Origin of the sequence: Marinococcus luteus (assembly GCF_034497705.1) — a bacterium.
Taxonomy (GTDB): Bacteria; Bacillota; Bacilli; order Bacillales; family Marinococcaceae; genus Marinococcus; species Marinococcus luteus_A.
This window is the reverse complement of sequence record NZ_JAXRUV010000007.1, coordinates 56,475-170,778: the sequence shown is the minus strand read 5'-3', so window position 1 is coordinate 170,778 and position 114,304 is coordinate 56,475. Positions and strand designations below refer to the sequence as shown.

Annotated in this window: 122 protein-coding genes and 1 pseudogene (2 of these 123 only partly in view); 36 read left to right on the top strand and 87 right to left on the bottom strand. The window is 46.2% G+C overall.

Annotated elements, in window-relative coordinates; translation table 11 throughout:
- The 4 genes from Q9M42_RS12210 to Q9M42_RS12195 form a co-directional block, all read right to left on the bottom strand.
- On the bottom strand, positions 1-549 hold the beginning of the coding sequence (locus Q9M42_RS12210; RefSeq protein WP_322526742.1) for a YfhO family protein. 2,043 nt of this gene lie to the left of the window's left edge; 549 of the gene's 2,592 nt are visible here — the first part of the coding sequence; its start codon is at positions 547-549; its stop codon lies beyond the left edge, outside the window.
- A 12-nt stretch (positions 550-561) separates the two neighbouring features.
- Positions 562-936, bottom strand: coding sequence for a GtrA family protein (locus Q9M42_RS12205; RefSeq protein WP_322526741.1), 375 nt, complete (start codon positions 934-936; stop codon positions 562-564).
- Positions 933-1,868 (bottom strand): glycosyltransferase family 2 protein, encoded by a 936-nt coding sequence (locus Q9M42_RS12200; protein ID WP_322526740.1) that lies wholly within the window; start codon positions 1,866-1,868, stop codon positions 933-935. The genes Q9M42_RS12205 and Q9M42_RS12200 overlap by 4 nt, the downstream gene beginning before the upstream one ends.
- A gap of 103 nt (positions 1,869-1,971) precedes the next feature.
- Positions 1,972-2,655 (bottom strand): spermidine synthase, encoded by a 684-nt coding sequence (locus tag Q9M42_RS12195; protein ID WP_322526739.1) that lies wholly within the window; start codon positions 2,653-2,655, stop codon positions 1,972-1,974.
- A gap of 163 nt (positions 2,656-2,818) precedes the next feature.
- On the opposite strand from Q9M42_RS12195, the gene Q9M42_RS12190 reads away from it, so the two are divergent.
- From Q9M42_RS12190 to Q9M42_RS15580, 3 genes and pseudogenes are all read left to right on the top strand, one after another.
- A complete protein-coding gene (locus tag Q9M42_RS12190; RefSeq protein WP_322526738.1) occupies positions 2,819-3,700 on the top strand; it encodes an ROK family protein in 882 nt (293 codons plus the stop codon).
- A gap of 100 nt (positions 3,701-3,800) precedes the next feature.
- Positions 3,801-4,319, top strand: a complete 519-nt coding sequence (locus Q9M42_RS12185) for a M15 family metallopeptidase (RefSeq protein WP_322526737.1) — start codon at positions 3,801-3,803, stop codon at positions 4,317-4,319.
- Between the two features lie 113 nt (positions 4,320-4,432).
- Positions 4,433-5,500, top strand: a pseudogene (locus tag Q9M42_RS15580) (SDR family oxidoreductase).
- Positions 5,501-5,550: 50 nt separating this feature from the next.
- On the opposite strand, the gene Q9M42_RS12170 reads toward Q9M42_RS15580, so the two are convergent.
- Positions 5,551-6,489 carry an alpha/beta hydrolase gene (locus Q9M42_RS12170; protein WP_322526734.1) on the bottom strand — a complete coding sequence of 313 codons (939 nt, stop codon included), beginning with the start codon at positions 6,487-6,489 and terminating at the stop codon, positions 5,551-5,553.
- A 155-nt stretch (positions 6,490-6,644) separates the two neighbouring features.
- On the opposite strand from Q9M42_RS12170, the gene Q9M42_RS12165 reads away from it, so the two are divergent.
- Together Q9M42_RS12165 and Q9M42_RS12160 are read left to right on the top strand one after the other, a co-directional pair.
- Positions 6,645-7,577 carry an ATP-binding cassette domain-containing protein gene (locus tag Q9M42_RS12165; RefSeq protein WP_322526733.1) on the top strand — a complete coding sequence of 311 codons (933 nt, stop codon included), beginning with the start codon at positions 6,645-6,647 and terminating at the stop codon, positions 7,575-7,577.
- A 17-nt stretch (positions 7,578-7,594) separates the two neighbouring features.
- Positions 7,595-8,419 carry an ABC transporter permease gene (locus tag Q9M42_RS12160; RefSeq protein WP_322526732.1) on the top strand — a complete coding sequence of 275 codons (825 nt, stop codon included), beginning with the start codon at positions 7,595-7,597 and terminating at the stop codon, positions 8,417-8,419.
- 9 nt (positions 8,420-8,428) lie between these two features.
- On the opposite strand, the gene Q9M42_RS12155 is transcribed toward Q9M42_RS12160, so the two are convergent.
- The 11 genes from Q9M42_RS12155 to Q9M42_RS12105 all read right to left on the bottom strand — a co-directional run bounded on the left by Q9M42_RS12155 (position 8,429) and on the right by Q9M42_RS12105 (position 18,606).
- Positions 8,429-9,292: an alpha/beta fold hydrolase gene (locus Q9M42_RS12155; protein WP_322526731.1), complete on the bottom strand. Its 864-nt coding sequence runs from the start codon at positions 9,290-9,292 to the stop codon at positions 8,429-8,431.
- Positions 9,273-10,172, bottom strand: a complete 900-nt coding sequence (locus Q9M42_RS12150) for an alpha/beta fold hydrolase (RefSeq protein WP_322526730.1) — start codon at positions 10,170-10,172, stop codon at positions 9,273-9,275. The genes Q9M42_RS12155 and Q9M42_RS12150 overlap by 20 nt, the downstream gene beginning before the upstream one ends.
- A 120-nt stretch (positions 10,173-10,292) precedes the next feature.
- Complete coding sequence (locus Q9M42_RS12145; RefSeq protein WP_322526729.1) at positions 10,293-11,033, bottom strand: SDR family oxidoreductase; 741 nt, start codon at positions 11,031-11,033, stop codon at positions 10,293-10,295.
- 127 nt (positions 11,034-11,160) lie between these two features.
- Complete coding sequence (locus Q9M42_RS12140) at positions 11,161-12,147, bottom strand: ketoacyl-ACP synthase III (RefSeq protein WP_322526727.1); 987 nt, start codon at positions 12,145-12,147, stop codon at positions 11,161-11,163.
- A 172-nt stretch (positions 12,148-12,319) separates the two neighbouring features.
- Positions 12,320-13,822, bottom strand: a complete 1,503-nt coding sequence (locus Q9M42_RS12135; protein WP_322526726.1) for a phytoene desaturase family protein — start codon at positions 13,820-13,822, stop codon at positions 12,320-12,322.
- Between the two features lie 18 nt (positions 13,823-13,840).
- The gene (locus Q9M42_RS12130; protein WP_322526725.1) at positions 13,841-14,401 is read right to left on the bottom strand and encodes a methyltransferase family protein; all 561 of its coding nucleotides are present in this window, start codon (positions 14,399-14,401) and stop codon (positions 13,841-13,843) included.
- Between the two features lie 107 nt (positions 14,402-14,508).
- Positions 14,509-15,816: a (Fe-S)-binding protein gene (locus Q9M42_RS12125; protein ID WP_322526724.1), complete on the bottom strand. Its 1,308-nt coding sequence runs from the start codon at positions 15,814-15,816 to the stop codon at positions 14,509-14,511.
- On the bottom strand, positions 15,809-17,212 hold the full coding sequence (locus tag Q9M42_RS12120) for an FAD-binding oxidoreductase (RefSeq protein WP_322526723.1): 1,404 nt from the start codon (positions 17,210-17,212) through the stop codon (positions 15,809-15,811). The genes Q9M42_RS12125 and Q9M42_RS12120 overlap by 8 nt, the downstream gene beginning before the upstream one ends.
- A gap of 120 nt (positions 17,213-17,332) precedes the next feature.
- Positions 17,333-17,722 (bottom strand): tautomerase family protein, encoded by a 390-nt coding sequence (locus tag Q9M42_RS12115; RefSeq protein ID WP_322526722.1) that lies wholly within the window; start codon positions 17,720-17,722, stop codon positions 17,333-17,335.
- Entirely contained in the window at positions 17,713-17,901 is a 189-nt protein-coding gene (locus Q9M42_RS12110; RefSeq protein WP_322526721.1) for a hypothetical protein, read from the bottom strand. Before Q9M42_RS12110 ends, Q9M42_RS12115 begins: the two co-directional genes overlap by 10 nt.
- Positions 17,902-18,027: 126 nt before the next feature.
- On the bottom strand, positions 18,028-18,606 hold the full coding sequence (locus Q9M42_RS12105; protein WP_322526720.1) for a hypothetical protein: 579 nt from the start codon (positions 18,604-18,606) through the stop codon (positions 18,028-18,030).
- Positions 18,607-18,803: 197 nt separating this feature from the next.
- Between Q9M42_RS12105 and Q9M42_RS12100 the strand changes: the two genes are divergently transcribed.
- Positions 18,804-19,739, top strand: coding sequence for an aldo/keto reductase (locus Q9M42_RS12100; RefSeq protein WP_322526747.1), 936 nt, complete (start codon positions 18,804-18,806; stop codon positions 19,737-19,739).
- Between the two features lie 47 nt (positions 19,740-19,786).
- On the opposite strand, the gene Q9M42_RS12095 is transcribed toward Q9M42_RS12100, so the two are convergent.
- The 4 genes from Q9M42_RS12095 to Q9M42_RS12080 form a co-directional block, all read right to left on the bottom strand.
- A complete protein-coding gene (locus Q9M42_RS12095) occupies positions 19,787-20,065 on the bottom strand; it encodes a peptidoglycan-binding domain-containing protein (RefSeq protein WP_322526719.1) in 279 nt (92 codons plus the stop codon).
- Positions 20,066-20,253: 188 nt separating this feature from the next.
- Complete coding sequence (locus tag Q9M42_RS12090) at positions 20,254-21,489, bottom strand: C40 family peptidase (protein WP_322526718.1); 1,236 nt, start codon at positions 21,487-21,489, stop codon at positions 20,254-20,256.
- A gap of 317 nt (positions 21,490-21,806) precedes the next feature.
- Complete coding sequence (locus Q9M42_RS12085) at positions 21,807-22,874, bottom strand: tartrate dehydrogenase (protein ID WP_322526717.1); 1,068 nt, start codon at positions 22,872-22,874, stop codon at positions 21,807-21,809.
- Between the two features lie 222 nt (positions 22,875-23,096).
- Positions 23,097-24,116: a hypothetical protein gene (locus Q9M42_RS12080; RefSeq protein WP_322526716.1), complete on the bottom strand. Its 1,020-nt coding sequence runs from the start codon at positions 24,114-24,116 to the stop codon at positions 23,097-23,099.
- A 160-nt stretch (positions 24,117-24,276) separates the two neighbouring features.
- Here Q9M42_RS12080 and Q9M42_RS12075 point away from each other — a divergent pair, with 160 nt between their 5' ends.
- Positions 24,277-25,308 carry an LLM class flavin-dependent oxidoreductase gene (locus Q9M42_RS12075; RefSeq protein ID WP_322526715.1) on the top strand — a complete coding sequence of 344 codons (1,032 nt, stop codon included), beginning with the start codon at positions 24,277-24,279 and terminating at the stop codon, positions 25,306-25,308.
- Positions 25,309-25,355: 47 nt separating this feature from the next.
- Here the strand turns inward: Q9M42_RS12075 and Q9M42_RS12070 are convergent, their stop codons facing one another.
- The gene (locus tag Q9M42_RS12070; RefSeq protein ID WP_322526714.1) at positions 25,356-25,973 is read right to left on the bottom strand and encodes a flavin reductase family protein; all 618 of its coding nucleotides are present in this window, start codon (positions 25,971-25,973) and stop codon (positions 25,356-25,358) included.
- 142 nt (positions 25,974-26,115) lie between these two features.
- Between Q9M42_RS12070 and Q9M42_RS12065 the strand changes: the two genes are divergently transcribed.
- Positions 26,116-26,478, top strand: a complete 363-nt coding sequence (locus Q9M42_RS12065; RefSeq protein WP_322526713.1) for a VOC family protein — start codon at positions 26,116-26,118, stop codon at positions 26,476-26,478.
- 29 nt (positions 26,479-26,507) lie between these two features.
- Here Q9M42_RS12065 and Q9M42_RS12060 read toward each other — a convergent pair whose 3' ends face one another.
- Positions 26,508-27,044, bottom strand: coding sequence for a GNAT family N-acetyltransferase (locus Q9M42_RS12060; RefSeq protein WP_322526712.1), 537 nt, complete (start codon positions 27,042-27,044; stop codon positions 26,508-26,510).
- 14 nt (positions 27,045-27,058) lie between these two features.
- Positions 27,059-28,069, bottom strand: coding sequence for a S66 family peptidase (locus Q9M42_RS12055; protein ID WP_322526711.1), 1,011 nt, complete (start codon positions 28,067-28,069; stop codon positions 27,059-27,061).
- A 132-nt stretch (positions 28,070-28,201) separates the two neighbouring features.
- On the opposite strand from Q9M42_RS12055, the gene Q9M42_RS12050 reads away from it, so the two are divergent.
- The 3 genes from Q9M42_RS12050 to Q9M42_RS15555 are packed head-to-tail and all read left to right on the top strand — an operon-like array spanning position 28,202 to position 29,919.
- Positions 28,202-29,146, top strand: a complete 945-nt coding sequence (locus Q9M42_RS12050) for a DMT family transporter (RefSeq protein WP_322526710.1) — start codon at positions 28,202-28,204, stop codon at positions 29,144-29,146.
- Between the two features lie 27 nt (positions 29,147-29,173).
- Positions 29,174-29,464, top strand: coding sequence for a hypothetical protein (locus Q9M42_RS12045; RefSeq protein WP_322526709.1), 291 nt, complete (start codon positions 29,174-29,176; stop codon positions 29,462-29,464).
- Positions 29,443-29,919, top strand: coding sequence for a CRISPR-associated protein Cas4 (locus Q9M42_RS15555; protein ID WP_369698796.1), 477 nt, complete (start codon positions 29,443-29,445; stop codon positions 29,917-29,919). The genes Q9M42_RS12045 and Q9M42_RS15555 overlap by 22 nt, the downstream gene beginning before the upstream one ends.
- 88 nt (positions 29,920-30,007) lie before the next feature.
- On the opposite strand, the gene Q9M42_RS12040 is transcribed toward Q9M42_RS15555, so the two are convergent.
- From Q9M42_RS12040 to Q9M42_RS12020, 5 genes are all read right to left on the bottom strand, one after another.
- Positions 30,008-30,841: a 1,4-dihydroxy-6-naphthoate synthase gene (locus Q9M42_RS12040; protein WP_322526708.1), complete on the bottom strand. Its 834-nt coding sequence runs from the start codon at positions 30,839-30,841 to the stop codon at positions 30,008-30,010.
- Positions 30,838-31,494, bottom strand: a complete 657-nt coding sequence (locus tag Q9M42_RS12035; protein WP_322526707.1) for a futalosine hydrolase — start codon at positions 31,492-31,494, stop codon at positions 30,838-30,840. The genes Q9M42_RS12040 and Q9M42_RS12035 overlap by 4 nt, the downstream gene beginning before the upstream one ends.
- Positions 31,495-31,630: 136 nt before the next feature.
- The gene (locus Q9M42_RS12030) at positions 31,631-32,179 is read right to left on the bottom strand and encodes a GNAT family N-acetyltransferase (protein ID WP_322526706.1); all 549 of its coding nucleotides are present in this window, start codon (positions 32,177-32,179) and stop codon (positions 31,631-31,633) included.
- Positions 32,180-32,287: 108 nt separating this feature from the next.
- Positions 32,288-33,130 (bottom strand): arylamine N-acetyltransferase, encoded by an 843-nt coding sequence (locus tag Q9M42_RS12025; RefSeq protein WP_322526705.1) that lies wholly within the window; start codon positions 33,128-33,130, stop codon positions 32,288-32,290.
- Positions 33,131-33,386: 256 nt separating this feature from the next.
- The gene (locus Q9M42_RS12020) at positions 33,387-34,565 is read right to left on the bottom strand and encodes an MFS transporter (RefSeq protein WP_322526704.1); all 1,179 of its coding nucleotides are present in this window, start codon (positions 34,563-34,565) and stop codon (positions 33,387-33,389) included.
- 102 nt (positions 34,566-34,667) lie between these two features.
- Between Q9M42_RS12020 and Q9M42_RS12015 the strand changes: the two genes are divergently transcribed.
- The gene (locus Q9M42_RS12015; RefSeq protein ID WP_322526703.1) at positions 34,668-35,996 is read left to right on the top strand and encodes a dihydrolipoyl dehydrogenase family protein; all 1,329 of its coding nucleotides are present in this window, start codon (positions 34,668-34,670) and stop codon (positions 35,994-35,996) included.
- Here Q9M42_RS12015 and Q9M42_RS12010 read toward each other — a convergent pair.
- From Q9M42_RS12010 to Q9M42_RS11985, 6 genes are all read right to left on the bottom strand, one after another.
- The gene (locus tag Q9M42_RS12010; protein ID WP_322526702.1) at positions 35,993-36,493 is read right to left on the bottom strand and encodes a metallophosphoesterase family protein; all 501 of its coding nucleotides are present in this window, start codon (positions 36,491-36,493) and stop codon (positions 35,993-35,995) included. The two genes, Q9M42_RS12015 and Q9M42_RS12010, sit on opposite strands and share 4 nt — an antisense overlap.
- A gap of 52 nt (positions 36,494-36,545) precedes the next feature.
- Complete coding sequence (locus Q9M42_RS12005; protein ID WP_322526701.1) at positions 36,546-36,989, bottom strand: DUF4064 domain-containing protein; 444 nt, start codon at positions 36,987-36,989, stop codon at positions 36,546-36,548.
- A 72-nt stretch (positions 36,990-37,061) separates the two neighbouring features.
- Positions 37,062-38,021, bottom strand: a complete 960-nt coding sequence (locus Q9M42_RS12000) for an ABC transporter permease (protein WP_322526700.1) — start codon at positions 38,019-38,021, stop codon at positions 37,062-37,064.
- The gene (locus tag Q9M42_RS11995; RefSeq protein ID WP_322526699.1) at positions 38,018-38,944 is read right to left on the bottom strand and encodes an ABC transporter ATP-binding protein; all 927 of its coding nucleotides are present in this window, start codon (positions 38,942-38,944) and stop codon (positions 38,018-38,020) included. The genes Q9M42_RS12000 and Q9M42_RS11995 overlap by 4 nt, the downstream gene beginning before the upstream one ends.
- 157 nt (positions 38,945-39,101) lie before the next feature.
- The gene (locus Q9M42_RS11990; protein WP_322526698.1) at positions 39,102-40,811 is read right to left on the bottom strand and encodes an FAD-dependent oxidoreductase; all 1,710 of its coding nucleotides are present in this window, start codon (positions 40,809-40,811) and stop codon (positions 39,102-39,104) included.
- A gap of 19 nt (positions 40,812-40,830) precedes the next feature.
- Positions 40,831-41,292, bottom strand: coding sequence for a GNAT family N-acetyltransferase (locus Q9M42_RS11985; RefSeq protein ID WP_322526697.1), 462 nt, complete (start codon positions 41,290-41,292; stop codon positions 40,831-40,833).
- Between the two features lie 274 nt (positions 41,293-41,566).
- Here Q9M42_RS11985 and Q9M42_RS11980 point away from each other — a divergent pair, with 274 nt between their 5' ends.
- Entirely contained in the window at positions 41,567-42,418 is an 852-nt protein-coding gene (locus Q9M42_RS11980) for a Cof-type HAD-IIB family hydrolase (protein ID WP_322526746.1), read from the top strand.
- Between the two features lie 236 nt (positions 42,419-42,654).
- Here Q9M42_RS11980 and Q9M42_RS11975 read toward each other — a convergent pair whose 3' ends face one another.
- From Q9M42_RS11975 to Q9M42_RS11965, 3 genes are all read right to left on the bottom strand, one after another.
- Positions 42,655-44,118 (bottom strand): catalase, encoded by a 1,464-nt coding sequence (locus tag Q9M42_RS11975; RefSeq protein WP_322526696.1) that lies wholly within the window; start codon positions 44,116-44,118, stop codon positions 42,655-42,657.
- A gap of 271 nt (positions 44,119-44,389) precedes the next feature.
- Positions 44,390-45,166, bottom strand: a complete 777-nt coding sequence (locus Q9M42_RS11970; RefSeq protein ID WP_322526695.1) for an alpha/beta fold hydrolase — start codon at positions 45,164-45,166, stop codon at positions 44,390-44,392.
- Between the two features lie 82 nt (positions 45,167-45,248).
- A complete protein-coding gene (locus tag Q9M42_RS11965; RefSeq protein ID WP_322526694.1) occupies positions 45,249-45,839 on the bottom strand; it encodes an HD domain-containing protein in 591 nt (196 codons plus the stop codon).
- A 91-nt stretch (positions 45,840-45,930) separates the two neighbouring features.
- On the opposite strand from Q9M42_RS11965, the gene Q9M42_RS11960 reads away from it, so the two are divergent.
- Positions 45,931-46,566 (top strand): YIP1 family protein, encoded by a 636-nt coding sequence (locus Q9M42_RS11960; protein ID WP_322526693.1) that lies wholly within the window; start codon positions 45,931-45,933, stop codon positions 46,564-46,566.
- Between the two features lie 20 nt (positions 46,567-46,586).
- On the opposite strand, the gene dinB is transcribed toward Q9M42_RS11960, so the two are convergent.
- The gene (gene dinB, locus Q9M42_RS11955) at positions 46,587-47,705 is read right to left on the bottom strand and encodes a DNA polymerase IV (protein ID WP_322526692.1); all 1,119 of its coding nucleotides are present in this window, start codon (positions 47,703-47,705) and stop codon (positions 46,587-46,589) included.
- A gap of 219 nt (positions 47,706-47,924) precedes the next feature.
- Between dinB and Q9M42_RS11950 the strand changes: the two genes are divergently transcribed.
- Positions 47,925-48,194, top strand: a complete 270-nt coding sequence (locus Q9M42_RS11950; protein ID WP_091613972.1) for a glutaredoxin family protein — start codon at positions 47,925-47,927, stop codon at positions 48,192-48,194.
- 285 nt (positions 48,195-48,479) lie between these two features.
- Here Q9M42_RS11950 and Q9M42_RS11945 read toward each other — a convergent pair whose 3' ends face one another.
- The 12 genes from Q9M42_RS11945 to Q9M42_RS11890 form a co-directional block, all read right to left on the bottom strand.
- Complete coding sequence (locus tag Q9M42_RS11945; RefSeq protein ID WP_322526691.1) at positions 48,480-48,902, bottom strand: PH domain-containing protein; 423 nt, start codon at positions 48,900-48,902, stop codon at positions 48,480-48,482.
- 13 nt (positions 48,903-48,915) lie between these two features.
- Complete coding sequence (locus Q9M42_RS11940; protein ID WP_322526690.1) at positions 48,916-49,278, bottom strand: hypothetical protein; 363 nt, start codon at positions 49,276-49,278, stop codon at positions 48,916-48,918.
- A gap of 111 nt (positions 49,279-49,389) precedes the next feature.
- Positions 49,390-50,004, bottom strand: a complete 615-nt coding sequence (locus tag Q9M42_RS11935; protein ID WP_322526689.1) for a hypothetical protein — start codon at positions 50,002-50,004, stop codon at positions 49,390-49,392.
- Between the two features lie 61 nt (positions 50,005-50,065).
- Positions 50,066-50,410: a nuclear transport factor 2 family protein gene (locus tag Q9M42_RS11930; RefSeq protein WP_322526688.1), complete on the bottom strand. Its 345-nt coding sequence runs from the start codon at positions 50,408-50,410 to the stop codon at positions 50,066-50,068.
- Between the two features lie 109 nt (positions 50,411-50,519).
- Positions 50,520-51,467, bottom strand: a complete 948-nt coding sequence (locus Q9M42_RS11925) for a hydroxymethylglutaryl-CoA lyase (RefSeq protein ID WP_322526687.1) — start codon at positions 51,465-51,467, stop codon at positions 50,520-50,522.
- Complete coding sequence (locus tag Q9M42_RS11920; RefSeq protein WP_322526686.1) at positions 51,468-52,667, bottom strand: CaiB/BaiF CoA transferase family protein; 1,200 nt, start codon at positions 52,665-52,667, stop codon at positions 51,468-51,470.
- 48 nt (positions 52,668-52,715) lie between these two features.
- Entirely contained in the window at positions 52,716-53,342 is a 627-nt protein-coding gene (locus tag Q9M42_RS11915; protein ID WP_322526685.1) for a FadR/GntR family transcriptional regulator, read from the bottom strand.
- Positions 53,343-53,480: 138 nt separating this feature from the next.
- Complete coding sequence (aroD, locus tag Q9M42_RS11910) at positions 53,481-54,242, bottom strand: type I 3-dehydroquinate dehydratase (RefSeq protein WP_322526684.1); 762 nt, start codon at positions 54,240-54,242, stop codon at positions 53,481-53,483.
- A gap of 152 nt (positions 54,243-54,394) precedes the next feature.
- Positions 54,395-55,222, bottom strand: coding sequence for a sugar phosphate isomerase/epimerase family protein (locus Q9M42_RS11905; RefSeq protein ID WP_322526683.1), 828 nt, complete (start codon positions 55,220-55,222; stop codon positions 54,395-54,397).
- 42 nt (positions 55,223-55,264) lie between these two features.
- Positions 55,265-57,022, bottom strand: a complete 1,758-nt coding sequence (locus Q9M42_RS11900; RefSeq protein WP_322526682.1) for a thiamine pyrophosphate-binding protein — start codon at positions 57,020-57,022, stop codon at positions 55,265-55,267.
- A gap of 1 nt (position 57,023) precedes the next feature.
- Positions 57,024-58,016, bottom strand: a complete 993-nt coding sequence (locus tag Q9M42_RS11895) for a zinc-dependent alcohol dehydrogenase (RefSeq protein WP_322526681.1) — start codon at positions 58,014-58,016, stop codon at positions 57,024-57,026.
- Positions 58,017-58,042: 26 nt separating this feature from the next.
- A complete protein-coding gene (locus Q9M42_RS11890; protein WP_322526680.1) occupies positions 58,043-59,482 on the bottom strand; it encodes an aldehyde dehydrogenase family protein in 1,440 nt (479 codons plus the stop codon).
- Positions 59,483-59,649: 167 nt separating this feature from the next.
- Here Q9M42_RS11890 and Q9M42_RS11885 point away from each other — a divergent pair, with 167 nt between their 5' ends.
- A complete protein-coding gene (locus Q9M42_RS11885) occupies positions 59,650-60,999 on the top strand; it encodes a hypothetical protein (protein ID WP_322526679.1) in 1,350 nt (449 codons plus the stop codon).
- A gap of 81 nt (positions 61,000-61,080) precedes the next feature.
- Positions 61,081-61,623, top strand: a complete 543-nt coding sequence (locus Q9M42_RS11880; protein ID WP_322526678.1) for a shikimate kinase — start codon at positions 61,081-61,083, stop codon at positions 61,621-61,623.
- A gap of 25 nt (positions 61,624-61,648) precedes the next feature.
- Here Q9M42_RS11880 and Q9M42_RS11875 read toward each other — a convergent pair whose 3' ends face one another.
- The 20 genes from Q9M42_RS11875 to Q9M42_RS11780 form a co-directional block, all read right to left on the bottom strand.
- Positions 61,649-62,680, bottom strand: a complete 1,032-nt coding sequence (locus Q9M42_RS11875; RefSeq protein ID WP_322526677.1) for a LacI family DNA-binding transcriptional regulator — start codon at positions 62,678-62,680, stop codon at positions 61,649-61,651.
- Positions 62,681-62,792: 112 nt separating this feature from the next.
- Entirely contained in the window at positions 62,793-63,038 is a 246-nt protein-coding gene (locus Q9M42_RS11870; RefSeq protein ID WP_322526676.1) for an HPr family phosphocarrier protein, read from the bottom strand.
- A gap of 12 nt (positions 63,039-63,050) precedes the next feature.
- The gene (locus Q9M42_RS11865; RefSeq protein ID WP_322526675.1) at positions 63,051-64,325 is read right to left on the bottom strand and encodes a TRAP transporter large permease; all 1,275 of its coding nucleotides are present in this window, start codon (positions 64,323-64,325) and stop codon (positions 63,051-63,053) included.
- Complete coding sequence (locus Q9M42_RS11860) at positions 64,322-64,924, bottom strand: TRAP transporter small permease (protein WP_322526674.1); 603 nt, start codon at positions 64,922-64,924, stop codon at positions 64,322-64,324. The genes Q9M42_RS11865 and Q9M42_RS11860 overlap by 4 nt, the downstream gene beginning before the upstream one ends.
- A 21-nt stretch (positions 64,925-64,945) precedes the next feature.
- Positions 64,946-65,965 carry a DctP family TRAP transporter solute-binding subunit gene (locus Q9M42_RS11855; RefSeq protein WP_322526673.1) on the bottom strand — a complete coding sequence of 340 codons (1,020 nt, stop codon included), beginning with the start codon at positions 65,963-65,965 and terminating at the stop codon, positions 64,946-64,948.
- A gap of 198 nt (positions 65,966-66,163) precedes the next feature.
- Positions 66,164-67,597 carry an IS1182 family transposase gene (locus Q9M42_RS11850; RefSeq protein ID WP_322526672.1) on the bottom strand — a complete coding sequence of 478 codons (1,434 nt, stop codon included), beginning with the start codon at positions 67,595-67,597 and terminating at the stop codon, positions 66,164-66,166.
- Between the two features lie 125 nt (positions 67,598-67,722).
- Entirely contained in the window at positions 67,723-68,178 is a 456-nt protein-coding gene (locus Q9M42_RS11845) for a YkvA family protein (protein WP_322526671.1), read from the bottom strand.
- Positions 68,179-68,273: 95 nt separating this feature from the next.
- Positions 68,274-68,501 carry a hypothetical protein gene (locus Q9M42_RS11840; protein ID WP_091613997.1) on the bottom strand — a complete coding sequence of 76 codons (228 nt, stop codon included), beginning with the start codon at positions 68,499-68,501 and terminating at the stop codon, positions 68,274-68,276.
- Positions 68,502-68,512: 11 nt separating this feature from the next.
- On the bottom strand, positions 68,513-68,839 hold the full coding sequence (locus Q9M42_RS11835) for a gas vesicle protein (RefSeq protein WP_322526745.1): 327 nt from the start codon (positions 68,837-68,839) through the stop codon (positions 68,513-68,515).
- Positions 68,840-68,917: 78 nt separating this feature from the next.
- On the bottom strand, positions 68,918-69,223 hold the full coding sequence (locus Q9M42_RS11830) for a gas vesicle protein K (RefSeq protein ID WP_091613999.1): 306 nt from the start codon (positions 69,221-69,223) through the stop codon (positions 68,918-68,920).
- A 16-nt stretch (positions 69,224-69,239) separates the two neighbouring features.
- On the bottom strand, positions 69,240-69,473 hold the full coding sequence (locus tag Q9M42_RS11825) for a gas vesicle protein (RefSeq protein ID WP_322526670.1): 234 nt from the start codon (positions 69,471-69,473) through the stop codon (positions 69,240-69,242).
- Positions 69,454-70,314 carry a GvpL/GvpF family gas vesicle protein gene (locus Q9M42_RS11820; protein ID WP_322526668.1) on the bottom strand — a complete coding sequence of 287 codons (861 nt, stop codon included), beginning with the start codon at positions 70,312-70,314 and terminating at the stop codon, positions 69,454-69,456. Before Q9M42_RS11820 ends, Q9M42_RS11825 begins: the two co-directional genes overlap by 20 nt.
- A gap of 15 nt (positions 70,315-70,329) precedes the next feature.
- Positions 70,330-70,587: a gas vesicle protein GvpG gene (locus tag Q9M42_RS11815; RefSeq protein WP_022794401.1), complete on the bottom strand. Its 258-nt coding sequence runs from the start codon at positions 70,585-70,587 to the stop codon at positions 70,330-70,332.
- Positions 70,584-71,333, bottom strand: a complete 750-nt coding sequence (locus Q9M42_RS11810; protein WP_322526667.1) for a GvpL/GvpF family gas vesicle protein — start codon at positions 71,331-71,333, stop codon at positions 70,584-70,586. The genes Q9M42_RS11815 and Q9M42_RS11810 overlap by 4 nt, the downstream gene beginning before the upstream one ends.
- 13 nt (positions 71,334-71,346) lie before the next feature.
- Positions 71,347-72,423, bottom strand: coding sequence for a gas vesicle protein GvpN (gvpN, locus tag Q9M42_RS11805; protein ID WP_322526666.1), 1,077 nt, complete (start codon positions 72,421-72,423; stop codon positions 71,347-71,349).
- Positions 72,424-72,428: 5 nt separating this feature from the next.
- Entirely contained in the window at positions 72,429-73,040 is a 612-nt protein-coding gene (locus Q9M42_RS11800) for a gas vesicle protein GvpO (RefSeq protein ID WP_322526665.1), read from the bottom strand.
- Positions 73,041-73,046: 6 nt separating this feature from the next.
- Positions 73,047-73,349 (bottom strand): gas vesicle protein GvpO, encoded by a 303-nt coding sequence (gvpO, locus tag Q9M42_RS11795; protein WP_322526744.1) that lies wholly within the window; start codon positions 73,347-73,349, stop codon positions 73,047-73,049.
- A gap of 39 nt (positions 73,350-73,388) precedes the next feature.
- Positions 73,389-73,658 carry a gas vesicle structural protein GvpA gene (gene gvpA / locus Q9M42_RS11790; protein ID WP_022794406.1) on the bottom strand — a complete coding sequence of 90 codons (270 nt, stop codon included), beginning with the start codon at positions 73,656-73,658 and terminating at the stop codon, positions 73,389-73,391.
- A gap of 13 nt (positions 73,659-73,671) precedes the next feature.
- Positions 73,672-74,646, bottom strand: a complete 975-nt coding sequence (locus tag Q9M42_RS11785; RefSeq protein WP_322526664.1) for a hypothetical protein — start codon at positions 74,644-74,646, stop codon at positions 73,672-73,674.
- Positions 74,647-74,671: 25 nt separating this feature from the next.
- A complete protein-coding gene (locus tag Q9M42_RS11780) occupies positions 74,672-75,670 on the bottom strand; it encodes a hypothetical protein (RefSeq protein WP_322526663.1) in 999 nt (332 codons plus the stop codon).
- A 713-nt stretch (positions 75,671-76,383) separates the two neighbouring features.
- Between Q9M42_RS11780 and Q9M42_RS11775 the strand changes: the two genes are divergently transcribed.
- From Q9M42_RS11775 to Q9M42_RS11740, 8 genes are all read left to right on the top strand, one after another.
- On the top strand, positions 76,384-77,259 hold the full coding sequence (locus Q9M42_RS11775) for a Cof-type HAD-IIB family hydrolase (RefSeq protein WP_322526662.1): 876 nt from the start codon (positions 76,384-76,386) through the stop codon (positions 77,257-77,259).
- A 300-nt stretch (positions 77,260-77,559) separates the two neighbouring features.
- Complete coding sequence (gene cyoE, locus Q9M42_RS11770; RefSeq protein WP_322526661.1) at positions 77,560-78,498, top strand: heme o synthase; 939 nt, start codon at positions 77,560-77,562, stop codon at positions 78,496-78,498.
- A gap of 159 nt (positions 78,499-78,657) precedes the next feature.
- Positions 78,658-79,506, top strand: coding sequence for a DegV family protein (locus Q9M42_RS11765; protein ID WP_322526660.1), 849 nt, complete (start codon positions 78,658-78,660; stop codon positions 79,504-79,506).
- Positions 79,507-79,583: 77 nt separating this feature from the next.
- Entirely contained in the window at positions 79,584-80,420 is an 837-nt protein-coding gene (locus Q9M42_RS11760) for an STAS domain-containing protein (protein ID WP_322526659.1), read from the top strand.
- Between the two features lie 237 nt (positions 80,421-80,657).
- Positions 80,658-81,707, top strand: coding sequence for a fatty acid desaturase (locus tag Q9M42_RS11755; RefSeq protein WP_322526658.1), 1,050 nt, complete (start codon positions 80,658-80,660; stop codon positions 81,705-81,707).
- 84 nt (positions 81,708-81,791) lie between these two features.
- Positions 81,792-82,913, top strand: coding sequence for a sensor histidine kinase (locus tag Q9M42_RS11750; RefSeq protein ID WP_322526657.1), 1,122 nt, complete (start codon positions 81,792-81,794; stop codon positions 82,911-82,913).
- A 14-nt stretch (positions 82,914-82,927) separates the two neighbouring features.
- Positions 82,928-83,521 (top strand): response regulator transcription factor, encoded by a 594-nt coding sequence (locus Q9M42_RS11745; RefSeq protein WP_322526656.1) that lies wholly within the window; start codon positions 82,928-82,930, stop codon positions 83,519-83,521.
- A gap of 98 nt (positions 83,522-83,619) precedes the next feature.
- Positions 83,620-83,832, top strand: coding sequence for a DUF896 domain-containing protein (locus Q9M42_RS11740; protein WP_322526655.1), 213 nt, complete (start codon positions 83,620-83,622; stop codon positions 83,830-83,832).
- A 56-nt stretch (positions 83,833-83,888) separates the two neighbouring features.
- On the opposite strand, the gene Q9M42_RS11735 is transcribed toward Q9M42_RS11740, so the two are convergent.
- Both Q9M42_RS11735 and Q9M42_RS15550 read right to left on the bottom strand, forming a co-directional pair.
- Positions 83,889-85,091, bottom strand: a complete 1,203-nt coding sequence (locus tag Q9M42_RS11735; protein ID WP_322526654.1) for a Bcr/CflA family efflux MFS transporter — start codon at positions 85,089-85,091, stop codon at positions 83,889-83,891.
- 158 nt (positions 85,092-85,249) lie between these two features.
- Positions 85,250-85,630 (bottom strand): DUF1516 family protein, encoded by a 381-nt coding sequence (locus Q9M42_RS15550; protein ID WP_369698795.1) that lies wholly within the window; start codon positions 85,628-85,630, stop codon positions 85,250-85,252.
- A 177-nt stretch (positions 85,631-85,807) separates the two neighbouring features.
- Between Q9M42_RS15550 and Q9M42_RS11730 the strand changes: the two genes are divergently transcribed.
- Positions 85,808-87,988, top strand: a complete 2,181-nt coding sequence (locus tag Q9M42_RS11730) for a malate synthase G (RefSeq protein ID WP_322526653.1) — start codon at positions 85,808-85,810, stop codon at positions 87,986-87,988.
- 147 nt (positions 87,989-88,135) lie between these two features.
- Here the strand turns inward: Q9M42_RS11730 and Q9M42_RS11725 are convergent, their stop codons facing one another.
- Positions 88,136-88,270 carry a YhfH family protein gene (locus tag Q9M42_RS11725; RefSeq protein WP_143030971.1) on the bottom strand — a complete coding sequence of 45 codons (135 nt, stop codon included), beginning with the start codon at positions 88,268-88,270 and terminating at the stop codon, positions 88,136-88,138.
- Between the two features lie 30 nt (positions 88,271-88,300).
- Complete coding sequence (gene aceA / locus Q9M42_RS11720) at positions 88,301-89,584, bottom strand: isocitrate lyase (protein WP_322526652.1); 1,284 nt, start codon at positions 89,582-89,584, stop codon at positions 88,301-88,303.
- Positions 89,585-90,027: 443 nt separating this feature from the next.
- Here aceA and Q9M42_RS11715 point away from each other — a divergent pair, with 443 nt between their 5' ends.
- Both Q9M42_RS11715 and Q9M42_RS11710 read left to right on the top strand, forming a co-directional pair.
- Positions 90,028-91,602: a BCCT family transporter gene (locus Q9M42_RS11715; RefSeq protein WP_322526651.1), complete on the top strand. Its 1,575-nt coding sequence runs from the start codon at positions 90,028-90,030 to the stop codon at positions 91,600-91,602.
- A 134-nt stretch (positions 91,603-91,736) separates the two neighbouring features.
- Complete coding sequence (locus tag Q9M42_RS11710) at positions 91,737-92,786, top strand: EAL domain-containing protein (protein ID WP_322526650.1); 1,050 nt, start codon at positions 91,737-91,739, stop codon at positions 92,784-92,786.
- 94 nt (positions 92,787-92,880) lie between these two features.
- Here the strand turns inward: Q9M42_RS11710 and Q9M42_RS11705 are convergent, their stop codons facing one another.
- The gene (locus Q9M42_RS11705; RefSeq protein WP_322526649.1) at positions 92,881-94,488 is read right to left on the bottom strand and encodes an L-lactate permease; all 1,608 of its coding nucleotides are present in this window, start codon (positions 94,486-94,488) and stop codon (positions 92,881-92,883) included.
- A 330-nt stretch (positions 94,489-94,818) separates the two neighbouring features.
- On the opposite strand from Q9M42_RS11705, the gene Q9M42_RS11700 reads away from it, so the two are divergent.
- The 3 genes from Q9M42_RS11700 to Q9M42_RS11690 all read left to right on the top strand — a co-directional run bounded on the left by Q9M42_RS11700 (position 94,819) and on the right by Q9M42_RS11690 (position 98,995).
- On the top strand, positions 94,819-96,024 hold the full coding sequence (locus Q9M42_RS11700; RefSeq protein WP_322526648.1) for an ornithine--oxo-acid transaminase: 1,206 nt from the start codon (positions 94,819-94,821) through the stop codon (positions 96,022-96,024).
- A 17-nt stretch (positions 96,025-96,041) separates the two neighbouring features.
- Complete coding sequence (gene pruA / locus Q9M42_RS11695; RefSeq protein WP_322526647.1) at positions 96,042-97,589, top strand: L-glutamate gamma-semialdehyde dehydrogenase; 1,548 nt, start codon at positions 96,042-96,044, stop codon at positions 97,587-97,589.
- A gap of 176 nt (positions 97,590-97,765) precedes the next feature.
- A complete protein-coding gene (locus Q9M42_RS11690) occupies positions 97,766-98,995 on the top strand; it encodes a dicarboxylate/amino acid:cation symporter (protein WP_322526646.1) in 1,230 nt (409 codons plus the stop codon).
- A 38-nt stretch (positions 98,996-99,033) separates the two neighbouring features.
- Here the strand turns inward: Q9M42_RS11690 and Q9M42_RS11685 are convergent, their stop codons facing one another.
- Together Q9M42_RS11685 and Q9M42_RS11680 are read right to left on the bottom strand one after the other, a co-directional pair.
- The gene (locus tag Q9M42_RS11685) at positions 99,034-99,357 is read right to left on the bottom strand and encodes a 2Fe-2S iron-sulfur cluster-binding protein (protein ID WP_322526645.1); all 324 of its coding nucleotides are present in this window, start codon (positions 99,355-99,357) and stop codon (positions 99,034-99,036) included.
- Positions 99,358-99,463: 106 nt separating this feature from the next.
- The gene (locus Q9M42_RS11680; RefSeq protein ID WP_322526644.1) at positions 99,464-100,054 is read right to left on the bottom strand and encodes a protein-L-isoaspartate(D-aspartate) O-methyltransferase; all 591 of its coding nucleotides are present in this window, start codon (positions 100,052-100,054) and stop codon (positions 99,464-99,466) included.
- A 202-nt stretch (positions 100,055-100,256) separates the two neighbouring features.
- On the opposite strand from Q9M42_RS11680, the gene trxA reads away from it, so the two are divergent.
- Complete coding sequence (trxA, locus tag Q9M42_RS11675; protein ID WP_322526643.1) at positions 100,257-100,571, top strand: thioredoxin; 315 nt, start codon at positions 100,257-100,259, stop codon at positions 100,569-100,571.
- A gap of 51 nt (positions 100,572-100,622) precedes the next feature.
- On the opposite strand, the gene Q9M42_RS11670 is transcribed toward trxA, so the two are convergent.
- Positions 100,623-101,585, bottom strand: a complete 963-nt coding sequence (locus tag Q9M42_RS11670) for a bile acid:sodium symporter family protein (protein WP_322526642.1) — start codon at positions 101,583-101,585, stop codon at positions 100,623-100,625.
- Between the two features lie 233 nt (positions 101,586-101,818).
- Between Q9M42_RS11670 and Q9M42_RS11665 the strand changes: the two genes are divergently transcribed.
- Positions 101,819-102,547, top strand: coding sequence for a YwaF family protein (locus Q9M42_RS11665; RefSeq protein WP_322526641.1), 729 nt, complete (start codon positions 101,819-101,821; stop codon positions 102,545-102,547).
- Positions 102,548-102,558: 11 nt separating this feature from the next.
- Here Q9M42_RS11665 and Q9M42_RS11660 read toward each other — a convergent pair whose 3' ends face one another.
- Positions 102,559-104,031 (bottom strand): phospholipase D family protein, encoded by a 1,473-nt coding sequence (locus Q9M42_RS11660; protein ID WP_322526640.1) that lies wholly within the window; start codon positions 104,029-104,031, stop codon positions 102,559-102,561.
- Between the two features lie 716 nt (positions 104,032-104,747).
- On the opposite strand from Q9M42_RS11660, the gene Q9M42_RS11655 reads away from it, so the two are divergent.
- On the top strand, positions 104,748-105,749 hold the full coding sequence (locus tag Q9M42_RS11655) for a C40 family peptidase (RefSeq protein ID WP_322526639.1): 1,002 nt from the start codon (positions 104,748-104,750) through the stop codon (positions 105,747-105,749).
- A gap of 72 nt (positions 105,750-105,821) precedes the next feature.
- On the opposite strand, the gene Q9M42_RS11650 is transcribed toward Q9M42_RS11655, so the two are convergent.
- Positions 105,822-106,670, bottom strand: coding sequence for a Cof-type HAD-IIB family hydrolase (locus tag Q9M42_RS11650; protein WP_322526638.1), 849 nt, complete (start codon positions 106,668-106,670; stop codon positions 105,822-105,824).
- Positions 106,671-106,851: 181 nt separating this feature from the next.
- Here Q9M42_RS11650 and Q9M42_RS11645 point away from each other — a divergent pair, with 181 nt between their 5' ends.
- Entirely contained in the window at positions 106,852-107,295 is a 444-nt protein-coding gene (locus tag Q9M42_RS11645) for an ASCH domain-containing protein (RefSeq protein ID WP_322526637.1), read from the top strand.
- A 49-nt stretch (positions 107,296-107,344) separates the two neighbouring features.
- On the opposite strand, the gene Q9M42_RS11640 is transcribed toward Q9M42_RS11645, so the two are convergent.
- Positions 107,345-107,632, bottom strand: a complete 288-nt coding sequence (locus tag Q9M42_RS11640) for a putative quinol monooxygenase (protein ID WP_322526636.1) — start codon at positions 107,630-107,632, stop codon at positions 107,345-107,347.
- A gap of 173 nt (positions 107,633-107,805) precedes the next feature.
- On the opposite strand from Q9M42_RS11640, the gene Q9M42_RS11635 reads away from it, so the two are divergent.
- Complete coding sequence (locus Q9M42_RS11635) at positions 107,806-109,479, top strand: M20/M25/M40 family metallo-hydrolase (protein ID WP_322526635.1); 1,674 nt, start codon at positions 107,806-107,808, stop codon at positions 109,477-109,479.
- 43 nt (positions 109,480-109,522) lie between these two features.
- On the opposite strand, the gene Q9M42_RS11630 is transcribed toward Q9M42_RS11635, so the two are convergent.
- The 6 genes from Q9M42_RS11630 to Q9M42_RS11605 form a co-directional block, all read right to left on the bottom strand.
- Entirely contained in the window at positions 109,523-109,993 is a 471-nt protein-coding gene (locus Q9M42_RS11630; RefSeq protein ID WP_322526634.1) for a GNAT family N-acetyltransferase, read from the bottom strand.
- An 85-nt stretch (positions 109,994-110,078) separates the two neighbouring features.
- On the bottom strand, positions 110,079-110,168 hold the full coding sequence (locus Q9M42_RS15575; protein WP_440972325.1) for a hypothetical protein: 90 nt from the start codon (positions 110,166-110,168) through the stop codon (positions 110,079-110,081).
- 161 nt (positions 110,169-110,329) lie between these two features.
- Positions 110,330-112,030 (bottom strand): methyl-accepting chemotaxis protein, encoded by a 1,701-nt coding sequence (locus Q9M42_RS11620; protein ID WP_322526633.1) that lies wholly within the window; start codon positions 112,028-112,030, stop codon positions 110,330-110,332.
- Between the two features lie 135 nt (positions 112,031-112,165).
- Positions 112,166-112,693 carry a D-lyxose/D-mannose family sugar isomerase gene (locus Q9M42_RS11615; protein ID WP_322526632.1) on the bottom strand — a complete coding sequence of 176 codons (528 nt, stop codon included), beginning with the start codon at positions 112,691-112,693 and terminating at the stop codon, positions 112,166-112,168.
- A gap of 19 nt (positions 112,694-112,712) precedes the next feature.
- Positions 112,713-113,582 (bottom strand): SDR family oxidoreductase, encoded by an 870-nt coding sequence (locus Q9M42_RS11610; RefSeq protein ID WP_322526631.1) that lies wholly within the window; start codon positions 113,580-113,582, stop codon positions 112,713-112,715.
- Positions 113,583-113,726: 144 nt separating this feature from the next.
- Positions 113,727-114,304, bottom strand: the 3' portion of a protein-coding gene (locus tag Q9M42_RS11605) for a calcium/sodium antiporter (protein ID WP_322526630.1). Its footprint extends 376 nt past the window's final position; the window shows 578 of its 954 coding nt (coding positions 377-954); its start codon lies beyond the right edge, outside the window; the stop codon is at positions 113,727-113,729.

The following is a 114,304-nucleotide window of genomic DNA, read 5'->3' as shown; positions in this document are numbered from 1 at the left end:
TTTTTCCACGCCAAATACGAGTAGCGGGAGCCAAATGAAAGCATCCGCAAAAAATTCCCAAAATGCCGCGTGACGGAAATACATTACACACGTGGCATACAACAGGGCTCCTGTCAGGGCAGGTACACGGTCGAGCTTCATATAACGGAAGCAGGCGTATGCTAAAAAGGAAACGAGTGTCATACGGGCCATGCTGATAAAAATGACGGCCTCCGTCCAAAAAGCGGCGTCCGGCTCACGAATCAACCCGACCAGCTCCAGCATATACACCACGGCCATCTGGAAATAAAAGAACAGGTTCGTCGAGTAATAGTATCCGAGCTGAGTGAACATACTGCCGCCAAGTCCAAGCTGAAAGGAATAAAAAAATTCTCCGCTCGTGTAATGATCATACAGCAGCTGCTTAAACGGTCCCATCTGGTTCAAACCGTCATTCGGCCCGGCCATATACGTATTATTGGTCCATTGGTATAAGAAAAATGCGTGCGCTGCAATGACTGCCAGAATGACTGCTGCCGCAACCCCCCATATATGCTTATGTTTCAACATTCTCTCCCCACGCTATCTTTTTAGTATTTTCCCTGTGACAATGAACGTGACCGGTATAGTAAAAATCACCGCTCCCAGCGGGGCGATAGTACTGTTAATACTCAGCCATTCCACGAATATATAAGCAAAAACGGATGAAACCCCTACATTCACCACCTGGGTCAGCGGAAATTGGAAAAACTTCTTCCATGTCGGCCGGACCTTGTAAGTAAAGTATGTATTTAAAAAGAAAGAAATGACAAAGCTGATAAAAAACCCGGTAATATGGGCGATCATATATGGTACCGAAAGCACCACGTGAAGCAGTAAGTAGGCGGCGTAGTAGTTTAACGTATTCACACCGCCCACTAAAACAAATCTGGTAAACTCATTATCCAACTGTTTCATGCATCTCGCCTTTTCGTATTAGATTCCTGCACCAAATAATGCGGGCGTCTTTTTGTTTCATAGTAAATGCGTCCGATATACTCCCCGAGCACACCGAGACTTACCAGCTGCACGCCACCTAAAAACAGTATAGCCGAAATTGTTGTAAAATAACCCGGCACTTCTATTCCCATCCGAAGGATTTGCACAAACGTGATACCGATATAAACAAGTGCAAGCAGCATCACGATTAGGCCGGTATACAAACAGACACGAAGCGGACGGTTATTAAAGGAAATCATGCCGTCAACGCCGTAATTTAAAAGGCTCGAAAACGACCATTTGGTTTCACCCTCCTGGCGCTGGACATTTTCGTAGTAAACTGTTTTGGACGGAAAGCCGATCCATGAAAAAAGCCCCTTCGAAAAACGATTGGCTTCACTCAGGGACAGCAGGGCGTCCAATGCCCGGCGGCTTAACAGACGGAAGTCACCGACGCCGTCTTCAAGCTTCACATCCACCATTCTATTAATAAATTTATAATACATCGAGGCCATGCCGGAACGGAATTTTGAATCTCCTTCCCGGTTCCGTTTTGCGATCACCTGATCATAGCCTTCTTCGTAGCCTTCAATCAATTCCAGAATTACCTCGGACGGATGCTGCAGGTCAGCGTCAATGATTACTACGGCATCGCCGTCCGCGTGATGCAGTCCTGCAATCAGTGCCGCTTCTTTTCCAAAATTACGGGTAAAAGAAACGTAGCTTACATTTTCATACGTCCCCGCAAGCTCTCTCATTTTCGTCAGCGTGCGGTCCGAGCTTCCATCATCTATATAAAGTGCCTCTATTTCATAGGGCAGATGCCCTAAATGGTTCTGCAGTGATTCATATACAGATATAATATTGTCTTCTTCATTATACGAAGGAATTACAATTGATATCTTTTTCATTCCCTTTCCTCCCTGACCCCTTCATCTCCCACTGTTTACACAGTACTTTCATATCGTACCCTTCTCTGTATCTTTTGTATCACTGTAGAGGGCTAAAAAAATCTCAAAAATTGTGTGATGAATGCATATGTTCTGCTTTCCTGGCGTAAAAAATAACATCCGGTCCGCCGCGCCCGGCACCCACCTCCTCTATCCATACAGTATCAAAAACCGCCTTCAGAATGTTTTCAAAGGCTCTGGAATAAGAAGCACTCCAAAAAGCAGCTACTCCTCCGCACCGGAGCGCGGCGTAAATCGTTTGAAGCCCTCCCGCCTCGTACATGTGCTGGTTGTCTTCCCGGACAAGCCAGTCAGGGCCGTTATCTGTATCCATGCACACAACGCCCCAACGGTTGTTTGTTCCTTTTTCCAGAAATACCTGGAGGTCTTCCTCTACGATTTGTGCTTTACTGTTTTCAAGAGCCCTTCCGTTCCAATCCTGAAAATACAGGCGGTTCCACTCAATAATGTGTTTCTCCAGTTCCACAACGGTTACATGAACCGTTTCTGTATGCTGCACCGCTTCGTGGAGTGAAAAACCGACGCCAAGACCTCCAATCAGCACCGACTCTGCTGAATAAGCATGATTCATCGCTTCCTGCACCATTCGCCGCTCCGACTCTCCGTTGTGCGTCGCCATCAAAAATGTGCCGTTACTGATGACTTCATAATGCCCACCGCGGCGCTGCAGCTGCAGCTCTCCACTTTGCCCCTGAACATTTGCTAATATTTCTCTGTCACTGTTCATTCAAGCTTACTCCTTTCCCGCCCGGCAAGTATATTTCATATTTGCAAAACCCGAAAAAAAAGGTACGATTAAAAAGTGTGCAGAATTTTATCGCTTATGAAATTTTCATTTATTTTTGAATGATCTGTTTACTATTTCAGACGAAGACCAGGAGGTTGTTTATATGCTCGGCGCCATCGAAGCAGGAGGAACAAAATTTGTCTGTGCGGTCAGTGAAAACGGCCGTGACATAAAAGATCGCATTTCCATTCCGACTACTACGCCTGATGAAACTATGAAGCAGGTATACGATTTTTTCCGTGCTTTTTCTATCGAAGCTATTGGCATTGGTTCTTTTGGTCCGATTGATATTAATACAAAAAATGATACATACGGCTATATCACCACAACGCCAAAAACAGCATGGCAAAACTTTAACATTCTCGGAGACGTACAAAAACACCTCGCTGTGCCGGCAGGCTTCACCACCGATGTTAATGCGGCGGCTCTCGGGGAATGGAAGCACGGTGCCGGTGCCGGAAAGACGAGCTGCCTGTATATGACAGTCGGCACCGGCATCGGTGTTGGTGCTGTTATTAACAACAATATTCTTGAAGGTCTGAACCATCCGGAAGCCGGACATATTATTGTCCGCCGCCATCCTGAGGACCATTTCAATGGAACGTGTCCTTACCACAGCGACTGCCTTGAGGGGCTTGCTTCAGGTCCCGCCGTGGAACAGCGTTGGGGAGAAAAGGGCAGCGAATTGACCTCCCGCCCGGAGGTATGGGACCTTGAAGCTTATTATCTCGCTCAGGCAATGATGAATTACATTCTGATTCTTACCCCCGAGCGGATTATTATTGGCGGCGGCGTGAGCAAACAGCCTTCCCTGCTAGCAAAAGTACAGGAACAGGCGCAGCAGCTTCTGCAGGGATACGTTCAGGATCCAATGATTACTCACAATATCGATCAATATATTGTTACTCCGGGGCTCCAGGATGAGGCGGGCATCACCGGCGGATTTGTACTTGCTGCCCACGCCCTTGAAGACGCCCCCAGCTAAAGGCAGCCAGTTCCAGCAAACAAATACTTGTTTATACTTCCTGTACGCAGGTTGAAAAAGAAAGGAAATCAGCTGAGTGAAAAGACATGTCTTGCTACTGATGACGGGGTTACTTCTCCTTCTGGTTGTACTCGGATGGAACAGCAGGCAGAACCCTCTTCCCGAGGTGGAAGCAAGCGAAGTCGTCGAACAGAACAGCCTTCACCCTGTCGTGGAGGAGCGAAAAAATGAATGGATCCAGCGTGCAGAACAGCAAGGGATCGAGGTTGTCGTAACGGATGAATACCGTTCGGTGGAAGAGCAGGAGGCTTTATATGCCCAGGGCCGGACTACGCAGGGAGAAATTGTCACGCAGGCTCGGGGCGGTGAATCATATCATAATTACGGCCTCGCCGTTGATTTTGCTTTACGTTCCCCGGATGGAGAGCTGGTCTGGGATATGGAACGCGATGACAATGGTAACGGAGAAGCAGACTGGACGGAAGCTGTGGAGATCGCTAAGGAGCTCGGCTTCAGCTGGGGCGGGGACTGGCCTGGTTTTAAAGACTACCCTCACCTTGAAATGACCTTCGGCCTGAGCCTGGAGGAACTCCGTGCCGCTGAACAGCAGAATACGTAATTAACATCGTCCGGCTGGTTGTCCGGGCGCTTTTTCTAATTGGAAGGGTTAAGCCTCTGCCAATTTGTGGTATACATCTGTATCACTTTATATTCCGAAAGGAGCCCTCTGCAATGACTAAAACCGCCTTGATCGTAGGAGCTACCGGCATCATAGGCAGCAGTATTTTAAAACATATTTCATCGCTCGCAGACTGGACCGCTGTAGGTATTTCCCGGCACCAGCCTGAAGACACCCACGGGGCCGATTATTACGTGGAGGCCGATCTCTTAGAGGAAGAAGAAATGATACAGGCGCTTCAAGAAGTGCCTGCCGTCACTCATATTTTTTATGCGGCCTACCAGGATTATGATCCACTCTCCAAAGAACAGATCACAGTTAATACCAATATGCTCAAAAGCGCTGTCCAGGCCGTGGAAGCGACTTCCGACCAGCTCCAGCGTGTCGTATTAATGCAGGGAGCCAAAGTATACGGGGCACACATCAGCGCTTTTAAAACCCCGGCACGAGAAAGCGACCCGCGTCATATGCCGCCGAACTTTTATTACAATCAGGAGGATTACCTGCGAAACCACCAGAAAGGAAAAAGCTAGTCGTGGACGATTTTGCGTCCCGACGTCGTATGTGGCTATTCGGTAGGCACTCCCATGAATTTAAGCATGGTTATTGCAGTTTATGCCTCTATTTCTAAAGAACTCGGCCTTCCCCTTCGTTTTCCGGGAAAGGATGTTACCTACCGATCACTCGCCCAGGTGACCGACGCCGGCCTGCTCGCCCGCTGTTCCGTATGGGCTGCGCTGCATGAACCGTGTGCATTTGAGATATTCAATATTACCAACGGAGACTTCTTTCGGTGGGAGCACATGTGGCCGGTCATCGCCGAGGAGTTCCAAATGAACACCGGACCGGTGCAAACAATTACACTTTCTGATTTTATGCCGCTGCAGCAAGATCTATGGGAGGAGATGCAGGAAAAATACAGTCTACAGAATATTCCATTTAATAAACTGGCCGCCTGGCCGTTCGGTGATTTCATTTTCAATGTAGAATATGATGTGATGTCTGATACCAATAAGGTAAAACAGTTTGATTTTACTGAAGTCGTGAACAGTGATGACATGTTCCGGCAGCTGCTTCGTGAATTTCAGGAGCAGCGGCTGATCCCGGACTTCTCAGACTAAACTGCTGCTTGCCTGAAACCCCCATCCAGCTTCTGCCGGATGGGGGTTCATTATTTTCCGATTTGCTTGTGTACGAACGCCCTCATGTAATGCATCGCCTCCTGCCCGTCTTCCTCAAGCGGAAACTGGCTGATAAAACCGTGGATCGTACCGTCCACCCGGTGATGATGTACTTCTGCATTTGCCTCTTTCAGCTGACGCGCCAGTTCTTCCCCTTCATCCCGAAGCACATCATACTCTGCCGTTATGACGAGAGTAGGAGGGTTTTCTCGTTTTGCTTCATCCCGCATCGGTACAGCCAGCGGATCCCTGCGTTCATCCCAGGCCGATAAGTAATGAGCCCAAAAGTCTTCCATATTTTTGGCCGTCAGGCCATACCCTTCACTAAAACGGTGATACGATACGTACGCAGTGTCTTCCTCCCGGTTGTAAAAATCAGCGACTGGATACAGAAGCATCTGTCCTTCAAGGTAGGTCTGCTCATTTCGGAGCAGCGTAGATGCTGCATACACAATATTGGCCCCGGCGCTATCACCGCACAGGTAAAACCGGTCCTCCGTATTTGGCCAGTCCCGGTACTCGGAAAGCACCCAGCGAACAGCGTCCAGGCAATCGTATACCCCTGACGGAAACGGGTGCTTCGGCGCGAGCCGGTAGTCCACCGCTACAACATATGCCTTTAGTTCATTGGCCAGCACCCGGCAGAAGGCATCATGAGTTTCAAGGCTCCCTACAGCAAAACCACCGCCGTGGAAAAAAATTACTACCGGAAGCGGCTCTTCAGATGCTGGTTTATATCTGCGCACGGTCAAGGTCCGTCCTTCTAAATCAATATCTTTATCCAAGACTTCAGCTACAGCAGGCCGTTCCGATGGAGCTAGTGTCATTTCGTTTCTTCGTCTGCGTTCATCGACTACTTCCTCAACCGTTTCCACCTCGAAGGAACTGTTTTGCTCCAGGTATTTCTTTACATGGTCTCGAAGTTCCATGATTTCTGCCCCCTTCTTTCTATATAAACAATACCCTGAATTTTGATTACCTACCCCTCGCCCCCAGTCTTCGTTTTCGTATTCATTGACGATCACAGCCTGAAGTTATATAGTTACGCTAACATAATGACTATGGCTAAAGTAGGGGTAAATGTATGGAACCTATCATTCAAGTGCATGAACTGCGAAAATCATTTAAAGATATGGAAGCAGTCAAAGGCATTCATTTTGACGTCGCACAGGGGGAGATATTTGGCTTTCTCGGCCCAAATGGGGCCGGAAAAAGCACGACTATCAACATGATATGCACGATGCTCGCTCCCACCTCCGGAAGCGTTACCATTAACGGATATGACGCTTTTAAACAGAAAGCAAAAGTCCGTGAAAGCATTGGCATCATTTTTCAGGAAAATACACTCGACGAAAAATTAAGCGCTCTTGAAAACTTAAAGCTTCACTGCCGGTTTTATCGTGTACCTAAAAACAAACGGGCAGAACGTATTCAGGAAGTGCTTGAAATTGTAGACCTGGTCGACAATCAAAAGAAAAAAGTAGAAGAATTCTCCGGCGGAATGAAACGAAGGCTTGAAATTGCCCGCGGCCTGCTGCACTACCCGAAGGTTCTTTTTTTGGACGAACCCACTGTCGGTCTTGACCCCCAGACACGAGCCCATATTTGGGAATATATTCTCCGCCTGAAGGAAAAGGAAAATATTACGATATTTCTTACCACCCATTACCTCGATGAGGCAGAAATCAGCCACCGTATCGCTATTATGGATAAAGGGACTATCATCGCTCTCGATACGCCGGAGCGCTTAAAGAAGCAGGTTGGCGGAGACGTCATTGAACTCGGCACCGAGGATAATGACACTGTCGCCACGCAGCTGCAGTCAGCTATGCCGGAAGCCGAAATAAAACAGGAAGCAGGCATTCTGCGTATCCGGGTGCCAAGCAGCGATCAGTTTATTTCTACTTTTCTGCAGCAGATCCCCGTTCCTATTACGAGCCTGAACATACGTCGGCCCACGCTTAACGACGTATTTTTGTCTTATACAGGACGAGATATTAAAGCCGGCCCCGCCTAAGAAAGGAGCTCACACATATGGAAGGTATTTTTGCCATCTGGCAGCGGGATTTAATGAAATTCGTCCGGGACCGTCCCCGTCTGCTCGGCTCTTTTGCGATGCCTATTTTATTTTTAATTATTTTTGGCGGCGGCTTCAGCGGAACGATGGAAAATTTAGTAATGAACCAAACCTCTGAAATCGAAGATTTTAATTATCTTACGTTCATTTTTCCGGGCATTGTCGCTATGACCCTTTTAATGACCTCGATTTTCTCTTCTTTATCAGTTATCCAGGATAAAGAATTCGGCTATATGAAAGAAATTCTCGTGTCCCCGGTCTCCCGGGTGAACATTGCCATCGGTAAAATGCTCGGGGCCTCTACAGTTGCGTTTATGCAGGGGGTGCTGATGTTTATTTTAATTCCTGTTTTAGGCGTAACCTACGAATGGAGCAACGTACTGGCTGTGCTGCCAATTATGTTTCTGCTTTCCTGCACGCTCGCTTCCCTTGGCCTGCTGATAGCAAGCCTACTTCGCTCAACGCAGGGGTTCCAGTTGATTGTGCAGGTACTCGTGTTTCCAATGGTGTTTCTTTCCGGAGCGTTATTTCCGGTAACGAATATGCCAGCCTGGATGGATATTCTTGTTAAAGTTAACCCTGTCACCTACGGCGTAGACGCTATGAAAAAAGTGATGACCGGCGCCGGGGATCTCCCAGTCGCCGCCCAGGATGCCCTCGGATTAAACCTGCAGCTGTTCGGGCGTACAGTAACAGTTGCAGAGGAACTGCTCTTTTTAATTATTTTCACCTCTATTCTGATCGCTTTTGCCACCATCAGCTTCCGCAGAGCCAATGCCTGAGCGGCGGCTTCACGTCTGTTCTATAAATTCCGTCACCAGCCGCTCTATAATATCCGGCTGCTCATGAACTACCCAGTGCGTCGCATCGGATACGAAAATCAGCTCTCCGGCGCGGCAGTATTCAAGGCTTGTCCGGGCCGAGGCCTTAGATAAAAAGGCGTCTCCCACGCCCCAGATAATTCGTACTGGCGGAGTTACATGACTTGATTCCACAATATCCCTTGACCCTTTTCTCATCCCTCTGTACCAGTTGATCATGGTCGTGACAGCATTCGGCTGCGACCATGCTTCTTTGTATTTTTCCAGATCCTCCCTGGTAAAAGCTCCGGGTCTGCTCGTTTTTACGAGTCCATTGGCAAACTCCTCAAAGTCATTATAGGCAAGCACCTTTTCCGGCAGCTTCGGAAGCTGGAAAAACAGCATATACGAGCTTCTCAGAAGCTGCGTTGGATCTTTTTTCATGCTCGCCGGCATAGCAGGCAGGTGCGGAATATTGATAGCAATAAATTTTTCCACGTATTCCGGCCTTGAGGCTGCCGTATACCATCCTACCGCTCCGCCCCAGTCATGGCCGACGATTACTGCTTTTTCCCGTCCCAGTGCTTTGATTAACTCTGTCACGTCGTCACGCAGTTCGTCCAGGGCATAAGCTTCAATCTCAAGCGGCTTGCTGCTTTGATTGTAGCCGCGCTGATCCGGCGCCGCCACCCGGTACCCACGCGCTGCAAGTGGCCCGATTAAATGTCTCCACTCATACCAAAACTCCGGAAAGCCATGCAGAAGTACAACAAGCGGGCCCTCCTCCGGACCAGCCAATGCCGTGTGTAAAGAAACCCCGTTTACTGTTATTGTTTCAAAGCTGATATCCTGCATACGTACTGCCCCCTAGTTGTTTTTCTTGAATAAAGTTTTTGATGAACTGCGTAACGAGCTCCGGCTGTTCATGATGTACCCAATGCGTCGCTTCTTCAATAAAAATCCCGTCTCCATCGCTGCAGTATTTCAGACTTTCTTTAGCAGCAGCGGTGCCCAAAAACCAATCGTGCATGCCCCAGATCATACGCACGGGCACATTAATAGTTTCTGTGCTCATCGCTTCTGCCGGACCATATGGGATCGCCCGAAACCAATTGAACATTGCCGTTACGCTCCCGGGCTGCGACCAGGCAAACTGGTATCCGTCCAGACCCGGCTCTGAAAACGCTCCGGGACAGCTCGTCACAGTCAGGTGAGCCTTCAATGCAGCGTATTGGAACATGGCAGCTGCTTTGTCAGGCAGAGCGGGAATCTGGAAGGCTGCCATGTAATACCCTTTGAGCAAGTCCATTGGGTGCGTGAGCATCGTCTTTGGCATCGCTGTTAAATGCGGCATATTAACAGGGATAAACAGCGAAATATATTCCGGACGGGTAAGCGCCATATACCAGCCTGCTGCCCCTCCCCAGTCATGACCGACTATTACAGCTTTTTCTCTTTTGAAGTGAAAAATGAGCCCGATGATATCGTCCCGGAGAGCGTCCATCGTGTAGGATGCTGTTCCGGAGGGTTTGGAGCTCAGATGATAGCCCCGCTGATCAGGAGCCACGACAAAATAGCCCTCCTCCGCCAGTGCGTGCATCTGCTTTTCCCACGCCCTCCAAAATTCCGGGAAGCCGTGCAGGAGGATGATCATTTCCCCGTCCTTTGGACCCGCAGCAGCGACATGAAGACGGATGCCGTTCACATGTACATATTTAAATGATAGTTCTGCCATCAAAAACCTCCTTCACTCTATGAGTTTCTTTACCCGGAAACGCTTTGATTCAATGGTGAAATTCTATATGCTGCTATAAATAACAAAAGCACCTGCCCATGTGGACAGATGCCGTTGTTTTTACATTTGCGCGGTTGGACGTACGACAATTTCATTAACCGACACTTCCACCGGTTCTTCAATCGCGTAACGAATGGTGCGGGCGATGCTTTCTGAAGAGATCGCGTTTTTATAAAGCTCATCGACGCGTTCTTTCACCTGGTTGTCCGATATCGTTTCGGTAAGCTCCGATTCCACAGCTCCTGGTGAAATAATGGTCGAACGGATGTTATTTTCCGGCGATTCCTCTTTGCGAAGCCCCTCTGAAATAGCACGCACAGCGTATTTCGTGCCGCTGTAGACAGCACCACCCGGAGAAACCTGATGGCCAGCTACTGAAGAAACATTAATAATGTGCCCTTCTTTTCTTTCCCTCATGTAGGGAAGCACAGCGCCAATACCGTAAAGCACGCCTTTAATGTTCACATCGATCATCTGATTCCAGTCTTCAAACTGCCGGTTCCGGAGCATCGAAAGCGGCATCAGTCCAGCATTATTTACTATAACATCAATTTGGCCGTACGTTTCATTGGCAAACCGGGCAAGTTCGTCCATTTGCTCCTGAGAGGTAACGTCTACTACTTTATAGGTGGCAGTGCCGCCGTCCTGTTCAATGTCTTTCTGAAGCTGCTGCAGACGTTCCTCGCGACGGGCGGCCAGCACTACTTTAGCTCCCTTGTCGGCTAATTCTTTAGCCGTTGCTTCACCTATACCGCTTGAAGCACCGGTCAGTATAACTACTTTTCCTTCAACTTCTGCCATGTTATTTCCTCCAATGCTGTTCTGAATTAATCACGTACTCTCTATACCCGCCGCACTATATTCGTAACCTTTGCTGCTCGCCGATCATCAAAAAAGCCCCCGGAGTCGGGAGCTTTTTTCAGTTCAATTATTCTGCATGCCACCGGACTAATAAAGCTGATTGCGCCAGACCGCCGCCAAATCCGTAGATAAGCACGAGATCGCCGTTTTTCAGCCGGCCGTCCTTCTGCGCTTCCCGGAGGGACAAGGGAATCGTAGCGGACGAGGTATTGCCATAATACTCCAGGCTCGTCAGCGTCTTTTCCACCGGAATACCGGTACGCTCGCAAATGGACTCGATCATTCTCATGTTCGCGCTGTGCGGGGCAAACCAGTCGATATCTTCAATCGCCACTCCCGCATCATTCAAAAGCTTATCGATACCCTGGGGCACGGTTTTAACTGCCCACTTGTACACTTCCCGGCCGTTCTGGACGACATAGCCATCCGGGTCCACTTCCTGCCCGCCAATTTGGTTGGACAAATCGGTGCAGTACAAATACTCTCCTTTTTTTCCATCTGAATCCGTGAGGGCGGAAAGAAAGGACGGGTTGCTTTCGTCCGCTTCCACAAGAGCTGCCCCGGCACCGTCCCCGAACAAAATACATGTGGCCCGGTCCGTGTAGTCTGTAATTTTGGAGAGTGTTTCAGCACCGATCACCAGCACTTTACGGTGAAGACCGGAGCTGATCATGCCGTCTGCCATGTGCAGCCCGTAGGAAAAGCCGGCACAGGCAGCGTTTAAATCAAAGGCGCCTGCTCCGGAGATACCAAGACTGGCCTGTACCAGAGAAGCGACACTCGGCGTTTTGTGGTCCGGAGTCAGCGTACACACAATAATCAAATCCACATCGTCAAGCGTCTTTCCGCTTACCTCCTGCAGCTCTTCCGCTGCTTTCACGCAGATCGTGCTGGTGAATTCATCCTCTTCCGTGATGCGGCGTTCTTTGATGCCGGTGCGGGACGTAATCCACTCGTCGTTGGTTTCCACCATTTTTTCCAGATCGTCATTCGTCAGTCGTTTTTCCGGAACAAAGGACCCTATTGCTGTAATTGAAGCTTTCGATTGTACCATCGGTATGTAACCCCCGTTTTATGTATAATTATCGCCTATACGCTTTAATTTTCGTTGAAACTCATCCTTATTCATATTATCACAAAACAAAGGCTTATGCCTCCTTTGCTTTATTCGCTCTGCAAGTCCTGAATACGACAAAACCCTCCCTGGATTAGGAAGGGTTTTCAGCTTATTTTTTCACTTCTTCCTGCTCGTGTTTTTGAATAAGATCTGCTGTCAGCTGGCCGGACAATGTCACCATTGGTACACCGCCGCCGGGATGCGTGGAGCCTCCGGCAAAATACAAATTGTCATATATTCTGCTTTTCGCCGGTACTTTGAAACCGCCGTTCACTTTTTGATCAGAGGCTACGCCGTAAATCGAGCCTCCGTTAGCGCCGTAGAGTTCTTCAAGGCCTTTCGGAGTGAAGCGGTATTCAAACTCGATCGACTCCCGCAGGCCGTCCAGTCCGTTTCGTTCTAATTTATTCAAAATTGTCTCCCGGTACTTGTCCCAGTCAAAGGATTTTTTCTGCTTGGCATCCATCGGAGGTACATGCGTCAGGACGAACAGATTGTCTTTTCCTTCCGGCGCCTGGGTCTCATCCGACCGGGCGGAGATACCAATATACACTGTCGGGTCATCGGCCGGAACCTTTTCTTCGAATACCTGCTTAAATTCAAGCTCAGGATCCTCTGAGAAAAAGAAATTGTGGTGGTGCAGACCGTCGAATTTTTTATTTACCCCGAGTAGCAGCACGACGCCGGAAACAGTAGGAATAAACGTTTTACTTAGCTTTTTGGATTCTTTTTTTGCCTTCGTTTCCGGAGGAGCAATCGTATTGTAGGCTGGAATTGCTTCAAGGTTCGAAACGACAACATCCGCCGTATACGTTTCTCCATCCTCTGTTTCCACACCAGTCACCCGGTCGTTTTCCACCAGCAGCTGGCTGACCGGGCTGTTCAGATGAATATCAACCCGGAGCTCCTGCATCAGGCGTTCCATACCTTCGGCAATTTTGTACATGCCGCCCTTCACATAATGGATGCCGAGCCCAAGCTGAACATAGACGAGCTGGTTTAAAATAGCTGGCGCTGCGTACGGATTGGATCCGACATACATAATGAAAAAGTTGAACATCTGCTCAAGGTATTTGTTGTCAAACTGTTTATGCGTCGCTTTTGCCACCGTATTCAACGGATCCATCTTCATTAAGTCGCCCAGCGTGTGGTGACTTTTCAAATCCTTCAAATCTTCGATGCTGTATTTATAAAAGCTTTTCATGCACAATTCATACATTTCTTCTGTATAGGATAAAAATTCTGTAATTTTACGGCTTGGCTGTTCCGTTACTTTCGCTGCCTCTTCAATCATGCCTGGCAGATCGCTCGTAACATCCAGTGATGTTCCGTCCTCGAAAAATGTTTTCCACTGCGGTTCCACCCGTTCTACCTGTATGTAGTCATCAAGGTAGCGGTTTGCGCTGTGGAACAGCTGTTCAAGCACCCATGGCATTGTCAGGATGGACGGACCGGTGTCAAAAGTGAACCCTTTGCCGCTGCGGCGGTTTAATTTACCGCCAAGATTTTCGTTTTTCTCCAGTAACGTTACCTCATATCCATCCGTCTGCAGCCGGATAGCTGCGGACATGCCTCCAAGGCCTCCGCCAATGACAATTGCTTTTTTCTTCAAATAGCACACCTCCGTGAATTAGTACAAAAATGGAATTAGCCGGTTTCTCTGTCGGCACCATAAACGATACGTATCGCCGTGCGTTTGGCGCAGCATTTCTTCTTCAATACGGATACGGTAAAGAAGTGCCGGCACCATGACTCCTGTACTTATGACTGCTGCTCCGGGGCTATTCATGAATAAGCAAAAGCCAAGTACAATGAAAAATAAAGCAGTATAAAGCGGATGGCACAAACGACGGTACGGACCGCTGCTTACCAGGCGGTCCCCGTTTCTGACAGAAACGTCTCTGCTGAACTGGTCCCGCAAATGAAGAATCCCCCAATACCGAAGGCCAATACCGGCTCCGTACAGACAAAGCCCGGCAGCCTGCAGCCAAATTGATGAGAGGCTGAGAAAACCAGTCTCGCCAAATACCACTGCGGTCCCCATCGACAGAATGACAGCCGCAAGTATCCAGCGGAACGAGCGTCGTTCAGTAAGCTCCGGCTCTTTCGAGGGATCCTTCTGCCTGAATAAAAAAAATTCGGCGATCCAGAAGAAGGTGGCAACCATAAATATCGTATCAATCAGCACCATGGTTTTACCTTCTCCCTTCACGCCTCAGCTTCTTTTTACACTCGTTACCTTTTCCCCCTTCTATACTGCTGCTAAACCAAAAGGCCCTTCCAGTTGTTCATTTACTTTTACGCCTGCACCGCCTTTTTAGTTACCGGCTTAGCTTTCATCAGCAGATCGACAATATGCACCGTATCAATTTCTTCTTCGAGACCTTCACGCTGTACACCCAATTTCATCTGGAGCATACAGCCCGGGTTGGTCGTAACAATTCCCTCCGGGCACTGCCGCTTAACGTCTTCCATTTTCACATCCAGAATATCCATCGCATCATCGTGCTGCGTAATATTATAGATGCCTGCCGAACCACAACAGAAGTCAGGCCGGTCGAGTTCTTTAAGCGTTACCCCCGGCACTGAGCGGATTAGCTGCAGCGGTGGTTCTTTTACCTTCTGCACGTTCGTCATATGACAGGAAGGCTGGTACGTATAAGTTTGCTCAACCCTTCCGGTAAACTCCAGGCCGTCAAGCTCCACCAGTACTTCCGTAATATCTCTAACCTTATCGGAGAACGCTTTCGCCCGCTGCTCCCATTCAGGATCTCCGGCAAACATCTCCCCGTATTTGTGCAGCTGGGCCCCACACCCTCCGGCATTATTTACGATATAATCAGCTGGCTTCTCCTCAAACGCCTGTATATTTTCCTTGGCAAGCGTCACGGCCTCAGGTTCTTTGCCTGCATGGGCATGCAGCGCCCCGCAGCAGGTCTGCGCGTCTGGAAGCTGCACTTCCGCTCCGGAAAGCTGGAGCAGCTCCATCGTTTTTTCATTTTGCTTAAAAAATACGCTGTCCATTACACACCCGGTGAAAAAGGCGACCACTGCCTTCGCCGGACCCTCCGGGTGCAGGCGTTTTTTCCTTGCATGCCTCTCTCTAGGTGAGGGGGCCGGTGGCAGCACCTGCTCAAATTTACCGAGATGAAGCGGTGCCGCAGACATTACATTCAGCCCCCGGGCCACTTTTTGCAGACCACTCACCTGGTACAGCCATGTTGCATTTCCAAGCTGGTCCATCCATGCAGCAGAAGGAAAAAATGAATGAAATAAAAAATGCTCGGTTTTCTGCTGTACGAACGTTTTTTCTTCATACTCATCAATCACATGCTTCGCACTTTCAAACAGCTGGCCGTACTGCACATCAGTCGGGCATACAGTTGTACACGCCATGCATCCCAGGCATTTGTCGATCGGCTGTTTCAAATCCTCCACTGACGCTTTTCCTTCTGCAACCATTTTGATTAAATTAATACGCCCGCGCGGGGAATGCGTCTCCCTCTCCATCGTTTCATATGTCGGGCAGACAGGAAGACAGTAGCCGCACTGCACACAGTCAAAGGTCAAATCGTAGCGCAGCATTTCTTTTAGTGTATCAGCCATCACGCAGCACCAGCTTCTGCCCTTTTTCGGCGAATATTTTCCCCGGGTTCATGATGTTGTTTGGATCCCAGGCTTCTTTGATCCGTTTAAGCATTGATACTCCCACCTCTCCCATTTCCTGTTCCATAAAGGGGGCCTTCATCGTGCCAATACCGTGTTCTCCGGAAAGCGTGCCTCCAAGCTCTAGAGCTGCCCGGAAGATTTCCGCCACCGCTTTTTCAGCGCGTACCATTTCTTCTTCATCACGCTGGTCGCACATAATATCCGGATGCAGGTTGCCGTCCCCGATATGTCCAAACACGACGAGCTCCACCTGATAATCCTCTTTGATTTGCTTCAGCCGTTCCATCATTTCCGGGATCCGGCTTCTTGGCACCGTAGCATCTTCAGAAATTTTTGTCGGTTTGATCGTCGCAATTGCCGGTGACACAAGCTTTCTTGCACTCCACAGCTTCTGCGCTTCTTCGTCGCTTTCGGCTGTAATAATTGGATCTGCTTTTAACTCTTCGAGAATGTGCTTCACCTGTTTGGCTTCTAATTTAATTGTCTCGGGATGGCCGTCGAGCTCGATCAAAAGCAGTGCTTCCGAGGCAGTGGGCAGGCCTGACGGGCGGTACCGTTCCACGGCTTCAATACAGGCCCGGTCCATAAATTCCATTTTTGCCGGGAGCACTCCTGAGGTGAGCGTTTTGGAGATAGCCTTCCCGGCTGTTGCCATATCTGTAAAGGCGGCCATCATCGTTTGTACGGCCGGAGGCTTTGGCACCAGCTTTAGCGTTGCTTTTGTAATTACTCCAAGCGTCCCTTCGGAGCCGACAAGCAGCTTGGTTAAATCGTAACCGGTTACATTTTTAATAGTACGGCCGCCTGTATGCATCACCTCGCCCTCCGGGGTAACAATTTCAAGACCAATCACAAAATCCTTGGTTACTCCATACTTGAGCCCTCTCGGCCCCCCGGAATTTTCAGCCAGATTTCCACCAATTGTTGATACGTGGGCACTGCTTGGATCAGGCGGGTACATTAAACCATAATTTTCGGCGGCCGCATGAATGTCAGCTGTCAGCACACTCGGGGTGACGACCGCAATCAAGTCATCGGCGAAAACGTTAATTTCCCGGGGCCATTGCGCCATATCCAGCAGTATTCCCCCCTTAACCGGCAGCGGCCCTCCGCTCAGACAGGTGCCCTGCCCTCTGGGTGTTACGGCCAGGCCGAACCGGTTGGCAATTTTCATGATCGTCTGTACTTCTTCGGTGGTTTTAGGCTGTACAACCACTTCCGGCAGATGCTCGCCAAAAGAGGCATCAAAGCTGTAGCTGTAACGGTCGGCAAGCTCTGTAAATACCCGTTTATCACTTAAAAGAGCACGCAGCTGTTCTTCCCATTCATGCAATAAAAGCAGCCCCTTTCTCCCTTTTCTTTAACAACTTATCATTATCGTACTCCCCTGCCTGGGTGAATGCAATATTCTGACAAAAGAAGACCGGAACTACCCCCAAACACTCTCCAGCCTTCACAGTTTTCCATTCAAGAACTGGGCTTCTCCCAGTCCAAAGCTCCAATCCGCTTCTGTGTTATCGGTGATTGACACCATCACGTCTTCCGGACCTATAGAACAGCGGTCCTGCAGGTTATTGGCAATTTTTTTATACAGCATTTTTTTCTGCTCTGCTGTACGTGTTTTACTGATCACTTGAATAACTACAATATTATTTGTTCGTTCAAAGCCAAGCCCGGTATCTTCGATATACATTTCATACGGCTTATGCTGATTTATTATCTGATAGCGGTCTCGTTCCGGAACTTCAAAGCTTTCTACGACTGCATCATGTATGGCGTCTGCGACCAATTTTAATTCCTCTTCCGTGCGCCCCTCGATAACATCCATTCGAATTAACGGCATCGTAACCCTCCTTCAGGGAATTTTATTTTGACTTCAGAAGCTTTGCCTGCGCTGCCAAAAATATTCATATGCCTTAAAACATTCGCATTGGTCTCCTTCACCTCGCCCTGATGCAGGTCAAAATAGTTTTGATAATCTTCCTTCGAGGTTAGCCCCTCCTTTACCTGCTCCCTTACCATATTAAGTGTCGACTTTACTGCACTACTTTTCTGTTCATATATTTGATAACGCTTTCATAAATATTACAAAAATATAACTCCTCTGTATATAAAAAGACTCCGAAGAAAATCTTCGGAGTCCAGGCATTATTCTCTTGCCGATTTGTTAATGTCTTCATCCATGTTTCCGGTAGATCCGATCGTTGGAAGATCGCTGTCGCTGTACTTGGAAGCATCGGTAGCACTCTGATACTCTTTTGTTTTAGTATCATCATTATCGTCAGAACCTGCAACCTCGTCTTTAGCTTCTTTTACCTGGCTGCCGGCTTCTTTTAATTCTTCCCCGGCATCCTTGGCCGTGTCGCCTACGCCTTTCAACTCTTCACCAGCTTCTTTCGCTGTCGATACCACTTCTTCTGAGTCATCCTTCACTTTTTGCACCTGAGCGATCAGATCTTTGCCGTAATTATTATACACTTCCTGAAGCTGGGTGCCGATTGTTTTTGCCAGCTCTGTAGCATTCTGGATACGTTCCATGAAGTCATCCTTATTCAATGCATCACTGCTTTTGGCATTTTCCTTGTATTGACTGGCGGTTTCTTTTGCTTCTGAAGACTTTTCCTTCACCGTGTCACGGGCTGAACGATTTAGAAATACTGCCCCGATCCCTGCAATGATCACAGAAGCTATAATAATTGGTAATTTGCTGTTTTGCTGCTCTGGCATATGTTTCTCCCCTTTATTCTCAGTATCCTTCGTTATTCGAACCTATCTATTCCTTACCTTTATCTTTTCTTTAGTAAACGTGAATTTCCGCGGAAATGTACACTTATTCATACGCCCTGAGAAATGTTTAGCTTTTGGTTACAGGTGAAATATGAATGAGTGTGCTGAAATTAAAAAGGAGTGACGTTTAAATGTCAATGAATCGTGTAACACTTGGAAAATCTGAAGTCACTGTAAACCCTCTTGGCCTCGGAACCAACGCAGTAGGTGGACATAATATTTATCCCGACATGCTCGATGAGGAGCAGGGAAAAGCGTTAACCGCTACTGCCATCGATAACGGCGTGGATCTCCTGGATACAGCTTTTATTTACGGACCGCGTCGTTCAGAAGAACTCGTCGGTGAAGTAGTAAAAGAAAAAAATGCCCGTGAAAAGGTTGTTATCGCTACGAAAGCAGCCCATAAATTTCTCGATAATGGGGACACGGTGATGGACAATTCTCCGGAATTTTTAAAGCAATCCGTAGATGAAGCACTCCGCCGCCTTCAAACGGATTATATTGATTTATTTTATATTCATTTTCCGGATGAAGACACACCGAAAGATGAAGCAGTCGGCGCTCTTCAGGAAATGAAGGAAGCCGGAAAAATCCGTTCCATCGGCGTATCAAATTTCACTCTGGACCAGCTGAAAGAAGCAAATAAGAACGGGTATGTGGACGTGGTTCAGTCCGAATATAATCTGTTGAACCGTGAAGTGGAAAAAGACATTCTTCCATATACTGCAGAAAACAACATCACCTTCGTTCCTTATTTTCCACTTGAATCCGGACTGTTAGCCGGAAAATATGATGAAAATACGACGTTTAACGATATCCGTGCCCAAAAGCCTAATTTCCAGGGAGAAACATTCAAAGAAAATCTCCGTAAAGTCAATGAAATGAAAAAAATTGCTGATCAAAAAGGCGAGGAAACAGCCCATGTCGTTCTCGCCTGGTATCTGCATCAGCCTTCGGTTGATGTTTTGATTCCGGGAGCCAAAAGCTCCGATCAAGTAGTCAATAACCTGAAAACCTCCGAGGTAAAGCTGACAAAAGAAGAAGTAGACCACATCAGCAGCATTTTTTCCTAATAACAGAAAAGAAGCTGGAGCCAACTTGGCTTCAGCTTCTTTTTTCATTAGGAAAGCTTTTCGAGAGTCGCCTCTCCAGCTACCCCGTCTGCAGTTAATTTTTCATACTTCTGGAAAGCTTTCACCGACGAAGTGGTGACTGAACCGTAAACCCCGTCTGTTTTCCCGCTATGAAACCCTTCCTGCTGGAGAGCTTCCTGAAGCTCCTCCACCTCTTCTCCCCGGTCCCCTGGATGCAGCGTTTCGCTACCCAGAGCGGCATCGGCCTGTGCAGGTACAAATAATAATAAAGCAGCGAGCATGAACGCTGATATTCCTCTTTTCATTACAATCCCACGCTTTCTATCGTCTGACCCCGTTTTATTGTAAGCACGGGATGCGGACAGAACAATGGCTATTACAGAGTTGTAAACAATACGTAACCCTCTGTTCATACGTGTAATTTTATAAACTTTTTTTGACGAATTGAATAAGAGCACACCGTTTCTGCTGAACGGTGTGCTCTAAGTATAATTTAGAAGCTCCCGGCTCCGATGTAGCGCGGAGCCCAGTATGGATTACTCATGCTGCTGATAGTGACGCCCGTCGAGGATCCTGCGTGAATGAATTGATTATTTCCGATATATATCCCATTGTGCGAGGCTCCCGCCCTGTAGGTGGTGAAAAACACCATATCCCCCACCTGTGGGCTTGATACCTTTTTACTTACAGCGTACTGCTGGGCCACCGTGCGCGGAAGGCTCGTTCCATTTTGCTTGTATACATACTGGGTGAATCCGCTGCAATCGAAGCCTCTTGTCGTCGTACCTCCCCATACATACGGTACGCCTATAAACTTTTTCGCTGTACTTATTAGTCCCGATACACTGCCTGAAGAGCCTGAACTTACTTTTTCCGGGGAGGAGCCCGTGCCGCTTTTCACCGAAGAATCGCTTAATGCTTTCCATGTATTAGAACCAACGATGCCATCAGCGCTCAAACCAGCTTCCCGCTGCAGAGCCTTCACTGCTCCTGCTGTCTGCGGACCAAACTGGCCGTCCGCTACGCCCGAAAGAAATCCTTTGCTTTTAAGCGTCTGCTGCATACTTTTTACATTACTGCCCGTATCTCCCTGCCGCAGCGTTTTGGATGAGGTGCCGGAAGAAGATGTATCCGGTTTGGCAGTATTTGAATTATTAGTCTTATCCGATGCTTTAAAGCTGCTTAACGCTTTGAACGTATTCGGGCCGGCTACACCGTCAACGCCAATCCCGGCTGCCTTTTGAAACGCAATGACTGAAGACTTCGTGACCGGGCCGAACTCTCCGTCGAGCGATCCGGTATGAAAGCCTTTACTTTTCAGTTTTGCCTGGAGGTCCCGGACATCGCTTCCTGAAGCACCTGCCTTTAATACACTTGAAGATGAACTGGAGGAACTGCCAGTATCTTTCGAGCTTTTTTCGGGCGAAGCCTGTTTTTTGTTTAAGCTCATTTTGGAAAACGTATTCGCTCCGGCTATACCATCAGAGGTGATACCCGCTGAACGCTGAAAGGCCTGCACGGACCCTGCGGTCGCCGGTCCGTATATCCCATCCACTGAGCCGTTATGATAGCCATTTCCCTTTAACCAGTCCTGCAGTTCTTTAACTTCCGAACCCTTCGAGCCCTGACGTAGTGTTTGATCACCTAACGCAGCATCTGCTGCAGTTGGAGCTGCAAAAACTACTGTTGCCGCAGCAACAATCGCTGCTGGATATGCATATTTTTTCATACATTTTCGCTAAAAACTTTTGTACCACTGCTCTGAATAAGCGCAATGCGAAAAGCTCGAGCGATTCCACCCCCTATTTGATCATGTGCTGCGATGCCTGACTCTACTGTTGTGTATAAAGTAGTATATAAGTGCCAGGGGGTATAGACAATATACTCAATACATTTGTATTAAAACTGTAACATTGAGGAAAATAATCATAATATGGAAAATAAAAGTGTCTTTAGTATTAAAATTCTTTAACTATCAAGGAATTTCACGATTAATATGCTACGGATGCACATTTAAATCATTATTAAGTGCCTATTAGTTAATTCCTATTTTTCTTTTTCTGATGTTAAATATTCTTCCACTGCTTTTACTACCTCTTCCGTAGAAGCATCACCACCAAGATCTTTCGTAACCGTTCCCTGTTTGATGACATATTCCATAGCGTTCATTAATGTTTGCGCTGCCTTATTTTCACCTAGGTGCTCAAGCATCATTTGAGCTGTCCACAACTGGCCGATCGGATTTGCCAGCCCCCGGCCTTCAATATCCGGTGCGGACCCGTGCACTGGCTCAAACATAGATGGATATTTGCCATTTATATTAATATTGGCAGCCGGCGCAATACCAATGCTCCCCATCAAAGCGGCGCCAATGTCTGTCAAAATATCTCCGAATAAGTTGCTTCCGACAACAACATCCATCGTCTCCGGCTTGGTAACAAAAGCTGCTGCCAGAGCATCGATGTGCTCTGCCTTAGTCTCTATATCAGGATAGTTTTCCTTCACTTCGTTAAACACTTCATCCCAAAATGGCATCGAAAACACAATTCCATTGGATTTCGTTGCTGAAGTCACATGCCCGCTGCGGTCTTTTGCCAGCTGAAAGGCATACTCCATGGCTGCTTTTACTGCCTTTTTGGAAAATACGTTATTTTGAATCGCAATTTCGTCTTCCCCACTGTACATTCGTCCCCCGACTTCACTGTACTCACCCTCGCTGTTCTCTCTGACAACCATTAGATTAAACTGGTTCGGATTCGCAAGCGGGGAAGCAAGCCCTTCAAACTGGCGGGACGGCCTTACATTGATCTGCTGCTCGAAGCCGCGGCGAATATTAATTAAAAGCCCCCATAGAGAAATATGGTCCGGGACAAGGTCCGGATGACCGACCGCTCCTAAAAACACGGCGTCAAAAACTTCAAGCTGCTCCAGACCATCCTCCGGCATCATTCTTCCATGCTCAATATAGTAATCGCAGCTCCAGGGAAATTCTGTGACACGAAGCTCAAAGTCTCCCTGCACTCTTTCAAGCGTTTTCAACACTCTCCATGCAGCCGGTACAACTTCTTTGCCTATTCCATCTCCTGCAATTGATGCAATCGTATATGTATTCATTTCTTCATCTCCTTTTTAGTGTATGCACTTTCATTTTTCCATTTCTTAATACGTTTGTCATCTTTTCTTTCCTCATTTCTCCTTACGCTTTTAGTCGCTACTGCCTTTTTTGAATAAAAATAAACTTCTAATTTAGAAATTATTTCTCAATTCAGGAACGATATTTCTCTTATTGCTTAAACAAGACTTTTCAGCCATTTGAACGTAAAAAAGAGCCTTTGCTCAGGCTCTTTCACGTGCAAGCTGAAGGACATCTTTCCATGCTGCAGCGGCTGCTCCTGTTGGGGAGGATTCGCCCCCGGAAACGAGCACCCTCCCCATCGTATCTGTGGAAAAAAGCACTGCTTTCTCGGCACCGTCAACGTGGAAGAAAGGATGCTCTGCCGTGAGCAGCCTGGGTGCGACGGAAACCGAAGCTCCCTCCGCCGTCTTGTGCGCTTTCCCAACTAGCTTCCACTTTGTTTTCCCTTCCTCCGCCTGCTTCCATTCAGCCTCGGAAAGCCGGTCCAGACCGCGCACCGCAATACTTTTCCAGGTTACTTCCTTCGCAAGGCAGGCTTTAGTCAGAAAATACATTTTCAGCGCCGTATCTTTCCCCCCGATGTCCTCAGAAGGGTCTGCCTCGGCTTTACCTTCCTTTTTTGCTGTTTCCCACGCCTCCTGCAGCGTAATATTTTCAGCCGCGACCCTTGTCGCAATCATGTTGCTGGTTCCGTTCAGCAGTCCTTCGATTGTATGTATTTCTGCCCCGGCTAAGCTGTACAGAGCTGTGTCCACAGTCGGGAGAGCAGCGGCTGCCGCTCCGCTGTATTTTATTGATCTTCCGGACGCTTCAGCAAGCTCGTGCAGATCTTCCCAGGCATAGGCAAGTGCTCCTTTACTGACGCAGACCACATCCACCCCATGCTTTAACGATGACTGTATGAGCGGCAGTCCCGATCCCCCGGTTAATATATCTGTTTCTGCTGCGTCAATGAATATATCAGCCTGGCTGTCCGCCCACAGCTGGTCTACATTCCTCGGCGGCAGCGAGCCATCATCCACACGGCCGGTTCCCCCTTTTACTTCCAGCAGCTGTTTTAGATCCAGCCCGCCGCTATGCACCACAGCCCCGCTTCGGTCGAGCACAGCAGTAATTTTTATATGTACCCCGTACGTGCGCTCCCACTCTTTTTCTTTATTCATCAATACACGGACCGCTGCCTGTCCAACAGCCCCAAACCCGGATAAAACAATATTCATGCATGTTCGCCCTCCCCCTGGCTTTAAAGCCCAGATGACTTTATTATACTAGAGAATTTTTCAGTATTGAGCACCTTTTTTGAATAACAGTATGCAGCAGGCGTATAATTTTTTATGACTCAATTACAAGCAGGACGTGTCATATAAAGGAGAGATTTTCATGCCAGCATTTAAAGATATGCCGCTTTCAGTATTAAATTTATCCCCGGTAAACGAAGGGGAAACAGCGGGAGATTCATTTGCAAAAAGCCTCGAGCTGACTCAGCATGCCGAAAAACTCGGCTACAACCGCTTATGGGTCGCTGAGCATCATAACATGGAAGGGATCGCAAGCTCGGCTACTTCTGTATTACTCAGCTACCTGGCCGGAGGAACGTCAAGCATCCGTCTTGGCTCAGGCGGTATTATGCTTCCGAACCACGCCCCGCTCGCGATTGCTGAACAGTTCGGCACACTCGAAAGCCTGTACCCGGGACGCATTGATTTAGGGCTCGGACGGGCACCGGGGACAGATCAAACGACAGCTGCAGCTCTACGCCGTCATGTAAACAGCGGAGAAGACTTTCCAGCCCGTCTTGAAGAGCTGCAGAGATATTTCCAGGATCCAGCCAATATGGCCATCCCTCCGCAGGTAAAAGCCGTCCCCGGCGCAGGCCTGGATATTCCAATCTGGCTTTTGGGATCCAGCGGCTTCAGTGCCCAGCTTGCCGGACAGCTTGGACTTCCATATGCCTTCGCCGGCCACTTTGCGGCGGAAAATATGAAAGCAGCCCTGCAGCTGTATTTGGATTCGTTCCAGCCGTCTGAGGTGCTGGATGAACCTTACGCCATGACCGGTATCAATGTGATCGCCGGTGAAACAGATGAGGAAGCCGACTACCTTGGCACTACAATGAAACAGCAGTTTCTCAGCTTAATCCGCAATCGTCCGGGAAAAATACAGCCACCGGTAGAAGATATGGACGCACTCTGGACGTCCCAGGAAAAAGCGATGATGGCACGCTGGGACGCCGGGACGATCCAGGGCGGACCGGAAGCCGTACGCCAGCAGCTTGAAGATTTTTCTTCAAGCGTCCCGGTTCATGAAATTATGATCAGCGGCAGTGTATACGACCAGTCCAAACGCCTTCGTTCCTATGAGCTCATCAAAGAAGTACAAAAACAATCAACCGCCACTACAGCTTCGATCTAATAAAAAGTCCGCGTCTGTTCGCTTTACGGCAACAGGCGCGGACTTTTTTATTTCGGGCGTTCAAGCGTAAATAATTCTCCAAGCTTGGAATAATCATTTCCTGCCAGACGTGCGACCGGCTTCAGCTTATCGGGAAGAATATAATTGTGTTCACTGTCATATACGCCCTCGGAAACATGGATACATATAATTTCTGCAAATATGACGTCCTGAGTAATTTTCCCTTCAGCATTTTGAAGCGGTACGTGCTTATGCAGCCGGCATTCAAAGCGGATATTTGCTTCTTCGATGCCAGGCACTTCCACCATTTTGCTCGGCACCGTATGTAGAACAGTGTGCTCGAGTTCATTCTCCTCCGGCGGGAGCGTAGCTGCTGTAATGTTTAAATCCTCTACAATACCTTCATCGCTTATGTGTACCACCAATTCCCCGCGATCTAAAATATTTTTTGCACTGTCCTTTGGTTTCCCTTCTTTTCTCGTAATAGATATCATTAATACTGGCGGGTCCGGACTTACCGCATTAAAAAAGCTGAACGGTGCTGCGTTTAATGTTTCGTCTTCTGCCATCGTGGTGACGAAGGCTATCGGGCGGGGGATGACCGAGCCTGTCAATAGCTTATACACTTCTTTTACCGGCAGATCATCTGGATGCAGTTCATGCATAGTATACAGTCTCCTTTTTTCGAATATTTTATACGTATTCCCCTCCGGAGTCTAATTCAAAAGAACTGCCGGAAATAATTTTTCTTGGAATTTTGCATGCAGTTGATATAATAAAACAGTGCATCTAAAGGAGAGTATAAACATGATAGAAAAAATTGCCTCTACGGCTGTATATGTAGAAGATCAGCAGCGGGCAAAAGAATTCTGGACAGAAAAAATAGGATTTGAGGTCCGGCGCGAAGACCCGCTTGGGCCAAACGCCTACCGGCTCGAGGTAGCAGCCCCAGGAGCGGAAACAGCACTCGCTATCTATCCTAAATCCTACGTTATGAACTGGCAGGAGCTGAAGCCATCGATTGTTTTTGAATGCGACAATGTGCACGCCTCCTACCAGTGGATGAAAGCTCAGAATATTGTTTTTGACGAAGAACCAACAGAGATGAATGGAATTACTTATGCAAGCTTTCGCGATGAAGACGATAATGTGTTTCTGTTAAAAAGCTGACAAGCGCTGCCGATACGGCAGCGCTTATTTTATGCATCCTTCCAGTCATCAGCAGTCATGCCGTACATATCTACATCCTCGTAGCGGCTCCATTTCCAGACGCCCTGGCGCAGAGTGCCTTCATAACGCATGCCGATTCGCTTTAACACTCCGGCCGAAGCCTGATTTTTACTCATAACAGGAGCCGTCAGCCGGTTCGCCTTCAATGTGTGGAAGCTGAAGTCCCGTATCAGCGCTGCTGCTTCACTCATATAACCGTTCCCCCAGTAATCTGTCCCGAGCCAGTACCCAAGCTCGCCGCGCCGGTGTTCAGGCTGCATACGCACCGTGATGTTTCCCATTAATTCGTCTTCATCCTTTTTAGTAACAGCCAATGGGAAACGAGAGCCTTCCTCCATCCAGCCTGGATGGTGCCCGATCCACCACCTTGCATCTTCTTCTGTATAAGGGTAGGGGAGCTCCAGGGTTGTTTTCGCAATACGGTAGTTATTTGCAAGCTCTGCTAACACATCTATATCATTTTCCGAAAAAGGCCTTAAAAGCAGCCGGCTGCTTTCTAGCTGCATAATGACTCCTCCTTCTAGGATTTTCTCATGGTCATCTCGGCCTGGCCCCGATCAAAACGAAGATTGGCAAATGCTCCGTTAATAAACGTCCATTGTGGAGGCATGTGCCCAATATCAGCATCATACCAGACAGGAAGGCGGCCGCCGAACAGCTCCTTCAGACTGTCCTCCAAGGTAAAACCTTCTGTATTATTGTATCCTTCGGGCCGGCCTATAAGTAAGCCGGAAGCGTTATCCAGCCAGCCCGCCTGCTGCAGCTGCCACAGGGAGCGGTGAATTTCTGCTGCATCCATGCCTGTGGACTCCAGGTACCAAATAACTTTTTCTGAACGCCACTCCTGTACCCGGTCCAGAGGGGTACCGACAAGACGAGGCAGTGTGTTCAGGCACCCGCCAAGAAGACGACCGCTCAATTCATCCGTATTTGCCCCTTCAAGATGCTTCCACGATGTCCGCTTATCCAGCACAAATCCTGAGCCCGGCTGCTCAAACGCTTTCTCCCAGGACGATTGATAATACGAGCTCGAGTGCTGGTAAATGGCTTCGCCAAGCGGAGCTTTTAAAGCCCGCTCCCATTTTTTTGTCACGTCATCCCAGATAGGCGCAGCCAGATCAAATAGATTCGTGCCATGGGCCGAAGCCGTTCCGGTCATCATCGTGTAAGCAAAGGCAAGGGTACTCGTATCAGAATAGCCGAGAATCCAGGTGGGTGGCAGGTCACGCAGCCATTCCCATTCCAGCAGAGGCAGAATATCTACGATTCTTTCCCCTCCCCACGGAGGCATCACTACTTGCACCTCCGGGTCTGCCAGTGCCATCATCAGCTCCTCGGCTCTTTGAAAACGATCGGCACTCGCCGCCTTTTGCTGTCTCCAGGCCGTTTCTCCCACCCGGACGTGAAACCCTCTTGTCTGGACTTTTTCGACTGCCTGCTGAAGCACCCCGTGTAAAGACGCAGGTACTCCGCTCGACGGCGCTGTTACATAAATTGTATCTCCCTTTTTTAGAGCTTCAGGGTACTTCATACTCCACCTGCTTTCTTTACCTGATTTTTTGCATAAGCGCAATGTTCCGCCCTTTTTATTCAACAGAATATTGGGAAAAATTTTTAGCTGTGATACAATAACCAAATATTGTATCGAAGGTGGTCCCCATAAATGAAAGCTATTTTGCTGGGCCTTACAGCAGCCCTCTTTTTTTCTGTCACGTTTGTTTTGAACCGTTCGATGGAGCTTTCCGGCGGCCATTGGGCCTGGAGTGCGTCGCTTCGTTATTTTTTTATGCTTCCTATGCTTATCGCAATTGTCGGAGCACAGAAACGGCTTCGCCCCGTCTTCCAGCATCTCCGAGACCGTCCTTCAGAGTGGATTCTTTGGAGTACAGTAGGGTTTGGACTCTTTTACGCGCCCATCGCTTTTTCCACCGTATATGGCCCCGGCTGGCTTGTCGCCGCCACTTTTCAAATTACTATCATTGCCGGGTCGCTGCTTGTCCCTTTTTTACATAAAACATCCGGATCCAGGCAGCCTATCCCTTTCCAGAGCGTACTAATCTCTTTAGTGATTCTTGCGGGAGTGTTTATTATGCAGGCTGAGCATGCTTCAGCGGTTCCGCTACTGAATGTCTGGCTCTGTGTTTTTCCCCTGCTGCTGGCTGCCTTTGCCTATCCGCTTGGCAACCGGAAAATGATGCACGTGGCCGGAAACGGGCTCACTACTTTCCAGCGGGTGCTTGGCATGACTATTGCTAGCATGCCCTTTTGGATTATTTTAGCATTGTATGGAGCTTCCGTACACGGACTTCCCGGCAGGTCTCAGATTTCCCAGTCCTTCATCGTTGCTGTTTCCTCCGGAATCATTGCTACTGTCCTGTTTTTTTATGCTACGGAGCTGGTGAAAAACGATACTGCCAAATTAGCCGGAGTCGAAGCGACTCAGTCCGGAGAAGTTCTGTTTGCCCTTATCGGCGAAATGCTTCTGCTTCATACGGCAGCACCTTCGGCCTTGACCTTTTCCGGCATTGCGCTCGTGCTCGCAGGCATGATTCTTCACAGCCTCCGCGCCGCTTTGGCAGCGAGGAAAATGAAAACTATACAAACTTAATCTTATTTTTGTAGAAAGGAGCTTTCAATGAAAAAAGAAAAATATTTTACCCCTACAGAAATCAACGCCTTTACCAGGTGCTCTGAGCAATGGCGTTTGGATAAAGCTCTTAAGCAGAATAAAATTTTTTTAGACGAGGAACAAACACAAATACGGGAGCAGCGATTCAGCCGTGGAAACAAGGCACACGAAAAATTTAATCAAACCCATCGGCCCGGTATTGGTTTTTTCCGTCTGTTAGCCGCTTTAGGAGCAGCATTACTCGCCGGAGGAGGTATATTTTGGGTGCTTTCCATATGGTCCTCTATGTTTTTCTGACGATCTTTGCATGTTTTTTCATTTATAGAATATTCAGAGGAGCAAATAAGGTCGTTTACAGGGACAAAAAAGGAACTTATGCTCCAATTCTTGAAAACCATCAATGGAAAATCCGGGGCAAACCGGATCTCATTTTGAAAAATAATTGGTATGTGACTGTTGGAGAAAAGAAATCCGGCATATCAGCTAAAAACAGCCCGCGCTTTCATGACCAGATGCAATTGACAGCTGGTTTTATCCTGGCTGAACAGTACGGCACCGTACGCGGGGGTTATTTATATTATCGTAACAAGAGCTTTTACATAAAAAACACGAAACGGCAGCGGCAAAAATTAGCAGACATTCTCGAATACATGAAAACGTCGGAAAAAGGCGAACCAGTTCCTGTGAACCCCTCCAAAGTAAAATGCCGATCCTGTATTTACCGGAAGAAGCAATGTACTTTTTCTAAATAAAAGTTCCTGGTGCCTGAACTTAATTACCATGGTGGCATAAATATCACCTCAATAATTACCGTTCAAAAGACTCCAGGAACTTTTCTGTTTAGTACAGCCTGATTTTTTTCAGATCAAAGGAAGGGATTAATTCTTCTTGCATCGCCCGTCCGAGCAGGGTTTCCACAGCGGCGTACCCGTCTTCACCAAGCTTGCGGGTGAATTCGTTAACATACAGTTCAATGTGGGACTGAGCCACCTCCGGTGACATCTCCTGAGCATTTTCCATAACAAAATCACTTGATGCCTCCGGATGCTCCCAGGCGTATTCCACAGAGCGCCGGGCATTATCTGCGAGCGTCTGCGTATCTAAATGGCGGCGGGCAATGATCGCTCCAAGCGGAATTGGAAAGCCCGTGTCCCTTTCCCACCAGCTGCCCATATCCTCTACAAGCGAAAGGCCATAATTATGGTATGTGAATCTGGCTTCATGAATGACAAGGCCAGCATCTATTTCGCCGTCCCGGACTGCCGGCATAATATCATCGAAGGGCATCACTTTAATTTCTCCAACACCTTCAGGGATTACTTTGGATGCCCATAAACGGAACAGTAGATAAGCCGTGGATCGTTCACTCGGCACCGCTACCGTTTTTCCGATCAAATGCCCTGGCGTTTTTTCGCCTTTTGTTAATACTAAGGGACCGCAGCCGTAACCAAGGGCACCACCGCTCGGAAGAAGAGCATAATCTTCAAGCACCCATGGAAGAGCCGCGTAGGAAATTTTCATCACTTCCGGTCCTTCTTTGTTTGCGGCCCAGTGGTTGGTAATATCAATATCTGCAAATGTGACTTCCGGAGCTTCTGTATCTTTTAACAGCCCATGCGTCCAGGCATGGAATACGAACGTGTCGTTGGGACACGGGGAAAAAGCTATTTTCATGATGACGTAACCTCCTGCAATATAAGTACAGCCGACCGCAGAGAATTCAGTGCTCCCGGTATGTTCCAGGCGTCCCTGTCTCTTGGCCCGACTTCATTTGATATGGCGCGTATTTCCATTACCGGAATGCCGAAATAGCTGGCGGCCGCTGCCACGCCGTAGCCTTCCATTGCTTCTGCCGCAGCATCTTCATATAAAAACGCCCGCTGGTTCACCATTGCCTGTGTACCGGTTACGGTCGACACAGAAAGCACCGGGGCTTCAACAGCTGAAATCCCCTGTTCCGCAAGACGCCGGATTAACTCAGGCGTATATTTTTTTTCTGTCGGAAAACGCGTCGGTCCCAGCCCAAGCTTTTCGAGCGGAGCGAATCCTTCCTCTGTTTCTGCACCCATATCCGCGGCGACAATTTCGCTGGCTGCCACAATATCACCCAGCCAGGCTTTATCCGGAAATGCGCCCGCAATACCCGCGTTTATAACTAAATCATAGTCGTGTTCAGCAAGCAGCAGCGATGTCCGGACACTCATCTGTGCCGCTCCGACACCGCCTACCTGCACCTCCCAGGCATCTTCTGCCTCCACTGCTGCCTGCAGGGCTTCTTTTTCTGCCTCTACAGATACCATTACCAGTACAGATGGTTTTTTATCCATGCGCTTCCCTCCAAGCCATAATCAAGCTTCTGCTGCCCGCCTATAAAAAAGACACGAGCGCAGATGGCTCCTGTCATTTTATTATGAACCTTTTACAGTGAAATTTCCAGAAATGCGGTAACCGCTAGCAGGGGAATTAACGCAGCTTCTCCCACTCCTCTTCGAGCATGCTCATCTCCACAAGAGACCAATAGGTGTTTCCTACAAGACGAAGATCCCGTTTTACCCCCTCGCGCTGAAAGCCGGCACGCTCATAGCAGCGCAAAGCGGAAGTGTTAAAATCAAAAACTCCGAGCGCCACCCGGTGCAGCTGCAATTCGTCAAAGGCGATCCGGCATACCTCCCGAACCATCCACTGTCCGAGACCCATCCCGCGCATCGTTTCATCTCCCACAAGCACCTTGCCTATCCGCCCGGAACGATCGTGGTAATTAATGGCCCCAAGCGATATGTGACCGACGGGCACGCCGCTTGTTTGATGCAGGGCAGTATAGACAAGCCGTTTAGGGTTGTCTCCCTCCTGCTGTCTGCGGTAATCATCGAGCTGTTCTGCATTCAGCGGGTATGTAAAAGCTTCTCCGCTCCACTGCTTTAAAAAATCGGCCGACGGCACCCACTCAATTAACCTGTCATAATGCTCTCGCTTAAAGGGTACCAGCTTTACCTCGGCAATCGCGTTATTCAATCCAGACACCTGCCCTGTGTTAATGTTATCTGTCCATCATATGCGATACAGATAACCAGCCGCAACCGTCTTCAAACAAAAAACCGGCGCAGACAGCGCCGGTTACACTTAAGATGCTTCTTCTTTATTTAAGGAGGCGAATACGTCTATTCCTTTAGCTTCGAGATATTCGATCGCTTTTCGCACAGGCAGTTTTCCGAGTCCGAACTCACGCTGAACCACTTCTTCGATCTCTTCAATCGACTGCAGATCTCTTTTTTCCGTAGTCCCATCTGGATGATAGATGCGCATCCGGTTATTTTTCAGCGTAATGTTTCGCGTTGGCTGCCACATCTGCAGCCTCAGCAGCGACATAAACATAGCTCCTTCCCGGTGGGAATGGCCTACCATATCATTAAGATATTTCTGACTTCTCGGCTGGTCAGCGTTAAATACCCACTGATCTTTTGTCAGCGTCCCTTTTATATATCGTTTGAATTCATACAGGTGATTTTCTTTATCCACCGGACTGATGACAATTTTTTCATCGTGATACATATAAATGTTCCGGTCGGACCTCTCCAGGCGCACCGGTGAAAAAATCGGCGCCGAAACGGCACAGTCCACGAGAATATGCTCGCCCTGCAGCCGGACAACAGTCGCAATGTGTTCCGGCCCCATGTTGATGTTGTAAGCATCAAAGCCTAAATCCTGAAGTATAGCCGCCACCTTCTGATTAACGGTAAAACATGTTCCGCCAAACTTGTATTTTTCGAAGTTATCGACGAAGTTCTTTGTGTCCGGCGTATAATTTTCCCACGTATTTTCCCGGTGGTATATTAGTTTGCTGGCATTTTCAAATGGAAATGTAAACAAGTGAGCGTTCATAATTTTGGCTAGATAAGAAAAAGAAGGTTCCTCCACCGTCAAACTTAGGGCTTCCAAATAGCGCTTCGTACTGCCTTTAACCATGTTCACCACTCCTATTTATCTGGATTATCTAAATATACTCTTTATTGTTTTTCTGATTGGATTTTTATCATATCATTATTTTCTGAAAATTTCGAGTAATTAGGCAGTAATATAGAAATTACTTTGTGATATTTTCTATCATCATTCTTTCTTATTTATGTCATCCCGACGTATTTTTCCGTTAAAACCTATTCAGAAGAAAAAATATGTCAAATAAATTCACATAAAATTAAAAAGAAGCCGTTTAACGACTTCTTTACTGCTTTGGCACACGTATTCCTAAAGCTGTTACAAAACTGGCAGCGTAAATCAAAGCGAGCACACCGAAGGCCCATTCGACAGACACAGCCTGGCTGACTGCGGTGCTGAGCACCGGCCCGATACTGGCACCGATAAATAAAATAAATGTATACAGCGACGTTGCCACCCCTCTCACTTCAGAACCCACCTGGTTGATGAGCGCAATAATTGCAGGAACGATTAAACCAGCTCCGACCGTAAACAGCACGCTCCATATTACAAGCAGCGATAAACTGTCGGTCACAATCATCAACAAAAGGGAGAGCGCTCCAATACCGAGACCGGCGCGAAGGATAAATGGACTGCCGACACGCCTGCTCCATTTCCCTGTGAAAAAAGCAACACTGATGCCGAGAAGCCCCGCTGCGCGGACGTATAAAATGTCACCCTGACTTAGCTGGAATGCGCCCTGCAGGTACTGCCCGAGCGAAGAATACATCCCCACAAAAACCATCAGTACCGAAAAAGTGACGATAAAGCAAAGCAGCAGGCTCTTATTTTTGGCCGCCGTCTGCAGCTGGGAGAAAAAAAACGGCTTACCGCCCGTTTTTCCTTTCGATGGATCTACCGGAAGCAGACGCCACATTAAAACAAAGGTGAGCACATACACAATACCGAGCAGCAAAAAGGCCCAGTGCCAGTTGGCCATCTGCATGGCGGCACTGCTCCACGTCTGCCCGAAAATCCCTGCAATTAAAAAGCCGGCGCTGATAAACCCGATAACCGAACCTCTCTTAGCCGGCGCAAACATATCGCCGATGTATGCAAGCGCTACTGGTGAAAACGAAGCAGCCGCCAGCCCCTGGAGAGCCCGGCCGATAAGCAGAGCAGAAAAGGTCGGCACCAGACCGATCAGAAGAGTGACGACCGCGAGCACAAGCAACCCCGTTACGATCGTACGTTTTCTCCCCACCCGTTCCGATAACGGGCCGTACACCAGACAGCCTGCCGCGAAAAAGATGGAAAAAATACTCCCTGCCCAGGCAGCTTCGCCGGCAGAAATGTAAAACGCTTCCGAAAAGGTTGGGATCAGCGGTATTGTCATGTATAAGCTCGACATCACAATCAGCCCTGACCAGAACAAAAGCCCGGTCGTCAATCGTTCGGAACGGAATTCACTTGCTTCGTACTGCATATGCTTTTCCTTCTTTCGGATAATATTTTTCCATTTTGGGATTTCGTTTCATTTCTTCCGGCAAAAGGAATAGAAACGAAGAAATTAAAGGAGGTAAATACTATGTATGACGTAATCGTAATCGGAAGCGGGTCGGCGGGCATGACCGCTGCAGGAAACTTAAACGGGGCCGGATGGAACACAGCTATAGTGGATGAACGTCCCTACGGCGGCACCTGCGCCCTGCGTGGATGCGACCCGAAGAAGGTTCTCATCCATGCTTCAGAGGTGCTCGAACAGGCCCAGCGCCTGCAAGGCCTTGGTCTTGAAGGCGATTTATCCATCCGCTGGGAAGATTTAATGAATTTCAAGCGCACGTTCGTTCAGGGAGTGCCGGAAGCTATCGAACAAAGCTTAAAAGACAGCGGCATTGACACCCTGCACGGACGCGCCCGTTTTATCGACCATGAAACGATAGAAATAGATGGCCGCCATATTAAGAGTAAAAAATTCGTACTCGCCACCGGCGCAAGCCCCGCCCCTCTGCCAATTGAAGGATCTGAACATATGCTCAGCAGCGATGATTTTCTCGAACTCGATCAGCTGCCATCAAGCATTGTTTTTATCGGGGGCGGTTATATTTCCTTTGAATTTGCCCACCTTGCCAAACGGGCGGGAGCCGATGTTCATATTCTACAGCGCGGAGATCGTGCATTGAAAGGATTTGATACTGAGCTTGTCCAAAAGCTCATTGACTACTCCGAATCAATCGGTGTACATGTACATCTGCACACCGAAGCAGCCGAAATACGCCCAGAGAGAAAAGGCTATCAGGTTTATACGAATACGGAAGACTCCTTTCATGGCGATATTGTAGTTCACGGCAGCGGCCGCACACCGAACGTGCAAACGCTGGATCTGGAAAAAGCCGGTGCGGCCTACGATAAAAAGCGGGGCATTACTGTAAATGAATATCTGCAAAACACAACCAATGAAAATATTTATGCCGCCGGCGATTGCGCCGATACGTCCGGTAGCCCGTTAACCCCATTAGCCGGCTTTGAAGCAGGCTACGCATCCACCAACCTGCTCGAAAACAACAGCACTCCCGTTCATTACGGACCAATCGCTTCTGCAGCGTTCACCGTGCCTGGGTTAACAGCGGTGGGCCTGACAGGCGATGCAGCCTCCTCCCTCGGAATGTCTGTAATTACCGAAGACGTCAGCTCGTGGTTTACGTACAAGCACAAAAATGAAAAAACGGCTTTTGTAAAATTAATTATTGATAAGGAAAAAGACACCGTGGTCGGTGCTCACGCATTAAACAGCGATGCATCCTCGTTCATTAACTACATGACGCTCGTGATCCAGCACGAAATCCCGGCGAGCTCCTTATCCGGGACGATGTTTGCATATCCGACCAACGCTTCGGATCTTCAGTATTTCGTTTAGCTTTTCCCGGGAAAGAATACATGCCGGGCTTCAAAATGGTTATGGTGGAGGTCGAGCAGTCCGTAGGAAAACATCGTCGCCTTTCGCTTATCCGTCGGTGACCCCGGGTTAAACATCAACGTTTTTCCAGCATGCCGCAGGTAAGGAATATGGGAGTGACCGAAAATAATAATATCCTTTTGGCCGGGGGCGAACGCTTCCCCGGCTCTTTTTTCAGTTGTTCCTTTTTCGCCGTGCCCGTGCACGATACCGATACGCCACCCCTCAAGCACGACTTCCTCCTTTTCATTCACGATATCTTTCATATCGTCTCCGTCCACATTTCCATATACCCCGGTAAGTGGAGCATGCTGGCTTAAATCTTCCCACACGTCCGGGTCCTGCCAGTCTCCGGCATGAATAATATAATCAACCTCTGCAAATTCCTTGTAAAGCTCCTTCGGCCACTTTTTTGCCTTTTTCGGCATATGAGTGTCGGCAATCACCAGTATTCTCATCCAATCCTCCTCATAAAAAAGAGCTCCGAGTTTCTCGGAGCCCCCATTTCTGTTATTCCGGATATTCCTGTACGTCTGTGGAATTATCGGCTGGCGTATCCGGCTTGCGGACAATCGCCATAATGCCTGCCACCACGAGCAGGATAAAATGAACAATGGCAAACAAATTGACTGCTATAAAGCCGGCAATCGCCGCAAGGAAAAACAAAATGCCGGAAGCAACGGCACGTTTATTTCGCTTCAGAAGGAAAACGCCCACCGCTGCAAGGATTGTTGCGATTGCTGAAAAGATGATCAGGCTGATACCGAAGGCGGTAAACTGTGCAGCCATATCCTGCGCATTCAGCGTTTCTCCTCCTTCTTCCTGAATCATCTGGTTTGCTTCCTCTAACGCAGAAGCGTCCACGAACAACAGAACAATTCCTAAAATGATGCCAAGGCCGCTTAAGACAGCCGCGATAATTCCAAGCACTTTCTCTGCCGTACGTTTCACCATATGCGCCCACTCCTCTTCATTTACTCTCAATTCTTTTGTTCCCTGTCTATGCCGGTATTTAAACAACTTCCCTTAACCTGTTACGCTGATTTCTCTCTTTTTGAACATCCATACCGCAAATCCCATAAAAATCAGCCAGTACACAATCAGGACTACAATGGAAAAGCCAAGCGTCATGCTTTCCACCGGCGGTCCACCGCTTGTGAAGTACTGATTCAGGTTCGTGTTTGCAAACAGCAGGTATTTCGGCCAGTCGTAGGCGACAGCCAGGGTGGAGGTCACACCTGCACCCACCACGTATAAAAGAACGCTGATGGCAATTGCCATCGCTTCACTTCGGAAAATGGCTGAAATGGCAAATGCCAGCGTTGCAAGCATGAAAAAATTCACCGAACCGGTCAGATAGTCTATGGCAAGCGCAAGCACCTGCGGCCGCTGCTCAACTTCTCCGTCCGTATAAATTAGTTCTGCTGAAGACTCACCGAAGCCGAAGAAAAGAGCTCCCAGAACAAACGAGACACCAAAGAGAAACGCTAGCATCCCTAAGGCGTAAAGGAGAACCGTAAGATATTTTGAGAACAGTATTTTCATCCGGGATGGTGGGCGGACGAGCAGCAGCTTAATGGTTCCGCTTTTAAATTCAGAAGAAATAATTGTAGCGGCTACAATGATGACAAAGATACTCAGCAGATCAAGCAATGCTGTATTAGTGCTCATGAATGACCAGACGTTCTCTCCTGTAGCCTGCTGTGGAGGAATATCATTTTGAATCCGGTATTCATTTTCCGCAATTCTCTGTTCATAGAATTCCGCCGAAGACCCACTCTCTTCCAGAGCCTGCTGGTACTCAGCGTTCTCCTGCTCCAGCTGGGCTTTCCACTGTGCTTCCGAGGGAAGCTGCTCAGCTGAGGGCTGATTGGTGATGGAATAAATGAGAACACCAATCACCCCGACCAACAGAATTGCTGCCATCACCCATGTACTGATACGCCAGAACAGCTTCATCCATTCATTTTGAATCAGGCGGATCATGAGGATCCCTCCTTCGACGTTGCCTGAAGAAACCGGTCTTCAAGCGTTTGTTTATCTTCTTTTGCTTCATAAATATCAAATCCGGATTCCATGACATAGCGCAGCAGGGCAGGGACATTCTCTTTTTCTATGAATATCGTCAGCCGCTGGTCCGCTTCTTCTATTTTCAGATCCGGATAAGCTTCTTTCACCACCTGCATGGCAGCTTCGAGCTTCTTCGGACCTACATCAATCCGGTACGGCAGCGGGCGCTCTTCTCCTTCTGAGACACGCTGATCTTCAATGTTAATCAATTTACCATCCTGGATAATCGCAAAACGGTCGCACATCAGCTCCATTTCTGACAATAAATGACTGGACACAAGTACCGCAAGTCCTTCCTTTTCCGCAAGCCGGCGCAGGTAAGCCCGAATCATTCGAATCCCTTCCGGGTCCAAGCCGTTGGTAGGCTCATCCAAAATCAGCAGCTTCGGCCGGTGTAGAAGCGCCTGGGCAATCCCGAGCCGCTGCTTCATTCCTAACGAAAACGTACGCACTTTTTTCTTTTTCACGTGCTCCAGCTTTACAAGTTCGAGTAGCTCGTCAATACGTTCATAATCCACTTTTCCATTCATCCGGGCAAAGTGGACCAGGTTCTTTTCCGCTGTTAAATGATTATACATTTCCGGATTTTCCACGATGGCTCCAACCTGTTTAATCGCCTTCGCGTATGATTTTTGGATGCTGTATCCGTCGATAAGAATATCGCCGGATGTGATAGGGGCGAGCCCGACCATCATACGAATTGTGGTTGTTTTCCCTGCGCCGTTCGGTCCAAGAAAGCCAAAAACCTCTCCCGGCTCGACAGAGAATTTCAGATCTTGAATGATTTCTTTACCGCGAATACGCTTATGTACATCATTCACTTCTAAAATCGATGACATGATTTCCTCTCCTTACTTATAGGCATTCAACTCGTTCATTTTCCTATTCTTGGAACGCTAGTGTCAATGTTTTCTTCTGTTTTTACGTAATACACGTATACGCGTTTCAAAAAGCCGGCGCCCGCTGTATACGGTACCGGCTTTACAGGAAGCTTTCTTATTTACTGAATGTCAGCTGCTTTTTCCACCTGCGGCTGATCAGTTTGAAATTTTGATACCACTTCCGTGCTTCCTGCTCCTCGAGGTTCCATTCAGCACCCGCTGCCAGAAAAAGTTCAACTGCATCCTTCCAGCTGCTCCACCCTGCAGCATCGCTGTGAAAAAGCAGATAACCATCCGGTCGAACGAGCATAGATTCTCCCGGCCCGATTAATTGCCTGAATTCCCTGCTTAAATGCCTTTCACTCCAGCATAAAATATCATCAGGCTGCCCCATTGTCGGTGTTGGCGCCACTAGGGCGGGCTGTACCATGCTGCCAAAATACGGCGCGGATTTGCGGAGCCACCGCTTAATAAACGCATATTCCTTGTCGATCCGGCTGCCGCTCGTGCGCATCACAAATAAAAATTTCCCTTCCTGCAAATGCTCGTACAACCTGGTTTTGCGATTCTCAAAATCCGTTAATGCCACATCGGGCACTCTGTCTCCTGGATGTAGTACCCCTTCGCGCCTAAGCTCTTCTTTCAACAATGGTGCCGACGCCCGGTATCTCACAGACAAATGAGACAGTCTGCGGATAAAGGCCTCCGGGAGCTGTTCAATCATCTCCACCATTTTCAGCGTTCGGTTTCTTGCATGCACTGCAATAGGCTTTTGCACAGTCAGGCTTCGAACCGTCCAATCTGTCGTCCGGTTAACTTTTCTTGCGACAGGAAGCCGTTCAGTTTCGTATGACTTAAGCAGCGTTTCCGGGCAGGCCCTTGTGCATACCATGCCAAGCTTCCAGCTTAAATTAATGCTGTCCTGGATACCGAGGTTCACACTTTGGCTTGTCATCGGGTGATGAGCATGTGCCGCTTCACCGACTAAAAACACATCCCCTGCCCGAAACTCTTTTGCCTGATGAAACACAGCCTGCTTCGACTGCACCGTCACCGCCGTTTGCATTGACAATGGGCGGCCAGTGATTTTTTGATAAAGCCTCTGCAGAGAAGCTTCCGTATTTTTAAGGCGTGTGTCTGGGTTATCGCGGTCGATCATCATGATTCTTGCCTGGTGACCGGGAAGGTCTGCGGCAAACATAATTCCTTTTTTATTAAACACCACGGACGGGGCATTGTTTGTCATCCGCTGCTCTGTATTAATATCTGCCATTATTAATTCAGAGCCCCCCTCCATTTTGCATTTAATGGAAGCAAGCTCCCGGACAACACTTTCAATTCCGTCGGCCCCGACAACATAATCAGCAATTATCCGTTCTTTCATATTATTTTTTTCGATTATCGCTTCTGTTTTTAAACCATTCTGCTTCAGCTGCGTAATGCGCGTACCCCATTCCACAGTTATTTTCACCAATGCACGCTGTAGCACACGCTGTACATCACAGTTAGCGAGTGACAATACAAACGGATACGAAGATTCTTCCTTCAAAAAATCGAAGGAAGGAGTAAAAATCTTTTTTCCTTCGTAATTGAATTCCAGTGAATGATAGGGTATGCCTGTCTCCAGCAATGGCTCTGCCAGTTTAATGCTTTCGAGCACTTCAAGCGTCCGCGCATATAAAAGCAGTGCTTTCGGTTCATGGGCAGGGGACTTTTTAGCTTCAAGCAGCCGAACGTTTACATCATAGCGTTCCAAAGCCCGTGCCAGCACAAGTCCTTCGATGCTTGTACCGGCGATAATAATATTCGTATGACTCGTAACCATCTCTCCAGCCCCCATCCTCTTAAAGCTCTTTGTGCACTGTGACTCGTCTTGGTTCATATCCGATTTTTTTATAGAAGGCTTCCGCTATATAATTCTGTGCCAAATAGTCCAGCTCAAGCCTATCTGCCCCATAGTCCCGCGCAGCATATTCCGCCTCTTTCATTAAAAAAGCTCCCACGCCCTGGCCCTGGTGTTGATCCTTTACAACAATCTGATAGATGTAGCCGTAGTGCGAAGGACGTTTAAAATCGCTTCCTTTTTCTTTGCGAAGCTCAAGCCAGACGTACCCCAGCGGCTCTTCGTCGTCGACAGCGATAAAAAACATGTGGCAGTCGTCAGCGAGCTTTTTTTCAAAATACGATTGAGCCGACGGCTGATCATAAGGGAAGAAAAGTTCAGGATGAAGGTTTACGTGCCATTCGTGCAGTGACTGATTTAACTGGCTGAGAAGCACCGGGTCTTCTGTTCTTTTAATATACATAACCACGCCCCCTATTCAATATCCTGCGAATTCTTTTTCCTCTGCTACCTTCTTTTCTCAATTTTCCATATCCTTCTACGGCCAATAAAAAGATTCTCCGGACATGAGCAATCAGGATTTTTATACATCTTCCGAATGAAGCTGTATAAGTATTTTACTATTATTATACAAATTTTTGCGCTTAATTTCGTTGTTTATAATATTTTATGTTAAAGTATAAAAGGTTTATGCTTTTAACCTCGTCTATTAATTAGGGGGACGCAACGTGTTTTCAATGGTCGCAATTGACTTGGACGGCACTCTTTTAAACAGCGAAAACCAGTTAGATGACAAAACGATACAAACACTTGAAACAGCCGTCGAAAACGGTATTGATATCGTTATTGCTACAGGCAGAGCCCACTTTGACGTATGGAACATACTTAAAAATACTTCTCTTCATCCGTGGGTGATTTCCGCGAACGGTGCCGCTATTCACTCTCCAGACCATGAGTTGTATATCTCTGTGCCTCTCCCAAAAGAAACAGGCATGGAAGTACTTTCGTGGCTTCATCAGCAGGAATTCTATTATGAAGCGTTTACAGAAAAAGCTATCTACACTCCCCAAAACAGCCGGGAACTGCTTCAAATCGAGCAGGACCGGATCAAAAGTGCCAATCCCCATGCGGATACAGCCTGCATGCAGAAAGCAGCGGAACGGCAATACAGCCAGCTCGGATTTTCTTTTATTGAAAGCTACCTCGAGCTGCGTGACATGAACGTTTCCCTGTATAATATTTTGGCCGTTTCTTTTATCGAAGAAAAGCGTCAGGCAGGCATTGATCACTTTAAAAGCCGGGAGGATTTAACCCTCGTTACTTCGGGTGCTCATAATTTCGAGGTAGAACATACAGGAGCGTCGAAGGGACTTGCGCTTGAAAAACTTGCTACAGAGCTTGCTGTACCGTTAAAAGATACTGCCGCCATCGGAGATAATTACAATGATATCAGCATGCTTGAAACAGCCGGCTATGCCGTCGCTATCGGGAACGCTGTGGATGAAGTCAAAACTATGAGCGATCATATTGTTGGCACAAACGACGAATACGGCGTCGCAGAAGCTATTACATACATGCTGAATTCTTAAACGATGCATTTTTTCATCTGTCTTTATCATACCACGTGCTGAAACATTTTCATCTGTCTTTTCAAAATATAAACAGAGGTGCTGAAATTTCACTGCATAAGCCGGGTTCCGAAGAATTTCTTTGGATTCCGGCTTTTTTCACAAAAAAATCCCGTGCCTGAAAAGGCACGGGTTAAAAGTTGTGAGTGGATGATGCATAAAATTAAAATTGGTGATTGCGCAAACGTTGGTACTGCTTACGCTTCTTCTTGTGGCACTTTATAGCCGAGTCCTTCCGCAATACGGCGTCCGTAATCTGGATCCGCTTTGTAGAAGATTTCTAATTGACGTTTAATAATTTCATCCTTGCGGACTGGTTTCATGTGGCCCACAAATGCATCAATGAGACGCTGCTTTTCGTCCTCGCTCATCATGCGGTACAGGTCGCCAGCCTGCGTGTAGTGATCGTCGTCAGGATAAGGTGTGCTCGCAACCTTGCCTTCTACATCAAACGGGCTGATTTCTGCCGCCGCGTCTTCAGTAGGACCACCGTAGCTGTTCGGTTCATAGTTTTTCGAACCGCCGCCGTTGTCATCCGTGCGCATAAAGCCGTCACGCTGATAGTTGTTTGTTCCGCTTACTGGTTTGTTAACCGGAATCTGCTCATGGTTAGCGCCTACGCGGTAACGGTGGGCGTCAGAGTAAGAGAACAGACGTCCCTGCAGCATTTTGTCCGGAGAAGCCTCGATACCAGGTACAAAGTGTCCCGGAGAAAACGCAGCCTGCTCTACTTCTGCGAAGTAGTTTTCAGGGTTTTTGTTTAGTGTCATACGGCCGACTTCGATACGTGGATAATCCTCTTTCGACCAGATTTTAGTTACATCAAACGGATCCCATTTGTACGTAAGTGCTTCTTCGTAAGGCATAATCTGTACATACAGTGTCCAGGAAGGATAGTCTCCTTCTTCGATAGCATTAAACAGATCTTCCGTATGATAGTCCGGGTTCTCCCCAGCTATTTGATTTGCTGTTGGCTCGTCAAGGTTTTTGACGCCTTGATCACTAATAAAGTGGTATTTTACCCAGAATGCTTCTCCCTGGTCATTAACCCATTTAAACGTGTGACTGCCGTATCCATTCATGTGGCGCCACGTTGCCGGAATTCCACGGTCACCGTGCAGATAAGTGATCTGGTGCAGCGACTCTGGAGAAAGGGACCAGAAGTCAAATGCCATATCCGGATCTTTCAGGTGCGTCTGCGGGTCACGTTTTTGTGTGTGGATGAAATCCGGGAATTTAATAGCGTCACGAATAAAGAAGATCGGTGTATTGTTACCTACGAGATCGTAGTTGCCTTCTTCTGTATAAAATTTCACGGAGAAACCGCGTGGGTCACGTACTGTGTCCGCTGAACCGGATTCGCCCGCCACTGTGGAAAAACGGATGAACATTGGTGTTTCTTTGCCTTTTTCGCTTAAGAAGTCAGCTTTGGTATATTTAGAAATTTCGTCGTTTGTCACTTCAAATACACCATGAGCACCGCCGCCTTTTGCGTGAACGACACGCTCAGGAATGCGCTCGCGGTTAAAGTGAGCAAGTTTTTCTAAAAGGTGTACGTCCTGAATAAGAGTGGGGCCTCTAGTGCCCGCTGTCAACGAGTTCTGGTTATCTCCTACTGGAGCACCTGAACCGGTTGTTTGTACATTTTTACGATCAGCCATGCTTTCATCACCTCTTAATTAATTTCATATTCCATATGATAACATATATCACATAAAAATCAATATTATTTTATAACAATTTTAATCTGGGAGATAGCTTTTCAAATCTTTCACACTTTAAAAACAGCTTAAAAGCTTTAAAAACCTTTGTTTTCATCGATTCAATTGAATATATACCCTTTTAATTGAAAATCACAGCGGATCTCCGGCGCTCTGAGCGAAAGAGCAGCTTATTCATTTAGTAATCATGCTCTTGCTCTTTTTATTGGCTTTATTTCAAAAATTCTCTGACTTCTTCTACGAATCGTTCATGCTCTTCAACGTTTATTCCATGACCCGAATGTTCATATTCCACAAACCGGCATGAAGGAATCAGGTCAGCTATTTCCCTGCCGTATTCCGGCGGATTCAGGCCGTCATATTTCCCGCTGATCACGAGCGAATCCGCCTCTACAAAAGGAAGCTGGCCCCGGAAGTCAAACCCCTTTAAAGCATCAGACGCTGCTTTCTCTTCTTCAGTATTCAGCTCGACAGCACGGCCTTCGATCTGCTTTGACCAATCCTGCACCTTGCCAATATCATGATAAATATACATCGAGGCTTTATTTAATTTTTCGCGGTGGGAAAGGCCGCTCAACTCGGCTTCATGCTCAGCAAACAAGCGGGCCGTGGAAGACGTTTTTCCATGTGCTTTCGGTGCTGTCAGCACAAGTTTCGTTACTTTTTTTGGAGCTTCAACAGCTACACCTTGAGCGATATAGCTCCCCATTGAAACACCGACCAGGTGAGCTGATTCAATACTGAGCTCATCCATCATGTGCAGTACGTCCTGTATATGATCTTCCAATGTATATGCTTTAGGCTTATCCGACCTGCCGTGCCCTCTCATATCAAGCGCTATAACGCGGAATTGGCCTTTCAACTGCTCCATTTCACGTTCAAACATCGTGTGATCTCCAGTCAGTCCGTGCAGAAAAATAACAGGATGTCCCTGGCCCGCTTCTTTATAATACAGAGTGACTTTATCCGCACTGCTCATAGTCGACATTTCTTCCATCCCTTCTAAATATCACATTGGGAAAATTGTACCATAAGATATTTCCGGGGTGTTAGTTTGAACGTTGCTCTATTTAATCCTCGCTGTTGAAATAACCCTCATTTAACGCTTCCTGCCACCAATGAGCAAAAATTTCTTCTGCAGCAGGACTGCTGTTTTTCCATGTCTGTGCCCGGTTCTCCACATCCTGCGGCCGGACACCGTTTCTTCTCCAGGAAGCTCCACGGGTAAAAATATTCTGTCCCATCGCCTGCATCCGGTCAAGCGAACGGGCAAAGTCTGCTTCGGTACTCTTTTCCTTTTCAAATTCACGCCATCTTTTCATATACCAACGCCCGAGCTCAGCCGGAAGCCTGCTTTTTATTTTTTCCGCTGCCTGCCATTCCCTTTCTTCCTGATCTTTTTTACCCGCTTCGTTATACGCAAACGTATCGCCGGCATATATTTCTACCAGGTCGTGTATCAACAGCATCTCCACTACTTTCGCAATGTCCATGTCCGGATCAACTTCCCGGTACAAAAGCATGGCATACATACATAAATGCCAGCTGTGCTCCGCGTCGTTCTCCCGGTCGCCATCCTTCTTTAATGAGGCACGCTGAATGGATTTCATTTCGTCAAACAGTTCCAGTGTTTCTAAAATAGAAAATAGTCTGGAATTCACGGCCCAACCTCCTTATATAACCTGTTTTCTTTATTCAAACTATTGTACACTAACATTAGATGGAAAAAAGATACATTAAGGAAAGCGGGGAATGATCATTATGAATCCCAGGCAGCTGTCAGCTTTGCTTACTGCACCTCGAAAAACGTACCGGCAATTAAGTGATCACCCAAAGCTTCACTTCACCGCCCTTTGGATCGTCATCATTGCCGGAATGTCTCAGGCCTTTGCACAAAACTCCCGGGAAACGGCACCGCTTGAAACGGACTCCGCTCTTTTTACGTTTCTGGCAGCCGCCGGCGTTATCGCCGCGTTCCTTATATTCCAAATTGTCACTTTTTACTTGAATGGACTGATCCTAAAGCTCGTTATTTTGATATTCCAGGGCAGTATGAACGCCCGGGAAGCTCGGACTATTTACGGACTGTCCCTTTTTCCACAGGCAATTATTTTCCCCATTATTTTTTTACTGTACATCGGCCAGCTAGCGGGCAACGGTGACACGGCTACGCTTCTTACAGCTATCGCCGGGGTTCTCACAGCCGTTGCTTCTATTTGGACTATTGTCACCCAGGTGAATTTAATTTCTGCCGCTACCGGCTTTTCCGGCGGTAAAGCTTTCGGAGCATTTGTAGTGTTTGCCCTGTTACTGACGCTCCTCATTTTTGTTATAGTTCTGCTTTTAGCTTTGATGGCTATTTTCTTCTTCGGCGTCTTCTCCAGTTAATCAACTAAAACAGCTGCGTTTTAAAACAGACGCAGCTGTTCATAGTTTACCGTTTTATAAACCTTGCCACGACCTCCCGTTACTTCTCCCGGGCCGTAAAATTCCGAAGCTGTAACTCCAAGAAGCCGGACAGGATCCCCCCCGGAAGCCCCTTCTTCGAGTAAAAGCCGCAGCGTTTCGAGGAGCTCCGCACGATCATTGCTCGGATGCTCGAGGGTGGACCGGCGGGTTATCTGCTGAAAATCAGCAAATTTTATTTTCAGCACAATACATTTGGCTCTGATGCCGTCTTTTTTCAGCCTGGTCAGCACCTGATCAAGCAGCTCTTCAATGACTGGAAGCATATCCTGCACAAGCAGAAGGTCCTGCGAAAGCGTCGTCTCTTTTCCAAGCGATTTCCGTTCCCTTTCCGGATTCACCAGACGTTCATCGATCCCCCGGGCCTGACGATAAAAAACATGACCCTGCTTATGAAACAATTCCACGAGCCTTGCTTCACTCAGCTGCTGCAAGTCTTCCCCGGTTTCGATGCCGAGTGAATCAAATTTCCGTTTGGTCACCTTTCCAACGCCGCGAAAATCCCCAATGGAAAGAGCCTTCACAAAAGCATCCGCCCGGTCCGGAGTAATAACTGTCAGGCCATCCGGCTTCTCATAATCCGAAGCCGTCTTTGCAAGGAATTTATTATATGAAACGCCGGCAGAGGCAGTGAGACCGGTCTTTTGATAAATTCTTTTTCGTATTTCTTTAGCTGCGAGCGTAGCGGACGGCAGGTTCCAATGGTTTTCTGTCACGTCGAGATAAGCCTCATCCAGGGAAAGAGGCTCCACCAGATCTGTGCAGTCATGAAAGATGGCCATAATTTCACGCGAAACCTCCCTGTACTTCTCCATGTTTCCTTTAATAAAAATAGCTTCCGGGCACCTTCGGTAGGCTTCGTAGGAAGACATAGCTGAATGAATACCGTACGGTCTCGCTTCGTAGGAGCATGTAGCCACTACACCTCTTGACCAGGGAGAACCTCCAACTACCAGAGGCTTGTTCCGCAAACGGGGCTGGTCGCGCTGTTCAATGGATGCAAAAAAAGCATCCATATCAATATGAATAATCTTCCGGAGCTTTTGTTCATCCTGCTTCATTTCCTACGCCCCCTTATACGCGCAGTTTTCTGTTCCTTCTATTATAGCGGACAACACCTTTTTTCACAAACGTATGTTCTTATCAGATGAACACCCTTTATCTTTTGCGGCCGGGGTTTCTGACCTCTTTATTGCGTTCCCGGGCACTTTAGTATACTATCATAATCGTACAAATACTAAGGCGCCGCGGTATATTCACATCCTATTGGAGGAATGTATATGAATTATGAAGTTCAGATATTCACCCAACCAAACTGCTCCTCCTGTGCTAAAGTAAAAGGCTGGTTTCAGGAAAACCGTATTTCTTTTATTGAAAAAGATATCGTCAATGACCCACAGGCGAACCAGGAGTTCGGTGCATTAAACGAAAAATTCGTTCCTATTACTATTATTATTACGGACGACAAAAGATATCAGGTCGTCGGTCCAAACCTGAAAAAAATAAAAACGCTTGTTACTACCGTCGGAATATCCGGCCAAAGCAATTAATGCTACAAGCATTCAGCACTGGTTTTAAGCCAGTGCTTTTTTATATTTATTGAACACGACCCTTCTGGCTCCGCTGTTCAAATAAAGACGCTTGCCGTTATGCCTCCCGGGGTAAATACCTATAACAGCAGGAATTTGCAGCGAAGGGAGGAAGATTCGTGCCTACAGTGCTTTTTATCATAACGATAATTATTGCCGGAACGGTTTTAGCTTCTATTGGGTTCTATTTCCTTCGTAAATTTTACGACAAATTATAATAAGGACAGTTCACCACGTGAACCGTCCTTATTTTGGCATACCAATATTTTTATTTTTCGCAGCCAGTTTCTCCAGGAACAATGCTTCGTCCTTCGGTGCAATATGCTGATGACGGTTTCCTTCCTGGTAAATCACCTTCAGTCTTTCAGGCGTCGCTCCCTTAATCCATCCGGGCACCTCTTCCACCCGCTGGATCGAATCATAGGGAATACGCAGCCGGATCAAAAGAGAGGCGTGGACTGCCAGATGCTCTTCATGTAATTCATATTTTGTGAAAAATACAATCTGAGTTACTAAAATGATAATGACCGCGTCAACCACAGCCCTCAAAATAGTCCCCGGCCCTCCATCATACATAAACAGAGCCTGAAAAATAGAATACCCCAACAATACGATGGCTATGACCGCAAATGCAGTCAAGAGTCTGCTTCCTTTCGCTCGAAACACCATTATCCGGTCTCCTCTAGTTTTTTTTATCAGGATCGTTTGGTTTCAACCCATACTTATAAACAATAGGCATAAGAACCATTAAAAGCATCGAATTCGTAAACAGCGGAAGAAAGATTTCGTGAGCTTCCGTTACGACCCCGATAAATGAAACAATCAATACTGGCGCTGTTGCCACCAGTATGGTAATTAGTTCGCGTTTTGCACTCCATAGCTGTCTGCTGTCCGCTATCGATAAAATGAGCATCCAGTACACCATGAACGCAAGCGGCATCATGGCATCGATAAGAGGCTGATCCAACACAAAAAAGAAAACCAGACGCACGGTCGATAGTATAGCTAAAATAACAATAATTAATTGACGAAATGACGACTCCACGATGTATTCGCTCCCTATTCCCTGCTTTTGACCGTTCTCGGCTTTACTGTAAACAACGCAAAACCCAGCACCGTCCCTATTATATATTTCATCATGCTGTTCTTCCTTCCATTAAGGACGGAATTCCAGATAGACACCGTTTGGATCCTGCACGGTCTCCGTCTCTTCCGCTCCCTGAATAACTACTTTTTCAAGTTCGAAGGCGCGCTTTTCCTCCCAGGCAGGCACTAGCGCTTCTGCTCCCAGAACAGTCAGCCAGTCGTGCGAATCATAAGGCTCGGGACTGGTAATGAGGACAGACTGCAACTTCTCTTTTCCTCCAATAGGAAGCTCTTCCTCCCAATCAAGCTGAATCTTCGGCCCGGTAGGCGGCTGTAGAAAGGTTCTTCTTTCTTTTTTGTTGATCCCCCATCCATGTTCCTTTGCACGATGAAGAATACCGGCATGTTCTTCCCCATTTACACGATAGCCAAAGTAGCCGAACGTATCCCTTCTTCCTGCGCCAAAGGTGACCCTCACCTGGCCGAGACTCATTTCTATCATCCGGAACGTTAACCCTTTATAGCGGAAGTCATCCCACCCAATCGGCGGATCATACCGTTTAATACGATAATTTTCCAGAGCAAAGCGCCCTACTACTTCAAATCCATGACTGCTGTAAAAAGCTTCTGCTTCTTCTATCTCTGTTGTCCAAAAATGATAATGGAACAGTTCCATATTGTTCACCTCTACTGTCCTTCTGCAGCCTGGCTGCACTCTTGCTGAAAATAGCATTTGTATTCTGATTCTACGGTTGATTTGCTTTTTTGGGCGTCCCCTGATGGAAAACAAGCTCCCAGCTGGAGGCCGTTTTCCGCCATATGGAGCTGCGTAGCGAAGTCCCCAGCTCGCTCGTTACGGTATAGGTTGCCAGGTATAAATGCTCCGAAAGTGGTTTTGTTTTATAGTCAGCCACCGCTCTATGAACAGGTTGCTCCTCCTCCAAGCCAAAAATTACATCTTCCCGGGTGAAAACCCGGCCGGAGGCTCCGATTTCCTGAAAATCCTCTGCCAGCAGCCGGCTCACTTCCACAGCCGACCGCCGGATACTTGGCTTTAACAGGTCTTCTTCGAGCTGGCGTATGTCTTCCATCAGTCTTCACCCTCCTTATGTATGCGACCTGACCATACGTAAAAACCCGTATCTACATCAAATGATACGGGTTTTTCCACAGACTTTTCAACTTTTATTCATTAAATTTCTAATTTACTTTGTTTTGAGATTCTACTTTATCATGCAATTGGGAATTAGGGCCAGCCTGAAGCATATAACTGCCTCCATCATGCCCTATTATATTTTTCACTTCTTTGGCAGCTTGAATAATTTTTTCAAGACTGATACCACTTTTTATGCTCATTTCTTCAAGCATATGCACTACGTCTTCTGTAGGAACATTACCAGTAGCTCCCGGCGCATAGGGGCATCCCCCCAGGCCGGCAATTGAACTGTCAAAACGGCGTATTCCCTGCTCCATGCCCGCAGCCATATTAGCTAAAGCAAGTCCCCTAGTATTGTGTAAGTGCATCGAAAATGTCATGTCGGGAAAAGCAGCCTGCAAATCCTGAAGCATATGATGTACCTGTTTAGGATTTGCCATACCGGTTGTATCTGCCAGGGAGACTTCCTGAACATTCATTTGTTGATATCTCTTGAGGATTGGATATAATTGTTTTTCAGTTACTCTTCCTTCATAGGGACAGCCAAAAGCTACTGAAATCGATCCGCCAACGTTTACATTCTCTTTTTCTGCCAGTTCCGCGATCGGTTCCAATTTTTTTTGAGCTTCTTCCACCGTAGCATTTGCATTCGATAAGCTATGGGCATCTGTCGCCGAAAGCATCAGCTTCAACTTTTTAATGCCTGCGCCGATGGCTCTTTCCGCCCCTTTTACATTCGGCACCAACGCCCTCATTTTCATCGTGGATATGTCCTGGACAGCCTGCACCACCTCTTCAGCATCTTTCAATTGAGGAATCGCTTTAGGATGCACAAAAGAAGTTACTTCCATTGAAGAAACCCCCGTATCAGCTAACTTACGGATGATTTCTATTTTTTTCTCTGTAGGAATCCATTCGTCTTCGGCTTGAAAACCATCTCGGGGAGCAACTTCGCATAACTCTATTGAATCAGGGTATCTGCTTTCTGTCATTTAAATCACTCCTTCTTCTTTTAAGCTTTGAATATCTTCTTTAGACAACCCAAGACTTTCTCCCAGAATTTCATCATTGTGCTCTCCCAGATCCGGGGCCCGATGACGAATACTGCCAGGAGTTTTCGAGAACTTTGGTACTACCCCTGGAATTTTCACACTGCCCAGGCGCGGATGTTCAATCTCCACAATATTTTCCCGCGCTTGGTAATGGGGGTCGTTGAAAATGTCTTCTATTGTATAGATAGGACTGACTGGCACACCGTATTCATCCAACTTATCCATTAATTCTTTTTGTGTATGAATTTTTATCCAGCCTGAAACAATTTTTTGTACTTCATCGTCATGCTCAAGGCGCACTGCATTAGTATAATAACGATCATCCTCAAGCATATCTTTTCTGCCCATCGCTTCTGCAAGCCGGTCAAACGTAGAATCTGTGCTGCATACCAATACAATAAATTTATCATCTTTAGTACCGTACGTTCCTGCCGGACTGGAGTGTCCTGATAGTCCCGGGCTGCGCTCGCGCACTTTATTATTCTGATCGTACTCAGCTACCAGAAATTCCAACATACGGAACATAGACTCATATAAGCCCATATCAATTGACTGTCCTTCACCGTCTTCATTGACATCACGATGATAGAGAGCACTTACGGTTGCTAAAGCAATATATATCCCAGTAATGTAATCAAGCAGGGAATATGCCGGGCTTACCGGCGGGCGGTCCGGAAAACCGGAAATTCCTGTGTGACCGCTAAAGGCCGTTCCCGGTGTCCCAAAACCAGCTTTTGAGCTGTAAGGTCCGGTCTGTCCATAGCCTGAGACACGCGATAAAATAATATCTGGGTTATGCTTTTTCATCTCTTCGTAGCCGATCCCCCATTTTTCCAGAGTTCCTGGACGAAAGTTTTCGATAACTACGTCAGATTTTGCAATTAATTTTTTTAGAACCTCTTTACCTTTTTCTGTACGAATATCAAGAGTTAACGATTTTTTATTTCTTGCAAGGCCAGGCCAGCGCAAAGGCTCTTCATCTTTCCACGGGCCGACAGTCCTCAACGTGTCCCCTTTCCCTGGTATCTCTACCTTCGTCACTTCTGCACCAAAGTCAGCTAACAGCGTGGCACCAAAAGGAGCAGCAATCATTGTTGATAAGTCTAAGATTTTAATTTCTTTTAATGGTCCAATATTCATCTTTAACCCCTCCATTAGATCGATCTAATAAATTTTAAAAAATATAATTTAATTTTCCCAAATATTTGTTTTTAGGTACTGCAAATGATTCCGCATTGCTTTTTCAGCTTTTTTTCCTCTTCTATTTTTTATGTGTTGGAATATTTCTTCGTGTTCTCGTTGAGCTTGTTTATATCTTTCTTTATCTTCCAGCATTTTACTACGCATCTTATAAATCATTTCTAAATTTGATTTCATCATTGTTACAAAAACAAAATTTCCAGAGGCTTCAGCTATCGAAAGATGAAAACTTTTATCTACATCAGTTCCTATTTGAATTGATTTCATGTTTTTCTCTATTTCTTCAAGCTGCTCCAATGTCGCTCTTTCACTAGCTAACCGGGCAATATTGGGTTCCAGTGTTTCTCTTGCTTCAATAAAATGCAGAATCGCTGTTTGTTCCATCGCTTTCAAAGGATCATAATTGAAGTCCTGCTGCTGGTAAACGCTTTGTAAATATCGGCCCCCTCCTATTCGGGAGACGATAATTCCTTTTGACTCAAGAACCCGGAAAGCTTCTCTCAGAGACGTTCTGCTACAGCGCAGCCTTTCGGCAAGCGCCCTTTCAGCCGGAAGTTTGTCGCCTGGGAGCATAGTTCCTTCTTCTATCAGCCGCAACAGTTCTTCTTCAATCAACTCATACTTTCTTTTTATAGTTTGATTTTCGATTCTAATTCATACTCCCTCGAAAAAATAATATTGGGCTAACCAATTTATTTAATTGTAAACGCTATCTTTTTATTAGTCAATAAAAACCGGCTTTCGCCGGTTCATTTATTTATTAGACTTTAAAGGAGCTTCCATACTTTTAATCAATTCAATTGGCACCTGACCTGGAGCTGAACTTCCCTTCCCAATGCCGAAAGTAAACAAAGAGCCTGTTTTCCACCCAGCGAGTCTAGTTATTGCTCCGTCAGAGCCCATAGCCATAGTAACCACCGGAATAGCAAGTTCATCATTTGTTTTCTCTGTCACCTGCAAAACAGCCAAAACGTCAGTCATATTATTGGGCATCACTGCCAGCTTAGCTATGTCTGCTTTGTTATTACCCGCTTTATGAAGCTTAGCCAGCATTTCCTCTTCGCTAGGCGTTTGATGAAAGTTGTGAAAAGACAAAATTAATTTTATATTATTTTTATCCGCATTTTTTCGGACCTCTTCAATATGCTCTTTATTATTTTCTAATTCATAATCTATAAAATCTATGTGGCGGGTAGCACAGACTCTTTTTATCAACTCAATTTTATCATTTTCATTTAATTCGATCTTTTGTCCACCCTCGTGTATAGAACGAATCGTGAACAGCAAAGGAATATCTCCAATTTCTTTTCTTACCTGTTCAAGGGCATCTAATACTTTTTCAAAGTTACCAATATCTTCAAAAAAATCTGCCCGCCATTCAATCAGGTCCGGTTCTTTTTGAATAATTTGCTTTATTTCGTCAAGCAGCTCGTTTTCACTTATTCCTATAAGCGGAACACATACACACGGACGTTCGTTTGTTAACAACGTATTTCTCACTTTTAATTCCTTCAACATAGAAACCCCCTTCTTCTATTGTCCATTGTAGCCGATTGTAATTTTCATTACTATCAATGTTCCCACAATTTAAACAAGCCGGAGTGTCTGCTAGCTGCACTCCGGCTGAATTATTAATTCGGGAATCACTCTTTACCATTCCCTGCATATTAGCTTTCGCCGCTAAAAACAGTATTTTTGACGTATTGTTTAGCAGTTTGCAAGCATTTTTTTGCGTGTTTTTCATACCCCAATTCTTTTGCCCGTCGGATATGAGGAATTTCCAGAGAATACGGTACATTTGGCGTATTCCGGAGCAGCCCGGAAATATCTGCGGCACCTTCACCAACATACGGTCTTTCTTCCCGGAGAATCCTTGTCATTTCCTCTTGAGAAGAAGGCTCGACTCCCGGAGCATCACATAAATGCATGTAATGAAACCACTCTCCTGGCAACTCGCTTAATTCTTCCGCTTTATCTCCTGCTCTATAAAAATGATGGGCATCAATCATCAGACCCGTATTTTTTTTATCAGCTTTTTTTAATATCTCTACCGTTTCTGAAAGGTTCGTTATGCTGGCTATCGGAACATATTCCAAATCCACAGTTAAATTGTACTGATTTGCGAGATCACATATCTTTGAAAACTGCTCTAGAGCAAAGTCTTCGTCATCCACCCATATACTACTTAATACATGCTTACCGCCAAGTTCAGCTGCGACTTCAAAGGCGGGTTCATAATTTTTATAATCAATGCCTTTATCCACTTTCGCCAATTCGATATCCAAAAGTTCGAGGCCTGTTTCCTGTAAAGCTTTTTTAGTCTTTTTGTACATTTCCCGATTGTTGGCTAAATCGTAGTTTTTCTCATCGGGCAGCCCCATATAAATAGGACGCATGCTAACATAATCAAAACCGGCCTTTGCAGCTAAATATGTCAGCTCCGGTGGGCTATATTCTAAAGCTGTTAAATGTGCTAAAGAGAACTTCGGCTCCATTTTATGCCTCCTACATTAAATTAGATCGATCTAATTTATAGTTCAAACACCCTCATGGTGAACTTTTTTTCCGGGCGAATAAATATCCATTATATTCCAGTGTCCATCTGTCGGTACTGGTTCATTAATCATAGCAACATCAATGACTACAGGCTTTTCACTGGCCAACGCTTCCTCCAGAGCCGGTTTGAACTCTTCCGCTTTTTCAATTTTAATTCCTTCTACCCCGTATCCCCGGGCTATTGCTGCATAATCAGGAGTGTAACTTTCCCCGTCACGCTCGAAAACGGTTCCATAGGTAGTGCCAAAATGTGCCTTTTCCAATCCTGCTATCGTTCCGTATGAAGAATTGTTCATTACTACCCATACCACCGGAATATTCTCTTCCACTGCTGTAGCCATAAGTGCAGGGTTTTGACCAAAACCTCCGTCTCCTACGAGAGAGATAACTTTTTTGTCCGGAGCTGCCACCTTCGCTCCTAACGCAGCTGGCGCACCGAAGCCCATCGTGGCATAACCTCCTGGGGTTAATACCGACCCGGCTTTGTAGATTGGGAACTGCTGACCCATACCGTTCTTGTTCCATCCTACATCTGTGGTAATAAAACCATCTTTAGGTACCACGTTTCTCACTTCAGCTAAAATCCGCTGAGGGACCATTGGAAAACTATCATCCTCTACGAGTTTTTGATTAGCTTCGTTAAATGAACGTTTATACTCTTTAATCTCTTTTTTCAATTCGGTGTTTTCTTTACCTTCCGGCAGCTCTTCCTTCGCTGCTTTAATTAATGTCTGCAATGCTTGTTTGAGATCAGCTACTGCACCAATTTCCACCGGATAGTTGCGCCCAATTTCTGAAGAATCAATGTCGATGTGTATCAACTTTGTTGGAGGAAACTGGAACGTGTACTCTTTTTCCCAGGAACTGCTGTCAGCTTCAGCAAACCTCGTGCCAAGAGCCATGATCCAATCTGCATTTCTGGTTTTATCATTAATAAATTGTGTTCCCCAGAAGCCGGTCATGCCAAGTGTTAAATCGTCATCGTCTGACATAGCGCCTTTACCCATCAAAGAATGGGAAACTGGCAGGCCTAAATGATTAGCAAACTCCCGAAGTTCATCTGAGGCATCGGCGAGCATGATGCCGCCGCCAACGTGGAGCAACGGCTGTTCTGCCTGGGTTAGTTTCTGCACAATTTCTCTTGCTGTATTTTCATCCAAAGAAGGCTTCTGAAGTTTTTTCGTATGGCGCTTTTGCTGTTCAAATAAAGACTCGTCAATTTCTTTAGAAAACATATCCATCGGTACAGATACTAAAACCGGACCGGGATTGCCGCTTTCTGCCAACTGAAAAGCTTTCTCTAGAATTTCCGGGAACAAGTCCTCACGATCCACTCTCCAGGCTCTTTTAACAAATGGACGGTAAACTTCATATTGAGAAGCATCGGCATGCATATTCATTTCCTGGTGCGGATGCTTTCCATAATAATGAGAAGGTACATCTCCTGCAATAACAACCATTGGAATCGAATCCAGAGCAGCATTTGCTACTCCGGTAGAGGCGTTGGTAAGTCCTGGCCCTACATGGCTTAATAAAACAGAAGTCTCGTTCTTCGCACGGGCATAGCCGTCTGCCATATGAGCAGCAATTTGTTCATGACGAACATTCACGAATTTCACCGATGTTTTCTCGAGTTCAGCCAGTACTGCGATATTTGTATGTCCGCATAAGCCAAATACGTGTTCAACTCCGCGGGTTTCCAGATAATTAGCTAACAGATTAGAAACTAATTTTTTCATTTTATTTTTCCTCCCCGAATTGAAGAATTATTTTCCCTTGTTTTCCTGAAAGAGCTTCGTCATAAGCCTGCTGATAATCATGAAAAGGAAATATTTTGGAAATCACCGGTTCTACGTTCAAGGCTGAGACTTTGAGATATTCCATCGTTTGCGTAAAATCCCCAGGCACATTATAAATAATGGAACCGTACAGGGTTATTTCTTTGCGCACAAGTGTTGTAACGGACAGTTGCGCTTCAGGAGTCATGCCTACGCAAACGATTTCACCCCCAGGCTTAACAATATCTATACTTTGTTCAAACGACGATTTTGCCCCTGCCGCTTCGATAACAATATCGAAATAATTATTTTTAACCTCTTCGGGATAGTTTACTTTAACCGCTTCATAATTATTCTTCACTTTGCGAAGCTTGTCTTCATTAATATCAACAGCGCTTACATTTCCTCCCAGATAATCGGCTAAAGCAAGTGCGAGCATTCCTTCTGTTCCACAGCCTATGACAGCTACCTTTTTCTTTTCGTTTATTGTCACTTTTTTTAAAGCATGAACAATTACTGCTAGAGGTTCAATCAGTATAGCCCGTTTATCAGTAATGCCGTGGTCTACAGACATTACATATTTACTGTCAATGACTACTTCCTCCGCAAATCCACCGTCCGCATTGATCCCAAGAGATTTTTTATATGGGCATATATTGGTTTTCCCCTGCAGACAATATTCACATTCGCCGCAATACGTATTAGGCTGCACGATTACACGTTCTCCTGCGGAGTAGGGACTTTTCGTGCCTGTCTCTTTAATAATTCCTAAAATTTCATGGCCTGGGCGAACCGGATAATCAGCGTGCGGCAGTTTACCGTTATACACACTAAGATCCGAACCACAGATGCCTCCGTAAATAATTTTCAGGCGCACATCATTTTCATGTAAAATCTCTTGATCCTTTTCTACTATTTTTAACCGGGAAGGACTTTCCAATGTTAAACCATTCATACTTGCACCTCCACTCCATATCTTCTTTATTCATTGGCGGGCAGACGCAGGACCACCATCTTCATTTCAGTCATTTCTTCTATGGCAAACCTTGGACCTTCCCTTCCAATGCCGCTGTTTTTCACGCCACCGTATGGCCAGTGATCCAGTCGGAAATTCGAGGTCCCATTGATAATTACGCCTCCAGCTTCAATTTGATGGGCAACCTTATAAGCAAGATCGATATTTTTAGTAAACACCCCTGTTTGAAGACCAAACTCAGAGTCGTTGGCCCATGTAATTGCTTCATCGATATCATCATAAGGAATAACGCTTATAAGCGGTCCGAAAACTTCTTCACATACCACTTTATCTTCATGCTTAGGATTCACCAGCACAGTTGGAGTAATCGTAGCTCCGTACTGCACTCCCCCCGTTAAAAGTTCTGCCCCTCCATCTACAGCTTCATCTATCCAGGATTTCACCCGGTTTGCAGCATTTTCATCTACTAAGGAGCCTATGTCAGTAGCAGCGTCTAACGGATCTCCTAATTGAAGCTGTTCAACATTCGTTTTCAACGATTCTGAAAATTCATTCATCGCCGAACGGTGCACATAAATCCGCTGGACTGAAATACAGCTTTGACCAGAGTTACTATTACCGGTTTTAGCACTCATTTTTGCAGCTTCCTGGATATCAGCGTCATGATGGACAATCGTAGCCGCATTGCCTCCAAGTTCAAGCAGAACCTTTTTCATTCCCGCTGTATCGCAAATATTTTTACTCGCTTTAGTCCCTCCTGTGAAGGAAATAACATTTACCCGATCATCCTGCACAATTTTCTGCCCAATTTCGACACCGCCTAAAAGCATATGAACCGCGTTTTCCGGGAGTCCTGCCCGGAGCATCAAATCTAACAACGCTGTAGCAATCAACGCTGTCTGGGGAGCGGGCTTTAAAATAGTGACGTTTCCCCCGGCGAACGCTGGGCCAATTTTATGGCAAACGAGGTTGAGCGGAGCGTTAAATGGCGTAATAGCGGCGATGACCCCTACCGGCACACGGTACGTAGATGCCATGGCCGTCGTTCCACGTTCTGATGCATCCCCTGGTATAGTTTCCCCGTGCATCCGTTTCGCTTCTTCTCCTGACAGTTCCAGCGTCTCAATCGAACGAGAAACTTCATCTCTAGTATTTTTAAGAGGCTTGCCCAGTTCTTCAGCAATTAGTTTGGCGAACGTTTCCTTCTCATCTTCAAGCAGTAGTGCGGCTGCTTTTAAAATTTTCGCCCGCTTACCAGAAGGAATAGATCCAATTGCTTTTTTGTCTTTATAAGCTGCCTGTAGAGCTTTTTCAACATCTTCGAGACTTGCGGTATATTGGCTTCCAATACTTTTTCCATTGTAAGGGTTATAAATCGGTTCTTTTGTAGTTTCGTCCTTCAACCAACGGTTCTCAACAAAAGGCTGAGCTAATAGTTCCTGCATTTCTTTCACCTCGTTTTATTAGATCGATCTAATAAACATTTATTTAAAAACAGCTTTCGCTGTTAGTATAGATCGATCTAAAATTATAATTTGTAAACGTTATCATTATGATACGATAGATATATTAAAACATCAACCATTTTTTAAGCTTAAAAGGGGATCTACTCATGCGCCTTGTCACTTATACACTATTAGTGATTCTTTACATTGCCTTTCAATTTGTTGATATATCGGGCGAAGTTATTATTTTAGGCGTTCTTGCCAATATTGTTATTTTGCTTTCGTTTTTCTATGCCCGAGGTTTATTTTTTTATTCCGGACTCATTTTCTACACTATTGGAACACTGTTGTTTATATTAAATGACCTCTCCTTAAATGCTTATTTTTCCTCATTTACGACGATGATGAGTATTCTCGCATTTTTTTACATGCTCCCTTTCCTGAATTCCTTAATACAGGTGGGCAAATACGATAGAAATCTCCGAAAATTTATTGAGCAGAGCGTTAAAAACATAAAGCAGTTATATAAGCGGAGTTTCTTTGTGTGCCATGTGCTTGGATTATTTTTAAACATAGCTACTTTTTCTGTTTTGATGCGTACACTTGATGGCACTTTTAAAAATACCTCGAAACGTGTAAAAAGCAAGTTCTATACCCAAAACTTACTGCGAGCTTACGCCTTGTGCCTTGCATGGAGCCCGCTGGAAATTATGGTGATTACAGCTTTAAACATAACTGGCCAGGAATATATTCATGTATTTCCAGCCATTGCTTCCATTGTAATGGTCGTAATCGTATTTGATATTGCTGCTTCATCTCTTAAATTTCCTTCTGTTACTTTTCCTCAGAGCCAGGAAAGTTCATCCTCCGCTTCTCTCATTCGGCGAAAGATTTTTAGTTTAATACTTTTACTGGCTCTGTTGGTTTCCTGTGTAAGTATTACAAGCGGGTGGACTGGTTATGATTACTTGTTTACTTTAGTTTTATTCATTGCTCCTATATCTTTTTTTTGGTCAATAATTATTCGAAGGCTGCGAAGATATACCATTTTTGCCGTAAAACAATGGCAGAACCGCACCAGAGGCATGTCCAATTTCTTTTTTATGTTTTTAAGTGCCGGTTTATTTGTTCAGATGCTTGCAGAAACCCCTGTTTTTGATACGTTGCAGCACGCCTTTACCGCTCTGCATGACCAGGTATTTTATTTCTATTTGGCGATAGGCCTTTATTTCATCGTTTCAAGTTTTGTAGGCTTTCACCCGCTAGTTTCGGTAATTCTCCTCTCAGAAATTATCGCTCCATCTCTGCCGGATTTAAGCCCTGTCCCTTTAGCTTTAGTATTAATAGTAACCAGTTTAAGTCCGGTTATGTACAGTCCCTTTAACATTTCGGTGTCACTAGTAGGAAATTATTTAAATGTTAACCCTTACCGATTAGGCCTTTGGAACCTGCCGTTTGCTTCGGGCTATATTCTTTTTACTGTCGTCATTGCTTACTGCTTACAGTTGTTTATATGATATAGTTGTAAGTGACAGCAAACATGTATTATAATCGCGGTACATTTTAAAACGAATTCAATACGAAAGAGTGCAGATATTATGACAGAGCGATCTTTACGAGAAAAAAGCATAGTGTTTATCGGCTTTATGGGAGTGGGGAAAACTACTGTCGGAAGATTAGTAGCTAAGAAGCTTTACAGAAGCTTTGTTGATATCGACGAAGAGATAGAAAAGGAATATGGCATGCCTGTTCCTGAAGTATTTAAATTAATCGGAGAACCCGCTTTTCGGGAGAAGGAAAAAGAGTTGGTCCGCAAGTATTCCACGCAAAGCTTAAAGGTGATTTCTTTAGGTGGTGGTGCTTTTATGCAGGAAGAAATTCGCAACCTCTGCCTGAACAACTGCACTGTTTTTTATTTAGATATGTCCTGGGACTCTTGGAAAGAAAGGCTGCACCTCATAATGGGCAACCGACCGGTCCTGCAGGGAAAGAGCATCGAAGAAATAGAAGAATTATTTTATAAGCGGCAGGGTACTTATGCCGATCATAATTCTAAAATCACCATCGACCAGCTACCGGCGGAAGATGTAGCTGATTATTTAACAGATTCATTAAAAATGGCCTGGGATATGTACGATTAAACGACTTCTCCATGAGAAGCCGTTTTTATTTTGTGAGTGGAAATGTTGATTTTCTCACGATTAACTCTGGTTCAAGAATGATCCTTTTTCTGTCTCTTTCATCGTTTTCAAGCTGCTCTTTCAATAAGGCAGCAGCCCGGGCTCCTATTTCTTTTGGGTAGGAGGAAACTGTAGTTAAAGCAGGATAGGAAAGAGCCTCCGCCTCCGGGACGTCATCAAAACCTACTACTGCCACGTCTTCCCCTGGAATTTTCCCCTGGTTTCTAAGTTCTTCAAGCACGCCAAAAGCTACTGTGTCGTTAAAGCAAAAAACCGCAGTAGGCTGCTTACCTTTATTGAATATGCTTTTAATTGCTTTCACACCGCCGTGTCGATCTGTTGTTCCTGCTTCGATTAGAGAGGTATCAAGTTCTTTACCCCATTCTTTATAGGCTTTCATGTATCCATTTTCTCTATCCTTCCAGGCCAGGGACTCTGCCCCTCCCCCTACAAAAGCAATGTTTCTATGACCTTCCTCGAGCAAATGCTTTGTAGCCAGGTAAGCCCCACGCTCATAATCTACTCCTACGTAATCACTTTCTAAGCCATCAATTTCCCGAACCGCTAAAACTAACGGAAGCTGCCATTTATTCAGAGAATCGATGTCAGTCATGGACGTATCTGAAACCGGACATAATATAACCCCTCCTACACGATTCTCCATCATCGTAGAAAGAAGCTTCCGCTGTTTTTCTTCAGAATCAAATGTTGTTCCAAGCAGAATTGTATAACCTTCTTTTTCAAGCGTTTCATGCACTCCTACTAAAAGCTCTGAATAAAACGGGTTTGAAATATCAGTAATGATTAAGCCTACAGTAGTTGATCGCTGCTCTCTTAAATTTGCTGCTACCCGGTCGTAAACATATCCTAATTCTTCCATGGATTGAAGAACCTTTTCTCTCGTTGGTTTGGATATACTCGGACTGTTCCGGACAATCAACGAAGCCGTAGCCCGCGATACCCCCGCGTGCTCTGCTACCTGCTTTAATGTGACTCGTTTTTTATTCAATACCTTCACCCTTCTACATCCATCATTAACAATCTAACTATTATAATGAAGCAGGTGCTGAATACCTGTCAATTCAGCACCTGCTTCATTATTAAAGAAGGCAGGAAAACCTGCCTTCCTTTCACGATAAATACTCTTCTACGGCGTCCAGGGCTTTTTCTTTATCTTCACCTTCTGCTAAAAGATAAACTCTTTCCCCGTTTTCTAAACGAGTTGACACAAGTCCTAAAAAGCTTTTCAAATTAATTTCCTGCACGTTGCCTTCTGAGGCCTTTCTTAAATAAACCTCCGCTTTAAACGGCTGCAGCAAATTGCTTAATTCACTGATAGTCTGTTTGCTGTCAATGTTTACAATAACTTCTCTCATTATTTTGCTCCTTTACTCTCCGAGGAATACGGTGGTCAGCTGTGGAATAAAGATAATAATCATCAACGTTGCCAGCATGGCTACGAAAAACGGTAAGACCGCTTTGGATAATGACTGCATTGAAAGACCTGATATTCCTGAGCCTACAAATAAATTCACTCCTAAAGGTGGTGTAATAAAGCCAATCGCCAGATTGACGACCATAATAATCCCGAAATGCACCGGATCGTACCCAATTTCTGTCGCGATAGGAAGCAATAGCGGGGTTAGTATAATGATGGCGGCAAGAGTATCCATGAAACAGCCAATGATTAATAAAATCAGTGTGATAAGTAAAATAATAACTATAGTGTTATTAGATATACCCAGTAAGAAGTCAGCGATCTGACCTGGTATTTGTGCGATAGTCATCAATTGGCCAAAAGCAGTAGCTGCTCCTACAATGATCAACACTGTAGCTGTAGTCAGGGCTGCATCAGCCATTACTTTAGGCATGTCTTTGATTTTCAATTCTTTGTATAAGAACATTCCTGCAATAATACCATAAATGGCAGCTACCGCTGCAGCTTCTGTGGGAGTGAAAATACCACCGTATATTCCTCCGAGTATAATGATCGGAATTAAAAGAGCCCACTTGGCCTCCCAAACTGATCTGCCAAACTCTTTTATGTCAAAGGGAACACCATTTCCCACATACCCTTGTTTTTTGGAATAGTAAAAGGCATAGACCATTAAACCGGCTGCTACTACAATACCTGGGATAATACCCCCTATGAACAAGTCTCCTACCGAAGCTCCGCCAGTAACACCGTACATTACCATTGGGATACTTGGAGGGATGATTACCCCTAAAGAACCAGCTGCAGCTACTAATGCAGTAGCAAATTTTTTATCATATCCCATCCGTACCATCGAGGGGATCATGATTCCTCCAATAGCCGCGACAGTGGCGGGGCCCGAACCGGAAATAGCCGCAAAAAACATGCAGGTGATAATTGTGGCCATGGCAAAGCCGCCGGTTTTATTACCAACAAGCGTTTCGGCTACATGAAACAGCCGCGCAGACACACCGCCTTTACTCATAACCTCTCCCGCCAGGATAAAAAACGGAACTGCCATTATGGCAAAGGAATCCACAGAAGTTATTAGTGATTGAGCAAGAAATTCTGGAGGCAGCACCTGCGTGCTTATTAGCACAATCAATGAAGCAATGGCCAATGCTATTCCGATCGGTACGCTTAACGCCAGTAGGACTGCAAAACTTCCAAAAAGTACTGTAGCTGTCATACTCCCTCTCCTTTCTTTTTATACTGACCTGATACAGATCGTTGATCTGGCATCGCCTCTTCCTCTTCTATACCATAATTATCCGTCATACGGTCACTTATGATTTCTCTTTCGTCCACATTGTGTCCCTTGAGATACTTTATTTGTTTGATAAGCTGCTGCGTAATGCGAATCGCCGTAAGCAGCATTCCTACAGGAGCAGCCAGGTATACCGCTCCCATTGGAGCACCCAGTGACGGCGAGAGCTGTCCCCATCCAAATATTTGAAGGGATATGCCTAAGCCATATATTGCAATACTTATCGCAAAAAGCAAAAAGATGATGTTTGATACCATGTTGAGTACAACTTTTCCTTTTTCCTTTAACAACAGCAATACAACATCTACTTTAATATGACGCTGTTTCTTTACTCCATAGCTTACTCCTACAAAAACCAGCCATATGAAGCAATACCTCGCCAGTTCCTCTGACCAGCCAAGCGAACTGCCCAGGATAAACCTCATGAAAATTTGGACACCAATTATCCCAAGCATTACTGTACTTAGAACTATTAGTAGAACTTCTTCGATATGGCGGTCAAGCCATTTTACTATCTTCATCCTGCTTCACCTCCTGCTCTATTAATTTTCAGCTTCTTCAGCCCGATCTCTAATACGGTCCAATTCTTCACTTCCGTGCTCTTCCGTAAAAGTGTCATATACCGGCTGGGCTGCTTCTTCAAAGTTTTCTTTTTCACTATCTGAAAGCTCTGTCACTGTAACTCCCTGTTCTTTTAGAAAATCAATTCCTTCTTCACTTTCTTCTTCATTCAAATCTCTTTGATATTCTTTTGCTTCATCCGCTGCATTTTCTACAATTGTTTTTTCTTCATCAGATAATGAATCCCAAAAAGGTTTACTAAGTGCGAATAAGCTAGCGTTGTAAACATGATCAGTTTCTGTTAAATAAGGCTGTACTTCATAAAAGTTATCATTCACTACGTTACCGACTGGGTTTTCCTGGCCATCCACCGTCCCTTGCTCTAGTCCTACGTAAAGCTCTGTATAACTCATCGGTGTAGGATTGGCTCCAAGTTCTTCCCACAGCTGCATATGCAGATCATTTTCCAATGTCCGAATATCAAGCCCTTCCACATCTTCCAAAGAATCGATTTCGCGTTGACTGTTTGTTAATTGCCTGAAACCATTTTCCCAATAGTTAAGCCCAACGAGATTCTGCTCCGGTAACTCTTCCAATAGGTCCTCCCCGATAGAACTATCCAGCGTTTCATGAGCTGTTTCACGATCCTCGAATAAATAAGGAAGATCGAAAAGATTAAAAACTGGCGCAAACTGTGCTACTGGTCCAGTAGAAACGGTGGTCCCCTGAATTGTATTAAGCTGCATGCCCTCCAATACCTGCCGGTCGCCCCCAAGCACTCCACTCGGGTAAACTTCAACATCTATTTCGCCATTAGTTTCTTCTTCCACGATTTCTTGGAACTCGTATAACCCCTGCGTTAATGATCTGTCTTCTGAAGTTGCTACGGCCAGTCTCATTTTTTTCGGCTCATCACTTTGATTTCCAGAAACTTCTGGAGAACAGCCGGAAATTAAAAATGCTCCAGCGGCCACAGTTAAACCTAAACCTGTTTTCTTCACATTTACGCCTCCCCAAATTAGTAAGCGCATACATTATCGCCTTTTTATTAGATCGATCTACTTATTAGATCGATCTAACTGATTAACAACAGTCTACAGGAAGCGCTTTCAAATTTCAATGCAAAATTTTATTAATTTTTTCATATCTTTTGTAGCAATTAGAAAGATAAAAAACACCAACATCCTTAAATGTTGGTGTCAGATTGTAGACAAAGGCCTCCGAAATTCATTTTCGGAGGCCTTTGTCTGTGCCATTGAGGGAAAAAGAAGCATCCAACGGCCGGCGCACGTCTGTCGCCACCGCCAGGTGGCGAGTTTTTTGAGGTTCATCACCGCATAAACAAGCATCGCCTGCGCGGTGTTTCGTGCCCCTCCGGCGAGGAGCGTCCAGCGCAAGCCATGCTTTTGTTTGAGATCCGCAAAAATCCGTTCGATGGTTTCTTTTCGTTCCGCATAGGTCCTCCGGTTCCACGGGGTGTGCCGAAGGTGTTCGGCTTCGTCCAGATCGTCCTGCCAGACGTGGCGGAGGATCACCTTCCGGTGATCCCGGCTTTGGGTACAGGTCTCGAGCAGCGGGCAGGACTGACAAAGGACGGGATCCGAGACATACTCCTGATAACCGTCCCGATTCGTGGTGCGGTAGCGCAGGGCCTGATGCTCGGGACAGAGATACGCGTCCAGGTAGGCATCATACACAAAGTCCTGTTTGCGCAAGCGTCCCGGCGGGCCCTTGGGACGGGTATAAGGCATAACCGGGCGAATGGCCTGCTCGCGAAGCAGATGAGCAATGGCCGGGGTTTTATAGCCGGCATCCACCGCGACGGCGTACGGACGGCCCGCCCGGGCCATCACCTGCGCCAACAGCTCATGAAAGATCCGGCTGTCATGAACATTGGCTCCGGTCACGATCGCTCCGAGGACAAACCCGTGCCGGTCGCAGGCGGTATGCCAGCTGTAGGCAAACATTTTCTCCCGTTCATCTTTGACGTAATAGCCGCTGTCAGGATCCGTCGTGCTTTGTTTGACCTCCCGTCCGCCCGGTTCGCGGCGGGCGGGAGGCAGGGGCTTTTTTCCGTGGACCTCGCGGTCCCGGTGAATTTCGGCGTCCAGTTGATCCTGGTAGGCCCGGGCTTCGGCTGCCAACTGAACCCGATCAAATTTTTTCTTGTTGGCGTTCGCTTTCACGTGGGTAGCATCGATGTAAAAGACGGACGGATCCACAAAGCCGGCGGCCACGGCTTCTCCCAGCACCCGTTCAAATATCGCTTCGAACAACCCGCTGTCCCGAAACCGGCGGGTGTAGTTCTTGCCGAAGGTGGAGAAATGCGGCACGGGCTCCAGGAGGTCCAACCCGAGGAACCATCGGTAGGCCACATTCGTTTCGATCTCCCGAACGGTCTGACGCATGGAGCGAATGCCGAACAAATACTGGAGCAGCACCATTTTCACCAGCCGGACCGGGTCAATACTCGGCCGGCCGATGGGGGCATAGAGGGACGCAACTTCGTCGTAAATAAAGGAAAAATCCAGCGCGGCCTCGATCTGGCGGACCAGGTGGTCCGCAGGCACTAACTGATCCAACTGAATGGTGGCTTCCCGGTAACGAGCTTCTTCCGTATCCCGCCTCATCATGCGCCATAACCCCTTTCCAGGCTATTTCTTTTTATCATAGCACAAAAAAACTGCCGACACGCTCTAAAATGAGAGCCATTGTCGACAGTCTGACACCAACATCCTTAAATGTTGGTGTTCTGATACTATTCATCTGCATCAATCGTATTGTCACGCTGCAGCTTCCACTCTTTAAAGTCATCGAGGTCTTTTTGGACCTGCTTGAACACAAACGAAATGACCGCTGCGTCATCAATCAGGCCGCCCGGGAGAAAGTCCGGAATCAAGTCGATGGGAGAAACGAAATAGATCAGTCCTGCAATGATGGCTACAATCGATTTGTAGGGCGCATGCTGGTACTCTTTTTTCCACCAGGCACGAAGCATTTCAAGCATCAGCTGCAGCTCCTGCCATACATTTTTCAGCGGACTCTGGTTTTCATCCGCTTTTTCTCTAGCCTGTCTCATTAGTTTTTCCGTTTCTTTTGGGTCTTTCGCATATTTTTTCGCCCGCGGATTCAGGCGTTTTAATCGGCCCTTCAACGTTGATTCGTCAATGTTTTTCTTCTTTAAAAAGCTCCGCCGCTTTTTATCTTTTGCCATGTGCCCAGCTCCTTTATTAATTAATACAGCTATGTACCGCTTCTCCGGAGAAAACCAGGCAACCCCGGAAAAGCTCTCATGCAGGACAGGTCCTGTTATTCCAGACGATCCCTGTCCCGCTGCTTGATTTCTTTTCGGTATTCTTCCATTTCTTCCTTCGACGGGAGTGTTCTTGCTTTCATGTTATATTCCATCCGAAGCTTCGGTGCGTTTTCGCCTTTTCCAAACGTGCGCTCTTCTGTACGCTGAACCTGCGACTTATCCTGATTCTGCAGATCCCGTACCAGTTGCCCGATATCTTTAGACAGGTCACGGAAAATCACGGTCGTTCACCTCACTTTTCGGCTTTATTTTTATTTTGTGCTGTCTCCTGCTGCTCTTCGCTTTCGGTCTGCTGCTTATCTTCCAGCTGTTCCACCCGTTCAAGCAGTCGCTGATTTTCCTCTTCAAGTCTTTTCGCATTAGAGGAATAATGTGGGTCTGTTTCCCACCAGTCGATGCCCATTTCTTTTGCTTTATCTACCGAGGCAACGACCAGACGGATTTTAATAGTCAGCAGCTCTACGTCTGCAATGTTGACTTTAATATCCCCGGCAATAACGACACCTTTATCCAGTACTGTTTCCAGAATGTCAACAAGACCACCGGACGGTCTCTCCATGTGATCGGGTGCTGAGTGTTGTTGTACAGGTTTTTCAGCCATAACATATTCCCTTCTTTCAAACCTATTTTAAAGCTCTTAGAGTAAGTTCCCTAAAGGTCCAAGATCAATATTCAAATCTTCTGTCGTCAGGCCAAAGATTTCCTTCATTTCTTCCATCTTGTCTTCCAGCTGCATGAGCGCTACACCAAGCTGCTCGACTTGTTCCTCTGTTAAATCGCCGCCTTCAACTCTACGCATCGCCTGGCGTTCCACCAGCTCACGCAGCAGTTCCACCACCGTCATCACCAGCTGTGTTAGCCCTTCTTCTGCTTTGTCGGGATCGAGTGATATGCGTCCGGTTGGCTGCTGGGCTTGTGTTACTTGCGGATTATTATTTTCCATCTGTGTTCGGCCTCCTTTATTCGACTTGGGAAGGTTCTGAAGAATTAGAAACAAATTCTTTCTGCGTCTTCAATTCCGACTGTCGCAGGGTTTCGACAGAAGCGATCAGTACGCGCAAATCCAAATAAATAAGATCTATCCCTGCAATCGATATCGTTACATCGCCCTGGAGTACGACCCCTTTATCAAGCACGGAGTCCAAGACATCGAGCAGGGAAACTTCACGGTTTTTAAGAGTGTCCTGGGGCATTTTGCTCCCTCCTGTCTGTCAGGCCTGAGAAATGAAATGCCGGCCACGGGCCTGTACACTCTAAATCCATTCCGGTCTCTTCTGCTTCTTCTTTTGCCTGGCGCTGTTCAATTAATTGAATAAACGCCTCCCGGTCTTTCGAGTGAATCAAGTATACGGCGTTCCAGGCCATTTCTTTTTCCCGGTCTGTGACACGCTTTTCCCAATTCTTTTTTATTTCTGTACCTTCGCTCCAGGCAGTTAACTCATCATGAAACGATCGGCAGTGCTTCTCAATCTGCTCGTCTGCCTGCGCTTCAATGAACTGATCCATTTTCTTTTTCTCAAAAAAGCGCCGGCCAGCCGGCATCGCTTCAAGCTCTGCTTCTTTCGCCTGAATTTCCTTGCTGTTCTGCACGACGGCTTCAGTGAACAATTGCTGATCAGCGTAAGTTTTGACGTTCCATTCTTCTTTGCCTTTCAAATAAGAAAGCTGAGCCGTTACGCTCTCCTGGTGCTTTTCAATCATTTCCGCAAGATTTGCTTCCTGTTCGAAAATCGTGCCGAATTTTAGCGGGATCGTGGTATAGCGATCATGCAGCTGGTTCATCGTTTCATGATGGTGAAAGGCTTTAGCCTGCAGCCATTCCATTTTTTCTACATTCTTCTGCAGTTGTTCCTGGGAAAATTCTTCTTCCGGAACATGAGTAACTACTGCAGTGATACTGCCATGTTCAATAAAGCTGATATTATTGTCCGGCTCCATACCTTCCATCGACTCCATAGGATCTTCCTCATATTCGCTGGTGGGAATCAAGGCATACAAATACAAAAGAGCCGGTGCGCCCGAGTTTGTCTGCACTGCCGGTTCACTCCTTTAATCCTTTTCCTCTAACTCTTCCCGTAATTCTTCCTGTTCAATCTGCTTCGCTCTGCGATACCGTTGCAGCAGCTCTTCCTCCTGCTCTGTGAAGGCCTCCTCAGAAATTTCTTCCATTTCGTACATGATCTGCAGATTGGCCAGTTTCTTTTGAATCTGGCGGACATCAAAATATTCTTTATCCGCCTCTTCCTTTACTTTTTTACCAGCCCAGACGACAGTATCAAGCGGCCAGGTAAATAATTTATGAATCATACGCTGTTCCCTGCTTTTATTTTCAGGTCAATAAAATTGTATGCCGGCCACGGGCCCGTATACTTAAAATCAGCGTGTTCATTCCATTCATTAAAAATCTCGTTAACTTTTGCATCAAAAGCTTCTTCGTTTTCCTTATCTATTAAAAAAGCGGCATTCAACAGCATCCGCTCATTGATTACTTCGTTACTTTTAGCTGCGTTGGCAATCTCTGCGAGCGGCTGGAAAACCTCTTCCTCAAAGCGCTCGTGCAGCCTGATCATGAATTTTTGCGCCGATTCCCCTAGCTGCATACGCTCGTAATAGCTGGCGTTTTTGCCTTTCGTATCCGTTTTTTTGCGCAGGTCTTCCATTCCCGGTTCCTGGCGGATTTGTTCATTCAGCCATTCTTTCTTTCCGATGATTTTAAGTCCAACTTCCATTTTGCCACGGATCTTCGGAAAAATTTCCTCAAATTGGTCCTGCAGCTTTTCCATTAAAGCAAAGACTTCTTTCTGGTCCTCAAGGACGTTCCCAAAACTCATCGGAATGACATCGTATTCTTCCATTACTCTGGCCACTGTATCTTGATGAGCCCGCAGGTTTTTCCTCGTTGGATCATAAATCTGCATCGGAGCTTCCGCTACCACCATCGCTTCCTGCCCGCGCTGGAGGGTATAAATTTTTCGCTCTTTTCCCTCGAGTTCCACGGTGCCGAAGGTCGGCTTTTCAGTAGTTTCAATAACCCCAAACATATAAATTCCCACGGTTACTTGCCTCCTAGACCTTTTTCAACTCTTCCTTCATTCTTTTTTGTGCTTCGCTGACATCTTCTCCCTGAATATTTTCAAGGAAATAATGACCCATCACATCAAAAAACAATTGTTGAAAATCGTCGTTTTTTACATCTATTTTAACATCATGCTCCGAGCTTAACATCGCGGTCATAACAGCGAGACGGAAGCTTGGGACATGCGTATCGTTTTCCCTGCTCATGGATTTCGCCCAATCCAGTGCTTTAATTATGGTTTCGGCTTCTTTTTCACTAATAGAAGCTCTTTCTGTCAGGATAGAAACCTGGGCCTCTTTATTCGGGTCCTCCACCGGAATTGTAATCATTCTATCAAGCAGGGCCTCCTGGGATTTATGCACACCGGCATATTCTTCCGGATTGCTTGTAAAGATTGCTTTAAAATTCGGGTGCACTTTAATAAAGCTTTCGTTTCGCTGCGTACCATAAAGCGGCAGTATTCCTTCTTCAAGCACAGAGAGAAATAAATTATTTGTAGACGGCAGCGAGCGCGTAAATTCATCGTAAATAAGCGTGTGGCCGTTTTTTACTGCTTCAAGCAGCCGGCCTGTGCTCCAGCGCTCCGTAATATGATCTTCACGTTTATACACCTTCCGGACGTAATTATCGATTAATTTGTCACTCGTATAACCGATTCTTCCACCGAGAAGGTCCGTGTTCGAGAGGCTTTCATTCCCATTTAACAGCGTAACAGGCTGGTTAAACCGGCGGGCAAGCTGAAATGAAAGTGTAGTTTTGCCTACCCCGGCTGCGCCCGTGAAGTGTACAGGATACCCGGAGGTTAAATACTTTTCGGAACGTTCTAAAATCGACTGCATCTCTTCAGTTTCTACGATCTGGTCAATTGTACGGATTTTTTGCTGCTTTGACTGTTTTTGTTCTTCAGAGGTCGTTTGTTTCGAATTCGCTGTAGCAGGAGCATTGATCTTTTTCGACTGCCCTCTGCTGCTCTGAGAGCTCCCTTTTTGCTGATTCGTTCTGGAGCTCCCCGAGGTGCTGGATGACTTTTTCTGAGTCTGCTGCTTTCTTTCGTTAGTAGTCGCCATATTTTTTACCTCTCTTTTTTCTCAAAAGGAGTACTTCTCGGACGAGTATTCATCCTTTGATAGGAAGTTATTTTTTGATCCTTGTTCATCGTGGCTTCATAAATTCCAATAAGCTGGTCTCTTCCATATTTTTGCGTATACTCTTTTTCCTCTACTAGTTCTACTTCAATATTCCAGCCATCTCCCGCGTCCATAATAGCCGTGATACGGACAGGTGAGTTCATCGTTTCTTCGAAAAACGAACGGACCGTTTCAAACATATCACTTTCAATAGGCGAAAATGAATCTTCGCCTGAGTTTTCCTGTTGTTCTGCTTCTTCCGCAGATTCTTCTTTCGTCTTTTTGGATTTAGTTGTATTTTTTTTATTGGCGGTCGTGGTATTATTCACTTCGTCACTTTCTCCTTTATCGTCCGTTTTTTCGTTCTGTCCGGATGATTTCTCTGAAGTTTCACTCGAAGAACCTGATTTCGCCGGGCCTTTAATCTGCTCTTTCGGCTGCTCTTCTCCTTCTTCTTTAGAGGAGAAAGGTTTATACGAGCCGCTTTTGCTGGTTTTCGTTTCCTGGTTCTCTTCGGTAGTTTCTTTTGATTTTGTCGTTGATTGTTTGGCCGCCATCGATACCTATCTCCTTTCTGCCGTTTCAACGTGGGCACTTCTCGGTCTTAAATTTACACGCTCAAACGATCCTACCTGCTGATTGTTGTTCAGCTTTACTTCATAGACACCCAGAAGCTGGTCATGTCCGTACTTCTGCATATACTCGTCTTCCTCGATAACTTCTACTTCTGCAAACCAGCCGTACTCTTCTTCGGAAACTGAAGTAATTCGAAACGGAGGTTTTAAATTTTCCTCAAAAAAATCGTTCAGTGATTTCATTACTTCCTTCATAGTTGTCCCCGCTTTCTTCTTACAATAGAAATATATCCCGCCATGCAGTCATACGCATGACGGGATTAGAGAAATTTAAGCAAAGTTTAACTGCCCGGCACGCTCATTAGAGTCTGCATCTTCATCGATTTCGCCCTGGACATCGTCGCGGAGCAGTCCGACTGCTTCAGCGTAACGGAGCCAAGTGTCAACACTTGCAATAACAATACGTGCTTCAATTGTAATCAGTTCAATTCCTACAACAGAAATACGAGCGTACAGGTCGATAACAATACCTTTATCTAGTATCCGGTCAATAACCTCTGCCAAGCTGGAAGAATCTGTGCTTTTTTCAATTGTTGCCATAATCTTTCACTCCTTAATCATAATGCTTAATATTTTCTGTTCCTTTAATGGCACTGATGCCTTTGATGTCATCGTAGCTTTTCAGCTTCGATTCCTTGTAGCTCTTGATGTCAGATAAGCCTTTCAGTTCGCTTATGCCCTTAATATCATCAACGCCCTTGACCTCGTCATAGCTTCTTAACCTGGACTCGCTGTAAGTCTTGATGTTCGACGGTCCCTTGATGTCTTCCATTCCCTTTAGATCGCTTAAACCTTTTTCGGGCAGCGATCGAAGGATTTTACCGCCCCCTTTCCCGGACTTATTGGAGTCGCCCTGAACGTTATCCTGCAGCTCTCCTGTAGCTTCACCCAGTTTTTCCTGGGCTTCCTGCCCTTTTTCTTTAGCCTGCTCCACAGCGTTCTGCAGTTTTTCCTGGGCTTCTTCTCCTTTTCCTTCCAGTGCCTTCTTTGTTTCCTGCACTTTTTCCTGCGCATGTTCTTTTGCCAGACGGGCGCTCTCCAGGGTGTTAAAAAACTTTTTTCCCATATAAGCTGCAGCTACGGCATTCGCAGCCTGAGGGTTATTTTTCAACCCTTCTGTAGCTGTTTCCATTAATTCTTCTTTGGCATTTCCCTGGATCATATTTTTCGTAGTTTCCACAGGGTTCAAGTCAGAGATTTCTTCTGCGGTGTCTTTAATCGGCTCAATGAATGTATCCTCTGTCTGATCATCAAGGTATTCCTTCGTTTTTTTAAAGGAAACCCATTTAGCAGCTTTTTGACCGCTGTCTTTCACCCTATCTAAAAATGACTCTTCATCCTGGGAATTCTTTTCTTCATCAGTGGATTGCTTCCTGGATGCCTTATCATCGGATGATTCTGATTTGGAATAAGAAGAAAAATGAGTTTTCTTCCAGGCTTCGTCTGGAACGGAGAACGTTTTTCTTACCTTTGGCTTTGAACCATCGACATATTTTCCGCCTTCAGTTAATAAAATCTTTTTTGCCATAATTTGGTCTCCTCAAACCGAAGCATTATTTATTTCCATCTACCCGCTTATAGGAGGTCACCTCTAAATGATCATCTATCTGCACCTGATAAGTTTCTTTTTTCGACCTTCTGCCTTCTTTATTCAACGCTTCGATTTCTACTAGCCAGTGGTCCTCCTGCTTTTCCGTAGAAGTAATCCGCTGTGGCTCGGCTACATAGTTTTTAAAGAAATCGTTCACGGTATCCATTACGTCGGTCAGGCTGTGGTTCATTTTACTTCCATTTTGACTGCTGGATTGGTAAGCATCCACTTCAGCTTCGTTCATTTCTTCCGGGCGGCGCTCAAGTTCCTGCGTTAGCGTTGACTCTTCTGCATTTTCTACACCCGGCTCTGCTGAAGCCGCGCTCTGTTCAAGACCTGTCGCATCCGTCAGCCGGCGTGCGGCTTTTTCAGAAACCTTTTTTGCCTTTTTCGGAGCGCTGCCCGCTCCTTGCGTTGGCTGCTCTGCTGCTTCTTCAGCTCTATTTACATTGCTTTGGGCGTTTTTTTGATCCTGTATTTTCATGCCGGTTTTTTCTACTTTTTCGCCGACAGTATTTTTAACTCCATTTATCCTGCCTTTAGTTTCTTTAACCTTTTTATTTCCTTTATAAACAACTTTGCTCGCATCAGCCGCCTGTTTGGCTCCTTTAGCTTTTCCTGAAACGGCTTCTTTCGCCTGTTCGCCTGCATTTTTTGCGGTATTTCCAGCGCTTTTCTTTTTATTTTCCACGGTGCCTTGCAGTTGTCTGCCCGATTCCTTTACGTTATCTTTCGCCTGTTTTGCTTTATTCGCAGGTTTTTTTGCTGTCTGCTTGAGCTGGGGAGCCTTTTTTTCTTTTTCCTGGTTTTCAGCTGGCTCCTCAGTATTTTCTTCCCCAGAAGATTCTTCTGAGGATTGAAGTTTATTTTTCGTCCCTTTAGTTATTAGAGGAAGCGCTCCGCCAATAAGGCTGCCAGCGGCCATCAATCCGTACGTAACTTTATCTTTAGCGTCGGTCACTGTATCTCACCTTTCTTAATGTGAAAATTTAATTTATACGCAAAAACCCTCATCCGGCCAAAGGCTTCATGCTTTTCCAATGTATAGCTGGAAATAAACAGTCATGAATTCGCTGGGCTGGAGAGGGTCTTTAATGTAATCATTTGAGCAATTTCTTCTTAAATTAAGGAGAGAATTGCTCCAATCACAACAATAGCTCCAATAACCATTAAAATTGTACGAATCATGACAAACACTCGCTTTCTCATCTGAATTGAATAACTTCTTTAGTTGGAATTACCTTTTACTTCACGCATCTAAACTTTTTAATGAATTTATCTTTAAAAAAAGTTCTAAATACCTACATTTCTGATTCATATTTTTAACGAACGTCTAAATTTTTCTTTATTCTCCGGGGCTCAGGAAAGCTATTGTTAGATTTACTCACAAGAATAATGCGGTTTTCGCACTTTTGTTTATGAATTTTTCATTTAATTCTTCCTTTTAATTCCTTCATTAAATGGAGGATTTTCTTTACTTAAAGATAAAATATTCATCCGGATTGACCGCCTACACTGTTGTGCAATCACCTTGTAAGATAAGCTGTCGATGTTTTTATAGTTTCAGCTTTCATGCTGAAAACAAAAAAGTTGATGACTTAGATAAATTGTTCGATAATAGAAGGTAATAATGAAGACGGATCAACAGACCTGGAGCATATCGGAGGAGAAGAAATGAAACTAATTGCAACGGATATGGACGGCACATTGCTGGATCAGAACGGAGAAATCAGCAAAGAGAACGCCGAAGCCCTTCAGGCTGCTTCGGCACACGGCATCGATATTGTGATCGCCACAGGGAGAACCTACGAAGCAGCACACAGACCATTGGCTTCCGCCGGCCTTTCCTACCCAATTATCAGCATGAACGGAGCAGTCACCTACAAAAACCGGAAAGAAATACAGCGCTCTGCCCCAATTACAGAAAGCTCATGCGAACGAATTTTAACCGTACATCACGCTGCCGGCTCTTATATTGAACTGTTTACGAGCCAGGGAATTTTCGCCCCTTCAAGAGAAGCATATATGAGTGTCGTTGTGGGAATGCTGCAGACCGCGCACCCCGAGCTGACGACAGCTGCAGCAGAGCAGTATGCTGAGCGCCGGCTTGAGGATGAAAATTTCCAGTTCGCAGATGATTTCTTTTCAATACTCGATTACGAGGGCCTCGATGTGTATAAAATGCTCGCCTTTTCTTCAGAGGCTTCCGTTCTCGAGCGGATGAAATACGAGCTCCGGGATGATAACGAGCTCGCTCTTACTTCTTCGGGCATGGGTAACCTTGAATTAAATCACGTACGTGCCCAAAAAGGCTTTGCCCTTCAGGAGTTCGCGCTCGGGCGCGGAATCTCCCTTGAAGACGTTATGGCTCTCGGGGATAACTTTAACGATTTAAATATGCTCCAAATGGCCGGCCGGAGTGTTGCCATGGGAAATGCCGTTCCAGAGGTTAAAGAGGCAACCGGTTTTTCTACAAAAACGAATACTGAACACGGCGTCGCTCACGCCGTGCATGAGATGCTCCATGAATTAAAAACAAAAAGCAGTTGATACTTCATGCCGTCCCTCTGCTGGACGGCTTTTGTACGGCCGGCACGGAATAAGCACACACAACGGCATTTTCATGGACGCCTGTACCCGGGAAAGCCGGGAAGTAACACTTGCCAACACGCAGTTAATGTGAGAGTATAATTTTGTTTGCTAAAAGTACGAAGTACATATATATATAATAATTTGTCATGAATCGTTCACAAACAATTGACAAGATAGCGAACTTTTTTGTCAATATCTCTAAATTTCACGACATATGTGATACATTAGTATCGGATGAACACGGTTGGGGGGAATAAAATGAAATCGGAAAATATCGAACGCACGGTTCAACAAGGATCCCTCGCTGCCCCGAAACAGGCACTTCGTAAAGTACTGGCGGAAACGATTAAAACCGGGATTATCAAATCCAATTTAATCGTTATGTTTGCAGGGATTACCCTTGCTTTATATATTCACAACATCGCTTTTTCCGATAAGATCGGAGCGATAGTCCTTGCCACGCTTGGCTCGGGTCTTGTTATCGGAGCTGCCGGCACGTTTAACAACTTATACGACCGCGACATCGATAAGATCATGGACCGAACGAAGAACCGCCCTACGGCGACTGGCCGGATGCAGCTGAAAAATGCACTTATACTGGGAATCGTTATGACACTTGCAGGCTTAGGCTTCTTATATGCGGCTTCACCGCTCGCAGCCTTCTTCGGCTTCACAGGCTTATTCTTTTATGTTGTTCCATATACCATGTGGAGCAAGCGGCGCACGATCTACAATACAGAAATTGGGAGTATTTCCGGAGCGGTGCCCCCGCTTATCGGCTGGGCAGCTATTTCCAACGACTTTTTCCACCCGGCTGCTCTCGGTCTTTTCGTTATTATGGTTTTATGGCAAATGCCGCACTTCTATGCCATCGCTATACGCAGACATGACGAGTACAAAGCAGCAAATATCCCAATGCTTCCAGTAATCAAAGGAAACCGGCGGACTTATATTCAGACAAACGTATACCTTGTGCTTTTAACACTATCCAGCTTTCTTTTCCTTCCGGTCAGCAGCTTTATCGTTGGCGTATCCTTCGTATTAAGCGCAGCCTGGCTTGCAGCAAGCTTTATATGCTACCGGCGCATGGACAGCAAAAAATGGGCAACTACTATGTTTATTTTTTCGCTGAACCATATGACGATTTTGTTCACCGTCGTAATCGGATTTTCTCTAATTGCCCTGCTTTTTAACTAAAACATGTTCTGGTACCTGCGAGGGCCTGGACATGTTTTTCTTTACCCTCGTTTTTATATAAATCCTGCATGGTTTCATTCGAATTCCTATACAGGAATATGTATAATATATTCAAGAACAGTGGAAACGTTGTCAAATTAACATAAAAAGAGGTGGATGATGACACAGCGCATAGCCTGGATTACAGACAGCACCAGTTCTATCGATGCAGAAACGGCTGCAAAATATAATATTCATATTGTTCCCTTATCTGTTGTGTTTGAAAATGAAAGCTATAAAGAAAATATTGAAATTACAACGGATGAATTTTATGAGCGGCTGCCGCATGAAGAAGTTTTCCCTACGACCAGCCAGCCGTCTGTGGGCAGTTTTTCCGAACTGTTTGAACAGCTGAAGGATTCTTATGATGTAGGAATTGCCATACATATCAGCAGTCATTTAAGCGGTACTCTTCAAACAGCCCAGCTCGCAGCAGATATGACCGGATTTCCGCTCTTCACTGTGGATTCGAAGATGGGGGCCGGCAGCATCCGCCCGCTGCTGACGAGAGGCTCGCAATTAGCAGACGAAGGCGTAGCGCCGGAGGAAATACAGCAGCGGTTAACACAAATGGCAGGACATGCCAGAGGCTACCTGCTGCTCGGAAGCCTCGAGCAGGCACATAAAGGGGGCAGGATCTCCCGCGGAAAGCTGATCCTTGGCACGCTTTTGAAGATTCATCCTCTTCTTACCTTTGATAGTGGCCAGATTGTTCCTTTTGAAAAGATCCGAACCCGGAAACGGGCGGAAAGCCGGCTGCTGCAAATTGCTAAAGAAGCCATAGCCTCCTATCAGGTCGAGGACATGAGTATTATTTATACGACAACGAAGGAAAAAGCAGAGACATGGAAAACAGAGCTGCAGGCCCTCTCCCCTGGCCTCACGACTCACCTTTGCCCTCTCAGCCCGGTAATCGGTGTTCACGGCGGGGCTGAGACGATGGGGATCATGTGGTATGAATACAGATAAAAAACTTGTGACTTTTCCTTCCAGGCTCTATAATTAGACCAATCCGCACCATACTCTCATTTTGGAGGAAAACGACCGTGCAATTTAATCAGGAAAAAGCTGACGGCTCCTTATACGATTATTTGATTGAACATATAGATACAATGCGCGGCACATGGTCTGCCGATTCTTTTCCCGACCACCCTTCCGACGATTATACAAGTCAAAAGCTCGAAGAAATGAAAAAAGTCTTTGCCCAGGAGCTTATTCATGTATTTCGGGAGGAAGAAACCCAGTTTTACGAGCACTTTGAAAAAAAAATCAGTGACATTGTGGAAGAAAATAAAGAAATGTGGCAGCCAATGCTGACCATTCAGGAAGAGTTCACTTATTACCGCAACGCCATTTTAGAACAGATCCGCCTGTTTGTTCATCAATATGAGGAATCAATTCCCATCGATCACGTGCTCGACTGGCAGCGCAAAGCACTCCAGGCTTTCGATTACGCCGGACGGGCGTTCATGAAAGAAGCCATTTATCATATGAACGAACAGATGCAGTTGAAAGAGGCAATGATCCTGGAGCTTTCCTCCCCGATCATTTTGATTCAAAAGAAAACCGGCCTCCTTCCACTTATTGGCCATATCGATGAACAGCGAGGACAGGTTATTGTGGAGCATACGTTAAAGCAATGCACTGAGAGCGAATTAACGCGTCTGTATATTGACCTTTCCGGCGTTCGTGACATCACCACATTCGTTGCTCAGCGCATCATGCAGCTTGCCACCGCCTTGAAGCTGGTCGGGGTGGAGACTACGCTGTGCGGCATGCGCCCGGAGATGGCACAGACGGCTGTCCAGCTTGGTATCAGCTTTAAAGACATTGATATCGTTTCTGAGCTGACACATGCACTGAGGACAAACTACGCTTTATAAAACACAAGCCTCTGAGCTCTTAAAATGTTCAGAGGCTTTGCTCTGCCACTAATTTAAGCAAAGCAAAACCATATATGTGATAGCCGATTTTATACATATTTCATTTCCTCCCGCTTCATTCAGCCCGTATATGACATTTGTCATTTTTTCTCCCTGACGTCTATGACTTACAGACGAAGTTAAAATTTTATATTCTATTAATAGAAACACACCCCATAAAGCAGGGAGCGATTAGCCATGAGCAGACAAGAACAAATGCAATTGAAAAAAAGTGCTGCCCCTTACGCACATTCTGACCATAAAGCAAGCATTATTCAGCTATGCAACTCCATCCTTCCTTTCTTAGCCCTTTGGGCGCTTGCGTACGCAGTTTATTCTATCTCTCCTTTCATTACTGTTGCCCTCGCCATTATCGCCGGAGGCTTTGTAGTCCGTACGTTCATCATCTTTCACGACTGCACACACGGTTCATTTTTCAAAAGCAGTAAAGCGAATGACCGGATTGGCACGTTAACCGGAATCATTACTCACTTCTCTTACGCAAAATGGAAAAGAAGCCATATGATGCACCACTCCACAAGCGGCAACCTCGACAAACGGGGCACCGGAGATGTTTGGGTCATGACCGTCGAGGAATACCAAAACGCCAGCAAATGGCTCCGACTCAGCTACCGCCTGTACCGCAACCCATTCGTGCTTTTCTTTTTAGGCCCGTTTTACCTGTTTCTCGTGGAGAACCGCTTCAACCGTAAAAATGCAAAAAGAAAAGAACGCCTGAACACCTACTTCACCAATATTTCTATTGTAGTTATTTACGCTTTGTTAATCTGGCTTGTCGGCTGGGCTGCCTTTTTCACCATTCAGATTCCTATGCTTTTCACAGCAGGGTTTCTCGGCATCTGGTTATTTTATGTCCAACACACGTTTGAAGATTCCTACTTTGAAAACGAGGACAAATGGGACTTTGTAAAAGCTGCAGTAGACGGCAGCTCTTACTACGAGCTTCCAAAGGTGCTTCAGTGGATTACCGGCAATATCGGCTACCATCACGTGCATCACCTCAGCCCGCGTGTACCAAACTATAATTTGGCAAAAACTCATGAAAACATTGAACCATTGCAGCAGGCTACGAAGATTACTCTTGGGACAAGCCTCACATCCATTAAGTTCCGCTTGTACGATGAAACAAACAAAACGTTTGTCAGCTTTAAGGAAGCAAACATCCGAAGCAAAAGACAGGCCAAGAATTCTTTATCTTCCCCCGCCCCATCCGATAAAAAATCTTAAAAACAAACCCTTCTCTGTTACAGAGAGGGGTTTGTTATACTTAATACAAAGAAGTGATACGCCTCACGAAAAAGGAGTCCGTTTATGCATCACTGGTTCGATATATTTCCAAAAAGTACAGGACTCAGCTTATATGCCTGGATTATTTTCTGTTTGCTGCCATTTTATTTTATTATCCGCTCTGCTGCGTATTTTGAAATCGCTCTCGGCGTCTTTATGATTCTTCTGTTCTTTACGACCTACCGTTTATCCTTCATTAAAAAGGGCTGGACGGTTTATTTATCTGTGAGCATTGAAATGTTGATCAGCATCGGAATGACCCTTTATTTCGGTTATGTTTATTTTTCCCTGTTTTTAGCTTTCTTTATCGGTAATATCCAGCATAAAGCCGGTTTCATCACTTTATACGTTCTCCACCTTATTACTACCCTGACCGCTGTTATTATAGGTTTTTACGTTCAAAATGAACTGTTCATGATGCAGCTTCCCTTTATTGCGATCAGTGTTATCGGCGTCATTCTTCTTCCTTTTAACATCTACAATCGGAACAAGCGTGAAAAGCTCGAAACCGAGCTTCACGAGGCTAACCAACGCATTTCCCAGCTCGTGGTTCTTGAAGAGCGGCAGCGGATTGCCAGAGACCTGCATGATACTCTTGGACAGAAGCTCTCTCTGATTGGTTTAAAAAGTGAACTCGCAGGAAAATTAATAGATACTAAACCTGAACGGACCCAGGCGGAATTAACAGACATTCATCAGACTGCACGCACCGCATTAAAAGAAGTGCGGGAGCTTGTTTCAGACATGAAAGGCGCAAAACTGAACGACGAGCTCCTGCGTGTGGAAGAGATTCTTCAGGCCGCCGGTATTACTCTTCATGTAACGGGAAGCGCCAGCTTTAACGAAGCTCCGCCTCTCATTGAGAACGTGCTCAGCATGTGTTTAAAGGAAGCCGTGACTAACGTTGTCAAGCACAGTGAAGCAGCAAACTGTTATATTACGATCGATCAATCAACCACCAGCCTTTCCCTTACAGTCGAGGATGACGGCAAAGGCATGTCCTCTGATCAGAAATCCTGGTCCGAAAGCGGCCTGCAGGGTATTAAGGAGCGCCTGGGGTTCATCAACGGCCAGTTTAATTATTATTCTTCAGGAGGTACAAAGCTTGATATTCAAGTCCCCCTCGTGGTTCAGCAAATTAAATGAAGGAGCCATCAGCAATGATAAGAATAGTGATCGTGGAGGATCAGCAGATGCTTTTAGGAGCGCTTGGTTCTCTTCTTGATTTAGAGGAAGATATGGAAGTAGTGGGGAAAGCAGAGAACGGGCAGGAGGCTTTGAGCCTTATTGATAAAGAACAGCCGGATATATGCATCATGGATATTGAAATGCCAGTAAAAAGCGGGTTAGAGGCTGCAGAGGAACTAAAGGAAAGCACGTGCAAAATTATCATTCTCACCACCTTCGCCCGCACAGGTTATTTTGAACGAGCCCGAAAAGCGGGAATCAGCGGCTATCTTTTGAAGGACAGTCCGAGTGAAGAGCTGGCCCAGTCTATTCGCATTATTATGAGCGGCAGAAAAGTCTATTCCCCTGATTTAGTGGATCTTGCCTATAACACTGCCGCAGCACTTACTAAACGTGAAGAAGAAGTGCTCGCTTTAATCGCAGAGGGGAAAAGCACTACAGCGATAGCTCGGCAGCTTTCCCTTACCAACGGTACTGTAAGAAACTATATATCAGTTATTTTCGATAAGCTTGAAGTAAGCAACCGTGTGGAAGCCGTCACTAAATTTCAGGAATTGAAGCATTAAAGGCCGCCTGCTGCTCCGACTTGCATATGCAGCAGGCTTCTGCTATACTATTTTTATACCTTATACATGTATGGGTATAAAAAGAAAGGGGAATTCACATGATCGCAACGCTTCCTCGCATTAATGAACTGGCGAGAAAAAAGGTGAATCAGGGACTGACCGTACAAGAGCAGCAGGAGCAAAAGCAGCTTCGTGAAGAGTACCTTCAGATGATCCGCGGATCGATGGAAGCGACTCTGCTTACCACCACCGTGCAGGACCCGGAAGGTAACGATGTAACACCGGATAAATTAAAAAACATTCAATCCTAAAAGATCCCTGATATAAAAAGCCGGCACGCTAAATAAAACAGCGTGCCGGCTTAATTTTATTCTCTTTGCGGACGTTCACTGAGTGTACTGAAGGCGGTCAATCCAAAGACAGTCGTAATGAACATAATAAATCCCATCGGAACAGCCGTTGTTTCATCAATACCGGCAAGCGGGGAAACTATCGAGCCAATCAAGAGCGGAAGCATGCCGAGCAGCGCGCTTGCACTCCCTGCCCGGTGGCCCTGTTTGGCAATCGCCAGTGTAAACGAGCTTGTCAGCACCATGCCCATCGCTGTCATATAAATGAAAATAGGAATGACAAGCAGCGCAAGCGGTCCTTCAATGATTGTCATCACAAGAAGAAAAGTACTCGCGCTTACCGCCGTGATCACCGCCGTGCGCAGCAGTTTGCGTTCAGCGATAATGCCTGCCAGCCGGCCAATTAAAAAGCTGCCGGTGATAATCGCCAGACCGTTGATGCCAAATAACACACTGAATACCTGAGCAGAAACGCCGTAGATCTCCTGGTAAACAAACGGAGTGCCGGAAACATAAGCAAAGCTGCCGCCATGCACGAAACCAAGCGTTAAAGCATAGCCTATAAAAGAACGATCCTTCCACAAATCCCCAATGGTGCGAATCGTATATTTGAGTGAACTCGGCGTCCTTCTTTCCTCCGGAAGGGTCTCCTCGAGCCGAAATCCAATCGTAACGACAATAGCAAGCCCAACGACCGCAAGAAAAAGAAAAATTGTCGACCAGTCCGAAAATGGCAGAAGCAAAATAGCTCCCCCAATCATTGGTGCTGCCATCGGGGCGATGGCGTTAATAACCATTAATAAGGAAAAAAACTTTGTCAGCTCCCTGCCGCTGAAAATATCCCTTACCACTGCCCGTGAAACAACAATGCCGGCTGAAGCGGTTAAACCCTGCAGCAGCCTCGCAGCAATCAATATGTATATATTCGGTGCGATTGCACAAATAAACGAGGCAGCCGCAAACAACGTGATAGAAACCAGCAGCGGCTTTCTCCTTCCCTTCGCATCACTAATCGGCCCGACAATCACCTGGCCAACTGCAAGCCCTACAAGACAGGCAGTTAAACTAAGCTGCACCATCGAAGCACGGGCGTTCAAATCTGCCGCTATTCCCGGGAAGCTTGGCAGGTACATATCAATATTGAGCGGTCCAAGGATGGCAAGCATACTAAGAATCAACGCCAGACCGATCCGCTCTTTTCCTTTAGGATTTTGAATCATATATAAGGAACACCTTTCTGCTTGAAATAACCTCGCATTCGCATGCAATTTTACATTTTCTGCATACGTTAGTTATTCTATCCCGTTTCGCTGCCCATGTACACCTCATTTCGCTATCAACTCTCAAGTGTCATCATAAGATCTGATCATTTCTGATTTTACTCCATAACGGAGATTCCCACGGGAAACACTACGCCTAATACGATCGTGAACACAATCATAAAATACGTTAGAAAAGCGAACCTTGGGCGGTGTTCATTGCCAATAATATGATTGAGATGAATTTCCATAAAAATAAGAGTTAACAGTCCTGAAGCAGCTTTTAAAAATATTGCCGGAAAATCTGGCGTCAGCCCTATAAGCAGCCCACCAGAGATTAGTCCTGGCAAATATGCGCCCCGGAGTGTGTAATGTAATCCTAAAGCAAATTTGTTTCTTCCCGTCTGGTAAAAAATATTCGCAGAAACGAATAATACGAGCAGGAGGACTATCAATGAAAGGTGAGCCGTAACGAGGAATTGCACTATTTGCGGAGTCATTTTCTCTTCCTTTCTTAACTTTAATTCACAATGCTTCCACTATACTAAAGAAAATTTCGTTTGACGAAGTTTGAAATTTTATATAACAGTATTGATATTTGTATAACTGTTATAATACAATGGTATTATATCCTGGGAGCAGCTTCTTCTGTTCCCTTACTTTGAAGGAGGAATAGTATGACGACGTATCGATCAGCAGGCAGCCTTCATGTGCACCCTTCTTTATATCAATTTATTAACGAAGAAGTGCTGCCCGGCTCCGGATTGGAACAAAAACAATTTTGGCAGGACTTCGGACAGATTGTTCACGATTTGACTCCTGAAAACGAAGTTCTTCTGCACACGAGAGATAACCTGCAGAATCAGATTCACGAATGGCACCAGGCTCATTCACGATGGGATCCGGATCAGTACCGGACATTTCTCGAAAGCATCGGCTACCTTGAACCAGGGCCGGATGATTTTCAAATTGCCACTGAGCAAACGGACGAAGAAATATCCATGCAGGCTGGACCGCAGCTTGTTGTGCCTATCAGTAACGAACGCTTTGCCATTAACGCTGCTAATGCCCGTTGGGGGAGTCTTTACGACTCTTTATATGGAAGCGATATCATCAATGAAGAAGGTGGGGCTGAGCAGCAGAAAGCCTATAACCCTGTACGCGGAGAAAAAGTTGTGGCTTATGCCAAACAATTTTTAGATGAATACTTTCCTCTGCAGAGCCATTCCCACAAGAGCGCCACCAGCTACTCGATCGAAAACGGCCGCCTCGAAGTTTCTTTTCAGGATGGCAGCAAGGATCAGCTTCGATACCCTGAACAATTTTCAGGTTACCAGGGAGCGAGTGCCCAACCGGTAGCTGTTCTTTTAAAGCATCACCGGCTGCACATCGAAATTCAAATTGATTACGGCCACCCGATTGGCAGGACCGATCCGGCCGGGGTAAAGGATGTAGTCGTCGAGTCTGCACTTACGACAATTATGGATTGCGAGGATTCTGTAGCTGCTGTAGATGCTGAAGATAAAACACTGGTTTACCGTAACTGGCTCGGTCTCATTAAAGGAGATATCAACGCCCAGTTTCAAAAAGGCGATAAAACAGTGACACGCATTATGAATCCGGACCGCAGCTACACGTCTCCTGCAGGCGAAGAATTTACTCTGTCAGGCCGTTCTCTGATGCTGAACCGGAACGTCGGTCATTTGATGACAACCGACGCCATATTAAATGAAAAGGAAGAAGAAATTCCTGAAGGTATTATGGACGGTGTTATTACAAGCCTTATCGCCAAACATGACCTGCTTGGGAACGGAAAATACAGGAACTCCAGCGAAGGTTCCATCTATATTGTAAAGCCAAAAATGCACGGTTCCAAAGAAGCTGCCTTTGCAGACAAACTGTTCGACCGTATTGAAGACATGCTCCACCTGGAACGCCATACCTTGAAAATAGGCGTTATGGACGAAGAACGAAGAACAACGATTAACCTGAAAGCATGCATCAAGGAAGTAAAAGACCGGGTAATGTTCATTAACACAGGCTTTCTAGACCGGACCGGGGATGAAATTCACACCTCCATGGAGGCAGGACCAATGATCCGAAAAGGCGAAATGAAAACCTCTGCCTGGCTCGAAAGCTACGAAAAATCAAACGTACAGACTGGACTTGCCACCGGCTTCGAACAGCGTGCCCAGATCGGTAAAGGTATGTGGGCGATGCCCGAGCAGCTGGCAGCGATGATGGACCAGAAAGACGGACAGTTAAAAGCCGGGGCTTCCACCGCCTGGGTGCCGTCACCAACAGCCGCCACGCTGCATGCTCTCCATTATCACCAGGTCGATGTCCCGGAGGTTCAAAAAGATTTAAAGCAGATATCTGAATCCCATCTTGATTCTATTTTAACTATACCCACTGCCACTAGTGCCGACTGGTCATCCGCCGAGGTACAGGAAGAGCTCGATAATAACGCTCAGGGCATTCTTGGATATGTTGTACGCTGGGTCGAGCTTGGCATCGGGTGCTCTAAAGTGCCCGACATCAACAATGTCGCCCTTATGGAAGACCGGGCAACGCTTCGCATCTCCAGCCAGCATATTGCCAACTGGCTTCACCATCACATTTGCTCCAGGCAGCAGGTAATGGATACATTCAAACGAATGGCCGCTGTTGTGGATGAACAAAATGCCCATGACCCCGAATACCGCCCGATGAGCCCGGATTTTGAACAGTCAACCGCCTTTCAGGCCGCATGCGATCTGGTGTTCCATGGGTACAATCAGCCAAACGGCTATACCGAGCCTATCCTGCATAGACGCCGCAGAGAAGCTAAGAATCGTTTAAAAGCAGAGACCAAATAACTTCTTTCCCTCTGCCTCAGGCCTTCCACTCTATGGAAAGCCTGAGGCTCTTTTTTGTCCCCGCCTTCAATTACTTCTTTTACATATGTATACAGCAAAAAAGCCGGTGCCCTGCTGTAACGCGGGGCACCGGCCGTATCTTTTCTTTTATTCTTCAGTTTTACTTAAGCAGTGATCACACTGGATCATTGGTGTTTCCTGATGCTCTGTCATTTCGCCGCCGCAGTCGCTGCAAATCATTGTCGGCATTTCGCTTTGATACTCCATCGTCGTTTCTCTCATTGGAAAAACCTCCTTATGATTTTTTAATACTTACCTGCTGAACTGGCTTGATTCTGTCGATCCCTTCATCGCTGTTGTGGATGATTTTCCGCTTGAGATGGTAGTTGCTACCTGGTCGAAGTATCCTGTACCAACCTCACGCTGGTGGCGCGTTGCCGTGTAGCCATGGTCTTCGTTGGCAAATTCTTTTTGCTGAAGCTCGGAATAAGCACCCATGCCGCGCTCCTTATAGCCGCCAGCGAGTTCAAACATGCTGTTGTTAAGAGCATGGAAGCCGGCCAGAGTAACAAATTGGAACTTATATCCCATCTCACCCAGCCGTTCCTGGAAGGTTTCAATTTCCTCGTCATTCAGCTTCGCTTTCCAATTAAAGGAAGGCGAGCAGTTATAGGCAAGCATTTTCCCCGGGAATTTTTCGTGAATCGCATCTGCAAATTTTTGTGCTTCCTCAAGGTTTGGTTCAGAGGTTTCGCACCAGACAAGATCGGCGTACGGTGCATAAGCAAGACCTCTTGCAATCGCCTGGTCCAGCCCGTTATTTGTACGGTAAAAGCCTTCCTCGGTCCGTTCGTTGCTTCGGATAAATGAGTGATCATAGGCGTCAATATCACTTGTAAGCAGATCGGCCGCATTTGCATCGGTTCTGGCTACAATAATTGTCGGCACTCCCATTACGTCTGCTGCGAGTCTTGCCGAAATGAGATTCTGGATAGCGGTACTCGTTGGTATCAATACCTTTCCGCCCAGGTGGCCGCATTTCTTTTCAGAGGCAAGCTGGTCTTCAAAATGAACACCGGCGGCTCCCGCTTCGATCATCGATTTAGTTAATTCGAACACGTTCAGACGTCCGCCAAAGCCTGCTTCCCCATCGGCTACGATTGGAGCAAAAAAGTTTGTTTCATCATTTCCTTCAAGATGCTCAATCTGATCGGCCCGCTGCAGCGCCTGGTTGATACGCTGTACTACATGCGGAACGCTGTTGGCAGGATATAAGCTTTGATCTGGATACATATGGCCAGAGAGGTTGGCGTCAGCGGCAACCTGCCATCCGCTTAAATAAATCGCTTTCAATCCTGCTTTCACCTGCTGCACGGCCTGATTGCCGGTAAGTGCCCCAAGCGCCCGTACGAACGGATCCTCCTGCATTAAATTCCAAAGACGATTCGCCCCCATATCAGCGAGTGTATACTCTACTTTAATTGAACCGCGAAGCTTCAATACATCCTCTGCTGAATACGGGCGTGTAATTCCTTTCCACCGTTCCTCGTTCTCCCAGGCTTCTTCCATCTGCTTTACATCTTCTTGACGAATCATATGTCTCTCTCCTTTTTCTTCAGATTAAACAAATTTGAAATACAGCTGCGTTTTCTGTTATAGTACAATTTGTTTTGTTGAGACTATATTATAACAGTATTTAATTTTCGTCAACTGTTTTATAATAATTTTTTGAAATTTTTATTTACCTTTGTATTAAAGGTTCACGACGCCCTATTTAAATGAGTTCTCTTTTTTAACTAATATCTATTAGTTAAATATCCTCTGTATTAATACAGAGGAAGGCTTTTTCTTAAGAAGAAGGCTTTTACCTTAAAGCCTGCAGGTTTCGAGAAGCTTACAGGCTTTTTCATTGACGAAATCAACTGGTTCTACTATGATATGTTCTTTGTGTCGGGCTGCTGAAAATCGATTTTCTTGCCCTGGCGTTTCTCTTGCCGCATAAACCTTTACTACATATATAAAAGAAAGTAGGAATATTTGTGTCTTCACAACCCCCGAATCATTGGAAAAACAATGACTGGCCGGTCACGCTTCTAAGCGGTGGACTGTTGATTTTATTTGTTGTTTTTTCTCTAATTAATGCAGGAGCTGTCGGACAGTTTGTCACGACCACCTTTAACTGGGCTGTTGCCTTTTTTGGCGCTTTTTGGCAGATTCTTTTACTTGCCACTTTCTTCATCGGACTCTACCTCGGCTTTTCGAAATACGGACGTGTACGCCTTGGCAATTTAGCAGAACCGGAATTCAGCTATTTTAAATGGCTTTCCATCATTATGTGTACCCTACTGGCCGGCGGCGGGGTTTTCTGGGCCGCCGCGGAGCCTATTTATCATTTTATGGACCTTCCACCGGTATTCTCCGGGTTGGAAAGCAGTTCCTCCGAAGCAATACAGCCCGCGCTCGCTCAAAGCTTTCTACACTGGGGATTTCTCGCCTGGGCTATCCTTGGAACACTTAGTACCATAGTGTTAATGCATGCTCATTATGATAAAGGCATGCCTCTTCGTCCGCGGACGCTTCTTTATCCGGTCTTCGGCGAAAAAATCGCTGTTCACAGTCCGCTTGGTACTGTCGTCGACGTGTGTTCAATCGTTTCGGTCGCTGCCGGTACGATCGGTCCTATTGGCTTTTTAGGCACCCAGGCAGGCTATGGTTTTGAGACCCTCATGGGGATCCCTAACAATTATCCGACACAGTTTATGATTATTGCCGGCCTTGTAACTGTTGCTTCTATATCCGCCGTTCCTGGTATTCATAAAGGAATTCAGCTTTTGAGCCGGTTCAATGTATGGTTTACGATTGTTCTGATTTTATTTATATTGCTTATTGGCCCGGGTGGCTTCATTTTAGATGCCTTTATCTCTTCGTTCGGGGTTTATACGCAGGAATTTGCACAGATGAGCAGCTTTCGCGGAAACAATGAGTGGCTCGGTTTATGGACGATCTTTTTCTGGGGATGGTTTTTAGGCTATGGACCGATGATGGCCATTTTCATTACGAGAATTTCCCGCGGAAGAACGATCCGGCAGCTGATCCTCGCTGTGGCTATTATCGCTCCTCTTGTCACAAACTTCTGGTTTACCATCGTTGGCGGCACGGGCATCTTTTATGAATTAAACAACCCGGGCTCGGTTTCAGATGCCCTGTTTGAATCGGGCATGCCTGCTTCGATGATGGCAATCGTGCAGCAGCTGCCGCTCGGAACATTTATCGCTTTCTGTTTTCTATTAGTTACTATTCTTTTTGTTGTGACTACGACGGATTCTATGTCCTACACGATTTCAATTGTAGTCAGTGACAGCGAAGAGCCGCATTCTGCCATTCGTGTTTTCTGGGTGGTTATTATGGGAGCCGTGGCTGCCTGCCTGTTGTTTATCGGTGAAGGCAGCGTGGACGCCCTGCAGTCATTTATTGTAGTTACCGCCGTTCCCGTCTCCCTTATTCTGCTGCCAACGCTCTGGCTCGCACCGAAAGCAGCCAAAGCAATGGCGCAAAAACAGGGAATTACAGCATCCTCTTCCATAAATAGTGAAATAAAAAAAGAAGCACAATAATGTGCGCAGAGAAAGGGACAAATCCTTTTCTCTGCTTTTTTATGTTTTTTTCAACAATTTCTGTCGGAATCCGATAAAATAGAGAGAACATAAAGCTATATAAGCGTACGTTTTGAATAGGAGGACCTAAGATCATGAATCAATGCTCCAGCTGCACAGCACTGCCTGATTTGGAATCTTCCGGGTATCTGTTGTTCACTCATACAACCTTCAGTGTGCTCCGTGAGCTTCATTATCACATGCTCCAAAACGGTTACAATTCCTACACTCAGGATAATACGCTTCATTATTACTATTCTGCTGTTCAGACACTCGGCCCTTTTCTGGATTTCATTGAACGCACCCTCCCCGGAGACCCGGTCGAGTTAAAGGGCACCTGGACAGGTAAAGATCAACAGACTCATGCGAACATGATTAATTTCCACCAGCTGAAGGAGCGGATTTCCCGCCCCTCGTTTATGACTGTCATCAATAATGAGCAGTTCACTCACCACATGCAGCCGATTATTCAATTGAACACCGGTGAAGTAATGGGATACGAGTTTCTCATGCGCCCGCAGGCAGACGCTGCTCCGTTCCGGCCGGATCAGCTGTTTTCATTTTCCCAGCAGAGCGGTCTGCAGTCGCTTTTAGACAACCGGGCACGCATTGCGTCTATTAAAACCAGTGCCAAATATCTAAAGCCCGGCACTAAACGATTTATTAACTTTCTGCCCTCTTCAATCTATGATCCGGATCACTGTCTGCTTTCTACATTTGCTATAGCCAGAAGCTGCGGGATTTCTACGAAGGATCTTGTGTTTGAAGTGGTGGAGACAGAAAAATTTGATGATCTCGAACACCTGCTCCGTATTTTTCAAACCTTTCAATCGTATGGTGTACGTGTTGCTTTAGATGATCTTGGATCCGGCTACTCGACGATTGATGTTATGGAGGAGCTGCAGCCGCATTACGTAAAAATCGATCGTTCACTTGTCGACCATTGCGATCAGGACATTAAAAAGCAGCAGCGGCTGGAAAAAATCGTTTCACGCGCGGGCAGCTACGGTATTATTACGCTCGCCGAGGGAATTGAGCGTTCTGAAGAATTAAACTGTGTGCGCGAACTTGGATTTGACCTGGCCCAGGGGTACCTGATCGGAAAACCAAAGGCAGTACCTGAATCCCCTTCGATTTTAGATTAATCAGAATAAACCTGTTTATTGCCCGGGAAATAAAAAGAACCGACGCTGAAAAAGCCGGTCCTTTTTGCTATATTTTTTATCCTCTCAATCTATTTTAATGAATAAATAAACTCAAACCAAACGTCCACAGGCAGACGAATAACAGAAGGTACAGGCTGTATTTGAGCGTCATTTTCATTAATTGCCCTTCCTTACCTGTCTGTCCCACAGCGGCAGTCGCAATGGCAATGGACTGCGGCGAGATCAGCTTCGCCATTACGCCTCCTGCTGTGTTGGCAGCTACCAGCAGAGCCCCATCAACACCGACTCCCGCAGCAGCTGTCGTTTGAATAGAGGCAAACAGCGTATTATTATTTACGACCGACCCTGTCATAAACACTCCAATCCAGCCAAGCACCGGTGAGAGGAAAGGAAAAATATTCCCTGTCATAGCTGCTGCTTCCCCCATAGCCATCGTTAGTCCTCCATAGGTGGCAAGCTTAGCTACTGCAAGAATGGCACAAATAGTGACAATTGGCAGCCACAGCTCTTTTAATGTCTGCATTAATTCTGCATGCGCCCTGGACCAGTTCATGTTTTTGGCAAACAACACTGTCACAAGCACCGCCAGCAAAATCGCTGTACCTGTAGCCCCGATAAAGTTCAGGTTAAATACAATTCCCTGGCCCGCTGAGCTGCTGTACGTTCCCGGCAGAATAAAGCCAAGCACCGCTGGGGAAAGCATCCCGCTTTCTTCAAAAAGTGCTTTAAATCCCGGAAAGCTCCATATCATGATAAAGATCGTCAGCAGATAAAACGGCGACCAGGCAAACACTACCGTTCTCCACGACCCTTTCGCTTTCGGTTCAGCTCGCACATACTCTTTACCATCGAGGCGGAAAATGTTGGCCGGTTGCCAGAACCGCTGGAGAATGGCAAGAGCCCCCATCGCTGCCAGGGAAGGAATAATATTGGCAAGCTCAGGACCAGCAGTAACCGTAATCACTGCCTGAAGCACCGTATATGTTACAGCTGTTACCAGGATTGCCGGAAGAGTTTCTTTGATACCCTTTAACCCATCCAGAAGAAATATCAGTAAAAACGGAATGCTGAAGTTCACTAGCGGAAGCGTGAGTGCAGTCATCTGCGACACGTCCATTGCAGTGATGCCTTCAAGCTGAAGTGTATCAATAATACCTACAGGCACCCCGATGGCTCCAAAAGCTCCGGCTGCGCCGTTGGCAATCAGACAAAGCATAGCTGCCTGAAGCGGCTGAAACCCGAGCTGAACGAGCAGCACGGCACAAATAGCTATCGGTACTCCAAACCCTGCAGCGCCTTCCAGAAAGGCATTAAAACAAAAACCTATTAATAATAATTGCACCCGCTGATCTGCGGAAATCGAAGCGATGCTGTTTTGGATCGTATGAAATTTTCCTGATGCGACCGATACCTTGTACAGCCAGACAGCCATGATAATAATATAGCCGATCGGAAACAGCCCCTGCACAATTCCTTCTGTCACTGCCCCGCCGCTTTGAGCAAGAGGCAGGCCAAAAACTCCCATTGCTATTACAAAAGTAACGCCGAGCGTAAGCAAAGCGGCATAGATGCCTTTCATTTTGAACAGTGTCAGGCATACCAGAAACAATAAAATTGGCACTGCAGCTGCCAGAGCAGAAAAAACAATATTTTGAAACGGATCGTACGTTTCCACAAACATGAAAATCCCTTCCTTCTCTCCATCTCTATATGTGAATTATTTCACATATAGAGCATAACCCAGACAAGTTACTGGCACAATGAATTTGTGAATATTTTCACAAAAAGTTCTAAATTAAAATTTATTCTTTATTTCACCCAGTATTCGGTTTTTTCTGTTTGTAATTAAAGCACTTTAATTTTCAAAAGAGTGCAAAAAAATTAATCACTGCATGCAAAATTTTTTTCCTCTCCTCTCTCTTTCACCAGCCGCTTCCTACTGTAGACGCCTTCTGAAGTTGGCACAGTTCTTGCAACTTTTACAGTAACCTTACTTTAGGAGAGGGTATGCATGACAGAAACAATGTCTTCGAGTCAGATCATCGATCAAAACGATAAACACGGTGCCCGGAATTACATCCCGCTTCCCGTTGTTATTACTGAAGCGGAGGGTATATGGGTGAAGGATCCGGAAGGCCGTTCCTATATTGACATGCTGAGTGCATACTCCGCTGTTAATCAGGGCCACCGCCACCCCAAAATTATACAGGCCCTGAAAGATCAGGCTGACCGGGTGACGCTTACCTCCCGAGCATTTCATAATGATCAGCTTGCTCCTTTTTATGACAAAGTGTCAGCCTTAACTAACAAGAACATGGTACTCCCCATGAATACCGGGGCAGAAGCAGTAGAAACAGCAGTCAAAGCGATTCGCCGCTGGGGCTACGAAAAGAAAGGTATTCCGGAAGGGCGCGCAGAAATTATTGCATGCGAAGGAAACTTTCATGGACGTACGATGAGCGCTGTCTCCCTTTCTTCGGAAGAGGAATACAAACGGGGCTTTGGCCCGATGCTCCCGGGTATTAAAATCGTACCGTACGGGGATCTCAAGGCGCTCGAAAAAGCTATTACCCCTCATACAGCTGGATTTTTAGTTGAGCCCATTCAGGGGGAAGCCGGAATTATAATACCCCCTGAAGGGTTTTTGCAGCAGGCGTACGAGCTGTGCCGGGCCCATCAGGTGCTGTTTGCCGCTGATGAAATTCAATCCGGCCTCGGGCGCGCTGGTAAAATGTTCGCATGCGACTGGGACGGGGTTGCTCCTGATATATATATTCTTGGAAAAGCACTGGGCGGCGGCGTTTTTCCCATATCATGCGTAGCTGCTGATGAGGATATCCTTGGTGTTTTCACCCCGGGCTCCCATGGATCTACATTCGGCGGCAATCCCCTCGCCTGTGCAGTGGCGGTAGCTTCTCTTGACGTGATCGAAGAGCAGCAGCTTGCCTCCCGTTCACTTGAACTCGGAGAGCATTTTAAAAACAGGCTTGCCTCTATCACAAACCCTCATATTAAAGAGGTACGGGGCAGAGGGCTGTTTATAGGCGTCGAACTAGATATTCCGGCGCGGGCCTGCTGTGAGCAGCTAAAAGACAAAGGAATTCTCTGTAAAGAAACACACGATACTGTTATCCGCTTCGCCCCGCCGCTCGTTATTTCACAGCAGGATCTGGACTGGGCGGCTGAACGAATTGAAGAAGTGCTTACTGAACTTTAATAATAGGAGGCTTTCAAATGTATACAGCGTACCGTCATGAACCTTTTACCGATTTTACGGATGAAAAGAACCGAAAAGAATTTGCAGAGGCAATCAAAGAAGTTGAAAAAAACCTTGGCCAGGACTACCCGCTGATTATTGGCGGTGAGCGGATTATCACCGGGGAAAAGCTTGTTTCCATCAACCCTGCCAATAAAAAGGAAGTCGTCGGAAGTGTTTCTAAAGCCAACCCCGCATTAATTAATCAGGCTTTCGATGCCGCAAGCGAAGCGTTTCAGTCCTGGAGAACGACAAGTGCCGATGCCCGTGCGGAAGTCATGTTCCGGGCAGCCGCAAAAATGCGCCGGCGCAAGCATGAATTGTCGGCCACGCTCGTGAAAGAAGGCGGCAAGCCCTGGAAGGAAGCAGATGCCGATGTGGCCGAGGCTATCGACTTCGTCGAATATTATGCCCGCCAAATGCTCGAGCTGAAAAACGGCAAGGCTATTAACAGCCGGGAAGGAGAGTACAATCAGTATGTGTACCAGCCGCTCGGTGTGGCTGTTACGATTCCGCCATGGAATTTCGCCTGCGCGATCATGGTGGGAACGACCGTTGCTCCGCTGGTTACAGGCAACACCGTTTTATTAAAGCCGGCCGAGCCGACCCCTGTCATTGCCGCAAAGTTTGTTGACATTCTGATTGAATCCGGCGTCCCAGACGGCGTCATTAACTTCGTCCCCGGGGAGCCGGAAGAAATTGGCGACTATCTCGTGGATCACCCGAAAACAGCGCTTATCAGCTTCACCGGCTCCCGGGCTACCGGCACACGCATTTATAAAAAAGCGGCCGAGATTCAGGAAGGCCAGCAGCATTTGAAGCGGGTCATCGTTGAAATGGGTGGCAAAGATACGATTGTCGTCGACAGCGAAGCAGATCTTGACACCGCTGCTGAGGCCATCATCGCTTCCGCCTACGGATTTTCCGGCCAGAAATGCTCGGCAGGCTCCAGGGTCGTCGCTCACCAGGACGTGTACGACGACGTTCTGAGCAAAGTGGAAAAGCAGGCCAAAGCGTTATCCGTAGGGGATCCAACGTCCTATGACAACTATATGGGTCCTGTCGTCAACCAGAAAGCTTTTGATAAAATCACCGGCTATATTGATATCGGCAAAAAGGAAGGACGGCTTGTGGCCGGAGGAAAGAGCGACGACTCCAAAGGATACTTCATTGATCCGACCGTATTCGCCGATCTTGACCCGAAAGCACGCATTATGCAGGAGGAAATTTTCGGGCCGGTCGTTGCTTTTACGAAAGCATCCTCTTACGAAGAAGCCATTGATATTGCAAACAATACCGAATACGGCTTAACCGGGGCCGTCATCTCCAACAACATCGACCGGCTGGAATACGCCAAGCTTCATTTCCACGTGGGCAACCTGTATTTCAACCGTAACTGCACAGGCGCCATCGTCGGCTATCACCCATTTGGCGGCTTCAAAATGTCCGGAACCGATGCCAAAGCCGGCGGCCCGGACTACCTGATCCAGCACCTGCACCCAAAAACAATCAGCCAGATGCTTTAAAATTTCTGTTCATGCTGGCTGCGGCCTTTCCTAAGGAGTTTTTCCCATGTGGGAAGAACTCCTTTCTTTCGTTATCCCTCACAATGAGCGTTCATTTTGACAAGAATGCCTGTTTCCTTTATTTTTATAATGTTGATTAAACCGATAAGAATATATTAATTAAGGAGGTGCGGCTATTGAAACAAATGATCAAGCGTTACTTTGACGTGTCTCTGATTGCCAAAATCACAACTGCTCTTATTGCTGGTATCGCTGTAGGTTTTATTTTCGGAGAAGATGCCGCCGTGCTCGCCCCTATTGGCGATCTTATGCTTCGGCTGCTTCAGTTTATTATAGTTCCGTTAATTTTATTTACACTGATTGTCGGGGTTAACCAGACTACTATCGGCGGGCTTGGTCGGATGGGAGGCAAAGTATTCATTTATTATCTTCTTACATCCGCTGTAGCAATTGTAGTGGGCACATCAATCGCCAGCCTTTTTAACCCGGGCACCGGAACCACACTGGATGGAAGCGAAAGTTTTGAGACTCCTGATAATCCTGGAGTCACAGAGGTTATATTAAATATCGTTCCCGATAATATCGCCGTAGCCTTTACGGAGATGAATCTTCTGGGCATTATTTTTACCGCATTCGCTTTTGGCATTGCTTTAACTTATCTGCGTTCATCCTCGAGCTATAAGGAAATGGGCGAGCGGCTGTATCGCGGAGCAGAAGCCTTAAACGAACTTACGCTTACCGTCATGAAAGGTATTTTGCAGTTCATCCCCTTTGGCATCTTTGCTATTATCGCTGAGATGGTAGGCAGTCAGGGAGCAAATACGCTTCTCTCCCTCGGTAATTTTATAATCGTACTGTACGTTGCCCTTGCAGTACAGCTTGGCCTTTATATTGTCTTTCTTTTAGCCGCCAAAATTAATCTGGGCGACTTTTTCCGGGAAGCACGCACCCCGATGCTCACAGCCTTCGTCACCCAGAGCAGTTCAGGCACCCTTCCTCTCACGTTAAACGCTGCCCGTGACCTTGGATTAAAGCAGAGCCTCTATGGGTTCAGCCTGCCTCTCGGAGCGACGATTAACATGGACGGCGCCGCCATCAGGGTAGCTGTTTCCGCCGTTTTCGCAGCAAACGTCGTAGGCGAGCCGCTCAGCTTTGTGGCTATTCTCCAAATTGTAATTGTCGGCACACTGGCCACGGTCGGTACCGCCGGAGTTCCCGGAGCTGGTATTATTATGATTGCTACCGTTTTTGCCCAGGTCGGTCTCCCGATGGAAGCAGTAGCTCTTTTAACCGCTGTTGATGTACTTGTCGGCATGGGGGCAACAGCTTTAAATGTTACCGGAGACCTCGTCGGAACGAAGCTGATCAATAAAACAGAACAAACGAGCGAGACTCCCAAAAAATAAAAAAAGTCGCGGTCCTTCAAAGAGACCGCGGCTTTTTGTTAATCCACCGGGCGCCTTCCCGGCTCCATATCAGAATTGGAGACCGTCATGACTGGTGTTACCGTCAGGTCGGAATACACCCGGCTTTGACAGGAGAGCCTGATATTTTCATCAGTAATGTCTTTGTTTTCGAGAATCGCGGCTTCCGGAGCTTCCTTCGGCCCAAGTTTTCCTTCGTTTACTTCACACCTGCAGGTGGTGCACCTGGCATTTCCGCCGCAGCGGTGCAGAATATCAACACCATTGTCTTCAAGCGCAAGCACTAATTTTTTTCCTTCTTCCACTTCAAATGTACCGTAGCCTTTTACATTAACCGTTGGCATAGCGAACCTCCTCTTTGAAATAAAATGCATGTAAAGCGTAACACAGGAAAAACAGCGCGCCTAATTGTCCTTTAATCAACTGCCTCTTTAGGCCTTACGCATTTCCTCACGTTTCTTCGTCCTGCTCGAGCGGTACAAACGCTACATATTCGACTATAGAGGAGTTCACTTCTCCCTGGCTGTTTTTTTCTATAAGCAGCAGCTCCTGCCCCATTCGGCCACCTACCGGTACCATCATTTTCCCCGGCGCTGTCAGCTGTGCGACTAAGGACTGCGGCACAGTTTTTGCTGCTGCCGTTACTATAATACGGTCGTATGGCGCATGCTCCGCCCAGCCTTTACTGCCATCACCCAGCCGATAATTAATGTTCGTAAACCCTGCTTCCAGCAGACGCTCCTGTGCCCTTGCCTGCAGCGGTAAAATCCGTTCGACCGTATAGACCTGTTCAGCAAAAGCTGCTAATAGAGCTGTCTGGTAGCCGGAGCCCGTACCAATTTCGAGTACCCGAGAAGCGGGATCAATGTCCAGCTCCAGCGTCATTTTCAGTACAAGCGATGGCTGGGAGATGGTCTGTCCGTGCCCAATCGATAAAGCCTGATCCCAATTGGCAAGATTTTTGTCTGTATCCATATAAAAACTGCGGTCCATTGCCCGAAAGTAGCTTCGTATTTCTTTATCTCTGTCTTTTTTTGACATGGGTGGCCTCCTTTCTTCTTACGTTCCCGAATACATACTCTTTGAGGGCTTTCTTACTTATATTCTTTTCCCGCACGCTTCATTTTCCATTCCCCCTCTTGAAAAAATTGAATGATCCAAGCATACTTTTAGACAAATAGGGTTATTCGTACTACGATTACTCTATACTCGCAATGAAGCGAAATGAAGGAGGTACTCATCAATGGCTATTGTACACGTATCAGACCAGGACTTTTCCGAACAGATTTCCGAAGGTGTCGTTCTAACTGACTTTTGGGCACCTTGGTGCGGACCCTGCAAAATGATTGCTCCGGTTCTCGAAGAAATTAACGAAGAAATCGGCGACAATGTTAAAATTGCTAAATTAAACGTTGACGAAAATCAGGAAACTGCCGGTAAATACGGCGTTATGAGCATTCCAACACTCATGATTTTCAAGGACGGCGAAATGGTAGAACAAATCGTCGGCTTCCAGCCGAAGGATCAGCTCCAGGGTCTGCTTGAAAAACACATGTAATTTTTCGCTATTAAAAATCCCGCGCTCACTATGAGCACGGGATTTTTTCTCTTACTTATAGTGCTTCCATTCTTTTTCCTTCACAGCTTCTTCCTTCTGCTGGTTTTTTCTTCCCCACCAGGACACGAGCAGCGGCCCGGAGATATTATGCCAGACGGAAAAAATAGCGCTTGGAAGCGCAGCAAGCGGCGTGAAGTGAACCGTGGCCAGCTGGGTGCCAAGCCCGGAATTCTGCATTCCTACCTCAATCGATACTGCCCGCCGTTTTGTTTCGTCTAATCCCACCAGCTTCGCCGTTATATAGCCAAGGGCCAAACCAAAGCTGTTATGAAGCACAACCGCTGCAAAAACTAATAGTCCGGTTGCAGCAATGTTTTCCTGATTTGCTCCAACGACCCCGGCTACAATAGCAATAATTGCTACCATGGACACAATAGGAAGCGCCTGAACGCTTTTTTCCACTGTCTCTGGAAACAGCTGTTTAATAATTAAACCGAGCGCGATAGGTATAATAATAACCTGGAAAATGGATAAGAACATTGCCAGCGGGTCCACCGGCAGCCACTCATTTGCAAACACCAGTAGAGCAAACGGTGTCAGAAGAGGAGCTAGCAGTGTCGAAACTGTCGTCATAGCAACCGATACCGGAAGGTCCCCTTTGGCCAGATAAACCATAACGTTCGAGGCTGTCCCTCCCGGACATGCGCCTACAAGTACGAGACCTGCCGCTATTTCCGGCGGAAGCTGCAGAACCAGGGCAATGATAAAGGCCGCAAGCGGCATAATAACGAATTGCGCAATCACCCCGGTCAGCACCGGCAGCGGCTTTTTCGCCACAATACGGAAATCGGAAAGGTTCAGCGTAAGCCCCATGCCAAACATGATGATCCCGAGTAAAATAGTTATGTAGCCGGTAATTCCTACAAATACATCCGGCAGCAGATAAGCAATGAACGCAACCACTAACACAAAAACAGCAAAATATTTATTTACGAATATATTCAGACTGTTCATTCTCCCACCCCTTTATTTTCTCTAAATGACGAAATATTTAGCATTTTAACGCTATTGTACTAATATTTCAATACTTTAATGCAAAAAAGGCAGCGGAATACTTTGTTTTTCCTTCACTCTATTTTTCATTGAAACCAGGCCTGCCCTGAAATCGTTTGTTTAAAGAAGAGTGGCTGAGGGAATCCTTCGGCAACGTGTTTTACTGATAAAAAAACAATTAGGGGGGATTAAACGTGTGGTGGTGGCAATTTAATCATGACGGTCCGGTCTTCGAACCTTTTGGTACCGGGCAGCTTATGGTATGGCTTTTTCTTGCTCTCGCCTGTATTGGTCTTATACTTTTTCAAAGCTACCTTCGGCGCGAGCCCTTAGCCAGACAGACAATCAAGTGGTTCATCATTTCCACCTTCCTCCTTGGCCAGCTGGCCCTGCAGCTTTTTTATATTACAAACGGCATTTGGAACCCGCGGTTTTCACTTCCGTTGAAAGTCAGCGACCTGGCCTGGATAGCAGTCGTTATTATGCTTATAACCGGCAGCCGCTTTTGGACTTATTTCGCGTTTTATGCCGGCACTTCAAGCGCCCTGCTTACTATAGTGTTTCCGGACATGGAACGCTACGGCTTTCCCCATTTTCGGTTTCTTCACTTTTTTATTACACACGCACTTATTGTGGTAGGCGTTGTTTACCAGGTGGTTGTAAAGCGTACCTTTATCTCCTTTCGTTCCTTGTTTGTCGTTTGGGGAGCCTTGAACGCTGCCGCCGTGGTGGCATTTTTGGTAAACCTCTATTTCGACGCCAATTACATGTATTTAATGGAAAAACCAGCCTCTCCTTCCCCTTATGATTTCTTCGGGCCGTGGCCTTATTATTTGCTCACGCTTCAGGCGATAGCGTTAACCGCGTTTCTATGCCTGTACGCAGGATACCGCTTCGTCCTGAAAAAGTTTCTGCTTTTTTAATTTTTCTTTGCTTAAAACGAAGACATCCCGCTCCATTCCTGCAGCCGGTAACGCCAATAAAGCAAACGGGAATCATTTTTATACCTTCTGTAATCTAGCGTGTGCTTGCCATCGGTATTGTTCCACAGCCGATGATAATAATCCCGTATGTCTTTCACGGCTTCCGAATCATTACTGCCGGTAACTACAACATCAGTTTCCAAGTTGTAATTATCCAAATTTCTTCTTGTCATGTTCGCTGATCCGCCAATAACTACTGTCTTTTCTGCCTTTTCCATCATCATCATTTTGGCATGATACTGTACCCCGTCGGCATGATACCAGCGTATGTTAATACGGCCATTGGATTTTTCCACGAGTTCGTGAGCTGCCGGCTGATTGGGGATGCCTATTTTTTCGTTTCCAAAAGCTTCTTCATTTATATCCATAATAATATCAATATCAGCGCCCCGGCCTGCTGCGCCGATAAGCGCTTCAATGACATCGCGGTCTGCTAAATAAAACATTCCCATACGTAATTTCCCGTCCCGGGGTAATTCACGTATTTCTCTCAGGACCCGCTCTTTAATTTTGCTTTCTGTTAACAACTGCACCTTGTACTTCCCGTTTTCTTCCGGCACTTCCACTTTAGATATAAACGAATCGAATTTTTCCCCTGAGCGACCCCCCATTTCCACTACTTCTTTTTCTGTTTTCAATAAATCCTTCAGCACAGCCCCCCTGACTTCAAAGCCTGTATTTGCATGATATCCGCTGGCATCGTGAGGATTCGCTGAAGTAACCATTCCTGCCTTTTCTGTAACAAGCGTTTTCCGGTGATTAGCTTTAAAATTTAAAATCTCCAGATAAGAATGGAGCGTTACATCGGGAGCGTCACTCGTGAAAAAGTTAGGAAGCCACCCTCTCCCATGGTTCCCAAACCACTGAACAAAAGTCCGGTAAAACCCCGAGTAAAACGGATTTGAATCCCTTAATGCATCCAATTCCGTGAAAATGACTTCAATGCCACTCTTTTCGAGCCGCTGAAAATGTTCAGGCGTATAAGCCCCGTAAAAAGTGTTAACCGGGTCAGTCAGAACCACTATTTCTATGTCAGGATCCGCTTCTTTTTTATTGATTAATGCCTCCGACAAACGCCTCGTTAAAGGCGGAAAATCCGCTCCCGCTTCATGCTCGCTGTTAAAGTAGAACATGTCCATTACGATAAACTGGTCCGCTTCTTCAATGTTCCGGATCACTGTATCAAATATTTCTTGTTCTACCACCTGTGACTCTGTTGAGGAAACGTAGGTATGGTCTTCAAGAAAACGAACATAGTCTGTACGATGCTCTCTTCCTTCGTAGGATACATTTGCGGGCAGGGGCTTAATACTTCCATAAACGGAGGTCACGACCACAGCTGAAATAGTCCCCAGTAAAGCCACCAGCATCCACTTCCGTCTAAGGGAATCTCTCTGGGATATTTTCGGAATTTCTCTTTTCATAGCAGTGCCCCTTTTATTGGTTTCGCTTCTCTAATTTTTCTTTAACTAAAACCTTCTGCCAACGGACATCACTGTCTGCTTTTCTCTCTAAACCTTCGATTAGTTTCTTATTCCCGACAAATTAAATGTTAAAATGTAGTTTCTGTATATTCTATTTATAAAAAGATAATTGGATAACTACTGAATTATTGTAAAAATAAAACATGTATATTTAACACTTATTATGATTGATCATTTTATATTACAAAAATATTACAAGTATATTACTGTTAACCTTCAAATTTTCTACACATTCTCTTAATAATTGCATTAAAAACGTCATATTAAAGTTCACTTCCATTTTTATACATAGTCTTTTTTACCTAAATAACAGCCTTTAGCATCATTTATTAAAAATTCAAAATGTTAATAAGGCAATTGGATTTTTTTGCTTTGTTTATTTCATAAATCCTTTTATAAAAGCCTTTTTATTAAAACTATATTACAAAACTTACACATTATTGAATTGTCTCTCACATTCTTATAGAATTGGGTTTATAGAAAAACACATACTAAAGACTCATAAAAAAACATTTAGGAGGTGCAGCTTCACTTCGCTACATCCATTATCCTGTCTACTACTTATACCTATAAAATCCAGTATTCATATCGAAAAACTTATCATTATACTCCTACATATATAAGACAGCGGATGACAAAGCAGGTGAACACACATAATGAAAAAATACTTATTCGGAACAGCAGTAACAGCAGGGATACTATTCGCAGGCCCTCAGGCAGCAGATGCAGCAATTGATGATCATGGTTCTTTATCCTATGGGGATAGTAATTCTTCCGTAAACGATCTTCAGGAAGCGTTAAAGGAGGAGGGACACTTTGAAGGCCACACCGGATCCCGCTTCGGCCCTAAAACACTTCAGGCCGTTAAGGACTTTCAATCTGCAGAAAAAATTTCTTCTCCTTCCGGCAGCTATTACGGCGTGGCAGGACCTTCGACTCAGTCTGCGTTAATGGATGCCGTTGATTCGAACTCTTCATCAAACACAGCGAGCAGTTCGAGCAGCTCAAACTCTACTTCCATTGGAAGCCACGGATCTTTATCCTATGGCGATCGTAATTCTTCCGTAAACGCTCTTCAAAAGAAATTAAAGGAACATGGCTTCTTCGAGGGGGCCACCGGTTCCCGTTTCGGTCCTAAAACACTTCAGGCCGTTAAGGATTTCCATTCCGAAACAGGCCTCTCGTCTCCTTCCGGAAGCTACTACGGAGTAGCAGGTCCGTCTACACAGAGCGCACTAATGGATTACGACGGTTCTTCTGCAAGTAGCTCGAGCAGCAATGAACAGGTAGCCGGCGTTTCTACAGGCACTAGCTCGAACATTGTAAACACAGCGAAGCAGTACATCGGTACTCCTTACGTGTGGGGCGGCATGTCTCCAAGCGGGTTTGACTGCAGCGGTTTTATTAACTACGTATATGATAAGCACGGCAAAAGCATGCCGCGTACAGTTGCATCCATTTACAGCGATGTCACCAAGGTATCCAGCCCGTCTGTTGGCGACATTGTTTTCTTTGATACTAGAGGCGGCGCCTCACACGCAGGTATTTACATTGGAAACAACGAATTCATCCATGCAGGTGCCTCCACCGGCGTTACCATCTCAAGCATGGACAATTCCTATTGGGAGCCGCGCTACATGGGCGCCGGCCAAATCTAAACAGCATCAGCATAAAAAGCCAGAAGCTCCCTATGGAAGGGTTCTCCTGGCTTTTTATTTTTTGCTGGATATTTACAAGTAATTTTCAAGCGCGTACGCCACTCCGTTTTCCATATAGCTCTTGGTCACGTAATCCCCTGCCTCAATCACTTCTTTCACCGCATTTCCCATTGCAACGCTAGTACCGGCAATTTCAAACATCGGCAGATCATTTAAGTTGTCCCCGATAGCTGCTGTATTTCCGAGCGGCACTCCCATTTCTTCTGCCATACGGCGCAGAGCATACCCTTTGCTTACGCTTGGATGGGCGATTTCAAGCTTTGTAATTCCCGAGGACGTCAAAGAGACATCTGTGCGCGGGGTCAGCCGGTCCCTCAAATTTTTTAATCTTTTCCGGTCAAAGGACAAGACAAATATTTTGTATATTTCTGCCGTTGCCGGATCCACATCCCGGTAGTCTTTCATATATCCCGTGCCGTGCTGGGCATATTGGATGCCCATCTCTTCTTCCGACCAGGCTTTCGTCACCTCTTCGTCCTCTTCCTGTACCTTCTGTACTTCTGCTCTGAGCCTCTCCTTGCCCTCTTCCAGCAGTATTACTCCCTGATTCGTATATATCTCGTAGTACCATTTTTCATTTTCAAGCTTGGGGAGCAGCTCTTCGGTGACGCCTTGAGGCATGACCAGCTGATCAATGCTCTCTCCGTCCTGGTATGTCCACGCTCCGTTTCCAACCATCATCGGGCAATCCAGTCCGGCGCGCTTCAAAATATCCTCAGTATCCTGCAGCGACCTTCCTGAGCACACAGCCACTGTATCTCCGTTTTCCTGTGCGGCCTTTATCGCCTTCACATTTTCTGCACTAATGGAACGATCTTTTTTAATGAGTGTCCCGTCTAAATCAACAGCGATTAGCTTCATTTCTGTTTTCCTCCAATGTAAGAACGATATAAATCTTTCTTATTTACTTTTATCATAAACTTTTAACGGTGTCGCGAATAAATTTACAGGAGGATTCTATTAATATACTCTTCAAAGTTATATATTCCTGCAGAAGTATGTTTTAATGAAAGAAAGACCATCACAGAAACGGGGAGTTGCAATGAACCAGGCAGCAGATACTTATTGGCATAATTTTTGGCAGCAGCGAAACGAGGCCCCTCCCGAACAGGTAACAGCCTGGTCCTTTGGCGTGGATCCCGATGAGCTTGCAGAGCTTGTAGTCTCCGGAGTCAAAACGGCGACATGTTCTGCCTATATGTTTTATGAGATAGAAAATGAACCTCTTCCTTCGATAGGGGACTACAGCATCGTTTTAAACAGAGCCGGCGATCCGGTATGTATTATCCAAACCACCAGTGTCAAAATTATGCCGATGAACGAAGTACCCAAAGAATTTGCTGAAGCTGAAGGGGAAGGGGATCGTTCATACGAGTATTGGTGGAATGCACATGAACAATTTTTTACTGAAGCGCTCGAAGAGGTTGGAGAAATATTCCGCGAGGATATGACGGTCGTCTGTGAACGGTTCGAAGTAGTAAAATAAGGAAAAACCAGTAAAAAAAGAAGCTGTCGGCAAACAGCTTCTTTTTCTTTTATTCTACTGGCTTTAATTTATACACTTCTCTTGATACGACGAGATTTTCTGTGTTTTTCCGGTAGGCCTGATAATGTTCGGTCTGAATATGCTGCTGTACGGCTTCTTCATCCTTCCACTGTTCTGAAAAGATAAACACCCCGTCCTGTGCTTCCGATTCATACAGAACATATTCTAGGCAGCCCGCTTCTGCCCGCGAAGGAGCCAGCGCCTTTTTCAGCTCTGTTTTCAATGCTTCTTCTTTTCCCGGTTCTGCCTGCAGAAATGCTTTAATGGTTACTGTCATACTTTTTCCTCCTTTATATGGTTATTATACGGCTCTCCTGCCTGTTTCTGCACGGCTCAGGCCTTGAGGCATAAAATAATCTTTCGCAGGAAAATTCACTTCTTTGCTTACTTTGGCAGATTCATACAGTAGAATAAGAGACAACAGTAATTATTGCGGCGAGGTGATCAGCAGTGTACGAAAATTTAAAATCTCTTACCACAGCAGAACAGGCGGAATATCTTACAGAATATCTGGTGGAGTGGAACAGTGTGAACGCTTCGGATGGCGAAGTATCCATCGCCCGGGAGCTTTACCGCATCCTGCGTACGTTTCCTTATTTTCAACAATTCCCGGAACGCATCTGGCTGGAGCCGGTGCACGGAGACCCTCACGGACGTCAGAATGTGTTTGCCTTTATTAAAGGCCTGCCTTCTTCAGCCCAGACCATTCTTTATCATTCCCACATTGATACTGTAGGCATCGAAGATTACGGAAACATTAAACACCAGGCCTGTTCGCCGAAAGCACTGCTTCCTTACTTTCAAAGCTATACAAATGACCCTGAAGTGCATGCAGACGCCCAAAGCGGGGACTGGATGTTTGGACGGGGTTCTGTTGATATGAAAAGCGGCATCGCCGTGCACCTCGTGAATCTGCTTTATTTCTCGGAGCACCCGGAAGAGCTCGAGGGCAATATTCTGCTTTTACTGAATCCCGATGAAGAAAGCGAGCACTGCGGTCTTATCGGCGCGCTTCCTGTTCTTCGTGATTTAAAGCGTTCTCACGGCCTTCAGTATCTGCTCGCAATTAATAACGACTTTATCGCCCCTCTGTATGAGGGGGATACTACAAAATATATCTATACAGGAACTGCCGGAAAACTGCTGCCTGCCTTTTTCGTTTTTGGGCGCGAAGTGCACGTCGGTGATACGCTTGCCGGCGTAGACCCTAATTTCGTTGCCGCTAAACTGACGGCACGCATCCACAACAATTATGATTTAACCGAGCATATTCCCGGGGAACTGATTCTGCCTCCGACGTGTCTTTATCAGCGTGATACGAAGGAAAGCTACACTGTTCAGACTGCTTCAGGCAGCCGCCTTTATTTTAATTACTTTTTATATGAAACCACCGCAGAGCAGGTGACCGAACAAATGCTTCAAGCAGCCAGGAGGGCAGCAGAAGAATCCGAGCAGTATTTTGCTTCTCAATACGATAGATACATCGAGGTGACCGGCATGCCTCCGAAAAATATTTCCTGGGAAATAGACGTCAAAACGTATGAAAACTACCGTCTTGAGCTCGAACAAAAGGGGCTCGACACGCAGGCAGCCATTCAAAAACGGCTGTCTGAAACCGCCGGCATGGACCTCCGACTGAGAAGCTTTGAACTAGTACATGCCCTGCGTGAGCTTGACCCGGATAAAACACCGCAGATCATTTTCTTCTACGCTCCGCCGTTTCTGCCTCACAATTATTTAACAGACGCCAATAGCCGGCACCGGGAAATGAAGACATTCCTCTCCTCTATTCTTCAAAACAATTCGGCCAGTACCGGAGAAATATTTGAGATGCGCAATTTCTTCCCCTATTTATCCGATGGCAGTTTTTTATCCATTCAGGAGTCGGATGCGGAGCTTGCGCCGCTGCTGAAAAATTTACCGGAGGGGGACACTCTTTATCCCGTGCCGGTCAATGCTATAAAACAGCTGAATATCTCCTCCATCAACATGGGTGTTTACGGAAAAGATGGGCACAAATGGACCGAAAGAGTCTACAAGCCATACTCCTTTCACGTTCTCCCAGGCTTGATCCGGGACACCACTACCCGGATTCTGCATGAATTTGCCGCTGTAAAAGAATAAAATAGCGAAAGCCGGCTCTCCGTAAAAAGAGACGCCGGCTGTTTTACAGCTGTTTTTCAAAAAGAATACGATCCTGCTCTTCTCCGTCGTAGTCAGTATGTACCGGAAGCCCGTTCTCCGTTTTATCACCCGTCACCAGGTTAAATCCCATTGCCTTATGAAAAGCCACTGAGGCTTCATTGTCAGGAGACGTCACCGCCCGGACGAGGCGGCGGTCTTCATCAAGTGCGCATTCAAAAAAAGCTTCGTACAGGCCTTCCGCGATACCTTCTCCCCGGTTATGCGGATGAACACCGGCGAAATGTATATATGCCTCTTTTTCTCTTGTCTGAGATAAAAATCCGACAAGAAAACCTGTCATCCGGTCATTCATTTCTGCAATAAAGCTTGTTTCCTGAAAATGGTCAAACAGAAACTTCGGCAGCTTACCGGCCATATCTCTTCCGTCCCACCATTCGTTAATAACCTGTTTAACCATATAGTAATCTTTAGTCTGGACCCTGCGTATGTGCATGAATGCATCCTCCTTCGTTTCAGTTTTATGAATTCTCCGCCTCCACCTTCACGTGCGAAAACGAGCGGAAATCAAACAATCCCTTCTACTCCTGCGCTACAGTCACTCCATTATTTGACTGTATCATATGTCTGACAGCCGCCAAAATGTCTTTATCTGACGTGCCGGCGGCAATAGTATTATGAGAGTCATGGGAAATAGTGGTCGCAATCGCTCCGTATAAAAGGCGCAGGTCTGTGGTTGGCTGAAAGATAAATACTCCCCCCTCCTGAAAAGGCTTATGAGAATGCGTAGAAGCACCGGAGCTCTGGGCTGCCGGTACTTCTGCTGCTGATCTTAAACCTTGAATGAGCGTACGGACTGCCCAAGCTCTTCTGCCATGTGTGCAAGGGTGCTTGATGCAGAGGATATCTCCTGCATGGAAGCGTTCTGCTCTTCAGAGGAGGCAGCAACATTTTGCGTATGCTCCATGGACTGATCGGCGATATCAGCGACAGCCTGGACAGAATGCATCAATGCTTCTGTCTGCGCTGTCATCTGCTCTACAGCTGCTGAGGATTCCTCGAGCTGAACCGCGATGTCTTTAGTCGACACCGAAATCGACTGGAAGGCACTCTCCGCCTCTTTGACCTGACGGATTCCTCCTTCTACGGCTTCTTTCCCATCCTCCATCGATGTGACCGACTCCTGGATGTCTGCCTGGATGTCTTTAATAAGCGAGCCAATTTGACTTGCGGAACTGCCGGACTGCTCCGCAAGCTTGCGCACTTCCTCAGCCACTACTGCAAATCCCTGGCCGCTTTCTCCGGCGCGTGCAGCTTCAATAGCTGCGTTTAACGCAAGCAGGTTAGTCTGATTGGCGATATTGGTGATCAGCGAAATAATATCATTTATCTGGCCGGACTTATTTTCCAATTGATGAATAAACTTCGCAGTATAGTTTGTTTTGTCCTGAATCAACGACATCTGCCCGAGCGTATGCTGTATAACCCGCGAGCCGTTCTCCGCCGTTTTGACGTTTATCGACGATGTTTCATTAATTGCATGAATATTTCCTGATATACGATCCATGCCGCCAGAAATTTCGGCGACTAATGATTTTGTTTCTCCCATGCTCTGGGCCTGGTTTTCTGCCCCACTGGACACTTCCTGGACCGCACGGGACACTTCGTCAGCAGCCGAGCTTGTTTCCTCCGCACTCGCACTAAACTGTTCAGAGGAAGCCGCTACCTGCTCAGAAGTTTCTAAAATCTGCTTTACAAGCGCGTTCAAATTTTCCCGCATTTGATTGTATCCCGCTGTTAGCCGGCCTATTTCATCATCTGAAGGGTCTGAAAGCTCCGTGGTGAAATCTCCCTGCCCCGCTGCTGTCAAGGCGCCGGTCACGTGTCCAAGTCTTTTGGATACCCTGCGTGAAAATAAAAATACGCTCCCCATCGCTGCGATGCCGGTGATAACTAAAGCAATTAAAAAGGTAATGAGGGCATTGCCGGTAATTTCATCAAGTATTTCCTGCGAAGCACCTACATACCACATCCCGATAGGCTCTCCCACTTCATTGTAAATGGGCTCATATGCTGTTTGATAGCTCGTGCCCACTACGTCTGCTTCTCCTGTATACATTGCTTCATCCTGCAGCACCGTTTCCACCACTTCATCTGAAGCCTGCGTTCCGACAGCACGCTCTCCGTCAAGCATCACGTTTGTCGTTACACGTGTGTCATTCATGAAAATTGTTACAGTCCCACCGGTCATTTCCCCGACAAAATCAACAATGTCGGTGTTTCCACTAATGGTCGTTTCCCCTTTTATTAAGTTCCCATCCTCAATACGCCACTCACCGGGATATTCACTGTTTATGTATTCATAGCCTAAATTTAAATCGGAAACCGCTTTTTCCACTGCCGTTTCTTCCACCCCCTTTTTTATCTGGTCAAATGTAATAAAACCAACCACAATAGAAAAACCAATCAGCACTGCAGCCATAAGTATATTCAATTTTGTGCCAAGCTTAAGCTTTTGTATTAACCTTTTCACCGTTTTCCTCCTTAAACTAATGTCTTACTATTACTATCGTAATAACCGCCGCATAGTTTATAGGAAGAAATGGATTTTTATGGATAATTAAAAACCTCCAGCCATTACGGCTGAAGGGGCGAATGAGGCATCCGTTTAAATATCTTTATGCGTGAAAATATCATGGTCGTCAGTACTCGTCGAGGAATACTCTGCAGTCACGGCTCCTTCTTCTCCTGCCTGGAACCAATGCTTTGTATTCGGTGGGATCGTGTATTGATCCCCTGCTGTTAGTATTACTTCGCGGACTGCTGTAAACTGATTTCTATCCTGTTCCGGGGGATGCACCTTCGGGTTTGAAGTCGCTTCCCCTTCTATATATAAATAAACGGTGCCAAATTTGCAGCGAAATGTTTCCTGCTTTCCCGGATCTCCTGACTCTACTGGTGGATGGAGATGCTCCGGGCATGTCTGGCGCGGAAAGAGCACCCATTCTTTAGCACAGTACCGGTCCGTATTAATATATACAAACAACTGCAGCCCCAATTCATCCAAACGACCAAGACCGAAATCATTAATCTGAATCTCCCGTATTTCTTCATCCTTCAGTTTAATATCTGCCAATCGGAAGTACTCGTTTACTTTTCTCTGAACTTCAATTTCTGTTAACTCACTAAGCTTCATACAGTTCCTCCAGACTCTCTTAAGATGATGTATACATTCCGCCGTTCACATGAATACACTGACCGGTCATATAGGAGCCTTCGTCCGAAGCAAGCAGAACGTAAGGACCCATTAGTTCCGAAGGCTGTCCAGGACGTCCCATCGGAGCTGAGGTTCCGAATTCCGCAACCGAATCTTCTTCGAACGTAGATGGGATCAGAGGCGTCCAGATTGGTCCCGGCGCTACCATATTTACCCGGATACCTTTTCCGACAAGGTTGGCTGCCATACTGCGGGTAAATCCGTTAATAGCTCCTTTGGTGGAGGTGTAATCAATCAGATTCGGGTTGCCAGTGTACGGATTAATGGAGGTAGTATTGATAATAGAACTTCCTTCTTTTAAATGCGGAATCGCAAATTTGGTCATATGAAAGACGGAATATAAATTCGTTTTAAACGTTTTGTCCCATTGTTCCAGTGAAATATCCTGCAGGTCGCTCGTTGGAAATTGGATCGCAGAGTTATTTACTAAAATATCGAGTTTCCCGAATTCATCCACTGTCTTTTCAATCAACGATTTGCACGTATCTTCCTCCGAAACATCACCGGGCAAAAGCAAAGCCTGTACGCCTTCGTTTTCTATCAGTTTTTTCGTCTCATCGGCGTCATTTTGCTCTTCCTCCAGATAGTTAATGACTACATGGGCGCCTTCCTTTGCATAGGCAATCGCCACTGCGCGGCCGATACCGCTGTCACCACCGGTAATCAACGCTACCCGGTCTGTAAGCTTTCCGCTTCCTTTGTAATCGAGCGGCTGAATTGGCAACGGGGTCATCTCTGATTCAATGCCCGGCTGTTCCGGCTGGCTCTGCTTCGGCTGTCCACCCAGCTGCTGTTTATTGTTGTCCATCTATACCATTGCTCCTTTTCATTGTTAAGGTAATACTTCTTTTAGTTACCTGTTAACCCGAAATAGTAAACATTTGTAACCGGATGCACCTGAAAATGACATCAAAAAACTGCCCCGAACTTCTGGGCAGTTCAACAATTATATTTAGTTTCGGAGAATAATATAAATTAGGTAAATAATATACGCAGCTGCAAGAACAGCCCCCTCCCGGCGACCGATTCTAAAATTGGTTCTCGAAAAAACGAGCAGCACCACTGTCAGAATGATCATAAGCGAAATATCCATAAAAATTTTGCTTTCTACAGCGAGCGGAGAGATCACAGAGGCAGCGCCGAGAACAAAGAAAATGTTGAAAATGTTGCTTCCGACAATATTGCCGATCGCTATGTCTGTTTCTTTTTTAATCGCCGCTGTAATCGATGTAATCAACTCCGGCAAAGAAGTCCCAATGGCAACGATCGTCAGACCGACCAGTGTTTCGCTCATACCGAAGGCCAGCGCAATTTCAGTCGCGCTGTCGACCACCAGATCCCCGCCAAAAATGATGGCTGCAAGTCCGCCGACCGTCAGCAGTATATTTTTTGTCCAAGGAGCGGTCGGGGCACTCTGCTCATTTGTCTGAGTAGCCCGATTTCTTCTGGCCACTTCAAATATATAATATAAAAACACGGTGAAAAACAGTAGGAAGACAAAGCCATCACTGCGTGTAATGACATTTTCAC

Bases quoted from the DNA above. Each gene is read 5' to 3' on its own strand.
- Q9M42_RS12130 (WP_322526725.1), bottom strand. From the start codon at position 14,401: ATGGTGCTGATTGATACGATATTTATGGTTGCCACCTTCTTCTGGATC.
- Q9M42_RS11900 (WP_322526682.1), bottom strand. From the start codon at position 57,022: ATGAAAAAATTAGTTTCTAATCTGTTAGCTAATTATCTGGAAACCCGC.
- Q9M42_RS12075 (WP_322526715.1), top strand. From the start codon at position 24,277: ATGCCAGCATTTAAAGATATGCCGCTTTCAGTATTAAATTTATCCCCG.
- Q9M42_RS11740 (WP_322526655.1), top strand. From the start codon at position 83,620: ATGATCGCAACGCTTCCTCGCATTAATGAACTGGCGAGAAAAAAGGTG.
- Q9M42_RS11800 (WP_322526665.1), bottom strand. From the start codon at position 73,040: ATGGCGGCCAAACAATCAACGACAAAATCAAAAGAAACTACCGAAGAG.
- dinB (WP_322526692.1), bottom strand. From the start codon at position 47,705: ATGAAGCAGGATGAACAAAAGCTCCGGAAGATTATTCATATTGATATG.
- Q9M42_RS11880 (WP_322526678.1), top strand. From the start codon at position 61,081: ATGACAGAGCGATCTTTACGAGAAAAAAGCATAGTGTTTATCGGCTTT.
- Q9M42_RS11645 (WP_322526637.1), top strand. From the start codon at position 106,852: ATGAACCAGGCAGCAGATACTTATTGGCATAATTTTTGGCAGCAGCGA.
- Q9M42_RS11680 (WP_322526644.1), bottom strand. From the start codon at position 100,054: ATGTCAAAAAAAGACAGAGATAAAGAAATACGAAGCTACTTTCGGGCA.
- Q9M42_RS11685 (WP_322526645.1), bottom strand. From the start codon at position 99,357: ATGCCAACGGTTAATGTAAAAGGCTACGGTACATTTGAAGTGGAAGAA.
- Q9M42_RS12000 (WP_322526700.1), bottom strand. From the start codon at position 38,021: ATGATCCGCCTGATTCAAAATGAATGGATGAAGCTGTTCTGGCGTATC.
- Q9M42_RS11815 (WP_022794401.1), bottom strand. From the start codon at position 70,587: ATGATTCATAAATTATTTACCTGGCCGCTTGATACTGTCGTCTGGGCT.
- Q9M42_RS12005 (WP_322526701.1), bottom strand. From the start codon at position 36,989: ATGGTGAAACGTACGGCAGAGAAAGTGCTTGGAATTATCGCGGCTGTC.
- Q9M42_RS12155 (WP_322526731.1), bottom strand. From the start codon at position 9,292: ATGCAGGATATCAGCTTTGAAACAATAACAGTAAACGGGGTTTCTTTA.
- Q9M42_RS12070 (WP_322526714.1), bottom strand. From the start codon at position 25,973: ATGCATGAACTGCATCCAGATGATCTGCCGGTAAAAGAAGTGTATAAG.
- Q9M42_RS12140 (WP_322526727.1), bottom strand. From the start codon at position 12,147: ATGGTACAATCGAAAGCTTCAATTACAGCAATAGGGTCCTTTGTTCCG.
- gvpN (WP_322526666.1), bottom strand. From the start codon at position 72,423: ATGGCGACTACTAACGAAAGAAAGCAGCAGACTCAGAAAAAGTCATCC.
- Q9M42_RS11990 (WP_322526698.1), bottom strand. From the start codon at position 40,811: ATGGTTACGAGTCATACGAATATTATTATCGCCGGTACAAGCATCGAA.
- Q9M42_RS11610 (WP_322526631.1), bottom strand. From the start codon at position 113,582: ATGGACAACAATAAACAGCAGCTGGGTGGACAGCCGAAGCAGAGCCAG.
- Q9M42_RS11730 (WP_322526653.1), top strand. From the start codon at position 85,808: ATGACGACGTATCGATCAGCAGGCAGCCTTCATGTGCACCCTTCTTTA.
- Q9M42_RS12080 (WP_322526716.1), bottom strand. From the start codon at position 24,116: ATGAATATTGTTTTATCCGGGTTTGGGGCTGTTGGACAGGCAGCGGTC.
- Q9M42_RS11860 (WP_322526674.1), bottom strand. From the start codon at position 64,924: ATGAAGATAGTAAAATGGCTTGACCGCCATATCGAAGAAGTTCTACTA.
- Q9M42_RS12115 (WP_322526722.1), bottom strand. From the start codon at position 17,722: ATGCCGTTAATTCGAATGGATGTTATCGAGGGGCGCACGGAAGAGGAA.
- Q9M42_RS15550 (WP_369698795.1), bottom strand. From the start codon at position 85,630: ATGACTCCGCAAATAGTGCAATTCCTCGTTACGGCTCACCTTTCATTG.
- Q9M42_RS11705 (WP_322526649.1), bottom strand. From the start codon at position 94,488: ATGTTTGTGGAAACGTACGATCCGTTTCAAAATATTGTTTTTTCTGCT.
- Q9M42_RS11925 (WP_322526687.1), bottom strand. From the start codon at position 51,467: ATGACAGAAAGCAGATACCCTGATTCAATAGAGTTATGCGAAGTTGCT.
- Q9M42_RS12190 (WP_322526738.1), top strand. From the start codon at position 2,819: ATGCTCGGCGCCATCGAAGCAGGAGGAACAAAATTTGTCTGTGCGGTC.
- gvpA (WP_022794406.1), bottom strand. From the start codon at position 73,658: ATGGCAACAATTGAAAAAAGCACAGATTCTTCCAGCTTGGCAGAGGTT.
- Q9M42_RS11845 (WP_322526671.1), bottom strand. From the start codon at position 68,178: ATGGCAAAAGATAAAAAGCGGCGGAGCTTTTTAAAGAAGAAAAACATT.
- Q9M42_RS11885 (WP_322526679.1), top strand. From the start codon at position 59,650: ATGCGCCTTGTCACTTATACACTATTAGTGATTCTTTACATTGCCTTT.
- Q9M42_RS12160 (WP_322526732.1), top strand. From the start codon at position 7,595: ATGGAAGGTATTTTTGCCATCTGGCAGCGGGATTTAATGAAATTCGTC.
- Q9M42_RS11745 (WP_322526656.1), top strand. From the start codon at position 82,928: ATGATAAGAATAGTGATCGTGGAGGATCAGCAGATGCTTTTAGGAGCG.
- Q9M42_RS12200 (WP_322526740.1), bottom strand. From the start codon at position 1,868: ATGAAAAAGATATCAATTGTAATTCCTTCGTATAATGAAGAAGACAAT.
- Q9M42_RS11775 (WP_322526662.1), top strand. From the start codon at position 76,384: ATGAAACTAATTGCAACGGATATGGACGGCACATTGCTGGATCAGAAC.
- Q9M42_RS12090 (WP_322526718.1), bottom strand. From the start codon at position 21,489: ATGAAAAAATATGCATATCCAGCAGCGATTGTTGCTGCGGCAACAGTA.
- Q9M42_RS11975 (WP_322526696.1), bottom strand. From the start codon at position 44,118: ATGGCTGATCGTAAAAATGTACAAACAACCGGTTCAGGTGCTCCAGTA.
- Q9M42_RS11825 (WP_322526670.1), bottom strand. From the start codon at position 69,473: ATGCCCCAGGACACTCTTAAAAACCGTGAAGTTTCCCTGCTCGATGTC.
- Q9M42_RS12165 (WP_322526733.1), top strand. From the start codon at position 6,645: ATGGAACCTATCATTCAAGTGCATGAACTGCGAAAATCATTTAAAGAT.
- Q9M42_RS11920 (WP_322526686.1), bottom strand. From the start codon at position 52,667: ATGAATATTGGACCATTAAAAGAAATTAAAATCTTAGACTTATCAACA.
- Q9M42_RS11835 (WP_322526745.1), bottom strand. From the start codon at position 68,839: ATGGAGAGACCGTCCGGTGGTCTTGTTGACATTCTGGAAACAGTACTG.
- Q9M42_RS11870 (WP_322526676.1), bottom strand. From the start codon at position 63,038: ATGAGAGAAGTTATTGTAAACATTGACAGCAAACAGACTATCAGTGAA.
- Q9M42_RS11750 (WP_322526657.1), top strand. From the start codon at position 81,792: ATGCATCACTGGTTCGATATATTTCCAAAAAGTACAGGACTCAGCTTA.
- Q9M42_RS11640 (WP_322526636.1), bottom strand. From the start codon at position 107,632: ATGACAGTAACCATTAAAGCATTTCTGCAGGCAGAACCGGGAAAAGAA.
- Q9M42_RS11615 (WP_322526632.1), bottom strand. From the start codon at position 112,693: ATGAAGCTTAGTGAGTTAACAGAAATTGAAGTTCAGAGAAAAGTAAAC.
- Q9M42_RS11995 (WP_322526699.1), bottom strand. From the start codon at position 38,944: ATGTCATCGATTTTAGAAGTGAATGATGTACATAAGCGTATTCGCGGT.
- cyoE (WP_322526661.1), top strand. From the start codon at position 77,560: ATGAAATCGGAAAATATCGAACGCACGGTTCAACAAGGATCCCTCGCT.
- Q9M42_RS12060 (WP_322526712.1), bottom strand. From the start codon at position 27,044: ATGCAGCTAGAAAGCAGCCGGCTGCTTTTAAGGCCTTTTTCGGAAAAT.
- Q9M42_RS11630 (WP_322526634.1), bottom strand. From the start codon at position 109,993: ATGCACATACGCAGGGTCCAGACTAAAGATTACTATATGGTTAAACAG.
- Q9M42_RS12125 (WP_322526724.1), bottom strand. From the start codon at position 15,816: ATGGCTGATACACTAAAAGAAATGCTGCGCTACGATTTGACCTTTGAC.
- Q9M42_RS11905 (WP_322526683.1), bottom strand. From the start codon at position 55,222: ATGGAGCCGAAGTTCTCTTTAGCACATTTAACAGCTTTAGAATATAGC.
- Q9M42_RS11830 (WP_091613999.1), bottom strand. From the start codon at position 69,223: ATGGAAAATAATAATCCGCAAGTAACACAAGCCCAGCAGCCAACCGGA.
- Q9M42_RS12025 (WP_322526705.1), bottom strand. From the start codon at position 33,130: ATGGTTAAAGGCAGTACGAAGCGCTATTTGGAAGCCCTAAGTTTGACG.
- Q9M42_RS12050 (WP_322526710.1), top strand. From the start codon at position 28,202: ATGAAAGCTATTTTGCTGGGCCTTACAGCAGCCCTCTTTTTTTCTGTC.
- Q9M42_RS12105 (WP_322526720.1), bottom strand. From the start codon at position 18,606: ATGCCAGAGCAGCAAAACAGCAAATTACCAATTATTATAGCTTCTGTG.
- Q9M42_RS11850 (WP_322526672.1), bottom strand. From the start codon at position 67,597: ATGATGAGGCGGGATACGGAAGAAGCTCGTTACCGGGAAGCCACCATT.
- Q9M42_RS12170 (WP_322526734.1), bottom strand. From the start codon at position 6,489: ATGGAACTTCGAGACCATGTAAAGAAATACCTGGAGCAAAACAGTTCC.
- Q9M42_RS11890 (WP_322526680.1), bottom strand. From the start codon at position 59,482: ATGCAGGAACTATTAGCTCAGCCTTTTGTTGAGAACCGTTGGTTGAAG.
- trxA (WP_322526643.1), top strand. From the start codon at position 100,257: ATGGCTATTGTACACGTATCAGACCAGGACTTTTCCGAACAGATTTCC.
- Q9M42_RS11785 (WP_322526664.1), bottom strand. From the start codon at position 74,646: ATGGCAAAAAAGATTTTATTAACTGAAGGCGGAAAATATGTCGATGGT.
- Q9M42_RS12205 (WP_322526741.1), bottom strand. From the start codon at position 936: ATGAAACAGTTGGATAATGAGTTTACCAGATTTGTTTTAGTGGGCGGT.
- Q9M42_RS12145 (WP_322526729.1), bottom strand. From the start codon at position 11,033: ATGGCAGAAGTTGAAGGAAAAGTAGTTATACTGACCGGTGCTTCAAGC.
- Q9M42_RS12035 (WP_322526707.1), bottom strand. From the start codon at position 31,494: ATGGATAAAAAACCATCTGTACTGGTAATGGTATCTGTAGAGGCAGAA.
- Q9M42_RS11755 (WP_322526658.1), top strand. From the start codon at position 80,658: ATGAGCAGACAAGAACAAATGCAATTGAAAAAAAGTGCTGCCCCTTAC.
- Q9M42_RS11655 (WP_322526639.1), top strand. From the start codon at position 104,748: ATGAAAAAATACTTATTCGGAACAGCAGTAACAGCAGGGATACTATTC.
- Q9M42_RS12040 (WP_322526708.1), bottom strand. From the start codon at position 30,841: ATGAAAATAGCTTTTTCCCCGTGTCCCAACGACACGTTCGTATTCCAT.
- Q9M42_RS12065 (WP_322526713.1), top strand. From the start codon at position 26,116: ATGATAGAAAAAATTGCCTCTACGGCTGTATATGTAGAAGATCAGCAG.
- Q9M42_RS12100 (WP_322526747.1), top strand. From the start codon at position 18,804: ATGAATCGTGTAACACTTGGAAAATCTGAAGTCACTGTAAACCCTCTT.
- Q9M42_RS11650 (WP_322526638.1), bottom strand. From the start codon at position 106,670: ATGAAGCTAATCGCTGTTGATTTAGACGGGACACTCATTAAAAAAGAT.
- Q9M42_RS11865 (WP_322526675.1), bottom strand. From the start codon at position 64,325: ATGACAGCTACAGTACTTTTTGGAAGTTTTGCAGTCCTACTGGCGTTA.
- Q9M42_RS11670 (WP_322526642.1), bottom strand. From the start codon at position 101,585: ATGAACAGTCTGAATATATTCGTAAATAAATATTTTGCTGTTTTTGTG.
- Q9M42_RS12055 (WP_322526711.1), bottom strand. From the start codon at position 28,069: ATGAAGTACCCTGAAGCTCTAAAAAAGGGAGATACAATTTATGTAACA.
- Q9M42_RS11985 (WP_322526697.1), bottom strand. From the start codon at position 41,292: ATGTATATTAAAAGAACAGAAGACCCGGTGCTTCTCAGCCAGTTAAAT.
- Q9M42_RS11725 (WP_143030971.1), bottom strand. From the start codon at position 88,270: ATGAGAGAAACGACGATGGAGTATCAAAGCGAAATGCCGACAATGATT.
- Q9M42_RS11660 (WP_322526640.1), bottom strand. From the start codon at position 104,031: ATGAAAAGAGAAATTCCGAAAATATCCCAGAGAGATTCCCTTAGACGG.
- Q9M42_RS12020 (WP_322526704.1), bottom strand. From the start codon at position 34,565: ATGCAGTACGAAGCAAGTGAATTCCGTTCCGAACGATTGACGACCGGG.
- Q9M42_RS12010 (WP_322526702.1), bottom strand. From the start codon at position 36,493: ATGAGAATACTGGTGATTGCCGACACTCATATGCCGAAAAAGGCAAAA.
- Q9M42_RS12085 (WP_322526717.1), bottom strand. From the start codon at position 22,874: ATGAATACATATACGATTGCATCAATTGCAGGAGATGGAATAGGCAAA.
- Q9M42_RS12045 (WP_322526709.1), top strand. From the start codon at position 29,174: ATGAAAAAAGAAAAATATTTTACCCCTACAGAAATCAACGCCTTTACC.
- Q9M42_RS11980 (WP_322526746.1), top strand. From the start codon at position 41,567: ATGGTCGCAATTGACTTGGACGGCACTCTTTTAAACAGCGAAAACCAG.
- Q9M42_RS11700 (WP_322526648.1), top strand. From the start codon at position 94,819: ATGACAGAAACAATGTCTTCGAGTCAGATCATCGATCAAAACGATAAA.
- Q9M42_RS12195 (WP_322526739.1), bottom strand. From the start codon at position 2,655: ATGAACAGTGACAGAGAAATATTAGCAAATGTTCAGGGGCAAAGTGGA.
- pruA (WP_322526647.1), top strand. From the start codon at position 96,042: ATGTATACAGCGTACCGTCATGAACCTTTTACCGATTTTACGGATGAA.
- Q9M42_RS12110 (WP_322526721.1), bottom strand. From the start codon at position 17,901: ATGGTAAGGGAGCAGGTAAAGGAGGGGCTAACCTCGAAGGAAGATTAT.
- Q9M42_RS11895 (WP_322526681.1), bottom strand. From the start codon at position 58,016: ATGAATGGTTTAACATTGGAAAGTCCTTCCCGGTTAAAAATAGTAGAA.
- Q9M42_RS11970 (WP_322526695.1), bottom strand. From the start codon at position 45,166: ATGTCGACTATGAGCAGTGCGGATAAAGTCACTCTGTATTATAAAGAA.
- Q9M42_RS11930 (WP_322526688.1), bottom strand. From the start codon at position 50,410: ATGGAAGACATACGCCAGCTCGAAGAAGACCTGTTAAAGCCAAGTATC.
- Q9M42_RS11710 (WP_322526650.1), top strand. From the start codon at position 91,737: ATGAATCAATGCTCCAGCTGCACAGCACTGCCTGATTTGGAATCTTCC.
- Q9M42_RS12095 (WP_322526719.1), bottom strand. From the start codon at position 20,065: ATGAAAAGAGGAATATCAGCGTTCATGCTCGCTGCTTTATTATTATTT.
- Q9M42_RS11950 (WP_091613972.1), top strand. From the start codon at position 47,925: ATGAATTATGAAGTTCAGATATTCACCCAACCAAACTGCTCCTCCTGT.
- Q9M42_RS12185 (WP_322526737.1), top strand. From the start codon at position 3,801: ATGACGGGGTTACTTCTCCTTCTGGTTGTACTCGGATGGAACAGCAGG.
- Q9M42_RS15555 (WP_369698796.1), top strand. From the start codon at position 29,443: ATGGTCCTCTATGTTTTTCTGACGATCTTTGCATGTTTTTTCATTTAT.
- Q9M42_RS12150 (WP_322526730.1), bottom strand. From the start codon at position 10,172: ATGGCAGAACTATCATTTAAATATGTACATGTGAACGGCATCCGTCTT.
- Q9M42_RS11945 (WP_322526691.1), bottom strand. From the start codon at position 48,902: ATGGTGTTTCGAGCGAAAGGAAGCAGACTCTTGACTGCATTTGCGGTC.
- Q9M42_RS11765 (WP_322526660.1), top strand. From the start codon at position 78,658: ATGACACAGCGCATAGCCTGGATTACAGACAGCACCAGTTCTATCGAT.
- Q9M42_RS11960 (WP_322526693.1), top strand. From the start codon at position 45,931: ATGATCATTATGAATCCCAGGCAGCTGTCAGCTTTGCTTACTGCACCT.
- Q9M42_RS12015 (WP_322526703.1), top strand. From the start codon at position 34,668: ATGTATGACGTAATCGTAATCGGAAGCGGGTCGGCGGGCATGACCGCT.
- Q9M42_RS11735 (WP_322526654.1), bottom strand. From the start codon at position 85,091: ATGATTCAAAATCCTAAAGGAAAAGAGCGGATCGGTCTGGCGTTGATT.
- aceA (WP_322526652.1), bottom strand. From the start codon at position 89,584: ATGATTCGTCAAGAAGATGTAAAGCAGATGGAAGAAGCCTGGGAGAAC.